Origin of the sequence: Brevibacillus jepli (assembly GCF_047229145.1) — a bacterium.
Taxonomy (GTDB): Bacteria; Bacillota; Bacilli; order Brevibacillales; family Brevibacillaceae; genus Brevibacillus.
In genome coordinates this window covers 56440-137941 of the sequence record NZ_JBFEFW010000017.1, presented here as the reverse complement: position 1 = coordinate 137941, position 81502 = coordinate 56440, and the positions used below count along the sequence as shown (strand labels likewise).

At 48.4% G+C, this 81502-nt stretch carries 76 protein-coding genes and 1 other annotated feature; of the genes, 64 read left to right on the top strand and 12 right to left on the bottom strand.

The window, feature by feature from the left end:
• Positions 1-138: 138 nt before the first annotated feature.
• Both AB1L17_RS19275 and AB1L17_RS19270 read left to right on the top strand, forming a co-directional pair.
• Complete coding sequence (locus AB1L17_RS19275) at positions 139-906, top strand: enoyl-CoA hydratase/isomerase family protein (protein ID WP_412846702.1); 768 nt, start codon at positions 139-141, stop codon at positions 904-906.
• A gap of 135 nt (positions 907-1041) precedes the next feature.
• Positions 1042-1683: an RsfA family transcriptional regulator gene (locus AB1L17_RS19270; protein WP_412846701.1), complete on the top strand. Its 642-nt coding sequence runs from the start codon at positions 1042-1044 to the stop codon at positions 1681-1683.
• Between the two features lie 80 nt (positions 1684-1763).
• On the opposite strand, the gene AB1L17_RS19265 is transcribed toward AB1L17_RS19270, so the two are convergent.
• Entirely contained in the window at positions 1764-2231 is a 468-nt protein-coding gene (locus AB1L17_RS19265) for an N-acetyltransferase (protein WP_412846700.1), read from the bottom strand.
• Positions 2232-2507: 276 nt separating this feature from the next.
• On the opposite strand from AB1L17_RS19265, the gene AB1L17_RS19260 reads away from it, so the two are divergent.
• From AB1L17_RS19260 to AB1L17_RS19215, 10 genes are all read left to right on the top strand, one after another.
• Positions 2508-3863: an acetyl-CoA carboxylase biotin carboxylase subunit gene (locus AB1L17_RS19260; RefSeq protein ID WP_412846699.1), complete on the top strand. Its 1356-nt coding sequence runs from the start codon at positions 2508-2510 to the stop codon at positions 3861-3863.
• A gap of 31 nt (positions 3864-3894) precedes the next feature.
• Positions 3895-4107: a biotin/lipoyl-containing protein gene (locus tag AB1L17_RS19255; RefSeq protein WP_412846698.1), complete on the top strand. Its 213-nt coding sequence runs from the start codon at positions 3895-3897 to the stop codon at positions 4105-4107.
• A 51-nt stretch (positions 4108-4158) separates the two neighbouring features.
• Complete coding sequence (locus tag AB1L17_RS19250) at positions 4159-5055, top strand: hydroxymethylglutaryl-CoA lyase (RefSeq protein ID WP_412846697.1); 897 nt, start codon at positions 4159-4161, stop codon at positions 5053-5055.
• Between the two features lie 37 nt (positions 5056-5092).
• Complete coding sequence (locus AB1L17_RS19245) at positions 5093-5866, top strand: enoyl-CoA hydratase-related protein (protein WP_412846696.1); 774 nt, start codon at positions 5093-5095, stop codon at positions 5864-5866.
• Positions 5867-5883: 17 nt separating this feature from the next.
• Positions 5884-7422: an acyl-CoA carboxylase subunit beta gene (locus tag AB1L17_RS19240; RefSeq protein ID WP_412846695.1), complete on the top strand. Its 1539-nt coding sequence runs from the start codon at positions 5884-5886 to the stop codon at positions 7420-7422.
• Between the two features lie 171 nt (positions 7423-7593).
• The gene (locus AB1L17_RS19235) at positions 7594-8559 is read left to right on the top strand and encodes a ketopantoate reductase family protein (protein WP_412846694.1); all 966 of its coding nucleotides are present in this window, start codon (positions 7594-7596) and stop codon (positions 8557-8559) included.
• On the top strand, positions 8556-8954 hold the full coding sequence (locus AB1L17_RS19230; RefSeq protein ID WP_412846693.1) for a DUF3397 domain-containing protein: 399 nt from the start codon (positions 8556-8558) through the stop codon (positions 8952-8954). Before AB1L17_RS19235 ends, AB1L17_RS19230 begins: the two co-directional genes overlap by 4 nt.
• Before the next feature lie 53 nt (positions 8955-9007).
• Positions 9008-9565 (top strand): helix-turn-helix domain-containing protein, encoded by a 558-nt coding sequence (locus AB1L17_RS19225; RefSeq protein WP_412846692.1) that lies wholly within the window; start codon positions 9008-9010, stop codon positions 9563-9565.
• A gap of 123 nt (positions 9566-9688) precedes the next feature.
• Positions 9689-11311 carry a bacillithiol biosynthesis cysteine-adding enzyme BshC gene (gene bshC, locus AB1L17_RS19220; RefSeq protein WP_412846691.1) on the top strand — a complete coding sequence of 541 codons (1623 nt, stop codon included), beginning with the start codon at positions 9689-9691 and terminating at the stop codon, positions 11309-11311.
• A gap of 182 nt (positions 11312-11493) precedes the next feature.
• Complete coding sequence (locus AB1L17_RS19215) at positions 11494-12546, top strand: S-layer homology domain-containing protein (protein WP_412846690.1); 1053 nt, start codon at positions 11494-11496, stop codon at positions 12544-12546.
• 39 nt (positions 12547-12585) lie between these two features.
• On the opposite strand, the gene AB1L17_RS19210 is transcribed toward AB1L17_RS19215, so the two are convergent.
• A complete protein-coding gene (locus tag AB1L17_RS19210) occupies positions 12586-13848 on the bottom strand; it encodes an APC family permease (RefSeq protein WP_412846689.1) in 1263 nt (420 codons plus the stop codon).
• Between the two features lie 128 nt (positions 13849-13976).
• Between AB1L17_RS19210 and AB1L17_RS19205 the strand changes: the two genes are divergently transcribed.
• The 34 genes from AB1L17_RS19205 (at position 13977) to AB1L17_RS19040 (ending at position 50569) form a co-directional block, all read left to right on the top strand.
• A complete protein-coding gene (locus AB1L17_RS19205) occupies positions 13977-14867 on the top strand; it encodes a LysR family transcriptional regulator (protein WP_412846708.1) in 891 nt (296 codons plus the stop codon).
• A gap of 94 nt (positions 14868-14961) precedes the next feature.
• On the top strand, positions 14962-16221 hold the full coding sequence (locus tag AB1L17_RS19200) for an adenosylhomocysteinase (protein ID WP_412846688.1): 1260 nt from the start codon (positions 14962-14964) through the stop codon (positions 16219-16221).
• Between the two features lie 151 nt (positions 16222-16372).
• Complete coding sequence (gene mraZ / locus AB1L17_RS19195; protein WP_007717680.1) at positions 16373-16804, top strand: division/cell wall cluster transcriptional repressor MraZ; 432 nt, start codon at positions 16373-16375, stop codon at positions 16802-16804.
• Positions 16805-16821: 17 nt separating this feature from the next.
• A complete protein-coding gene (gene rsmH / locus AB1L17_RS19190) occupies positions 16822-17766 on the top strand; it encodes a 16S rRNA (cytosine(1402)-N(4))-methyltransferase RsmH (protein WP_412846687.1) in 945 nt (314 codons plus the stop codon).
• A 33-nt stretch (positions 17767-17799) separates the two neighbouring features.
• Positions 17800-18213: a cell division protein FtsL gene (gene ftsL2 / locus AB1L17_RS19185; protein WP_412846686.1), complete on the top strand. Its 414-nt coding sequence runs from the start codon at positions 17800-17802 to the stop codon at positions 18211-18213.
• 157 nt (positions 18214-18370) lie between these two features.
• On the top strand, positions 18371-20878 hold the full coding sequence (locus AB1L17_RS19180) for a penicillin-binding protein (RefSeq protein WP_412846685.1): 2508 nt from the start codon (positions 18371-18373) through the stop codon (positions 20876-20878).
• Positions 20879-20941: 63 nt separating this feature from the next.
• Positions 20942-22870, top strand: a complete 1929-nt coding sequence (locus tag AB1L17_RS19175) for a stage V sporulation protein D (protein WP_412846684.1) — start codon at positions 20942-20944, stop codon at positions 22868-22870.
• A 152-nt stretch (positions 22871-23022) separates the two neighbouring features.
• On the top strand, positions 23023-24501 hold the full coding sequence (locus tag AB1L17_RS19170; RefSeq protein ID WP_412846683.1) for a UDP-N-acetylmuramoyl-L-alanyl-D-glutamate--2,6-diaminopimelate ligase: 1479 nt from the start codon (positions 23023-23025) through the stop codon (positions 24499-24501).
• Between the two features lie 42 nt (positions 24502-24543).
• A complete protein-coding gene (gene mraY / locus AB1L17_RS19165) occupies positions 24544-25515 on the top strand; it encodes a phospho-N-acetylmuramoyl-pentapeptide-transferase (RefSeq protein ID WP_412846682.1) in 972 nt (323 codons plus the stop codon).
• Positions 25512-26876 carry a UDP-N-acetylmuramoyl-L-alanine--D-glutamate ligase gene (gene murD, locus AB1L17_RS19160; protein WP_412846681.1) on the top strand — a complete coding sequence of 455 codons (1365 nt, stop codon included), beginning with the start codon at positions 25512-25514 and terminating at the stop codon, positions 26874-26876. The genes mraY and murD overlap by 4 nt, the downstream gene beginning before the upstream one ends.
• Positions 26877-26941: 65 nt before the next feature.
• Positions 26942-28036: a stage V sporulation protein E gene (gene spoVE / locus AB1L17_RS19155; RefSeq protein WP_412846680.1), complete on the top strand. Its 1095-nt coding sequence runs from the start codon at positions 26942-26944 to the stop codon at positions 28034-28036.
• An 81-nt stretch (positions 28037-28117) separates the two neighbouring features.
• Positions 28118-29221 (top strand): undecaprenyldiphospho-muramoylpentapeptide beta-N-acetylglucosaminyltransferase, encoded by a 1104-nt coding sequence (gene murG, locus AB1L17_RS19150; protein ID WP_412846679.1) that lies wholly within the window; start codon positions 28118-28120, stop codon positions 29219-29221.
• 104 nt (positions 29222-29325) lie between these two features.
• Complete coding sequence (gene murB / locus AB1L17_RS19145; RefSeq protein ID WP_412846678.1) at positions 29326-30231, top strand: UDP-N-acetylmuramate dehydrogenase; 906 nt, start codon at positions 29326-29328, stop codon at positions 30229-30231.
• 15 nt (positions 30232-30246) lie between these two features.
• Positions 30247-31503, top strand: coding sequence for a UDP-N-acetylglucosamine 1-carboxyvinyltransferase (gene murA, locus AB1L17_RS19140; RefSeq protein WP_412846677.1), 1257 nt, complete (start codon positions 30247-30249; stop codon positions 31501-31503).
• A 130-nt stretch (positions 31504-31633) separates the two neighbouring features.
• Positions 31634-32419, top strand: coding sequence for a cell division protein FtsQ/DivIB (locus AB1L17_RS19135; protein ID WP_412846707.1), 786 nt, complete (start codon positions 31634-31636; stop codon positions 32417-32419).
• 22 nt (positions 32420-32441) lie between these two features.
• Positions 32442-33152 (top strand): DUF881 domain-containing protein, encoded by a 711-nt coding sequence (locus AB1L17_RS19130; RefSeq protein ID WP_412846676.1) that lies wholly within the window; start codon positions 32442-32444, stop codon positions 33150-33152.
• 20 nt (positions 33153-33172) lie between these two features.
• Positions 33173-33919, top strand: a complete 747-nt coding sequence (locus AB1L17_RS19125) for a DUF881 domain-containing protein (protein ID WP_412846675.1) — start codon at positions 33173-33175, stop codon at positions 33917-33919.
• Between the two features lie 2 nt (positions 33920-33921).
• Entirely contained in the window at positions 33922-34269 is a 348-nt protein-coding gene (locus AB1L17_RS19120) for a small basic family protein (RefSeq protein ID WP_007717721.1), read from the top strand.
• Positions 34270-34411: 142 nt separating this feature from the next.
• Positions 34412-35665: a cell division protein FtsA gene (gene ftsA, locus AB1L17_RS19115; RefSeq protein WP_015892089.1), complete on the top strand. Its 1254-nt coding sequence runs from the start codon at positions 34412-34414 to the stop codon at positions 35663-35665.
• A gap of 125 nt (positions 35666-35790) precedes the next feature.
• The gene (gene ftsZ, locus AB1L17_RS19110; protein WP_412846674.1) at positions 35791-36939 is read left to right on the top strand and encodes a cell division protein FtsZ; all 1149 of its coding nucleotides are present in this window, start codon (positions 35791-35793) and stop codon (positions 36937-36939) included.
• Positions 36940-37169: 230 nt separating this feature from the next.
• Complete coding sequence (spoIIGA, locus tag AB1L17_RS19105) at positions 37170-38150, top strand: sigma-E processing peptidase SpoIIGA (protein WP_412846673.1); 981 nt, start codon at positions 37170-37172, stop codon at positions 38148-38150.
• A gap of 2 nt (positions 38151-38152) precedes the next feature.
• Entirely contained in the window at positions 38153-38875 is a 723-nt protein-coding gene (gene sigE / locus AB1L17_RS19100; RefSeq protein WP_412846672.1) for an RNA polymerase sporulation sigma factor SigE, read from the top strand.
• A 148-nt stretch (positions 38876-39023) separates the two neighbouring features.
• Positions 39024-39803, top strand: a complete 780-nt coding sequence (sigG, locus tag AB1L17_RS19095; protein ID WP_007717728.1) for an RNA polymerase sporulation sigma factor SigG — start codon at positions 39024-39026, stop codon at positions 39801-39803.
• Positions 39804-39935: 132 nt separating this feature from the next.
• Positions 39936-40214 carry a YlmC/YmxH family sporulation protein gene (locus AB1L17_RS19090; protein WP_412846671.1) on the top strand — a complete coding sequence of 93 codons (279 nt, stop codon included), beginning with the start codon at positions 39936-39938 and terminating at the stop codon, positions 40212-40214.
• Between the two features lie 81 nt (positions 40215-40295).
• Positions 40296-41126: a peptidoglycan editing factor PgeF gene (gene pgeF, locus AB1L17_RS19085; RefSeq protein WP_412846670.1), complete on the top strand. Its 831-nt coding sequence runs from the start codon at positions 40296-40298 to the stop codon at positions 41124-41126.
• Positions 41127-41146: 20 nt separating this feature from the next.
• Positions 41147-41845: a YggS family pyridoxal phosphate-dependent enzyme gene (locus tag AB1L17_RS19080; protein WP_412846669.1), complete on the top strand. Its 699-nt coding sequence runs from the start codon at positions 41147-41149 to the stop codon at positions 41843-41845.
• Positions 41846-41891: 46 nt separating this feature from the next.
• Positions 41892-42317, top strand: coding sequence for a cell division protein SepF (locus tag AB1L17_RS19075; RefSeq protein ID WP_412846668.1), 426 nt, complete (start codon positions 41892-41894; stop codon positions 42315-42317).
• A 31-nt stretch (positions 42318-42348) separates the two neighbouring features.
• Positions 42349-42612 carry a YggT family protein gene (locus AB1L17_RS19070; RefSeq protein WP_412846667.1) on the top strand — a complete coding sequence of 88 codons (264 nt, stop codon included), beginning with the start codon at positions 42349-42351 and terminating at the stop codon, positions 42610-42612.
• A gap of 12 nt (positions 42613-42624) precedes the next feature.
• Positions 42625-43398, top strand: a complete 774-nt coding sequence (locus AB1L17_RS19065) for a YlmH family RNA-binding protein (RefSeq protein WP_412846666.1) — start codon at positions 42625-42627, stop codon at positions 43396-43398.
• Between the two features lie 100 nt (positions 43399-43498).
• Positions 43499-43990 (top strand): DivIVA domain-containing protein, encoded by a 492-nt coding sequence (locus tag AB1L17_RS19060; RefSeq protein WP_412846665.1) that lies wholly within the window; start codon positions 43499-43501, stop codon positions 43988-43990.
• Between the two features lie 70 nt (positions 43991-44060).
• Positions 44061-44329: a binding site (T-box leader), on the top strand.
• A 45-nt stretch (positions 44330-44374) separates the two neighbouring features.
• Positions 44375-47152, top strand: a complete 2778-nt coding sequence (gene ileS / locus AB1L17_RS19055) for an isoleucine--tRNA ligase (RefSeq protein WP_412846664.1) — start codon at positions 44375-44377, stop codon at positions 47150-47152.
• Between the two features lie 128 nt (positions 47153-47280).
• Positions 47281-48042 (top strand): TraR/DksA C4-type zinc finger protein, encoded by a 762-nt coding sequence (locus AB1L17_RS19050; RefSeq protein ID WP_412846663.1) that lies wholly within the window; start codon positions 47281-47283, stop codon positions 48040-48042.
• Positions 48043-48061: 19 nt separating this feature from the next.
• Positions 48062-49180 carry a mandelate racemase/muconate lactonizing enzyme family protein gene (locus tag AB1L17_RS19045; protein ID WP_412846706.1) on the top strand — a complete coding sequence of 373 codons (1119 nt, stop codon included), beginning with the start codon at positions 48062-48064 and terminating at the stop codon, positions 49178-49180.
• 15 nt (positions 49181-49195) lie between these two features.
• The gene (locus AB1L17_RS19040) at positions 49196-50569 is read left to right on the top strand and encodes an MFS transporter (RefSeq protein ID WP_412846662.1); all 1374 of its coding nucleotides are present in this window, start codon (positions 49196-49198) and stop codon (positions 50567-50569) included.
• A gap of 27 nt (positions 50570-50596) precedes the next feature.
• On the opposite strand, the gene AB1L17_RS19035 is transcribed toward AB1L17_RS19040, so the two are convergent.
• Both AB1L17_RS19035 and AB1L17_RS19030 read right to left on the bottom strand, forming a co-directional pair.
• Positions 50597-51070, bottom strand: a complete 474-nt coding sequence (locus AB1L17_RS19035) for an NUDIX domain-containing protein (protein WP_412846661.1) — start codon at positions 51068-51070, stop codon at positions 50597-50599.
• Positions 51071-51088: 18 nt separating this feature from the next.
• Entirely contained in the window at positions 51089-52018 is a 930-nt protein-coding gene (locus AB1L17_RS19030) for an NAD(P)/FAD-dependent oxidoreductase (protein ID WP_412846660.1), read from the bottom strand.
• Between the two features lie 238 nt (positions 52019-52256).
• Between AB1L17_RS19030 and AB1L17_RS19025 the strand changes: the two genes are divergently transcribed.
• Positions 52257-53618 (top strand): LCP family protein, encoded by a 1362-nt coding sequence (locus AB1L17_RS19025; protein WP_412846659.1) that lies wholly within the window; start codon positions 52257-52259, stop codon positions 53616-53618.
• A gap of 79 nt (positions 53619-53697) precedes the next feature.
• Positions 53698-54294, top strand: a complete 597-nt coding sequence (locus AB1L17_RS19020) for an Hsp20/alpha crystallin family protein (protein WP_412846658.1) — start codon at positions 53698-53700, stop codon at positions 54292-54294.
• An 86-nt stretch (positions 54295-54380) separates the two neighbouring features.
• Here the strand turns inward: AB1L17_RS19020 and AB1L17_RS19015 are convergent, their stop codons facing one another.
• Genes AB1L17_RS19015 through AB1L17_RS18990 form a run of 6 tightly spaced genes read right to left on the bottom strand, consistent with a single transcriptional unit; the run spans position 54381 to position 56328 of the window.
• Positions 54381-54596, bottom strand: coding sequence for a spore germination protein (locus AB1L17_RS19015; RefSeq protein ID WP_412846657.1), 216 nt, complete (start codon positions 54594-54596; stop codon positions 54381-54383).
• A 3-nt stretch (positions 54597-54599) separates the two neighbouring features.
• Positions 54600-54992, bottom strand: a complete 393-nt coding sequence (locus tag AB1L17_RS19010) for a spore germination protein GerPE (RefSeq protein ID WP_412846656.1) — start codon at positions 54990-54992, stop codon at positions 54600-54602.
• 14 nt (positions 54993-55006) lie between these two features.
• On the bottom strand, positions 55007-55198 hold the full coding sequence (locus tag AB1L17_RS19005; protein ID WP_412846655.1) for a spore germination protein GerPD: 192 nt from the start codon (positions 55196-55198) through the stop codon (positions 55007-55009).
• Positions 55195-55809 (bottom strand): spore germination protein GerPC, encoded by a 615-nt coding sequence (locus AB1L17_RS19000; RefSeq protein ID WP_412846654.1) that lies wholly within the window; start codon positions 55807-55809, stop codon positions 55195-55197. The genes AB1L17_RS19005 and AB1L17_RS19000 overlap by 4 nt, the downstream gene beginning before the upstream one ends.
• A 34-nt stretch (positions 55810-55843) precedes the next feature.
• Complete coding sequence (locus AB1L17_RS18995; protein WP_412846653.1) at positions 55844-56080, bottom strand: spore germination protein GerPB; 237 nt, start codon at positions 56078-56080, stop codon at positions 55844-55846.
• Entirely contained in the window at positions 56077-56328 is a 252-nt protein-coding gene (locus AB1L17_RS18990; protein ID WP_412846652.1) for a spore germination protein, read from the bottom strand. Before AB1L17_RS18990 ends, AB1L17_RS18995 begins: the two co-directional genes overlap by 4 nt.
• Before the next feature lie 147 nt (positions 56329-56475).
• Here AB1L17_RS18990 and AB1L17_RS18985 point away from each other — a divergent pair, with 147 nt between their 5' ends.
• Positions 56476-56673 (top strand): spore germination protein GerPD, encoded by a 198-nt coding sequence (locus AB1L17_RS18985; RefSeq protein ID WP_412846651.1) that lies wholly within the window; start codon positions 56476-56478, stop codon positions 56671-56673.
• 9 nt (positions 56674-56682) lie between these two features.
• Here the strand turns inward: AB1L17_RS18985 and shc are convergent, their stop codons facing one another.
• The gene (shc, locus tag AB1L17_RS18980; protein ID WP_412846650.1) at positions 56683-58662 is read right to left on the bottom strand and encodes a squalene--hopene cyclase; all 1980 of its coding nucleotides are present in this window, start codon (positions 58660-58662) and stop codon (positions 56683-56685) included.
• On the opposite strand from shc, the gene AB1L17_RS18975 reads away from it, so the two are divergent.
• The 6 genes from AB1L17_RS18975 (at position 58635) to AB1L17_RS18950 (ending at position 64841) form a co-directional block, all read left to right on the top strand.
• A complete protein-coding gene (locus tag AB1L17_RS18975) occupies positions 58635-59753 on the top strand; it encodes a DUF2515 domain-containing protein (protein ID WP_412846649.1) in 1119 nt (372 codons plus the stop codon). The two genes, shc and AB1L17_RS18975, sit on opposite strands and share 28 nt — an antisense overlap.
• Before the next feature lie 90 nt (positions 59754-59843).
• On the top strand, positions 59844-62099 hold the full coding sequence (locus AB1L17_RS18970; protein WP_412846648.1) for a type IA DNA topoisomerase: 2256 nt from the start codon (positions 59844-59846) through the stop codon (positions 62097-62099).
• 138 nt (positions 62100-62237) lie between these two features.
• Positions 62238-62903 (top strand): PspA/IM30 family protein, encoded by a 666-nt coding sequence (locus AB1L17_RS18965; protein WP_412846647.1) that lies wholly within the window; start codon positions 62238-62240, stop codon positions 62901-62903.
• Between the two features lie 195 nt (positions 62904-63098).
• Positions 63099-63503, top strand: a complete 405-nt coding sequence (locus AB1L17_RS18960) for a DUF350 domain-containing protein (RefSeq protein ID WP_412846646.1) — start codon at positions 63099-63101, stop codon at positions 63501-63503.
• Between the two features lie 25 nt (positions 63504-63528).
• On the top strand, positions 63529-64035 hold the full coding sequence (locus tag AB1L17_RS18955; RefSeq protein WP_412846645.1) for a DUF4178 domain-containing protein: 507 nt from the start codon (positions 63529-63531) through the stop codon (positions 64033-64035).
• Between the two features lie 14 nt (positions 64036-64049).
• Positions 64050-64841, top strand: coding sequence for a DUF4247 domain-containing protein (locus tag AB1L17_RS18950; protein WP_412846644.1), 792 nt, complete (start codon positions 64050-64052; stop codon positions 64839-64841).
• 65 nt (positions 64842-64906) lie between these two features.
• Here AB1L17_RS18950 and AB1L17_RS18945 read toward each other — a convergent pair whose 3' ends face one another.
• The gene (locus tag AB1L17_RS18945; RefSeq protein ID WP_412846643.1) at positions 64907-67822 is read right to left on the bottom strand and encodes a collagenase; all 2916 of its coding nucleotides are present in this window, start codon (positions 67820-67822) and stop codon (positions 64907-64909) included.
• A 341-nt stretch (positions 67823-68163) separates the two neighbouring features.
• Between AB1L17_RS18945 and AB1L17_RS18940 the strand changes: the two genes are divergently transcribed.
• The 9 genes from AB1L17_RS18940 (at position 68164) to AB1L17_RS18900 (ending at position 81444) form a co-directional block, all read left to right on the top strand.
• Entirely contained in the window at positions 68164-68784 is a 621-nt protein-coding gene (locus AB1L17_RS18940; RefSeq protein WP_412846642.1) for a DUF4912 domain-containing protein, read from the top strand.
• Between the two features lie 10 nt (positions 68785-68794).
• Positions 68795-71647, top strand: coding sequence for a 1,4-alpha-glucan branching protein domain-containing protein (locus AB1L17_RS18935; RefSeq protein WP_412846641.1), 2853 nt, complete (start codon positions 68795-68797; stop codon positions 71645-71647).
• Positions 71648-71677: 30 nt separating this feature from the next.
• A complete protein-coding gene (locus AB1L17_RS18930) occupies positions 71678-74053 on the top strand; it encodes a sugar phosphate nucleotidyltransferase (protein ID WP_412846640.1) in 2376 nt (791 codons plus the stop codon).
• Between the two features lie 54 nt (positions 74054-74107).
• Positions 74108-76069, top strand: a complete 1962-nt coding sequence (locus tag AB1L17_RS18925; RefSeq protein ID WP_412846639.1) for a glycoside hydrolase family 15 protein — start codon at positions 74108-74110, stop codon at positions 76067-76069.
• 19 nt (positions 76070-76088) lie between these two features.
• Positions 76089-77513, top strand: a complete 1425-nt coding sequence (locus tag AB1L17_RS18920; protein WP_412846638.1) for a phosphoglucomutase/phosphomannomutase family protein — start codon at positions 76089-76091, stop codon at positions 77511-77513.
• 1367 nt (positions 77514-78880) lie between these two features.
• A complete protein-coding gene (locus AB1L17_RS18915; protein WP_412846637.1) occupies positions 78881-79522 on the top strand; it encodes a serine/threonine protein kinase in 642 nt (213 codons plus the stop codon).
• A 77-nt stretch (positions 79523-79599) separates the two neighbouring features.
• The gene (gene lspA / locus AB1L17_RS18910; RefSeq protein ID WP_412846636.1) at positions 79600-80049 is read left to right on the top strand and encodes a signal peptidase II; all 450 of its coding nucleotides are present in this window, start codon (positions 79600-79602) and stop codon (positions 80047-80049) included.
• 45 nt (positions 80050-80094) lie between these two features.
• Positions 80095-81024, top strand: coding sequence for an RluA family pseudouridine synthase (locus AB1L17_RS18905; protein WP_412846635.1), 930 nt, complete (start codon positions 80095-80097; stop codon positions 81022-81024).
• An 18-nt stretch (positions 81025-81042) separates the two neighbouring features.
• Positions 81043-81444 (top strand): VOC family protein, encoded by a 402-nt coding sequence (locus AB1L17_RS18900; protein WP_412846634.1) that lies wholly within the window; start codon positions 81043-81045, stop codon positions 81442-81444.
• Positions 81445-81502: the final 58 nt, after the last annotated feature.

The window sequence follows — 81502 nt, the reverse complement described above, 5'->3', positions numbered from 1 at the left end:
ATTCCAAGACCCAGCATACAGGAGGCGCTTTTTTCTTTCAAAGCTCAAATTTCTTCATTACAGGAATGGCTCCTCTTTTTTGTTTGTCTGTCTAAAGGTACAATAAAGCCACAAGCTGATAAAAAGGTGGGAGTTCTTATGGAAACCTTGCTTTTGCAAAAACAAAACGGAATCGCCACGATCACATTAAATCGTCCGCACGTACATAATGCCATCAGCATGGAGCTGGTTGACGAATTGCATCAGGTCTTACAAGATTGCCAGGCTGATTCAGAGGTAAAGGTTCTGATTGTGACTGGGACCGGCAGGAGCTTTGTTTCCGGTGGCGATTTGAATCAGTTTATTGCCGCGCGGGGCTTTGAGCAGGCACATCCATTGCTTAGCAAAGTGTCTGGGCTATTGTCAGCAATCGATCAGTTTGCAAAGCCAGTGATCGCCATGATCAATGGTGCAGCAGTCGGAGGAGGTTGTGAGTTTGCGGGTGCATGTCATTTTCGTTTTGCCAGCCAACAGGCGACCTTCGGATTCGTGCAGATCAGTATGCATATCACGACAGGCTGGGGAGGAGGAAGTCGATTGTTGGACTTGCTACCTGAGTCAAAAGCGCTCGCTCTCTTGTTGACCGGTGACAAATTGCGTGCAGAGGAAGCCAAGTCCTTCGGGTTCGTTGACGAGGTGTACGAAGCGGATAAGCTGCAAGAAGAAGTATATCGCTTCGCCGGGAAAATCGCTGCCCAACCGCTAGCTGGGATTGAGGCGTACATGAAGATATTGCAGTGGAAGCGTTCGGGTATCCCGCAAGAAGAACGAATCCATCGCGAAGTGAATCAATGTGCGCATTTATGGGGAAGTCCCGAGCACGTCTCCGTAGTGGAAAGCTTCCTGACCAAGCGCCCAACGACTTGATCTTTGAGGATCCTTTTCGTTTAAACATTTATTTGCTTGGACATACTTTTTCTAGTAGAAAGCGATTCTACAAGAGTAGGGAAAAGCATAGGATGAATTACATCATCCTTTTTAAAGGTAACGGGAGGGACTCATATGGTAGCTTCCAGACAAGACGCATGGACCGAAGATGACGATCTAGTGTTGGCGGAAGTCACCTTGCGCCACATACGCGAAGGCGGCACACAGCTTGCTGCATTTGAAGAAGTGGGTCAAAGGTTAGGGAGGACAGCAGCTGCGTGCGGCTTCCGCTGGAACAGTTGCGTGCGCAAACGGTACGATGCGGCCATTTCGATTGCCAAAAGCCAAAGGCAGCAGCTGAAAAAGCTCGGGAGGATTCAAGCACCGCCTCCTGTGGTTGCAGACGTAGAAGTCGTTGCATTGCACACAAAACGTGTCGAGACACCAGTTGCAGAGGTACACAAGTACGAAGATGTAGAAGAGCAGCAGATCGAAGCCGTTATTCGTATGCTCGTCAATCAAAAAGAAATGAATCGTCGCTTGCGACAATTGGAACAAGAGTTGGAAGGAAAAGAGTTGGAGTTAAAAGAATTGAAAGAAGCCCATGAACGCGCTAGAAAAGAGCTGGATCAGGTTCAGGGGGTCAACGATGATTATCGGGCGCTCGTACAGATTATGGAACGTGCGCGCAAGCTTGCCTTTTTACAGGAAGAGGATTCCAGCAAAGCCATCTTCAAAATGGATGAAAACGGAAATTTAGAGCGCGTAGAAAAATAAACGAATCGAATGAAAAAAGAAGCGGCAATGGATCCGCTTCTTTTTATTTCGTCATCTGCAGTTCTTGTTGGTAAAGGGAGCTAGTCTTGCAGCTCTACGCTCTCTGGCAACCATACGTACGGGTTTTCACCGCGATCACGCATCAGGTTGTACTTCACAGGCGTGAAGCCCATTTTCAACCAAAAATCGTCTGCGCGACAGCGGGAGTTGGTTTTAATAGGAGCTCCGAAGCTTTTCGCGTGGTTGACCAAAGCAGTTCCGTAATCTTTTTTACGATAGTCAGGCAGGACCTCAAGCTTCCACAACTCATAATAGTCTTGCGCTGGTTGGAAGTAACGATCGTACTTTCCGTCGATTTTGTAGAGGCTCATACGTGCTACCAGAAGATCGTTGTCATAAATACCGTAAAATGGAGATTCCGAATCGTTTTCCACGATGTTCGCCTCCAGGTCTTCCTTCATAGAAAGCTCCTCCAGGCCAAATTCGCGAAACTTCTGGAATTCCTCCAGTGTCTTGTAGTTGATTTGCAAACGTCTTACTTCAAACATGGTTAGCCACTCCTCTCACAGCTCTTTGCCTTGGCCACCTTTTGGCCCCGCTCCTTTATTATACACGATGATTGGCTTTTCCGAAGCGTTTTTCTTTTTTTATCGCAGGGATTGTCAGGAAATGATTTCGCTTCCTTGGAAAATTTTAAAATTTCATCCTAGAACTATGATCATTCTCGTGGCAAAATAGAAAGTAGCATCACATGATACAAACCAGGCAAACAATTTGGAAGCGCTTACGGTTGTAGTCGGTTTGTCAAAGAGGGGAGCGTTGCCATGCGCAAGGTATTAATCGCAAACCGTGGTGAGATTGCCAGACGAATTATCCGTACATGCAAGGCAAAGGGAGTGGCTACGGTTGCTGTCTATTCGGATGCCGACAAGGATCTGCCGTTTGTGCGTGAAGCAGACGAGTCAGTTCATATCGGTCCACCGCCAGTACCGCATAGCTACTTGAACGTAGCGGCCATTATTGCGGCAGCCAAAAGTACCAATGCTGATGCGATTCATCCAGGCTACGGCCTTTTGTCAGAGAATGAAGCTTTTGCCCGCCGCGTTCTGGAAGAAGGTCTTGTATTCATCGGACCTACACCAGAGGTCATCGGTCAAATGGGCGACAAGCTGACTGCCCGCCACATCATGCAGGCCGCAGGGGTACCAGTTGTACCCGGGTGTGAACAGGCAATCGATTCACCGGATGAAGCTGCTGTTGTGGCCATGTCCATCGGATATCCCGTGATGCTGAAGGCCAGTGCTGGTGGCGGAGGAATCGGCATGCACATATGTCGAGAGGAAGCAGAGCTGCGTCAAGCCTACCAATCAGCGAAAGGCCGCGCAAAAGCGTATTTTGGTAACGATGCAATGTACATCGAGAAATACATTGAGCGTCCGCGACACATCGAAGTGCAGGTCGTTGCCGATCAGCATGGCAGTGTCATCCACTTGCTAGAGCGAGAATGCTCGATACAACGCAGACATCAAAAAGTGTTGGAAGAAAGCCCATCGCCCTTTTTGGACACGGCTACGAGAGAGCTTCTGTGTGATGCTGCGGTAAAAGCAGCGAAAGCAGTGGGGTACTCGGGTGTGGGGACGGTTGAGTTTATCGTAGATGAGGACAAAAATTTTTACTTTCTGGAAATGAATACACGACTGCAAGTAGAGCATCCTGTGACGGAAGAAATGACTGGTATTGATCTCGTGTCGCTGCAGCTAGAAATTGCCGACGGTCATCCGCTTGGAGTCAAGCAGGACGACGTGAGGGCTTTGCGTCACGCGATTGAGCTGCGTGTCTATGCAGAAGATCCGGTCACCTTCCTGCCATCGCCGGGAACGATTACGTTGTACCAGCCGCCAGCATTGGAGCATGTGCGGATTGATGATGGGGTAGAAACAGGTACACAGGTGACTCCTTTTTACGATCCAATGATAGCCAAAGTAATTGTATCAGGCTCGACAAGGGATGAGGCTGTACAACAAGCGCAGAAGGCCATGGACCATTTTCTGATTACTGGCATTAAAACGAACATTCCGTTTTTGCAAGAGGTTTTACAGGACTCTCAATTCCGCGAAGGCAACTATACGACTTGGTTTGTGACGGAGCGGGGAGCAAAATCAAGTACAGAAAAACGCTAAACCTACTCATACCTAAAGGGGAGAACCATACATGAAACAAGTAGCAGCTACTATGGCAGGAACGGTTATTAATGTACTGGTGCAGCCAGGTGACGAGATCAATGAAGGACAAGACGTGATAGTGTTGGAATCCATGAAGATGGAAGTTCCAGTCCAGGCCCAAGCCTCAGGCAAGGTCGTAGAAGTAAAAGCGAATATTGGTGATTTTGTCAACGATGGCGATATCATTGTCGTTTTGGAATAGGATTCGAATACTCCTAAACTGAGCGACCGCTAGGCGAGGAGGTGACTTATTGTGCGCGTGCAAATTGTAGAGGTTGGTCCGCGTGACGGGCTGCAAAATGAGAGCGAGATTGTACCGGCAGCAGCAAAAATCACGTTGATTCATAAGCTGATGGCAGCAGGATTGAAGCGTATCGAAGCCAGTTCCTTCGTGAACCCCAAATGGATACCGCAATTGGCGGATGCCGATGAGGTTTTGCAGGGAATCAACTACGACGAAGATGTGACGATAAGCGCATTGGTCCCTAACATTCGAGGACTGGAGCGGGCACGTCTTAGCGGACTGACGGAGATTGCCCTGTTTATGTCTGCTTCTGAAACCCATAATCAAAAAAATATTAATAAACGAATAGAAGACACGTATCCGATCCTGCGAGAGGTAGCCCAGGAGGCTCTGGCACTGGGGATGAAGGTTCGCGGGTATGTCTCAACGGTGTTTGGTTGTCCGTACGAAGGGAAAATTCCACTGGACAATAGCCGCAGGGTTACAGAGGCCCTGTTAGAAATGGGTGTGTACGAGATTTCTCTCGGGGATACAATCGGGGTTGCAACACCGAAGCAGGTCCATGAGGTTTTTGGAGCGCTTGTGAAAGATGTTACGAGCGAGCGCTTAGCCGCCCATTTTCATGACACGAGAGGGACCGGATTGGCGAATGTAGCAGCAGCGCTAGATGAAGGAATTCAGGTCTTCGACAGCTCCATTGGTGGTCTTGGCGGATGCCCATATGCGCCGGGAGCAGCAGGCAACATATCGAGTGAAGATCTGGTCTACATGCTCCATGGGATGGACTATGAAACGGGTGTCGATCTCGAAAAACTGATTGAGGCAGGGGCGTATATCAGGCAGCAGCTGGGCAAGGAGCTCCCTTCAAAAGTGCTGCGGGCGTCACTCGCTAGCAAACCTGCCTGATCTGTTTTTCCACACATTCGCAAAGAGGGGATAGGACATGACGGTTTCCCTGCAAAGAGAGGGCGCGATCAGCGTACTTACGCTGCAACGACCAGAAGTATTTAATTGCCTCAATCTTGATACGCTCGTGACACTGCGTGGCCTGATTCGTGAAATCAGCCAGGATCGTGACATTCGGACGGTCATTGTGACGGGTGCTGGCGACAAGGCGTTTTGCTCTGGTGCAGACTTAAGAGAGCGACGCACGATGTCCCCCCAACAGGTCGAAGTATATATCCAAACGATACGAGATACGTTCACGGAGCTGGAAAAGCTGCCGAAACCAGTCATTGCAGCAATTAACGGGCTGGCACTGGGAGGCGGTACGGAATTGGCGTTGGCGTGCGACCTGCGGATCATGAGTGAGCAGGGACAGATGGGATTAACCGAGGCATCTCTCGGGATCATCCCCGGTGCAGGCGGGACACAGCGTTTGCCTCGTCTTGTTGGAAAAGGCGTTGCCAAGGAACTGATTTTTACCGCTAGACGTGTCTTTCCAGAAGAGGCGCTGTCCATTGGATTGGTCAATCGGGTTGTACCCGCTGATCAACTCATGACGACTGCTATCTCATTAGCCGAGCAGATTTCAGCAAATGCTCCACTTGCATTAGCCCAAGCCAAGTTTGCCATCGATTGTGGAGTAGAGGTCGAGCTTGCAACCGGATTGCAGATTGAAAGCAATGCCTACAAGCTGCTCGTACCAACCAAAGACCGCCTGGAAGGACTCGCAGCCTTTCAAGAAAAACGAAAACCGATATACCGTGGAGAGTGACGAGGGGGATTACGCTGATGACCAAGCATTTGGAAGAAACATTGCACGAAAAAATCGCCCATGTAGTTCAAGGAGGCGATGCCAAGTATCACGACAAGCTCAAGGAGCAAAACAAGCTGTTCGTCCGCGATCGCTTGAAGCTGTTGTTCGATGACGAGTTCATGGTAGAGGATGGCCTGTTCGCAAATGTCATGGCAGGTGATTTGCCAGCGGACGGAGTCGTGACCGCTATTGGCAAGGTGAATGGTCAGACCGTTTGTGTAATGGCCAATGACTCGACTGTAAAGGCAGGATCTTGGGGGTCACGGACTGTCGAAAAAATTATTCGCATCCAGGAAACGGCAGAAAAAATGCGTGTTCCTCTTCTATATCTGGTGGATTCAGCTGGTGCTCGCATCACAGACCAATTGGAGATGTTTCCAGGCCGACGGGGAGCTGGACGAATCTTTTACAACCAAGTGAAGCTGTCAGGCAAAATTCCGCAAGTGTGCGTTCTGTTTGGGCCTTCTGCTGCTGGTGGCGCCTATATCCCAGCTTTTTGTGACATTGTCATTATGGTCGACAAAAATGCGAGCATGTACTTGGGCTCTCCTCGTATGGCAGAAATGGTGATCGGAGAAAAAGTAACCTTGGAAGAGCTGGGCGGTGCACGGATGCATTGCTCTGTCAGTGGATGTGGTGACGTACTGGCTTCCAATGAAGAAGAGGCAATTCAAGCTGCGCGCAGCTATCTCCGTTTTTTCCCGGCGAACTATACATTGACGCCACCTGCTCTATTACCGAAAGCCCCATCGGAAACAGCAAAGGAAATTACAAGCATTGTGCCGGAAAACCAAAATGCTGCTTTCAATATGCATGATGTCATTACAGCTTTGGTCGATGAGGACTCATTCTTTGAAATCAAGAAGCTATTTGCCCAGGAGCTGATTACCGGATTGGCAAGGCTGGATGGCAAGCCAGTCGGAATCATTGCCAACCAGCCTCGTGTAAAGGGCGGCGTCCTGTTTGTCGATTCGGCTGACAAGGCAGCCCGATTCATCACACTGTGCGATGCGTTTTCGATTCCACTCCTGTTCTTGGCGGATGTTCCAGGCTTCATGATTGGTACAGCGGTAGAGCGTGCAGGCATTATCCGACATGGCGCCAAAATGATCTCGGCAATGGCAGAAGCCACGGTACCGAAAATATCCGTTATCGTTCGAAAAGCGTATGGAGCGGGCTTGTATGCGATGGCCAGCTCTGCATTTGAACCAGATGCCTGCCTCGCTCTGCCTGGCGCACAAATTGCCGTAATGGGACCAGAAGCAGCGGTCAATGCGGTATACAGTAACAAAATTCAGGCGATTGAGGACCCGGCAGAGCGACAAGCGTTTATTCAGGAGAAACGTAGAGAGTACCAGGAAGACATCGATCTATACTTATTGGCTTCAAACTTGATCGTAGATGCGGTTATACCTCCAAGCGAACTGAGACAAGAATTGATCCAGCGCTACGAAGTTTATAAAAATAAGCATCAAGTATTCTCAGACAGAAAGCACGCTGTTTATCCCGTGTAAGTTAGGAATCAGGCTGTCGCACAAGGCGATGGCCTGATATTTTTTTGGGGAAATGTGCGATAGCAGAGGAATATTTCGATAATTTCGATCTTTTTTTGTGGCAATCAATTGAACAATCCCGGAAACTCTGTTATTCTTGAAAAATAAGCAATGATTAATGTGGGTGAACAAATGCTGCTAGAACCAAAGACGTGGCAGGTGGTAGTCATTGGTGGAGGGTCAGTCGGGCTGCTGTATGCAGCAAGGCTCGCACTCGCTGGACAACCAGTTACGATCGTTACACGCAGTTCACTCCAGGCGAATCAACTAAATGAACGCGGGCTCAGCTTCCAAAGACTTGATGGCGAAACCATCGCGGTTCCCGTCACTGCTCGCCCAATTGACGAGGGTTTGCCTGAAGGGAATTTGTATCTTTTAACTGTGAAACAGCCAGATTTGTACAGTGTGCTCCCAGCCTTACAAGGGTTAGACAGTGAGGCGAGAGTGATCGCTTTGCAAAATGGCATGGGTCATTACGAGCTGCTTCGAACCGTTTTAACGGAGTCACAGTGCTTCTTCGCGATAAATACAGAAGGGGCAAGACGATTGTCCCCTACAGAAGTAATGCATACCGGCACAGGTATATTGCGGGTAGGTTCTTGGGAGACTTCTGATCGTAGTGATCCACTGATACGCACTTTTGTCGAGTGGGCTTCATCAACAGGAATAGAGGCTGTCTATGAAAAGACGATACAGCCCTTCGCTTGGAGAAAGCTCATCGCAAATGCTCTGATTAATCCGTTAACAGCGCTTTTTGAAATCCCAAATGGTGCTCTCCTCGAAAATTCGCATACACACCACCTCATGCGTGAGCTGTTTATGGAAGCAGCTACTGTGGCTGCGTATGCCGGACAAAAAATCGAGGATGCAGACTTGCAGGAAATTGTCTCCATTTGCCGAAATACTTCCCGTAATCTTTCCTCCATGCTTCAGGATATAAACAAGCGAAGACCGACAGAAGTGCAGTCTATTAATGGCTATCTCGTCCAATTAGGAAAAAAGGCCGGGATACCTACTCCTCTGCACGATACCTTGCTTCGCGTTATCCTCCTTAAGTCAGGCATGGGAATACGGAAGGAGGGAGGCGACAGTAGATGACCATTTTGGCGAATGTCTGGGCCTATTTGTGGGGTACGCTAACGGTTGTGCCGTTTCTAGGTTTTCCGCTTGTCTATTTTCTCTTGTATGTGACGACGCGGAACAAGAAAATGGCGGGCCGTTGGGCAGTAAATATCACGAATCTTTTGGTGATTCGCTCTGCTGTTTCCGCTTACGAACTGATCTGGCCTGAGGCTTCTTCCGCTTGGTGGTGGGTATTCTGTTTTTACCTCGTGGTAACGTTGCTTCTTGGATGGATACAGATGAAGTGGAAGGGACGTCTCTCCCTCAAAAAGGTAGGATTTTCCGCCTGGCGTTTGTCGTTTCTCTGGTTTGGAATTGTCTACATAGTGCTGTTTACGACCGGAATTATCAAAACGATGGGTGTCGTGTAAAGCACTGTTGATACATATCGTATTTAATTCCGATAAGAAAGAAGGTTGGAACTATGCGACTTCCCATCGAGACCATCGGTCACAAGATTCGAATGATTCGGAAAGAACGCGGCTTTACCTTGGAAATTATGGCAGGCAAAACAGGGTTAAGCAAAGGTTTGCTCAGCCAAGTAGAGCGTGGAATTTCTCAGCCATCACTAGATTCGCTGTGGAAAATCACCAAAGCTCTGGAGTCACCGATCATTCATTTTTTTGAGGATATTGATCAAAAGCAGGTGCACGTGACTCGCTTGCAAAAACGCAGACAACTGGTCTTTCCTGAATCGACGGGAACTTATTCGCTGCTCTCGATGGGAGGAAGTGCGAAGCTGGGGATGCTGGAAGTACGACTGATGCCTGGAGAAATGGCTGTAGACAAGTTCGTTCAGTCAGAGGGAGAAGAGTGCTTTACAGTGATATCCGGTAGTGTGACAGCCCGCTTTAATGATGAAGAACACGTATTAGAAGCAGGGGACAGTATTTCTTTTGACAGCAGCAAAACACACTCAATTGAAAACACGGGAGATACGGAAGCCATATTGATCTGGTCCGTCACCCCTCCACAATTTTAATGCTAGCGCAAACAAGCCTGTATTACACTTTGACAACCCATTAAAGTGGGTTGTCTTGTTTTTTGTGGCTGTGGAGCATGTTATAATTTTGGTTGACCATGGCCCTAAGAAAGGTGAGCTAGCATGAATGTTGAATGTCTTGCGCTTCCATTGGCTAATCCGCTGGCACAAGAGTACCAGCAGCAAAATGCCTCTGCAATGCAATTTTTTGCGCATAATCCCTACCGAGAACAGTCCTACCAAGAACGCGTGGAATGGCTTCAAGGCCAGTCCTATCCTCACCGGAACCAGCTCGTGGAAGGCCTATATCATTTTAATAAAGAGATGGGTAATCACCCTGAAGCACTGAAAAATATCGAGCTGCTGAAACAGCCGGACACCTATGTCGTTATTGGCGGTCAGCAAGCAGGGGTTCTAGGCGGCCCGCTCTATACGATGAACAAAGCCGTTCATTTGATTCAGGCGGCGAAAAGACTGTCCTCGCAGCTTCATGCGAATGTGATCCCGGTGTTCTGGATTGCTGGCGAAGACCACGATATTGATGAAATTGATCACGTGTACTGGGGTGCTGACGATGGGAAGCGCCTGCATAAAGAGCGTATGGCTCTTAACAAAAAAGGCCGCGAATCCGCAAGTAAGCTGCCCTTGGATCAAGAGCTGTGTACGCAGTTCCTGGATAAGTTTTTCCAGGGACAGACAGAGACTGCCGAAACCAAACAGATTCGTGAGCTGCTGACGCAGACGGCCGTCGATTCGCAAACAGTCGCTGAGTGGTTTGCCCGCTTGATGGCGCAATTGTTCGGCAAGCACGGTCTTGTGCTAATTGAATCCTCGTTGCCGTTTGTTCGTGAGCTGCAACGACCTGTCTTCTCACAGATCATCGAAAATAATGAGCAGCTCGCAAAGGTGTTGCTTCAAGCAGCCGATCGAATTACAACGGCTGGCTATCCGCTTCAATTACAGGTGGAAGAACATCAAGCGAATCTTTTCGTCTATGAAGGCGATGATCGCTTACTGTTAGAACGTCACGGGGAGCGCTTTATCAATCGAAGACGTTCCTATAGCAACGAAGAATTGCTCAAGCTGGTTGCAGATTCCCCGGAGCGTTTTAGCACGAATGTCGTTACCCGCGGCTTGATGCAGGAGCATCTGTTTCCTACGCTTGCTTTCATTGGAGGCCCTGGAGAGATTGCTTATTGGGCGTTCTACAAGGAAGTATTCGAGTTATTCGGGATGCAGATGCCGATCGTGCTGCCGCGTTTGTCCGTTACACTCGTGGAAGGCGCCCAGTTAAGGCTTCTGGATAGCATGGGGCTTTCTGTTGAGCGAGTCCTGACTGATTTCGCAGGATGGAAAACAGAGTGGTCCAACAATCAGGCACCACACCCACTGGAGCAGCAATTCGCTTCAACACGCGACACGATCATGTCGATCTATCGTCCTCTGGTAGAGGAGGTCGTTTTGCTTGATGGCGGATTACGTGGTCTGGCTGAGAAGAATAGTAAGCTGCTGTTAGAGCAAGTATCCTTTTTGGAACAGCGTCTCATTCGTTCGTTACAGCAACAAGAGGACGTAGAGCATGTGCGCGTCCAAAGAATCGAGACCGCGTTGCTGCCTGAGGGCGGTCTGCAAGAGAGAAAGCATTCGTTTTTCCCGTATGCGAATAAATATGGCCTTGCACTCCTTGATCGATTGGTAGAAGCGCCATTCGAGCATGATGGTACTCATCAACTTTATTACCTGTAACCGATCAAAGAAAAATAGTCGGAGCGTCCTGGAAGGGAGCCCGACTATTTTTTCGTTTTTTAAGCAGTTTTAAGCAGTTTAAAGCAGATGGAAAACTTTTCTTCCAATTATGCAGAAACTTTTCCGACAAATTCTGCGTCATAGTAGTAATGGATTGTTTTTTTGGAAAGGTGGTACTCGGGATGCAGATTACATTACGACAAATCGGGAAAAAAGCCACTCTACTAGCAGTAAGCTGGTCGCTTGTGTTGACGGGCATAGCTGCCGTGGGATTGAAAAAGGCAGATGCACGTGAAGTATCTGTGGCGAATGCACCTGCTTTTATCGACACAAATGGACATTGGGCTTCGAAAGAAATAGGGATTGCCACCAAAAAAGGATTAATCAAAGGCTTTCCTGATGGAACCTTCAAGCCAGAGCAAACGGTTACGCAAGAACAGTTTTTATCACTGATTGAACGGGTGATTCCTTCCTTTACAGGGCATGAACCTGATGACTTTATCAAGGAAACCTACTTACAGCCTTCTGTGGGACGCTGGTCCGAAAAAACATATCACCATTTGGCTTCAGCGGGTATTATGCCGTCCGGAAAGCCTACCGATAGCATGACGCGGTTGGAAGCAGCTAGAACATTGCTGGCAGCCCTCGGGCATCAATCGGAGGGAGAAAAATATCGGGGAACAACAACGAAATTTTTCACGGATCTTTCCATGGATGATGAAAAGCAGGTCATGACGGTCTATCCAGCTTACAAAATGGGGATTATGGCTGGGTTTCCAGACGGAAGCTTTCGTCCTGACGAGAAGATCAGCAGAGCGCAAGCAGTCGTACTCTTAACTCGGATGGAGTCAAAGATTGCTGAGCTGTACCCTGGCAATGTAACAGAGAGCGAAAAGAAAGCAATGACTCAAGCTGTCTCTTCATTTGTAGGAGATGTGATGGATAAGCAGAAGATTCGTCGCTACGATGATTTGGTTGCGTATGTAAAGGAAAACAAACTGCCTGTCAGTGAAGCGTTTTTACGGGAGCATTTTTCTTTTATGCAGTATGAAGTGTATGATTATGTCCGGTTTCCGCAGTTTAACGAGCTAATGTACTTCGCAAAAATCGGAATGAATAAATACAGGATGACTGTTCAATATTTCGCGGGAGATCTGGGTGGAAGCGTTGATCGCACATTCTACTTATCATCCAGTGATGGCAAAACGTTTAGACTGATTGGAAAAGATGAATAATAAAAAAAGGCTGGGACATGTACCCGGCCTTTTTCCTATTCAGGCGTTACGCTTTTGCCAGATGAAGAGTACGAGAGCAATTACAAGGGGATAGAAGGCAGACCATCCCAAAAAAGGATATAGCCCTACCGTACACACGAGAGAAGTCCAGGAAGCGATTCTGCCTACGCGACTGTTGTGCAAGAGTCGAACTCCAGCCAGACATCCGCCAATGTAGGTCGCAAAAAAGGTAGCGTTGGGCAGCTCGATGAGTTTGGCTAGGTCGATCAGATCGAAATACAGAACACCGAGAACGACGACAAAACAAAGGGAGAGAAACAGAAGCCCTCCAGTTGGTGTCCGGTACTTGGCATGAAGGGTACCAAACCAGCGAGGTGCGATATTTTCTTTCGCCAAAGAATAGGCGATTCTCGAAGCGGCTCCAATGTAAGCGTTGGCTGTCGCAATACAGATGAACAAGGCGGTAACGGCTACAATCCATCCGCCGATCGGACCGAGCGAGAGCTGGACCATGACACTGAGCGAGGCAGCGGAGATACCGACACCGTAGCTATGCGTAGCCACGGTCATGAAGGCTACGGCAAAATACAACAGAGCGACGATTCCGGCACTCCACAAAACACCGCGAATCGCGTTCTTCGCTGGATCAACGAATTCTTCTGAGAGATGCGTCACGGCCTCCCACCCAATGAAGCACCAGAACATGAGACCGGCTGCTTGCACGACACTCAGCCAACCGTTTGGCACAAACGGAGTAAAGTGGGTGACGGACGCATGCGGGATACTCGCAACGACGGCCAAAATCAATATCGTAATAATCAGCGAGACAACAATCGTTTGGACACGTGCAGCTACATGCAATCCAATCACATTCATAATCAGTACAGCGAGAAGGAGCAGAGCAGCCGCCGCATAGACCTGTGACTCACTCCAGTTCAGCAGGATCGCAATATAATTGGCTCCAGTTACACTTAAAATGGGTGCGCCGATGGGAACAGACAGGAGAAAGAACCATCCGACCATGTTTCCGAATCGATCTCCGTAAGCTGTCCGAACAAACGTAGAGACTCCACCAGAGCTCGGATAGCGGGCAGATAAGAGCCCCATCGTAATGGCCATGGGCAGGACGAGAATAGACATGACGAGCCAAGCTAAAATCGAAGCAGGACCAGCCTTTTCAGCTGTAAGTCCGGGGATGAGCAGTACCCCGGAGCCGATAACAGCGCCGATGTATAAAGCGACGATCTGCGGAAGTCGCAGTGTTTTGGCCAGGCCCGGCGCTTGTGCGGACGATTTCCCCATAGATAGTTCCCTCACTTTTTTACTTTCCATGTCGTTTGTAACTGAAGTGTAGCATAGACTTAATTATCGGAGTTATCTATAATATTAGATAAATACAATCGTTTTTTTCGATGAAATGAGGGGGAAATCTGGATACTCGTTATTTACTAACCTTCCGTGAAGTAGCCAAGTGCCAGAGCTTTACTCGTGCAGCAGAAATATTGGGCTATGCGCAATCAAGTGTGACGACTCAAATTCAAATTCTGGAATCAGAGTTCGGTGTAAGTCTATTCGAGCGTTGGGGCAAAAAAATCAGGCTTACCCACGCAGGCGAAGTCCTTCTCGGCTATAGTGAACAATTGCAGGCAGTGTTAGATGAAGCAAAAGCAAACTTGTCTGAGCAAGCACACCTCGCGGGAACGCTTAGTATCGGGACGGTAGAGTCGCTCGCCGCTTTCTATTTGCCGCCTTTTTTGCAAAAGTTTCGTCTGGAGCAGCCGCGTATGCGTATTTCACTGAAGCCAGGCATCTGTCAGGACTTGAGACTGGGAGTAAAGGAAGGCAAGTACGATTTCGCTTTTGTGCTCGATTGTCTACAGGAGCATTCCGAATTGACGAATGTCGTTTTAGGCGAGGAAAAACTAGTTGTGATTGCTGCACCTCCCCATCCGCTCGCGCAAAAAGAGAAGGTGGAAGCACCAGATTTTTCAGGGGAGACCTGGATTTTTACCGAAAAGGGCTGCAGCTATCGCGGGATGATGGAATCCGTGCTGCGTGAAGCTGGGGCTACCATGGAATCGTCTTTTGAATTCGGCAGCCTGGAGGCGATTAAGCAGTGTGTCGCATATGATTTGGGAATTGCGTTGCTTCCTTCTATTGCCGTCCGAGAAGAAGTGAAGGATGGTTCGCTCGTGATTCTCCCCTTTTCCCATCCGAATATCCGTGTATTCAGGCAGTTGGTCTATCATAAGAAAAAGTGGATGCCACAGGCTTTGCTGCGTTTTTTGGAGCTGCTTACGGTAGAAACCGCAGAGCCGTAAACTGCCTGGAATAGGAAAAAGAGATGATAGTTTAACTTGCGTATGATATGATAGACAGGGTTGCTTTATGAGATAAAAGGAGGTCCATCCATACATGAACACAGTTTCTGAAAGCATCGTAAAAGATATGTCGTTGGCGCACAACGGCCATCTGAAAATTGATTGGGTTAAAGAACACATGCCTGTACTTAACCGCATTCGTGAGCGCTTTGAAAAAGAGCAGCCGTTTGCAGGACTGAAAGTTGCGATCTCCTTGCACTTGGAAGCAAAAACAGCTTACCTGGCGAAGGTTGTCCAGGCTGGTGGTGCTGAAGTAACGATTACTGGCTCTAACCCACTGTCCACGCAAGATGACATTTGCGCGGCGTTGGTAGAAGACGGCATTCGCGTATTTGCGAAATACAACCCAGATCCTGCTGAGTACAAAGAGCACCTGATCAAAACGCTGGAAACACGTCCTGATCTGATCATTGATGACGGTGGCGACTTGATTACCATTCTGCACAGCGAGCGTCGTGATCTGTTGTCTCAAGTGCGTGGTGGAGCAGAAGAAACCACAACAGGGATTCTGCGTCTGAAAGCGTTGGAAAAAGAAGGCAAGCTGGAATTCCCAATGGTTGCCGTAAACGATGCATTCTGCAAATACTTGTTCGATAATCGCTATGGTACAGGCCAATCCGTATGGGATGGTATCAACCGTACAACGAACCTCGTAGTAGCTGGTAAAACAGTTGTTGTAGCAGGATACGGCTGGTGCGGTAAAGGTGTAGCGATGCGTGCAAAAGGCTTGGGCGCAAAAGTAATCGTTACAGAAATCGACCCAATCAAAGCAGTAGAAGCTTACATGGATGGATTTGAAGTAATGCCGATGCTGGAAGCTGCGAAGCACGGTGACTACTTCGTAACGGTAACAGGCAACCGCGACATCATCAGTAAAGAGCATTTTGCAGTGATGAAAGATGGCGCAATCCTGTCCAACGCAGGTCACTTCGATGTCGAAGTAAACAAGGTAGATCTGAATGCCATGTCGACATCTTCCCGTATTGTGCGTAAAGATATTGAAGAATTTGTCTTGGCTGATGGTCGAAAAGTGTATCTGCTCGCAGAAGGTCGCCTCGTGAACCTCGCTGCTGGCGACGGACATCCGGCTGAAATTATGGATATGACGTTTGCTTTGCAAGCCGTTTCCTTGGCATATGTGAATGAGCAGTACAAAAATATCGGCAAAACAGTGCTGAACGTACCATTCGAGCTGGATCAAATGGTGGCACAGTACAAATTGGAAGCTCTGAACATCGGTATCGACAAATTGACAGCTGAGCAAAAATCTTACCTGGAAAGCTGGGTCGAATAAGTTCTCGAATCCCGTCTTTTCCCGGCAAAAAAATAAACGAAAAAATCCTGCATACAAACGCAGGATTTTTTTTTATAATAACAAATAGGTACTAGGTGGGGAAAAGTGGGGGAAAGTGGAGCCAACCGACAGGAAAGTGGGGGACCAGGGCGTGTTCATGGGGGAATATCAGCACAGCATCGACGAAAAAGGCCGCCTGACGATCCCAGCCAAATTCCGTGAAGGGCTTGGCACTTCCTTTGTGATTACCCGCGGACTGGACCAATGTTTGTTTGCTTATCCGCAAGATGAGTGGAAGCAATTAGAGGAAAGACTCAAGTCTCTCCCATTTACAAAAGCAGATGCTCGGGCATTTACACGATTTTTCTTTTCAGGTGCCACCGAATGCGAGTGGGACAAGCAGGGAAGGGTAAACATACCACCCAATTTACGTGAGCATGCAGGCATGCAAAAAGAATGTGTGATCATCGGGGTGTCAAACCGTGTAGAGGTATGGAGCAAGGAACGCTGGGAAGATTATTTTGCTCAGTCAGAAGGCTCTTTTGGAGAAATTGCCGAAAAACTGGTTGATTTTAATTTGTAGCAGCGAGAAGAACAGGAGTGACGACATTGTCGTTTCATCACGTAACCGTTTTGATGGAAGAGGCTGTCGAAGGGCTAAATATTCGTCCTGGAGGCATTTATGTAGATTGTACACTTGGTGGAGCTGGGCATAGCAGTTTGATTGCTTCCAAGCTGACTGAGGGTGGTCGACTTATCGCCATTGATCAGGATGACTGGGCGCTGGACAATGCCCGCGAAAGACTCGCATCCTATATGGATAGAGTTACGCTGGTAAAGAGTAACTTCCGCCATATCAAAGACATTGTGAGCGATTTGGGTTTGACTGGCGTGGACGGGATTTTGTTTGACCTTGGAGTATCCTCTCCACAGTTGGATGAGGGAGAGCGTGGCTTCAGCTACAATGCTGATGCGCCTCTGGATATGAGAATGGACCAACAAGCCCCGTTGTCAGCCTATGACATTATCAATGAGTGGGATGAAGAAGAGATTGCCAAGATCATTTGGCTGTACGGAGAAGAGAAATTTTCCCGGCGAATTGCCCGGCAAATTGTTCAACAACGCAAGAAGCAGCCGATCCAAACAACCGGCGAGCTGGTTGAATTGATTAAGGAAGGTATTCCTGCTGCTGCGCGCCGTACCGGACCCCATCCGGCGAAGCGTACTTTTCAGGCGATTCGGATCGCAGTCAATGATGAACTGGATGCATTCAAAGAGGCCGTCGTCGATGCTATTCATGTTTTGAATCCAGAAGGCCGGGTTAGTGTCATCACGTTTCATTCCTTAGAGGACAGAATCTGCAAACAAATATATCAAGACTTTTCAAAAGGGTGCACATGCCCGCCAGCTTTTCCGATTTGCACATGCGGGAATAAAGCAGTAGTAAAAGTCATCACAAAGAAGCCGATTTTGCCATCTGAAGAAGAATTGGAAGCGAATAATCGTGCACGATCAGCTAAGCTACGGGTAGCGGAGAAGCTGTAGAACGGAAGCGACGAGAAAGGAGAGGGAGAAGCGATGAGTTATTACTACCGAGGAAATTTAGCTATGGAGTTGGAACAACAATCCAAATCCGTAACGAAAACAACAAAGCGAACGGTTCGGATCAAGCCAACGATTCCAACCGGAGAAAAATTGCTGTATCTCTTATTTATCTCGTTAACCGTTGTCGGCTTGGGGCTAGTGGGTGTCCGCTACTCGCAAATTTCGCAGATGAATTATGAAATTCAGAGCACGAAAAAAGAAAATCGTTTGATGACAGAAAAAAATGCAGCTCTGAAATTGCAAATCGAGCAAATGACAAACGGGCAGCGCCTGCAACAAGAAGCAGAGAGACAAGGCATGGTGTACAATCCGGCAGCTGTACATACGATTGGCAAAAAAGAAGTCCAGGCGAGCTCTCTACCACAAACACAGCCAAAAAAACCTTAAATGTTACTGCTCTCATGTGCGGTAACTTTTTTTCTTAGATGGACCCGAGTCTGCTCCTGACTCGGCTAGTACGCGTTCGTCTCCCGTGTTAGTGTAAATGCGAAATCGGCTTATCGGTAGGGGCGGACGATTTTTGAAGCGATGGAGTTGAATGGAGATGGAATGGAAACGAAAAGTAAATTGGCGAATTCTCATGGTAGCCTTATGTACGATCTTGGTTTTTTCGACGTTGAGCTTTCGAATCTACTGGATCCAGTCCGTCGAGGCAGAAGAAATTATGCTGCACGCACAAAAGCAGTGGGATAGAGAGCGTGTACTGAAGCCGAAGCGGGGGACGATCTATGACCGAAATGGCGAGATTTTGGCCTATGAGGGGAAAGCGTATACGGTGAATGCGCGTTTGAAGCCTCTTAATGAGAAAGACGATGATTTCGTAAAAGACCCGTACTATACTGCCAATATGCTCGCGCCGATTTTGAATGCACCTGTGCAAGACTTGGTGAAGAATTTGACGAAGCCAAATAATGTGGTGGAATTGGGGCGCTACGGGCAAAAGGTCAGTGAAGAGCAGAAGAAAAGAATTCTTGAAGTACAATATCCGAAGCTACCGAGCGGAGAACAGGTTGAGAAGAATCAACTTCCTGGTGTTTATTTGGTTGAAACGACACGTCGGATTTACCCGAATAACGCCTTCGCGTCTCATGTAATCGGCTATCTTGATTTGTACGATGAACCCAAAATGGGGATCGAGCTGAAATTGAACCCGCAATTGGCCGGTGAAAAGGGGCAGATGCACTTCCAAAAGGATGGTGCAGGCTACCAGCTGCCAGATGGAGAAGGGGAGTACATTCCGGCAAAAGATGGATTAGATGTGTACCTCACCATAGACCGTCAAATACAGGATTATGTAGAACAAGCGCTTGACAAGGTGGAACAGCAGTACAAGCCGCAGGGCATGACGGTCGTAGTAGCTGATCCGCAAAATGGTGAGATTTTGGCAATGGGGAACCGATCGCAGTTTAACCCGAATACGTACTACACCGGGATTGAAAATTACAATAACCACGCTGTTACCACGATGTTTGAGCCGGGTTCTACATTTAAGATCATTACCCTGGCTGCTGCCATTGAGGAAAAGATGTTTAATCCGAATGAAATCTATCAATCCGGTACGTATACAATCAAGGGACAAGTTCCGATCCGTGACCATAACAATGGTGCTGGTTGGGGTCCCATCACCTTTTTGGAAGGGGTACAGCGTTCTAGTAACACCTTGTTCGCCAAATTGGGGTATGAGCGTTTGAAGCTAGAGGGTCTGAAGAAATACTTCAAAAAATTCGGTATGGGTGAAAAAACTGGAATTGAGCTTCCGTATGAGAAAGCAGGAAGCTTGATCAACTTGGAGAAACCGCAATCTCCGCGTGACTGGGCTGCGACTACTTATGGACAAGCAGCGACAGTCACAGCGATTCAGCAGGTTGCAGCTGTAGGGGCAATCGCGAATGGTGGAGAGCTGTTAAAACCGCATATTGTAAAGGAAATGCGCGACCCTCATACGGGGGCAGTTGTCAATCGTACACAGCGGGAAGTTGTAAATCGAGTCGTGAGTGAAGCGACAGCGAAACAAACGCGCTATATATTGGAAACCGTCATTACAGCAGATGCTGGTACGGGTAAATTGTACAAGATTGACGGTTACCATGTTGCAGGAAAGACCGGAACAGCCCAAAAATACGATCCAAACACAGGAAAAATTATGGATGGGCGCTACGTCGCTTCCTTCATTGGTTTCGCTCCAAAAGACAATCCAAAGCTATTAGTCTACGTCGTCATTGATGATCCGCAAACAGATGCTTGGTATGCATTGTGGGGCAAAATGATGCTCGCTCCGATGTTTACATCCATCATGGAACGCAGCCTGCAATATTTGCAGCAGCAGCCTGACCTGTCGGCTGTCGAGAGCAAGAAGAAAGAAAAGGCACCAACGAAAAAAGAGGCGCAGACAGCAGTCGAATCATCCTCTGCTGCACCGAAGACGTTGCCAAAGTTTGAAGGAATGTCCACGACAGCAGCGCAATTGCGAGCCAAGCAGGACAATTTGACGGTTACGGTAGCAGGTACTGGCACAAAAATCGTCAAACAATATCCGGCTGCATATGAGCAGGTCGTTCCGGGTGAACAGATCATACTCGTAACAGATCGGGTAAAAGGGACGAAGATGCCTGATTTCAAAGGAAAATCATTGCGGGATGTGATGGAGTTCAGCTCCTTGATCAATCTCGAAGTAAAATCAACGGGAACTGGGTACGTCACGCAGCAAAGCATTCCACCAGGAACGGTGCTGCAGGGCACGGAGAAGCTACAGGTTACACTGCAATCTGAGTCGGAGCCACCTGTACCGGTAACACCGCAAGGAGGGCAGGGAGGCGGCTCAGTGCCAGCTACAGTGACGCCAAACAATCCGGCACAGAATAATACGCCAGTTCCGAATAACTCCACAAACCAAACAGGTGGAAATACTTCCGTTACTCCACCTGCTAATCAGCCAACAGGTCAAGGAGGGCAAGGTGGATCAGGACAGCCGCCAGCGTCCGGGCAAGCGCCTCCTCCTGACAAACCAGTTGGACAAACAACGGAAACACCACAAACACCGACAACTCCATAGTTCTAACCCGTCCCCCCTGCGAATAAGGTAAGTAGAGACAACCTATTCGAGGGGGGACTCGCTTTGCGGGTATCCAATGCTACTGTACGTCGTCGTATTTTTATTGTCTTGATTGTTGGAGTGGTTTTGTACGCAGCGCTTGTCACCCGATTGGGTTATGTGCAATTGATAGAGGGACCGAAGCTCTCGCAAATGTCGGATGAGCTACTCAAGCGGGAGATTGAATTTCAACCCAATCGCGGTCGTATTTTAGACAGAAGTGGCAATGAACTCGTGACGAATATGACGGTACCGACACTGGTTTCGGTTGCAGCGCAGATCAAGGACCCTAAGGAAACAGCGAGACAGCTGGCCGTCATTTTGGAGCAAAAAGAAGAAGACGTATTTCGTGCGATTACCAAAAAAGAAATGAGCAACAACCAGATCCCGGGCGGAAGAAAATTGTCTCTTGAAAAAGCGAGAAAAATACAGGAATTGAACTTGCCAGGTATATACTTGGCGGGGGATACGAAACGTTTTTACCCGAACGGAAGTATGGCTGCCCATATTCTTGGCTTCACAGGTATCGACAACCAAGGGTTGACAGGGCTTGAAAAAATTTATGACCCCTTCTTGATGGGGACAGAGGGACATATCTCGTTTCCATCAGATGCGAAGGGGCGCGTACTGCCAGGCGGGTCAGAAGATTATGTCGCTCCCGTAAGTGGTATGGACATGTACTTAACGCTAGACAGTACGATTCAATCGTTTATCGAACGCGAACTGGACCAGGCGGTTGTCGCCTATCAGCCAGATGATGTCCTGGCGATCGCCATGAATCCAAAGACTGGGGAAATATTGGGGATGGGAAGTCGCCCGACTTTTCAACCGGACGCATACAAAGACTACCCGTCAGAGGTGTACAACAGAAATCTCCCTATCTGGAAAACGTATGAGCCAGGTTCAACCTTTAAGATTGTCACCCTGGCTGCCGCTTTAAATGAAGGCGTCGTGAATCTGAAAGAGGGCTTTTACGATCCGGGCTTCATTAACGTGGCCGGCAAGCGATTGCGATGCTGGAAGCGACAGGGGCACGGACAGGAAACGATGCTGGAAGTAGTAGAGAACTCCTGTAACCCTGGATTTGTTACGATGGGTCAGCGGCTCCAAAAGGAACGACTATTTGACTACATCAAAAAATTTGGCTTCGGACAAAAGACAGGGATCGATTTGATCGGTGAAGAAAACGGGTTATTATTCAACTTAAATAAGGTAGGACCTGTAGAGCTGGGTACGACATCATTCGGTCAAGGGGTATCTGTCACACCCATACAACAAATGGTAGCAGTCTCAGCTGCTATCAACGGCGGCAAGCTCATGAAGCCGTTTGTAGCCAAAGAGTGGCGAGACAGTGTGACACACGATGTCGTCGCGAGAACCTTGCCGACAGAAGTTCGACAAGTCATTACGGAGGATACCTCTGCTAAAGTCCGGTATGCACTGGAAAGTGTCGTTGCTCAAGGAACAGGTAATAAGGCATATATTGAAGGGTACCGGGTAGGAGGTAAGACAGGGACGGCTCAAAAAGTCAAAAACGGCCGCTATGTCGATGGGGAATATATCGTATCGTTTATCGGGTTTGCTCCTGCTGACGATCCACAAATCGTCGTATACTTCGCAGTGGACAATCCGAAGGCACTGGCGTTTGGTGGATTGATTGCTGCCCCCAGTGTAAAAAGTATTATTGAATCATCGCTCCAGCATTTGAATGTACCCAAACGAAAAGACGGCATTCCCAAGGAAATTAACAAAGCACTGGGAGAAAGAGCCCCAATTGAAGTACCGAACATGGTAGGTCAATCGATGCGAGACGTCGTGACAACGTATGATACACTGCCACTTGTCGTTTCAGGCAAAGGCCAGTACGTCATTCAACAGTCACCTGCTCCCGGAGTAAAAATTAATGAGGGCGGAAAAATTCGCATCTACCTTGGTGACAAATCGACCAATTAGCTATAAAATGAGATTTCGAAGGCGGAGGGGAGTAGGCTTGTCTACGTTCGCTCTGCCTTTGTTCGTCAAGGCTGCGCCGAGTTGATCAGCGTAGCCAAGTACAAATGTTTACATTTCTGTCTATACTAGTTGGAGAATGGGGTGCCTGTTTCATGTTTCTACGGGATCTGCTCATGCCTTTGTTGCCAGTAAAGGTTTCAGGGGATGACAGCATGGAGATTACGGGTTTGACAGCAGACTCGCGCCAGGTAAAGCCCGGCTACTTGTTTGTTTGTCTGACTGGGTATACCGTGGATGGACATACGTTTGCGGCCCAGGCAGTGAAAAATGGTGCTGTTGCCGTGTTATCCGAACAAGATCTGGACGTGCCAGCGACTATTGTCAGAGTACCGGATACCCGGCGGGCAATGGCTATGCTGGCTGATCGTATTTTCGGATCTCCCACGAAAGAAGTAAAAGTCATTGGCGTAACGGGGACGAATGGCAAGACGACCACTACACATCTGATCGACAAAATTTTGCGCGATCAAAGCAAGCAAACAGGCTTAATTGGCACGATCCATATGAGAATTGGAGACGTAACGGAGGAAGTCAAAAATACGACTCCGGACGCTGTAGATTTGCAGAGAAGCTTTCGTCGCATGTGCGATGTGAACACAGACTATGCGATCATCGAGGTATCCTCTCATGCGCTGGAGCTGGGACGCGTTCGCGGCTGCGAGATCCATACCGCGGTATTTACCAACCTGACGCAGGATCATCTCGATTATCATAAAACGATGGAAAACTATCGCTACGCCAAGTCATTGTTGTTTTCTCAGTTAGGCAACAACTACGATCCAAACCGTCTAAAAACGGCTGTACTGAATGCTGATGATGAGGCATCTGAATTATATGCAACAGTTACACCCGCGCGTGTCATTACATACGGCATCGATCAAGCTGCAGATGTAATGGCGAAACAAATCGAGATTACGAGCAAGGGAACTTCCTTTACGGTCGAATGCTTCGCTGGTAGTGCCCGCTTTAACCTGAAGCTGATGGGGAAGTTCAATGTGTATAACGCTTTGGCTGCCATCGCGGTTACACTCGCAGAAGGGATTGCTCTAGACGAGATCAAAGCGAGTCTGGAAGAGGTAGCAGGGGTAAATGGGCGGTTTGAAGCAGTAGATGCGGGTCAGCCGTTTGCTGTGCTCGTTGACTATTCCCATACGCCTGACAGCTTGGAGAATGCGTTGATGACAGTCAAGGAATTTGCACGTGGCAACGTATTTTGCATTGTTGGCTGCGGAGGCGACCGGGACCGAACAAAACGCCCAATTATGGCACAAATTGCAACGAAATACGCGGATTTGACCGTCTTAACATCAGATAATCCGCGATCAGAGGAGCCGCAAGCGATTCTCGATGACATGCTGGCCGGTTTGTCAGACGTAGCAGAGAGCCGTTACACTGCATTGACTGATCGCCGTGAAGCGATTGAGTATGCCGTTTCACTTGCAAAGGCTGAAGATGTTATCCTGATTGCTGGGAAAGGCCACGAAACCTATCAAATAATCAAAGACCAGGTGTTGCCCTTCGATGATCGTGAAGTTGCGCGCGAAGCGATTGCCCGGTACAACCAAGAATAGAACAGATGCAATACCCTGCATCGAAAGAAAGGAGGCTCGGGCATGTTCGTTGACAACGTCCTAATCGTCACGATCGTCGCTGCGTTTCTCATCGCCGTACTCATTGGCCCACTGTTTATTCCCTTCCTTCGCCGCCTGAAATTTGGGCAGGCGATTCGTGAGGAAGGACCACAATCCCATTTTAAGAAGGCTGGAACTCCCACAATGGGAGGCACCATCATTCTATTGGCACTCATATTTACCGTGTTGAAGTTTGCCAATGCAACCATGGAAATTTACTTTCTACTACTGGTAACTCTTGGATACGGTTTAATTGGCTTTTTGGATGATTTCATCAAAATTAGAAAAAAACGCAATCTCGGGCTTACCGCCAAACAGAAGTTTGCCGGACAGATTGTCCTGGCAATCGGAGCGTATATCTTGCTCTTGATGATGGGACATGACACGTCTATCCATCTGCCAGGTACACCGTGGAAGCTGGAGCTTGGCTATTTCTACTTCCCATTCCTGTTGTTCCTCTTGGTAGGTACGACGAATGCTGTTAACATTACCGATGGCTTGGACGGACTTTTGGCCGGGACTGGAGCCATTGCTTTTGGTGCGTACGCAATCATCGCGTGGTTTGGTCAAGATTATGACACGGCTATTTTTAGCGCGGCTGTTGTAGGTGCGGTCCTTGGCTTCCTCGTTTTCAATGCACACCCTGCTCGCGTATTCATGGGCGATACGGGGTCACTTGGACTCGGTGGAGCATTGGCGGGAATCGCCATCATGACGAAAACAGAATTGCTTTTGGCTATTATCGGCGGGGTATTTGTTGTCGAGACGATCTCTGTTATTATGCAGGTTGTCTCCTTCAAGACACGGGGAAAACGTATTTTCCGCATGAGCCCCTTGCATCATCATTTTGAATTGACGGGCTGGTCTGAGTGGCGCGTGGTTGTCACGTTCTGGCTCGTTGGTATGTTCTTTGCTGGTTTGGGTGTATACCTTGAGGTGGTGACAATTAGATGATACGTTTTTACGATAAGCATGTCGTCGTTATTGGTATGGCAAAGAGCGGTGTCGCAGTGGCAAAACTGCTACACCGCTTTGGTGCTCATGTCGTGGTAAATGATAAAAAGCCGCGCGAAGAACAAGTGGGTGTGGAAGAGCTGGAAGCATTGGGGATTTCGGTTATTTGCGGTTATCACCCAGATGATCTGATTCATGAAGGCGTATCCCTTGTCGTCAAGAATCCAGGGATTCCGTATGAAGCAGCACCCATCAAGCAGGCGATGGCACTAGACATTCCTGTTGTGACAGAGGTGGAGCTTGCCTCCCAGATTGCCAAGGCACCGATCATCGGCATTACAGGCTCCAATGGCAAGACTACGACCACTACGCTCGTTGGCCTGATTTTCAAAGAAGCGGGTCTGGACGCGAAGGTGGGAGGAAACATTGGTACTGTGTTATGCGGTCTGGCGGAGGAAGCTGGTCCCAACGAATGGTTAATTGCCGAATTGAGCAGTTTCCAGCTGATGGGGACGATGGAATTCCGCCCACATATCGGTGTTTTGCTCAATCTGTATCCTGCTCATCTCGATTATCATCACACGATGGAGGAGTATTTGGCAGCCAAGCTGAAAATGTTCGCCAACCAAACGGCGGATGACGCAGCTATTTTGCCATACGACCAACCGGAGATTGTGGAAAAGTGCAAAGACCTTCCAGGAGCCAAATACTATTTTAGCAAGAGTCAAGAGGTGCCAAAGGGAGCTTTCGTCAAGGATGGTTTCATCGTGTTTGCAGACGGGAAAGGAAATACAGAGCCGATCGTTGCGGTTGCGGACATTACCGTTCCCCATCTGGACAACGCACTGGCGGCGATACTTGTTGCGAAGCTTGCAGGCGCGGACAAGCAATCGATGATTCAAGTTCTTACTACTTTCCCAGGGGTAGAGCACCGGATGGAGTTCGTTGAGTCGATTCGCGGTGTCAAATATTTCAACGATTCAAAAGCGACCAACCCGGAAGCGGCCTCGCGAGCATTGCAGGCATGCCAGGAGCCAGTCGTATGGATTTGTGGTGGGCTGGATCGTGGCGTCGATTTTCGGGAGCTGCTGCCTGTGATCCAAGGGCGGGTAAAAGCAGTCATCGCTCTCGGGCAAACGGCTCCGATTTTGCTGGCGCGTGCAGAAGAAGCAGGGATTAATGAGCGTATCCATGTCGATACTGTGGAAAAAGCCGTTCTTGCTGCTTCCCAGTTGGCCGAATCAGGTGATGTGGTCTTACTGAGCCCTGCTTGTGCGAGTTGGGACATGTTTCCTTCGTTTGAGACAAGGGGGAGCATGTTTAAGGACGGCGTGCATAGACTTAAAACAAGCCTAGCATAACGTCCCACAAGACAAACAAGTATACGACAAGAGCGGGACGGCATGAGAAAGGATGACCTGGCACAATGAGCAAGGTACGCTCTGCCCCCGACTTCGTAATTATTTTTGCAACACTTTTTTTATTGGGAATTGGCATCGTGATGGTGTACAGTGCCAGCGCGATCGTGGCGCAAAAGCCTCCATTTTCCGATCCGTATTTTTTCGCCAAGCGGCAATTGATCTTTGCCTTGTTAGGGATTACTTCCATGTACATTACGATGAACATCGACTACTGGGTATGGAAGCAATGGGCCAAGCCAGGGTATTTGGTGAGCATCGGTCTATTGATTCTGGTATTGATCATCGGGATTGAAGTAAATGGCTCGAAAAGCTGGCTTGGCTTTGGAGCTTTTGGCATTCAGCCAGGTGAATTTGCGAAGCTGGGCGTCGTTGCCTTCCTGGCGAGGTGGCTTTCTGATAATCAGAAGCAAATCGTCTTGTTCCGAAAAGGTCTTATGCCTGCTTTGGGAATCCCTGTTCTGTGTTTTGGCTTGATCATGCTGCAACCGGATTTGGGTACAGGTACGGTATTAATGGGAACGGCGGTTGTCATGATTTTTGCCGCAGGTGCGCGGATCAGTCATTTTGTCGGATTGGGAATGATCGGAGTTGTCGGCTTCATCGGCTTGGTCTTGTCAGCTCCTTATCGGATCAAAAGGATTACGTCCTTTCTCGATCCTTGGTCTGATCCGCTCAATACCGGCTATCAAATCATTCAATCCCTTTACGCGATCGGTCCAGGCGGTTTGTTAGGACTTGGGCTAGGCCAAAGCAGACAGAAGCATCTGTACTTACCTGAGCCCTATAACGACTTTATTTTCTCGATTGTAGCGGAGGAGCTCGGCTTCATCGGAGGTACGCTCATTCTTCTCTTGTTCCTCTTGTTGTTGTGGAGGGGGATGCGCACAGCGATTACGGCGCCAGATTTGTTCGGCAGCCTGCTTGCGCTCGGGATCATTGGCATGATTGCCATTCAGGTCGTCATCAATATCGGTGTCGTGACTGGAATGTTTCCCGTGACAGGTATTACATTGCCGTTTTTGAGCTACGGAGGCTCATCTTTGACGCTGATGCTCACCGGAGTAGGTGTCCTGTTGAACATCTCTCGTTTTTCTAGATAACGTAACTTCAATGGGGAGTACGCGATAAGCAAATGAAAAAGCTTGTTGGTACTCCCTCTCATAAAAAAAGGGTGTGATCATATGCGTGTCGTCTTAACAGGCGGTGGCACAGGTGGACATATTTATCCGGCGCTTGCGGTGGCGAGGGAAGTTTCCCTCCAAAATCCGCAGGCTGCCTTTTTGTATATTGGTAGTAAAAAGGGTTTGGAGGCAGGATTGGTTCCTCGATCGAACATTCCATTTCAATCCGTCGAAATTAGCGGACTGAAGCGCAAGCTGTCGCTGGACAACCTGAAGACGTTATGGAAATTCGTCCGCGCTGTGGGGGATGCCAAGAGAATGCTGCGCGAATTCAAACCGGATGTCGTGATCGGGACAGGTGGTTATGTATGTGGCCCGGTTGTTTATGCAGCTTCACGCTTGGGAATACCGACGCTCATTCATGAGCAAAACGTAGTGCCAGGCTTGACTAACAAGTTCCTTTCTCGTTCTGCTACACGTGTGGCCGTTTCGTTCAAAGAATCGCTAACTCATTTTCCCCCGTCTAAAACGGTGCTGACCGGAAATCCGCGTGCAACGGAAGTCATGCATGGAAATGCGGAAGCGGGTCGTAGCTTTTTGGGCGTGGATAACGACAAAAAAATCGTGCTGATCTTTGGCGGCAGCAGGGGGGCGCGCGCGATTAATGAAGCTGTGCTTGCTGTTGTGACGCGATTGGGCCAATATGCCGATACTCATTTTGTATACGTGACGGGTGATGTTCATTTTGAGGCGATTTCGGCACAGCTTCGCGAGCTGGGAACACTTCCAAGTAACATTTCTGTGCTTCCATTCGTCCATAATATGCCGGATGTTTTAGCGGCGACGCATATATTGGTTGGCCGTGCGGGGGCATCTACCCTGGCAGAAATCACGGCATTAGGCGTGCCATCGATATTGATTCCGTCCCCTTATGTAACAAATAACCACCAAGAGAAAAACGCGCGGGGATTGGAGCGTGCAGGGGCAGCACATGTCATCGTGGAGCGGGAGCTTACGGGAGAAAGTTTACTGCTTTCCTTGGAGGAAATACTTGCTAATCCTGCGAAATGGGAAGAGATGAGAAACAGTTCTCTGTCCTTGGGAATGCCACAAGCTGCGACAGAGATTGTCCATCAATTACAAGCGATTACACGAAAAAAATGATCAGATGGGCGATTGTCACGCCGATCTGGGCGAACGCATAGTATGGAGCAAACACGTGAGAAGACCTAGGTCCGACCTAGCAAACGTATCAGGAGGTTCACATAATGAAAAAGATCGCAGATGAACTCATGCAAGCAGGAATCGAAAAAGTGTGGACCGATGAACCCCTTGCTAATCATACAACTTGGCGGATCGGGGGTCCTGCTGATTTGTTAATCCAACCAAAGGATAAAGCATCCTTGCAAAAAGCCTTGCAGATCATCCATCGTCATGAAATTCCTTGGAGTGTAATCGGGCGCGGTTCGAACCTTCTGGTGAGGGACAGAGGGATACGTGGGGCCGTGCTGAAAGTGGCCGAGGGCTTGAGCCACTGTGAGTTCAAGGGCGAAGAGGTGTGTGTGGGTGCCGGATATTCCATGATCCGCTTGGCGGTGGAGACAGGCAAGATGGGATTAACAGGTATGGAGTTCGCAGGAGGGATTCCTGGTACGGTAGGCGGAGCCGTCTATATGAATGCGGGGGCACACGGATCTGATCTTTCACGTATTCTTATTGATGCCGAGATCCTTTTCGAAAACGGCGAAAGTAAAGTGTTGAGTAACGAGGAACTGAGCTTTAGCTATCGGACTTCTCTTTTGCAAAAGCAAAAAGGGATCGTACTGGAGGCCCGTTTTCAATTGAGAACGGGAGACAGCAAAGAGATTTCTGCTACGCTTGCTGCGAACAAGGAACGACGCCGCGCTACACAGCCACTGCAAATGCCGAGTTGTGGCAGCGTGTTCCGTAATCCTCCGAATGACCACGCAGGCCGACTGATTGAGGCAGCTGGGCTGAAGGGCTATCGAATCGGAGGAGCTCAGGTTTCAGAAAAACACTCCAACTTCATCGTAAATTGCGGAGGAGCAACGGCTGCCGACGTCCTCACCTTGATCAATCATGTTCGGAGCACCATTCTCGAGAAAAATGGGATTGATCTGCATTCGGAGGTCCTGGTGGTGGGCGAGGGGTAACACGGAGGTGAAAGTTTGGAGACTTTTGCGATCGAAGGCGGAAGACCTCTGTCCGGTTCGCTTCGGATCCAAGGAGCTAAGAACGCTGCTCTTCCCATTCTTGCCGCTGCTGTGCTCGCGGAAGGGCAATTCTATATCTATGACGTCCCCCATCTGAAAGATATAAAGGTCATGCTCGAAATCTTGACGTTGCTTGGGGCGAACACGAAGCATGTGGACGGATGTGTCGATTTGAATACAACATCTGTCTGTGTCCCGCAGGTGCCGGATGATTTAATGAGTCAAATGCGATCTTCTATATTTTTGGCGGGACCACTCCTGGCACGTCTCGGGGAGGTCACGATTTCCAGGCCAGGTGGATGTGACATCGGAGAGCGTAGGATTGACTTGCACTTGGCTGGGCTAACTGCGCTTGGAGCCAAGATTGAAGAATCGGAAGGGTACATTACATTCCGGGCAAAGCAATTGCGTGGCTCCAATATCTTTCTTTCCTTCCCCAGTGTGGGCGCGACGGAAAATATCATGATGGCGGCAGTGTTGGCAAAAGGCACGACTCGCATTTGCAATGCAGCACGAGAACCGGAAATCATCGATCTGCAGAATTTCCTGAATGCAATGGGGGCGAGGATTCGAGGGGCAGGCACCGATACGATTGAGATCAGTGGTGTACCTCGTTTGCGTTCCGTCAGTTACCGGATCATACCGGACAGAATTGTCACAGGAACCTATCTGCTAGCTGTCGGTATATCACAGGGGCATATCGAACTGACCAATACGCTGCCTGAGCAACTGACTGCATTGATTGAGGTCGCCCGTAGCTGCGGTGTTGAAATCAAGACCCGCCATGATATAATGGAAATCAAAAGCACCTCCCGTCCGCGTGCCTACGACCGGATCATCACCTCGCCATATCCTGGGTTTCCAACTGACCTGCAGGCGCAGCTGATGGTGTTCTTGTCACAGGCAAGGGGAACGAGCGTCATCAAGGAGACCATTTTTGAAGGAAGATTCAAACATGTGAATGAATTGGCGCGAATGGGCGCCTCTATATACGTAGATCTTGGCTCAGCTATCATTCGTGGTGTCAATAAATTGACAGCGACGAGTGTAGAAGCGACAGATCTTCGAGCAGGTGCTGCCTTGGTACTTGCAGGGCTTGCTGCAGAAGGCATTACCACGGTGAACCAGATCCATCATATCGACCGCGGATACGATCGGCTGGAAGAGCAGTTACGTCAATTAGGGGCCGATATTTCACGGGTTTCGATATAACCGAGGGAGAGTGAGCGGCATAATGTTATGCCGCTTTCCCTGTTTTGTTCAGTGACATTTATTCGGAAGACATCCAGTAATTAACTATGTTCTGGGCGATGAGCCTAAAAACATGAGAAAGGGTACGGCCATGGCGGTATATGAGGAACGCATTCCGCAAGTCAAGCAACAACGTCCCAGAAGAAGGGGCAACCGCAAGCTGGTCTTTCTACTGGTGTTGTTTTTTCTTACCATTCTCATCATCGTTTTTATTCGTTCCCCTTACAGTAAAGTGCAAGAGATTCGAGTGATTGGTAATGATATTTATACGACGGAGCAAATCATTGCGCAATCTGGCTTAAAAAAGGACATGCAGTTTTTAAACGTATGGGAGAACAGTGTACGAGATAACTTGAAACCATTAGAGGCCATTAAAGATGTGACTGTGAGTCGCTCTTTCCCCGGATTAATCACGCTACATATTACCGAGCAAAAACGAGTCGCTTTTTGGAATGGGCAGGACGGAAGCCGCTATGCGTTGCTAGAAACAGGCTATGTGCTCAAACAGGTTAATTTCGCGAAACGTGTAGTGGACAGGCCGTTGATTAGTTCTTGGGCCTCACCTGAACTTCTTCCCAATCTCGCGAAGTCACTATCCAAGCTATCGCCAGATGTACTCGCGGAAATTTCTGATATTACACTGACGCCAACGGTACACGACAAGCAGCGTGTAACGTTGTACATGCGAGACGGGAATGAAGTAAGAAGCGTCATCTACAAGCTGGACAAGATGCTGAACTGGTACCCGGCTATCGTAAAAGAATTGCCGCCAGATACAAAAGGTGTGCTTTCTTTGTTTGAGCAGCCGTGGTTTGTTCCTTATGGGGCTCAAGGTGCGATTCCACTACAGGAAGGGCAAGAGCAACCGCCGCAGTAAATAAAAAAGGGGAAAGCAGACAATGAGTCGTCGTCGCAAGTTTCATTTGTATTTAACCGTCGTGACCTTTGCTACCGGCTTTCTAGTAGCCACTTCCTTTGAAACGAACAAGCTCACGCGCAAAGAACGGATGCATGATCAGTTGTTCCAGCAGGAAACGCAATTGAATGACCGGATTTTGGCAGAGAAGGAGCAAAATCGTCATCTGGAAAATCAACTGCTCGATTTGCAGCGTCAGGTGGGAAAAGTGGAGGAGGCGATGGCCGAGCGCAAGTCGGAGGCTGCTGATACGCTCAGTCAGCTGGAAGCAGCACGGATGTTAGCCGGTGTCGTTGCCGTTGAAGGGCCGGGTATCGTCATTACGATGCAGGATAGCCAAAACGCAGCCAACAGCGCAGACATCGCGAACTACATCGTACATGAGCAAGATGTACGTCTTGTCGTCAATGAGCTGCGTGCAGCAGGCGCAGAGGCGATCAGTATTAACGGACAGCGGGTGGTGAGCAACTCCGAGATCCGATGCATCGGTCCTACCATCATCGTAAACGGGATTAAATCAGCCGCCCCGTTCGTTGTAACAGCGATCGGAAATCCTGACACACTGGACAGTGCCTTGAATTTGCCGGGAGGTGTTTTGCACTCCTTGCAAGATTTTGTACAAATCAACGTAGCCAAAAAAGAGCGGGTGGAGCTGCCTGCATTTGTTGGTGACGCGAAAACGAAACACTCCTAAATAAAAGGATGCGTTTACCTATGTTACAAAAAAGCCGTAAAATCACATTTATTCTTGCCATCATTAGTGCTATCATAGGTGTGATGTTGACTGTGCAATTACGAAGCAGTCTGCATCCTATTCATAAAGAGTCTCGCAGCATCGCGGAACTTCGGACCACGTTGCAAAAAGAACTGGAGAAACACAAAAACCTGCTCGCAGACATTTCTAAGTACAATCAGTTGTACTACCAATACGAAACCTCTCTCAGTGAAGATGAGAGTATTTCTGTCATGAAAGAGGAGCTGGCACGGAATCGGCGGATGGCTGGCATGGTTGGTGTAGAGGGAGAAGGCATCGTTATTGATGTCGTTGATGCCCATACGCCTGAGGAAACAACCATGGACGAGCATATGCCTGTGCCTGTTGTAGGCGACTATACGATTGACGATGAAGATTTGCGCTGGTTGGTAAATATCCTGTTTGCAAACGGAGCACAAGCTGTCTCGATTAATGGACATCGACTGATTGCTACCACTGCGATCCGCAACGTGGGAGACGTCATTCAAATCGATACCAGGACGATCAGAGCTCCGTATGAGATAAAAGCATTGGGGGAGCCTGAAGTATTGTTATCCGCTTTGAAGCTGGAGGGAGTAGAAGAAAGCTTCCAGCTGGCGAATAAAAAGGTGCTGGCCGAAAAACGGGACAAGCTGATGATTTCAGCAAATAACGAAACACGTGTCATTCAATTTATGAAACCTGTGAAAGAAAAAGGAGATTCGTAACCATGTGGCTCCCGCTTATCGGACTGATTGTCGGTCTTGTTGTCGGCTTCCTGCTGGATTGGCGTGTGCCCCAGGAGTATAGCAGCTATCTTTCTATTGCCCTCTTGGCTGGATTGGATACGATCTTTGGGGGGATTCGTTCATTTTTAGAACGCACTTTTAATGTTCGTATTTTCATGTCTGGATTTTTCTTTAACACGCTTTTTGCAGCAGGCTTGGCCTTCATCGGAGGATTCTTGGGGATTGATCTATATTTGGCTGCGATCGTAGCTTTCGGTGTTCGCTTGTTTAACAATCTCGCAGTAATTAGGAGAATTGTTCTATCTAAATGGATCAATCAGCAAGAATAACGCGAAGAAAAATGGGAAGAAGGTCATTTTTTTACAAAAAATCAATATGAAAAAAAGGGAATGGTTGTCCTGTGTGGAATAATTTATGCAGGTGTTCTCACTTTAGCAACAAAAAAGACGTAGCAGGGGAGGTGTCACAGGTTTGGTAAGCAATGAACTCATCGTCAGCCTAGACATTGGAACATCCAAAGTACGCGTCATGATCGGCGAGATCAACAACGGTTCCATCAACATCATCGGCGTCGGACAATCACACTCAGAAGGCATCAAGAAGGGCGTGATTGTAGACATCGACCAAACCGTGCATGCCATCCGGGAAGCGGTTGATCATGCAGAGCGCATGGTCGGCGTTTCAATCGAAGAAGTGTATGTGGGGATCACTGGAAACCATATCGATCTGCATGAAACCCAAGGGGTTGTCGCTGTATCCAGCGAAGACCGTGAGATACGAGAAGAAGATATTCAACGCGTAATTCAGGCAGCGAAGGTTGTGGCTATTCCTCCAGACCGTGAAATCATCGAGGTAGTTCCGAAGGAGTACATCGTTGATGGACAAGGAAGCATCAAGGATCCGCGTGGGATGATTGGTGTTCGACTGGAAATGGAAGGGACCATTGTGACCGGTTTGAAAACGGTCGTACATAACATTGTTCGCTGTGCTCAACGAACCAATTTGCGTGTAGCTGGAATATTCTTGCAACCGCTTGCGGCTAGCACTGTCGCTTTATCCAAAGATGACAAAAATATGGGTGTCGTTCTTGTCGACATCGGTGCGGGTTCTACCACGATCGGTGTATTCGAGCAGGGTAAACTGGCAGCGACCACCGTGATCGGCATCGGTGGCGACCACATTACGAGCGATATTTCACTTGGACTACGCACACATACAGATGTAGCAGATCGCGTGAAAACGAAAAACGGCTGCGCCCTGATTGACGAGGCATCCGAAGATGTGAAGTTCAAGGTGAACCGGATTGGCAGCGAAGTGGAAAAGCAATTTACACAAGTGGATTTGGCCAATATCATCGAGCCGCGCGCTGCGGAAATATTCCAACTAGTCGAGGATGCTGTATACAAATTGGGCTATCGCGACGAGATTGCAGGTGGCTACGTTCTGACGGGTGGTACCGTAGCGATGCCAGGCATGCTGGAATTGGCAAAAGAAGAGTTGGACGCACCTGTTCGTATCGCGATTCCTGATTACATCGGAGTGCGAGATCCTGCCTACACCACTGGGGTAGGTTTGATTCAATATGCCTTGCAGTTGATGGAGCGCCGCAGCATTCGCGTCACCCCCTCATTCAAGGGCACTCAGAAGCAAACCGTCTCGTCGAAGCCAAAAGAAGGCGGCGGTTTGATGGAAAAAGTGAAAAACTGGTTTAGCGAATTTATTTAGGGGAATTCGCTTTGCCGAGGTTAACTACAATGACGAAGATGGGGATTGTTTCGTTCCATTGCATTAGTTGACAGGCTTCTGTAGCCACGAAGTTTTCTTATGTTGAATTGGGGAGGACTAGCAATATGCTGGAATTTGATATGGATATGGAATCCTTTGCACGAATTAAAGTCATCGGTTGCGGAGGCGGAGGAAGTAATGCAGTAAACCGCATGATCGCCGGTGGGTTGAAGGGTGTAGAGTTCATCACCTTGAATACCGATGCGCAAGCACTTCAGCTCTCTAGTGCAGATATCAAGCTGCAAATTGGGGAAAAGCTGACTCGTGGATTGGGAGCTGGTGCCAATCCAGAGATCGGTAAGAAAGCGGCAGAGGAAAGTCGCGATTTGATTGAGAACGCTCTGCGTGGAGCGGACATGGTATTCGTAACCGCCGGAATGGGTGGAGGTACGGGTACAGGTGCAGCACCTGTAGTCGCTGAGATCGCGAAGGAAATGGGTGCTCTAACTGTAGGGGTAGTAACACGTCCGTTCTCTTTTGAGGGCCGCCGACGTTCCCAGCACGGCGAAATCGGTATCGCAGCTCTGAAAGAAAAAGTAGACACGCTGATCGTAATTCCAAATGATCGTCTTTTGGAAATCGTCGATAAAAATACGCCAATGCTTGAAGCGTTCCGCGAAGTTGACAACGTTCTGCGACAAGGTGTTCAAGGGATTTCCGACCTGATTGCGGTACCTGGTTTGATCAACCTGGACTTTGCCGACGTGAAAACGATCATGACAGAACGTGGCTCTGCATTGATGGGTATCGGTGTAAGCAGCGGGGAAAATCGTGCAGCGGAAGCAGCTCGCCGTGCTATTTCCAGCCCGTTGCTTGAGACTTCCATTGATGGCGCTCGCGGTGTTCTGATGAACATCACTGGCGGTACGAACCTCAGCTTGTACGAAGTAAACGAAGCAGCAGACATCGTGTCTTCCGCATCTGATCCAGATGTAAACATGATTTTCGGTGCTGTTATCAACGAAGATTTGAAAAATGAATTGGTCGTGACCGTAATTGCAACAGGCTTCGAGCATGCTCAACGCGCTGCTGAGGCTCCTCGCCGTCAGCAACAGCCGATCAACACGCCTGGCAATCGTCCGACACCGGTTTCCAATACGAATAATAGCCGTGCAAAGGAAGAAGAGGAAGACAAGTCCTTCTTCTCCATGGGCAACCTCGATAATTTGGATATTCCAGCATTTCTGCGCAATCGCCGTCGTAACAAAAACTAAATGGATTACGAAAAGCCTTGTTCCCGTTAGTGGGGACAAGGTTTTTTTTCGTGGATATAGCCGAAAAAATGTTAGACAAAAAAACCAAAAAAACACCGTCAAGAATTGACAGACTTTACATACACATTGATATATACTGCTTTTACTGATAGAAGTCGTCCTACTATTTACCATTTTTGCTAGGGCACATGCTTGCTGCCAAGTCGGTCGAAAGATGAGGGGGAGAGCAAGTGGTTGTGTATCTTGATATCATTCTACTCCTGAATGTGGCTATTGATACCTTGTTACTCTGGTTTACTGCTTATTTTCGCAAAGAGCGCATGGTGTGGTGGAGAATGATACTTGCCTCCTTGTTTGGCTCCGCATATCTGGTCTTTTTCTTTTATCCCGTGTTTTCTCCGATGTATCAATGGTGGGTCAAACTGCTCTTTTCCATCATCATGCTCTGGATTGCGTTTGGTAACAGGAGGTTGTTGTCCTTTGCGCAGAACTTGATCATTTTTTACTTTGTCGCATTTGTTTTTGGGGGGGGAGTGCTTGGGCTACAGTATTTTTTGGCGCCGCGTAATGAGATTGTGAATGGACTGGTTGTTACGCATAATGATGGGTTTGGCGTAGGCTTCAAGCCTACATTGGGTATTGTGGTTATCGGTTTTATCATGATGTATTTCCTCGGGAAAAAGAGTTACCGTGCGATCCAGGAGCCGCGAAGAATCGAAACCTTTCTCGTCGATGTCGTCGTCACGTTAGCAGGAGAAAAAGTGATCTGCCGCGGACTAGTGGATACAGGAAACCAGCTCCATGAGCCGATTACACGCATACCGGTGATGATTATGGAAAGTCGCATGTTGGCACATCTGCTTCCGCCGTCGCTTCTCCGACAAACCGATGAAAACGGTGGAGTGTGGGAGAAGCTGGACGGATCTTGGGACCACCTGCCGTTGGAATGGCAGTCCCGGGTGCGCCTGATTCCGTATCGCAGCGTTTCGAGAGGGATGGATTTTTTACTCGCCATCAAACCTGAGCATGTCATGGTTGTGCAAGACGGGATTCGTTTTGAAACAGAACGAGTATTAATCGGACTTAATCCGATCCCATTGGCCGCTGACGGTAAGTATCAGGCCATCGTGCACCCAGCCATGATGGAATCCTATACAGAGGATGTTCAAAAAGTCAAAGAACCAACCTTTATTCTCAAACAGGAGGGCTAATCATGTATGTAAAACTTCGCCTACAACTCCAATTGACCTGGTACCGATTCTTGCTATGGATTGGTGTACGCGCCGAAGAAGTCTATTATATTGGCGGGAGTGAAGCATTGCCTCCACCGTTGACCAGAGAAGAAGAGGAGCTGCTGCTCGGCAGATTACCAACTGGTGATCCAGCTGTCCGCGGCATGTTGATTGAGCGCAATCTTCGACTGGTCGTATACATCGCCCGCAAGTTTGAGAATACGGGAATTAACATTGAGGATTTGGTCAGCATCGGTACCATCGGGTTGATCAAGGCAGTCAACACCTTTGATCCTGACAAAAACATCAAGTTGGCAACGTATGCCTCTCGCTGTATCGAGAACGAAATTCTGATGTACCTTCGCCGCAATAATAAAATTCGTTCTGAGGTCTCCTTTGATGAGCCGCTGAATATTGACTGGGATGGCAATGAACTGCTGCTGTCAGATGTTTTAGGTACGGAGAATGATACGATCTATAAAAACATCGAGGACCAAGTCGATCGCAAGCTCCTGAAAAAAGCACTGGATAAGCTGTCTGATCGGGAGCGAATTATCATGGAGCTGCGCTTCGGCTTGGCGGGAGAAGAGGAAAAGACACAGAAGGATGTAGCAGATTTGCTGGGAATATCACAGTCGTACATTTCTCGTTTGGAAAAGCGAATTATAAAACGGTTGCGAAAAGAATTCAACAAAATGGTCTAACGCATATTTTCCCAGCCTGTGGGGATACTGTTCCTAAACCGAAACAGATGGTGGCTTTTGCCACTTTCTTGGTCGGCTACGCGTCAGTACGCGGCCTTTCAAGACAACCGGGTTAGGGACTTTTTTCTTGCTTCGAGGAGGGAAAGACGTGACGCGCAATAAGGTAGAGATATGCGGGGTAGATACCTCCAAGCTTCCGGTGTTGACCAACAAAGAGATGCGGGAGTTGTTTGAGCGGCTCCAAAGTGGGGAGCTGGCTGCCCGCGAGAAGCTGGTCAATGGCAACCTGCGACTGGTGCTAAGCGTAATCCAACGGTTCAACAATCGCGGAGAGTTCGTGGATGACTTGTTTCAAGTGGGTTGCATCGGGTTGATGAAAGCGATCGACAACTTTGATCTCGGGCAAAACGTGAAGTTTTCTACGTATGCCGTGCCGATGATCATCGGAGAGATTCGACGCTACTTACGGGACAACAATCCGATTCGCGTATCCCGCTCGCTACGAGATATCGCGTACAAGGCCTTGCAGGTGCGTGACAATCTGACTAACAAACATTCGCGAGAGCCTACCATTATCGAGATTTCTCAGGAATTGAACGTAGCCAAAGAAGATGTCGTGTTTGCGCTCGATGCGATCCAGGATCCGGTATCCCTGTTTGAACCGATTTATCAGGATGGCGGCGATCCGATCTATGTGATGGATCAGATAAGCGACGAGAAGAACAAGGATGTCACATGGGTGGAGGAAATTGCGCTTCGCGAGGGAATGCAGCGGCTAGGTGACCGAGAAAAGATGATATTATCCATGCGCTTTTACGAAGGAAAAACGCAAATGGAAGTCGCTGAGGAAATCGGCATTTCACAGGCGCAGGTCTCTCGATTAGAGAAAGCGGCAATTGCCCACATGCAAAAGCACGTGCAATCGTAATGAGAAACCACATAGTCAACCCGGCGGTCTTGTACCGTTCGGGTTTTTTGTACGACTTTTTGCTAAAGAAGCGGACATATTCATCGGTGGACTCATATACTGAAAGTAACGGAGAAAAGTAGGTGAGGGAGAATGGTGAAAATCTCTGACTTCCAGACCAAAGAAGTGGTTAATATTCTCGATGGGAAACGGCTAGGTCAAATTTCCGATTTGGAAATCGATTTGCGCCACGGGCGTGTGGAGGCCATTGTCGTACCAGGACCAGGCAAGTTTCTCGGATTCTTTTCTGCCGGGAACGATTACGTCATTCCTTGGCGCAATATTGTGAAGATCGGGAAGGACGTGGTGCTTGTTCGCATGGAAGAAGCACTTAAAGTAGAAGTGAAAACTTCTAATGGAGATGAATACTAAAGGGGAAAGAGAGAAAGGCACAGATAGCCTTTCTTTTCTTTTCGGCTATGGTATGATTAGCCATATGAGGAAGGTGACAACATGAGAGAACCATTTGTCATATTAGAGGATAAGTCAATCTTATCGCTAACAGAGTGGGAGCAACAATTTCCGGGATTAGTGGCGGGGTTTACGATTCGCTCAGGCGGGGAAAGTGAACAACCGTACGGGTCTTTTAATATGGGGCTGCATGTGGGAGACGAACCTTCGCACGTAGTAGCCAATAGACGCAAGCTGGCAGAACAAGTTGGTATGTCTTTTACGGCGTGGACATGCGCCGATCAAGTGCACGGTAATCGAGTAAGCCAGGTCACAGCAGGTGGCGCTGGAAATGAAAGTCTGGAGAACGTCATATCTGCAACAGATGGCTTGTTTACACACGAAAAAGGGGTTATGCTGACTTCGTTTTACGCAGATTGTGTTCCCCTCTATTTTCTGGACCCTGCATCTGGAGCAATCGGTCTTGCGCATGCAGGCTGGAAGGGTACTGTGGGGCGTATTGCCGAGGAAATGGTCAAGGCCATGGTGAAGCATGATCAGGCAAAGCCAGAGGACATTCGCGTGGCGATTGGACCATCCATTGGAGGCTGCTGCTACGAAGTCGATGAGCGAATCATGACGCAGGTACGCGATTGTGCAAGCCGTTGGGAGAAAGCAGTCATCTCCTCCACAATGGATCGATATATGCTGGATCTTCGTCAGCTAAATACGGAGATATTACTCGAAGCAGGAATTTCTTCAGAGAATATTTTATCCACGGATTGGTGTACAAGCTGCAGGACGGACATGTTTTTCTCACACCGTAAGGAAGCAGGAACTCAAGGGACTACCGGACGCATGGCTTCGTATATCGGCTGGAAGGAAATTTTGTAGAAGAAAGGGAAGGGTTCGTTATGACCAAGGAACAAGAACGATTAACAGAACGACTGCAATCCATCGAAGCAAGAATTCAGGCTGCTTGCGATCGGGCGAACCGAAAACGTGAGGAAGTAAAAATTATTGCAGTAACCAAGTATGTGGACGCAGATGCCATTGGGGACTTGCTCGCTGTAGGCGTAGAGAATATCGGGGAAAATCGCGTGCAGGATGCTTTGCCCAAACACCAGCTACACGGTGATAAAGGGATCTGGCATTTTATCGGGCACCTCCAGACGAACAAGGCAAAAGAAGTCGTAGGACGATTCCCGTACATTCATTCCCTGGACCGACTTTCTTTGGCACAAGAGCTGAATCGACGCGGTGAAGCGCTGGATCATGTCGTAAAATGCTTTTTGCAGATCAATATATCAGGCGAAGAGACAAAATTTGGGCTTAGTCCCAATGACGTATTGGCTTTTTTGCGCGAAACCAGTAATATGAAACATATAAGTATCGTCGGATTAATGACGATGGCGCCTGTTGTCGAAAATCAGGAAGAAGCCAGACAGGTGTTCCGTGGCCTCTATGAGTGGAAGGAACGGATCAACGAGTTGGCATTCCCTCACGCGCAGGTGGAAGAGCTGTCTATGGGCATGTCCAGTGATTTTGAAGTGGCCATTGAAGAGGGAGCTACATATATTCGTTTGGGATCGGTATTGGTCAAGCCGGAGTAGTCATGCGATAACAGACCATACCAGAGAGTAAGAGAGGAGGAGAAGTATGGGTGTAATGAATAGATTGATGGGGTTTCTGGGGCTAGAAAACGAGGAATACATCGAAGAGACAACAACGGTTGAAGAGGAAAGAGAAGAGCATGAATCCTCGCACAAGCGCCAGCCGATCGGCCGAGCTAATAACGTGGTACCGTTTCAAGCACGGGAAAAGGAGGGAATCCGTTTGATTCTCTGTGAGCCCCGTCATTACAGTGACGCACAGGATATCGCTGACAACCTGCGTCATCGTAGACCCGTTGTGGTTAACCTCCATCGAGTGGAAAAGGACCAAGCCAAGAGAATTATCGACTTTTTGAGCGGGACGGTCTACGCACTGAACGGCGATATTCAAAAGGTCGGAGACACGATTTTCGTGTGCACACCTGACCATGTAGATATTCAGGGTACAATCTCCAGTGTGTTAGAAGAGTAGCCAATTAAGACGAATGTAAAAGGGTGAGCCAATGAGTGTTGTCATTGACATTTTAAATTTTGCGTTTTCAGTGTACCAATACATGATTATCGCCTACATTCTGATGTCATGGGTTCCGCAAATGAGAGGTACAGGCATCGGACAGTTGCTGGAAAGACTGGTTGAGCCATATTTGGCACCGTTTCGCCGGTTTATCCCGCCACTCGGCTTTATCGATATCTCCCCGATTGTCGCATTGATTGCACTGCGTTTTGCCCAATCTGGCCTGTACGCCATTTTGCAACAAATCTTGTAGGCGTGTGAAACGATGAGCATATTCGAACATTTTTCAAAAGAAGAACGTCCCTATGTTGAACGGGCGCTGGAAATGCTGACGCAAGTAGAGCGGAAGCAGGCCATGCGCCTTACTGATTTTGTAGACCCTAGACAGCTGATGATTTTGCAGAGCCTATCCTCACAAGTAAGTGATGTGAACGTTTCTCCCTATGGAGGCTACGAGGGCGCCGAGCGTGTACGTGTTATTCTCCATCCGGAGTATCTCCCTGTCGAGCATGAAGACTATCGTCTCGCCATATTAGCGATCAAGGCAGATCAGCGCTTTCATGTACTGGAGCATCGAGATGTGATGGGTGCGATGCTGGGTGCCGGGATGAAACGGGAAAAATTCGGGGACATGCTGACAGATGCAGAGGGCTGCTATACGATTGTAGCAGAAGAAGTGGCTGACTTTGTTTGTGCGCAGGTGACGCAAATCCATCGGACATCCGTCCAGTTTGAGCGGGTACCATGGGAGACCTTTACACCACCTGCACCCAAGTTTGTAGAGAAAACGATCACCGTGCCATCACCGCGAATCGACGCGATCATCGGAGAAGTACACAATATGTCTCGCGCAAAAGCACTGGTGCCAATTCGAGCGGGTAAAGTGAAGATCAACTGGAAAGTAATCGAGGACCCATCATACCAATTGCAGATGGGGGATATGGTTTCACTTGCTGGCTACGGGCGTTTCAAAATTGTTGAGGTAGCAGGTCCCACACGCAGCGGAAGACTTCGCATGATTGTCGGACTGGTTACATAGGATGACCCGTGTCGCAAAAATTTGTAAAATACGGCAGGAAACACTGCTAATCCTGTCGAAATAAACGAAGACGAATTATCGGGAAAAGTGGGGGGTTCATGTGCCATTAACGCCGTTGGATATACACAATAAGGAATTCAGCACAGGCTTTCGTGGGTATAATATTGACGAAGTGAACGAATTTCTCGATCAGGTGATCAAGGATTTTGAGCTCTTGATAAAAGAGAAAAAAGAACAGGAAGAGCGCGTTGCGATTCTTAATGAGCGCGTAGATTATTATAAGAGTCTGGAAGAAAATTTGAGCAAGTCGATTCTTGTTGCGCAAGAGACAGCGGAGGACGTAAAGTCGAATGCCCGCAAGGAAGCGCAGCTCATCTTAAAAGAAGCCGAGAAAAACGCAGACCGAATTGTCAATGAAGCACTGGCGAAGTCGCGCAAAATCGCAATTGAAATCGAAGAACTGAAAAAACGCGCTTCCGTTTACCGTATGCGCTTTCGTACCCTCTTGGAGGCGCAGCTGGAAATGCTGGAGAATGGCGATTGGGATCATATTGAACAGCCACAGGCAGATTCGGCTGTTGCCGTTGAATAAATCATTGACGTTCGACCAATGATGGTACTATAATGAAAAACAACTTTTTCGAAATAGGCACTTATACAAATCATAGACGATGAACGGGAAGAGTATGTGAGCCAGCACTGCTTAGAGAGTCGGGAGAAGGTGAAAACCCGATCAGTTGCTTTCGCAGAAAATCACCCGGGAGTTCAATATCCGAAAACCATAAAAGCCTTGTTGGCTAACCAGGTGAGTAAGTGAGCGCGTCATTCCCGTTACGAATGAGTGAAGTGGAACGAATCCAAGGGAGGCTTTTTTGTCGTACGGGTTTGTTCAATCAGGGTGGTACCACGGGAGCTTTCTCTCGTCCCTTACGGGGATGAGTGAAGGCTTTTATTTATTTGGAGGAGTGAATCAGGCATGGATTACAGCAAAACCTTAGCGCTACCAAAAACAGATTTCCCTATGCGCGGAAATTTGCCAAGCCGCGAGCCACAGATGCAAGCGGTATGGGAAGAGCAAAATATTTATCAACAAGTGTTAGATCGTACGAAAGACCGTCCATCTTTTGTCTTGCATGATGGTCCTCCGTATGCGAATGGAGATATCCATATCGGTCACGCACTTAACAAAATTCTCAAGGACTTCATCGTTCGCTACAAATCCATGGCAGGCTTTTATGCGCCGTACATTCCAGGCTGGGATACGCATGGATTGCCGATTGAGCAAGCGATTGTCAATGCCCAAGGGCTGGATCGTCGCAGCATCGAAGTGAACGATTTCCGCCAGCGCTGTGAGGAGTATGCTTGGTCCTATATCGACAAGCAACGCGACCAATTCAAGCGTCTGGGTGTTCGTGGTGATTGGGAAAACCCATATGTAACACTTCTGCCTGAGTATGAAGCCAACCAAATTCGCGTATTCGGCGAAATGGCGAAAAAGGGTTACATTTACAAAGGTCTGCGTTGTGTATATTGGTCTCCGTCTTCTGAGACTGCTCTCGCTGACGCAGAAATTGAATACAAAGACAAGCGCTCTCCTTCTATTTACGTAAGCTTCCAGGTAGCAGATGGAAAAGGCAAGCTGGATACAGAAACAGGCGTAGTCATCTGGACGACGACTCCATGGACATTGCCAGCAAACCTCGCAATCACTCTGCACCCTGAGCTTGAGTACAACGTTGTGAAGGCAGATGGCCGCAAATTCCTCGTTGCTAACGGTCTGATTGAAGCCGCGAGTAAAGAAATTGGCTGGGAAGGCGTAGAGATTCTCGCGACCTTTAAAGGTCAAGATCTGGAAGGAGTAGAGACTCAGCATCCGTTCTACGATCGCAAGTCTCCACTCATCCTGGGTGAGCATGTAACCTTGGACGCAGGTACCGGTTGCGTTCATACTGCTCCTGGACACGGGGAAGATGACTTTAACGTTGGTCAAAAATACAATTTGGGTGTCCTTTGTCCAGTCGATCACGAAGGTAAAATGACCAGCGAGGCCCCAGGCTTTGAAGGTCTGTTCTACGAAGATGCCAACAAAGTGATTACAGAAAAGCTGAAAGAAAACGGTTCGCTCCTGAAGCTGAGCTTCTTCACGCACTCCTACCCACATGACTGGCGTACGAAAAAACCGGTTATCTATCGCGCGACAGAGCAATGGTTCGCGTCAATCGACGGATTCCGTGAGCAAATGCTCGAAGCGATTAAAAATGTAAAATGGATTCCTCATTGGGGAGAAACTCGTCTGGCAAACATGATTGCGGATCGTGGCGACTGGTGCATTTCCCGTCAGCGTGTATGGGGTGTACCGATTCCAATCTTCTATTGCAAATCGTGTAACGAACCGATCATTAACGACACGACGATCAACCATGTGGCAGATCTGTTCCGCAAAGAAGGATCCAAAGTATGGTTCTCCCGTGAAGCGAATGAGCTGGTTCCAGAAGGACTTTCCTGCACCAAATGCAATTGCAAGGAATTCCGCAAAGAAACGGATATTATGGACGTTTGGTTCGACTCCGGTTCCAGCCACCAGGCTGTTTTGCGCGAAAGAGGCATTGCTTGGCCAGCTGACATGTATCTGGAAGGCTCTGACCAGTATCGTGGCTGGTTCAACTCATCTCTCTCGACGGGTGTTGCCGTGTATGGTACAGCTCCTTACAAATCCGTCCTGAGCCACGGCTTTGCATTGGATGGAGAAGGACGCAAAATGTCCAAATCCCTTGGTAACGTCATCGTGCCACAACAAGTTATTGACAAGATGGGCGCAGACATCTTGCGTCTGTGGGTAGCTTCTGTGGATTATCAAGCAGACGTGCGCATTTCCGATGCGATCCTGAACCAGATCGCTGAGGTATACCGTAAAATCCGCAATACGTTCCGCTTCCTGCTGGGTAACCTGGATGGATTCAATCCGGCAACAGACCGCGTAGCGTATGAAGAGCTGGGTGAGCTGGATCGTTATGTTCTGGCGAAAGCAGCAAAAGTCGCGAAGCGTGCACGCAAAGCGTATGATGAATATCAATTCCATACGGTTTTCCATGCAGTTCATAACTTCTGCGTGATCGACTTGTCCGCTTTCTACCTGGACATCTGCAAGGATCGTCTGTATGTAGAAGCGCCAGATAGTCTGAAACGTCGCGCTGCGCAGACGGTGATGTACGATTGCTTGCTCAGTCTGGTGAAGCTGGTTGCTCCACTCTTGCCGCACACAGCTGATGAGGTGTGGGCATTCATTCCAGGCGTGGAAGAGAAGAGTGTTCAATTGACAGATATGCCAGAAGGCGACGAGCAACATCTCAGCTTTGCAGCAGAAGCAGAGAGCAAATGGGATGCGTTCCTGGCGATCCGAGATGAGGTTCTCAAAGCCATGGAAGAAGCGCGCCGCAACAAGGTGTTCGGCAACTCCGTTGATGCGAAGCTGGCTCTGTATCCACAAACGGAAGAAGTTGCGAAAACATTGGCAGCGATGGACGATCTGGCTGACCTGTTCATCGTGGCTCACGTGGATGTACACAATGAATCAGCTCCAGCAGAAGCTGTACAGCTCGAAGGAATTGCTGCCGTGGTATCTGCCGCAGACGGTGGAAAATGCGAGCGTTGCCGTGTAGTGAAGCCTGATGTTGGCACTCGCGAGTCGCATTCAACGCTTTGCGTTCGTTGCGCAGACATCGTAGAACAACACTATGCAAATGTAACGGAATAAGAAATAGTCGATGAACCTGTCATTCCTATTGGGGATGGCAGGTTTTTTGTTGGTCAAGTTCGGGATTATTTCCTTGTGGTCCAAGACATACTACCTGTTGAGGAAACCAAACAAAGGTGGTGTACAGCGTGGACCAAAAGATGCTGGCCAGCTTCCGGGAAAAGCTGCTGGAACAGAAAAAAGAGCTGGAAGACCGCGTACAGGACCATTATGGCATGAGAGAACCAATGACAACCTCTTTGCAGGAGTTTGCCATGTACGATAACCATCCCGCAGATATCGGTAGTGAAATGTTTGAGCGGGAAAAAGATTTGGCCCTAGACAGTCTGGACCGGGAGACGTTAAAGGAGATTGACCAGGCGCTGATGCGCATGGAGGAAGGCACCTACGGTCTGTGTACGGTCTGTGGGGAACCAATCCCTGTGGAGCGACTAGAAGCGCTACCTCAGGCACAGACGTGCAAGGAGCACGCCCCAGCACCGTTAGTGAACGAATCACGTCCGATTGAAGAGGAGTTTTTGCAGCCACCTTTCGGACGTACGTCCTTGGATGAAAAAGAAGGGCAGAACGGATTTGACGGTGAGGATGCCTGGCAAATTGTCGAGTCATGGGGGACATCCAGCACTCCATTCTCGTACCAGGAACCCGACAAAACGGATTACGACGAAATGTATATCGAGAGCAATGAGCCGGATGGTTTTGTCGAAGCAGTGGAGGAGATCGGTTATACCGATATTGAAGGCTATCACGGTCCTGACAGTGTACATTTTATGAGAAGCGGGACGTATGAAGAGTATATGAGAAAAGGGGAAGGAAAAGGAAATTTCCTCTCCTATGACGATTATGAAGGAGAACAAGCAGAACGAGAGGGCCGGAATGACTACTCTTAATCAACTAGCACTCTCAGACCTGCAAATTGAGCGAGTGGAAACTTATCCACTTCTTCACCGTCTATCTGAAGCTTACGGGGATGCAAATGGCTATAAGCGTTATCGAACTACCTATCTGATCCGGATCATCACGCGATCTGGGATAGATGGCTGGGGAGAAATCATCGATTGGCTACCGACGCTTCATAAAGGGTTTGCTGAGCGGATTATTCCATACTTGCTGGGGAAGCAGGTGGATAACAGGGTAGCCATCGTCGATGTCATTGGGAAGTGGCATCAGCGCTCGGCTTCCGGTGTTAGCATGGCACTCACGGAAATAATGGCAAAAGCCGCTGGGCTATCCGTTTGCCAGCTGTGGGGAGGCCAAATTCATTCCAGCATCCCGGTCTATGCCTCCCTCCAATCCTACCGGGAAAAAGAAGATTGGATGCAGCAGTCGTGGAAACAAGTGAGTCAGCAGGTAGATGATGGCTTCAAGATGGTGAAAGTAAAAATTGGTGGACGTTCGGTTCAAGAGGATCAGACGCATATTGAAAAAATGATGAGCATGCTTCCTAATGATGTTCAAGTAGCGGTAGATGCCAATCAGAGCTACGACTGTGCAACAGCGCGGAAATGGGAAGGCCTTTTTTCACGTTATGCCAACTGGCTCTGGCTGGAGGAGCCAATGCCTATGGATCGCACGCAAGAGTACGTCAAGCTTCGTGCTTCCTTATCTATCCCGCTTGCTGGTGGAGAAAATTTGATCCGTTGTGCCCAGTTTTTGCCCTTGTATAAGGGAGGAGCAATAGATATTGCTCAGCCTGATCTGATGCATACAGGAGGCATTGACGATTATCGCACTCATCTGCAAATGGCCCGTCAGTTTGGATATCGTGTGTCTCCCCATTCCTTTGACGGCTCGTTGGCAAGACTGTACACGTTATTTTCGCAGGCGTGCTTGCTGGCTTGGACCAAGATGGATCGTGATCCAATTGAGCCCGTAGAATGGGACGTCATGGAGAATCCCTTTACACAGCTGTTTTCGCTGGTACCCAAAAATGGCACAGTGACGCTTCCTACTGGTGTGGGAATTGGCATCGAGCCTGATTGGGAGATTATTAACGCGATGCGCTGGGACGGCAGCGCTTATGCGTAAGACAAGGAGTTTCGTATGGCACAAAATGCGAAAAACCTAATTGGGCTTGTCGGGGTTCCATTAGTCATGGTACTCGGCAATTCGATGCTGATCCCGGTACTGCCCACAATGAAATCGGAAATGAAGCTCACCACTTTACAGACGAGCTTATTGATTACAGCATTTTCGATTGCGGCGGGTATCGTCATCCCTTTTGCCGGTTACTTGTCAGATCGATTCGGGAGAAAGATTGTCATTATCTTCTCTCTTTCCTTGTATGGCCTAGGTGGCTTGGTAGCGGGGCTTGCTGCGTTGTGGCTTGACCAGCCGTATATGGCGATCATGGGGGGACGCGTATTACAGGGCATTGGGGCAGCTGGGACAGCCCCAATCGCCATGGCTTTGGTAGGGGACCTATTTGATGGCGCTTCAGAGAGCAGAGCATTAGGACTCTTGGAGACATCAAACGGCATGGGAAAAGTGCTAAGTCCGATTATTGGCTCCTTACTTGCCCTTATCTCTTGGTACATGGTCTTTTTGGCCTTTCCGATTATATGCGGGGTCGTGCTCCTCATGTTCTTATTTTTGACCAAAGAAAAGAAACAGGAAAGGAAGCCACTCCCAGTCAAGCAATACTTGCACTCGATTGCGCAAGTTTTTAAGCAGCATGGAAAATGGCTTGTCCCCGCGTTTTTTATTGGGAGCATCTGTCTGTTCACGCTGTTTGGTGTCTTATTTTACCTGTCTGATTTGTTGGAAGAAAAATACAAGATTGATGGCGTTATCAAAGGCGGTATTTTGGCGATTCCGTTGCTCGTGATGAGTATTGCGGCATATGTGACGGGGATTATCATCAAAAAGAAGCTAAAGCTCATGCGTCTGTTTGTGATTATCGGTATGTTCTTGCTCGCTACCTCTTATGTTCTGGCCAGCTTTGTCAAGGGAGCTTATGTGCTCATCGGTATTTTGATCATCGGCAGCGTCGGCACGGGGATGATCTTACCGTGCTTGAATTCCATGATCGTCGGGGCGGTACAAAAAACAGAGCGGGGCATGATTACTTCTTTGTATAGTGGTGTCCGCTTTATCGGTGTTGCGATCGGACCTCCGATTTTTACGTGGTTGCTTGGGATTTCTAGAACGGTCATGTTTACGTCCATTGCAGGTCTATCTTTTGTATTCGCTGTGGTTGCCATCTTCTTCTTGAAGCCCAAGCAAGCCGAGCAGCAAGGGCAGGGGACAAAAGAAAGTGAGACACAAGCTTGGCGACAAATATCAGAAGTACTGGGTATCGAACGAGAGACGGTACATGAGGTACAACGAGAGAGAGCAATCGAGAAGTACGGCTTCGATCCAAATGAGCTCGTCAAACGTGTTCTGTCGGGGAAAAAAGAAAAAGAAAAACAATAAACAGGCAGCCAAGCCTGTTTATTGTTTTTAGGCCCCAGAGAAGGGGTGACGCAGAGCTTCTTCGAGTGCAAGCGGATAAACATCGTCTTGCAGAATACGGCTAAACTCCGTATTGCCTTTTACTTCCCGCGGGATATCCGCAAACACGATTGTTTCCAGTACATCTGCGCCGCTTGGCTGGCTGGCATAGTGAGAAACCTTTGCGACATAAATGTCTTTTCGCATCGAGTCCTGGATGGTGTACTGCCCGATTCGCTCAATCCCTTCCAGAATGGCTCCGGTTTCTTCGTAGACTTCACGAACTGCCGCAGCGAGGCTGTTTTCGCCCGTTTCTACTTTCCCCCCGGGTAGCTCCACACCCCGTGTACGATGACGGGTAAATAACAGCTTTCCTTGATAAAAGGCGAAGATCAGCACGTGACCTGCTTGGTGGTTACGATACTCATCGGGGGAAAAGGTTAGCTTGACAGGTAAGCCAAAATCGTCGAAAAAAGCGTACATGTAAAGCTCTCCTTATCTCTACAGGCTCATTGATCCATTGTTTTGAATTTGCAAGGAAATATGTTTGATCGCTCTCATCGCTTGACCAACTGCCAGCGACAAACTGGCATAAGCGGCACCGTTGCTCACATCTCCGATTGCATATATCCACGGTGAGTGGACTCGCTGATCCGAATCCGTTTGCAAATAGTCATCGCCATACGTATTAAAGCCTTCAAGGCCCGCAATGTTTCCATGAACGCCGATTCGCGGCAGAACCCAGTCCACTACGATGGCTTGCGGATTGTCAGCACGTGTGGAAGTGAGAGTCAGAAGAGTACGTCCCTCTTGCTCATCATAGTCACCCACCTGTGTGTCCCAGAGTACATCGAGGTTTGACAGCCCCGTAATTTTCTTTTGCCATTCGGGACGAGCACGCAAATGACTGCTCCGAACCAATAAATAGACTCGTCGGGCATGCGAGCTCAAATTGGCTGCACTCTCTAGTGCGCGATCTCCTCCGCCAATGACGGCGATATCTTGCCCCGCGATCGTGTGCGCATGGGCTGTAGTTGAGAACCAAGGCGACAGGACGCTCGGACATTCAGCAAGGCCAGGTATTTCATTCGAGCTAACACCTGTGGCAATGAGTACATAATCGACGCGGTAAACCGATTTCGAAGTGACGACTTGCTTGGCTTTGCGATCAATGGAAAGAATCGCTTCGTTTACGCGTATGTTCTGCTGCTGGATGAAAGGATGCGCGATCAGTTCCTTTACGATGGCAGCTCCCTGAGTGTATACAAGGGGCGGGAAGTCGGTAATCTCGTTGTAAATGTGATGCAATTGTCCCCCGAGTTGATCCGTTTTTTCAATAAGAAGACAAGATAACCCTAATCGTTGGCACCATATTGCTGCGGACAACCCTGCGATGCCGCCACCTGCGATCAGCACCTGTACGTGTTCCACTCTCAAGTCCCTCCGATTCCCTTATTCATCTATCCGATTTTTCCTCTGTTTTAGACTACCTGTTTCGATACACAAGTGCAAGAACCCTCATGGAAAACACTTCGAGTGGAATCGGCAGGATTCTACATTTTAGCGGCATATTGTGGTAAAATGGGACGAAAGTTTTCCAGAATATAATGAAAAATGAGAAGCCCAAAGCACTATGGACCCCGTGATTTTTAAAAGGAGTGAACCGAACGTGCAAGCTAAGAATGACAAACCTCAAGCTCCTGCAAAACAGCCACATAAACGGAAAAAGCGTGGTCAGCGAAGCAAGCGGATGTATCTGCTCTTGGCGGGTTGCTTATTCCTCTGTTTGTTGGCCGTAGGAGCAGGCTTCGCCCTCAACAAGGTAGACCAGACACTGGACGTCGTAACGGAAGACCCTTACAAGCTACCGGATCAACCAACTGTAGAGAAACCGTACGAACAGAAGAAATCACTGGCTTTTGTCATCGTCGGGGTGGATACGCGCAAAAACATCGGCATGTTAAACACGGATGTCCTCGTCGCAGCAGTCGCCAATCCGGTTACGCAAAAGCTGAGCATGGTATCGCTGCCTCGTGATACACGCGTTCAAATCCCAGGCTATCCAGGCTACCACAAGGTCAATGAAGTATTTGCATTAGGGGAAAATATCAGGAAAGAAGCAGAAATGAAAGGGAAGCCCGTCACAGAAAATGGCATGACGATGCTCAAAAAAACATTGGATCACATGTTGGGAATCTCTGTCGAGCATTACGTGCAGCTTGACTTTGAGGGCTTCACAGCGGTCATTGACAAGCTTGGCGGCATTACGGTTGACGTCGATCGCGATCTCGTATACGAGCTGCCGAAGCAAGGCGTATACCGTAGTTTGAAAAAAGGAAAGCAAGTATTGAACGGAGAGCAGGCACTCGGCTTTGTCCGCCATCGCATCGACAGACGTGGAGACGCTTACAACTCGAGCGACTTCGATCGCAATCGCAGGCAGCAGCAGGTAATCCGTGCCGTGGCCGAAAAGAGCATGTCCATGGATGGAATAGCGAGCTTGACAGCTGTGCTAGATACGGTTGGTCAGCATATCAAAACCGATCTCTCGAAAGATCAAATAAAAGGATTGGCAATCGATTTTGCCAGCTTTTCGTCAAGCAACATCGTTACGTTGGATAATGGCGCGATCTGGAGTTCTCCGTATTCCTTGTGGCCGAGGGAGAACATGCAAGCCGTTCGAACTGCCCTGCAAACCGAATTGGGTGTAACAGGACCAAGTGACCAGCTCAGCAATGCGGCTGTTGCGGAAGTAGCCAAGATCGAAATGAAAACGGAGAAGAGAACAACAGCTCCGAAGCCAAAGCCAACGACGGGCATAAAGGAGCAGCCGAAAACACCTAAACCAGCTCCAGCACCATCACCTGATCCGGCGTCCGAACCGGCACAGGAACCCGTGCCGCCACCGACTGTACCAGATAGCAGTGTCGAAGATAATCCTGAGCCGACAGACAGTAATATGCCACCACCCGATATTTTGGCACCGCCTGCACCCGTGACGGACAGTGCAAACACCGGGCAAACAGGATGATCTTGAGCACACCCCCCAGGCAATCGTACATATACTATACAAACAGCTTTACCTGTCCTGGGAAGGGAGTGCGGAAGCGTTGAAAAATTTGCAAGAGACCATGAAGCAGCTGCAAAAAGCATCAGAGAGTCTGTCCAAGCTCGGCTTTGACCCGGATCATCCGTGGAAAGCATTGAGTCAGATGGGACAGGTGCTGGATACGAGCTTTTGGGAAAATATCGCTACGATAAACAAGCAAGCAGCACAAAAGACAGCCGCAGCAGCTGCACCAAATGTACCTCCTGTCAAAAAAGGCAAAAAAAAAGCGAAGGAAAAACCGTTGCGTTTCGTTCAGGTAGAAGAAACGAATGGGTCTTTTCTCGCGGATATCATTCAATCAGAGCAGATGGTCATTGTATCCTGTGAGCTGCCGGGCTTCGACCGAGAGAGTCTGGAGGTTACCCTCACCGAACAACGCTGTCTGGAAATCAAAGGAATCATCAAAGAAAGTGGGCACAAAGGGTTTTGCACACAGCTGGAAAGAAGCTGCGGCCCCGTTTATCGCAAGCTGGCTCTCCCGGTTTCAGTCAGTTCAAAAGGAATGAAAGCCCAATATCAAGATGGCTTGCTAGAAATATTTTTGATGCGAGATCAGGCTGCAAACGAAAGGAAAACCACTTTTAAAGCGAGCTTGTAAAGGGGAGGAGGCTGAGTGCCTCCTTTTTGTTTTGTCCATTCCAAAATAAAAACAGTGTCAATGAAAACACATTAACACTGCGAAGATTAGATGTTCCCGAACATCGGTTGATCGACGACATTGGGGTCTAATGTATTGGTAGCATTGACACCATTGAGCGTATTAACCACGTTACCAGTGTTGCCACCTCCTGAACCGGAGAATTGCTTGGCGGCCGTTTTTGGAGAAATATTGAGCGTGTCCCCAAAGTTTACCGTACCCGAGTTACTATTAATATTGACAGCTCCAATGACGGAAGGCACAGCCTATCCCCTCCCACTAGTGGTTGGATCATCTCTAAGCAGGTGGCGAATATTTACGACCCGAGTTTCTAGTGAAATAGACTCGTTTGAGCCTATGTGGACGACAGACGCTCCTGCTACGAAAGGAACTTCCACTTTTCGAATGAAAATGTACGGACAGTCGTGGAACGTATCGATACAAAGCGGTTCAAAGAGACTAGGGGGAGTTAAAGGAACGGAAAAGACCGAGAAATCCTCGAACATAAATTCATTCTCATAGAAGATGGCTTGTTCACGTTGGACGGCCAAAATGTTCGAGACGGAATCAATCTGTCGGGAATCACCTATTTGCAGCACAGATGAGGTATCGACCGAGAGGACATCCAGCTTACGGACATGACTGGTTCTTCGGTACATGGTGACAACCCTCCTTATGAAGCAGGCAGTGCAGTATCAATCGGGATCGTGGCGCCGACAATCATTTTTTCGGGCGGGGTTTCATAAATCGCTCTGAGGTCTACCGTCTGTGTGTCTCCGATAAACAAGGATGCGGCAGAAGAAAGGGCAACGACGGAAACCTTCTTTACACAAATGGCTTCATTTATCACTTGATACCTCATCATGGTTCGTTCACCTCACGAGGCAAATTTTTCACGAATGTTTCGCAGGTCTTGTCGATATCCCGTTTGACCTTTTGGACTGTGTTTTGTACGAGTACATCGAGCTGCTCTGGTTCTAGTTCACCGGTAGGCAGCTCGCTGAGGTAATGCTTAATCCGTTGATCGATCTGCTTTTTAATGTCATCCAAGATAAAGGCTCGATAATTATTATCGAGTGGATAGTTGCACTCTGTTTCGATTTTTTCAAGAACGTGGTAGGCATCTGTCTCCAAGTATTGATAAATTTCTTTCTGGACACGGTCAAAAAGAGGGGCATTGCTTTGGTGCGGATTAGGGACGTCCATCGACTGATTAATAGAAAAATCACCGATTCCAGCATCATTCCCTTTCGGATTTAAGCCGATATTGAGAGTTCCTTCCAGTCGCTCAACCTTTAAGAGATCGAATTTGTACTCGTTCTTGATAACAGAAGGAATCTGTTTTTCCTTGAGATCATTTACATCTTGCTGCAGCTGTTCGAGCATTTGCTTCATCTTCTCGATCTTTTTGTTTTGCAATTGTATATAGTCATGTAACTGTTGAAAATACTGCATCATTTCGGAATCCATGTACATGACGACCATCCTTCTTCATCTAGCATAAAGCGGGTTAGCGAATCCGCGAGGGAGAGGGCTGAACCAATGGAATGAGGGGCACGAATTCTTCCGCTGCTCTTTCGGGGAGAGGACCCACCTGTGGAGCTGGCTCCGTGTATCCTCCGGTGTTGTATAGCTTGGATACGGGCTTGATAATCCCTGCGCTGCCTATTTGGCACACCGAAGAGTTGCTTATGCCTTCGATCTTAAGCGAATTGATTACGATGTGTTGCGTAACAAAAAAGTTCATGCGAAATCTCGTCCCTTTGCCCTGTAATCGTTCGTTTCTTCTACAAAAAGAGGTATGTCATTATCGGATTGTTCATTGATGTAGACGACGCTTCGTGGAATTTTAAAGGACAGATTGGTACCTGAATTGAATGATCCTCCACCCGCGAAGGTTTTGGCATAAGTGGTAGGTGCAATTTTACGGACGTCTCCTACATTGAAAACGCCGCCCACGTTGTTTACATTGATGACTCCAACGAATGCTGGCATGTTCGGCACATCCTTTTGGGAGAGATCCTCTTTGTATTGTATGTCGTAGGCCATTGGGTGTTCATACCTGTTTTTGCGACCGAATAAGTGCGTGATGCATAAGATGTATGGAAAGGCGCGAGTTTTAGGAAAAGGAGAAAAAGTTCCATGAATATGAAGGTGACGAATAAAAAAATAGACGTCGGTGATCTCAGCTTTGGTGGCGTGTCTCAGTCGTCGATTGTGCTGATTGGGGACACCGATGTCCTGTCCTGCTACTCAATTTTTGATACGCCACCACATGCCGTGGTTTATTCACCCCAGGTTCCTCTTGCGCCGTTAGATCTTGGTTTGCGCAGAGGGTAATGGTGTTTTTTACATGTTAGCGTATTTGGTCTGATAATGGCTGAGTGCCTGCAACGGCCAAATCCAACGATAGCTGTGATAAGCAAAGTAAGTGCCGCCCGGACGTCCCCCGCCCGTCGGGTAGCGAGTCGTCCAGTCATTTGCTTGATTGTGAGTGAGCAAATAATGAATCCCTCGTTGAAGCTCTGCGGTCGGCTTTGGTGACACGGTTATCAGTGCATCGATTGCCCATGCGGTCTGCGAAGGAGTGCTTGCGCCGAGGGGGACGTACGTTTTTTTCTGGTCGCTTTGGCATGATTCCCCCCAGCCACCGTCGGGGTTTTGATTGGAAACCAGCCACGCAACCGCTTTTAGGATGGCAGGATCGGTAGCGGAAAAGCCAACCGCCATCAGCCCGGTAATTGCAGCCCATGTGCCGTACAGGTAGGCAATTCCCCATCGTCCATACCAGGAGCCGTTTGCTTCTTGATGCGTGAGAAGCCAGCGGACTCCTTTTTCCACATGGGGGTCAGTCAGTGTTCGCCCGGCATAATTTCCGAGGAATTCTAAGGTCCGCCCTGTCAAATCGGCCGAGGACGGATCTGTACTGACGGTATCGGCTCCTTCTATGGGCAGTTGGCGAATGAAATCAGCGTCTGTGTTTCTTTCAAAAGCAGGCCAGCCCCCATCGGTATTTTGCATGGATAATAACCAGTCGAGACCGCGATTCCAGGCTTCGGCAGCCGTTCTATCCGTACGTGCGAGCTGGCGTATAGAACGCAGTGTAGCCGTCGTGTCATCAATATCCGGGTTCATCGTGTTGTAGTCAGAAAAGCCCCAACCGCCAGGCTTACCTCTAGGATTGCGGATTTTCCAGTCACCGTACGTATGCTGCTGCTTTTGGAGAAGGTAGCGGTTTGCTCTTTGAATGGTGGAATGGGCGGGAGGTAGTCCGCTTTTTTGCAAAGTAGTGGCCAATAGTGCTGTGTCCCAGACGGCTGAAGTGGCTAGCTGCAAGTGTGCGCCGTTTTCATACTCGTAGACACTATTTTTGAGCCCTTGGATTGCTTTTTGGATTCTAGGGTCTGTCGGGGAATATCCGCGTGCGAGCAGAGCAAATATCATGAGGAAGGTGGAGGTTGAATAATTGTACAGGGTCCCGTCTGGCTCAATTCGCGCCAGGATGTACTGTTCGAGGCGTTGAAGGGCGAGCGTGTGCAGCTGTCCGGGTAAAAAGGGAAGGCGAAGGAGAGAATCGTGGATGGAGGCGAGGAAAGACTGCCCGTCCTTGAGGAAATTCTCAAGAATTCGATGCGGATAAAGACTGCGAGAGATAGGGGGATCGGCGTATAGATCGGACAAGTCGGGTGCAGGCTCAGGTTTTTTTACATATTTGCGATCAGCCACAATCATCATCGGTGCGAGATGGACACGCGCGTACCCGACGAAATCGTAAAAGCTGATCGGGAAGCTCGGGTGCAAGAGCGCAATTTCTACAGGAACAAGAAAATGGGGCGGCCATTGGTATTGGCCAGTCAAGGCTGTAGCAAATTTGGTCAGCATGTTCGCTTGCGCAAGTCCACCCTTTTCCAAAATGAACGAGCGAGCCAGGACCATTCTTGGTTCGTTTTTCGCGTATTTACCGGTCAACAGCAGGGCGTAATACGAATCAATCGTCGTAGACAGATTGCCCTCGTGCTCGTCAGGATACAGCTTCCATGCCCCATTATCGTATTGGTTAGCCTGGATGTGAGCTGCGAGCTTCTCCATCAAACGCTCATCATGAATACCCAATGTGCGCAATAGGATGATCATGTGAGAATCTGTCATCGGTGAGCTTTCCAGACAAAAGCGCCAGGAGCCATCCTCTTGCTGACGCTGTAGCAAAAAGGATTGAATGCGGTTGATTTCTTGCTGGACTTCGCGCAACTCATTCACCTCCCGATAAAATCCGGCGCGTAAGGAAGAGAGGAAGATGATTGATGGGTGTACAGTGGTACCAATACGCATCTCGTCTGCCGCTTGCCATGAATTTGGGGAGAGTCCGTACGGCGACAGCACCATTGCGGGCACAAGATCAAAAGACGGTAGAGCGGATCAGGCAGGAGACGCTCGCACACAACCGTGACAACATGGACAGAACGCGCGCATACTTGTCGTTTTATCAAAAGCACAAACAAATTCATTGGGCCCTATTAGCTCATCTCGTATCGCGTAATGCAGGGTGGAACATGACCGATTTGCGGGGAGAATGGCTACCCCGGTTGCTTCCGGCAAAAGAGCAGCAGGATTATTTCTCGTTTTTGGAGCGGGCAAACTGGTTGATTTTTCACGATGCGTACCCTCAATTGTTACTGTATGAAGAGAGTGTAAGGCGACAGACCAACCTTTTTTACTTACTGCCTCATCTGCATGTCTCTACTTTTATGGTTGCGATTTGGAATCATTTCTGGAAGACCAGCGATAAGCAGCTGCTCGCTATCGGTTTGATCATCAATGAACAAAACTACTTGGAAGAACAGATCATGAAAGATCCGGTCTATCAAAATTCAGTTGTTCGTACAATCCCGTTTGCCCTGCAGGAGCTCTTGCAGCTGAATATGATCCTGTTTCCTTATAATGGGGCGGGCTCTTTACAGCTTGCGGGTGAGCGAGTGTTTCATTTTGCCTCATTACCAGAGAGAATCAGCTTAGGAAAAAGGCTCTACAGTCTATTGTTCGGTGAGACAAATAGACAGGAGGCTGCGTACGCCTGGGCATTGCAACAGCCACATACAGGGTCGCGAAAAGATTACTGGCCCCATCTTTTTCACGATGTGAATGATACAGTTCCGGGCAAGCCCTATCAGGTAAAATTGAAGAATTGTCAGCTGCGGTCCGGGGCGAAGCGGCTGTTTTCCCCTACTCTGCGACAAGCTTGGAAGCCTAGCCATCATGAGTTGCCAAAGGTGTTGGATTGGCACAAAGACAAGAACGACGTATGGCGTGAGCTGACTCGTACGGATGAAACAGTCCATGCTGCTGAAATGAGAGACGCGTATTGCCTGGCATTGGAAAAAATCGAATGGGCAGTCGTAGCAAGAACGAGAATACTGGGCTAACTTGTAGTAAAATAGATAGGAATCTAGTTTTTCAAAGAAGTATGTATGCACTACATTTGCTTAGAGAGTTTTTTAAGGAGCGATAACCAGTTGAAGACATTAATTATTGCGGAGAAACCTGACATGGGACGAAATATTGCCGCCGCAATAGATCCTAAAGCAAAAAATCACCGTACCTATTTAGAAGGTGAAAATTACATTATTACGTGGGCAATCGGGCACTTGATTGAACTGGCAGAACCGGATGCGTACGACGATAAATATAAAAAATGGAACATCAATGATCTTCCTATCATTCCTGATCCATTCAAGCTAGTTCCCAACAGGAAAACCATAGACCAACTGAAAATCATAGCCCAGTTGGCTAAACGAAGCAATTTGCTGATCAATGCCTGCGATGCCGGGAGGGAAGGTCAACACATTTTTTCACTCATTCAAAGGCATCTAAAGCTGAAGCATTCCGTGAAAAGACTGTGGATCTCGGACTTGACACCTGAAACAATCAGGAAAGGCTTTGCGGAAATGAAAGATGCCGCAGCCTATGAAAACTTAACGAGAGCTGCAAAAGCTCGCAGTGAAGCAGATTGGCTAATTGGAATGAACGGCTCACGTGCATTCACGACCAAGCATAACGTGCTCCTTTCGGTAGGACGAGTTCAGACGCCTGTCCTAGCGCTCATTTATGATCGACAGAAGCAAATTGAAGCTTTCTCATCGCTTACGTTTTTTCAAGTGGAGGGTCATTTTTCCCAGAAAGAAGTGGCGTACAAGGGTATTTGGCAGGGTGATCGCATTACTGATCCATCTAAAGCCGAAATGTTGGCTCGTAAAGTGAAAGGAAAACAAGGACGGATTGCATCCTATGAAGTCAAAGATACCAAGGAGTATCCATTCAAGCTGTATGATCTGACATTGCTGCAACGTGAGGCCAATGGCAAGTACGGCTTTTCAGCCAAGAAAACCCTCGACTTAGCACAGGCACTCTATGAAAAGCATAAAGTCATTTCTTATCCGAGGACAAATTCCAACTATGTGACAGAGCAAAATATTCCGGAAATGCACAACACTTTGTCGTCCTTGCAGGGCACAGGATATGACGACCTGGTAAAGGGTGCGAACCGTAGCTTGGTCCATAAAGGCAACAAATTTATTTGTAATCCAGCAAAAGTAGATGATCACCATGCCATCCTGCCGACCAATCGTAGGGCTTCAGGTCTTACGCCAGATGAGCTAAAGCTGTACGATATGATCGTTCGCCGCTTTCTTTCACAGTTCTATCCACCGGCTGAATATAAGATGCATACGGTCATAACCGACGTGGAAAAAGAATTGTTCAAAACAACCGTAAAAGAACTCAAAAGCCTTGGGTGGAAGATTATTTATGCCGATCAGAAGAAAGAAAAGCCCAGGAACGCAAAAGGGGCGCTAAAAGAAGAAGAGGAGAAAGAAGAAATAGAAGTAAACGAGCCTTTTATCATTTTGCCTGATGCCCATGTAGTTTGCTCGGATGCCTTGGTAAAGGAGAAAGAAACTCAACCGCCAAAGCATTATACGGAAGGAACGCTTCTCAAGGCGATGGAGAGTGCAGGCAAGCAGATCGAGGATGAAGAACTTCGTGATGCGATGAAAGAATCAGGACTTGGAACACCGGCAACGCGTGCAGCTACCATTGAGCGTCTCAAAAAAGTCGGTTACGTTGAAATGCAGGGAAAGAAAATTTTACTCACACAAAAAGGCCGTACCGTTATCGAATTGATCAGGGGAGCAGGTATCGAACTGTTAACCTCGCCTGAAATGACGGGACATTGGGAGCGGCGTTTGAATGAAATTTCCCGAGGGAGCGCCTCTGATAGTCAGTTCATGGAGAATGTGAAGAAATTCGCTACGATGATCGTAGAAAAGGTTCGTGTACAATCTCGTGCACAGAAAACCTTGTTTGAGAGCGAGAGTACCACTCAGAAAGGAGCTTCGAAAACAAGAGGACGAGCTGGCGGGCGAAGTACAGGCAGATCAGGTGCCAGGAATGCTACAACAAAGACTTCGTCAAAAACGGCAGCAAAGACCACGGGTACAGCGTCGAGTATCATCACCAAATGTCCACGACCGGGTTGCGGAGGCTCCATTTTCATGGGACGAAAAGGTTACGGTTGTTCGAATTACAACGTGGGCTGTAAATTCGTCATATGGAAAGAGAATTATGGGCGTATGCTGACGGATACACAGATTAAAGCACTCATTGAGAAAGGCAAAACGGGTAAAATGAAGCTCGAACGTCAGGATGGAACACCATTTCAAGCAAAACTAATTTTGAAAAATGTAGAATCGGGCGAACTTACCTTCGAGTGAAACACAGGTAACAGCAAGGTGAGCCATTACAATGATAAATTGTTGAAACTTACTTGCGTAATCATCGTAATTATGAGTATAGCAAGGACGGCGATATAGGCCGAACTACCTGGTACGTACTTAAGGAGGAATCAATCCATGTCCATTTTTAAAAGACTTCGTGATTTGACCATGTCCAATTTGTACGCATTGATTGAGAAAGCAGAAGATCCAATCAAAATGACCGACCAGTATTTGCGTGATATGCAAGAAGACCTGAACGAAGCGGAGAAAGCTGTTGCCGCCCAAATTGCATTGGAAAAGAAATTCAAGGTGCTGTATGAAGAACAGGAAGCCTTGGTGAAAAAGCGTGATGAGCAAGCTCACATCGCAGCACAAGCCCAGAACATCGATTTGGCTCGTCGTGCCTTGGAGGAAAAGAAAGCCGCCGAGCAAAAAATGAACGAATACAAGGATAGCTACGAGAAGAACAAGCTGGCAGCAGATGGATTGCGTGACAAGCTGGCTGAGATGAAAAAACAAATTACCGAGCTGAAAAACAAGCGCGAAACGTTAGTCGCTCGCGTCAATGCAGCAAAAGCACAGAAGACAATCAATCAGGCGATGGGTGGCTTCGACACGAATTCTGCCATGGCTGGCCTGAAACGTATGGAAGAAAAAGCGTTGCAAATGGAAGCAGAAGCAGAAGCAAGTGGCGAGGTATACAAAAGACCAAGCTCATTGGATGAAGAAATTGCGAAGCTCAACAAGGATCAAGCCGTCGAGGACGAACTGGCTGCACTTATGAAAAAGTACGAGGGGTAAACCGCTACAGGCGGTTTCCCTTTTTTTAACGTGTAGGAAAGATTAAGTGCTTCACAGTGATAAAGCAACCATGTCTTAAACTTTCCGGAGCGCATAAAAACCTTCCGATAAAATGCGGTCGCTCATCCTTGAGCTGGCCTCGATTAGAGGTTTTTTTACACCCTTTACACCTTGACGAAAGTGGAGTGATTCGCTTTGACGTGGACGGAAGTACTAGCGATGCTGGTTTGGACAGGAGCCGGCGGTATTTTACTGTTTGTTTTGATGTGGATGGATGCGCTGTTTACGAAATACAAGGACATCACGGAAATCAAGAACGGAAATATGGCGGTCACGACTCGTTTTGTTATGAAGCTGTTTGCACAAGGATATATCTTATCACAATCCATCTTGACCTCCAATTTATTGTGGACAGCACTGCTCGTATCTGTGGTCTCGTTTATCATTTTGTTCCTTTTGGAGAGAATTGTGGAATGGTTGTTGAAGAGCATGGCCGGACTGGACTTGGAAAAAGGTACGCAGGAAGGAAAAGTGGCTCATGCCATGTTGGCTGGTTCCTTCCATCTCGTGGGTGCCTTGATTTTGGCTGCATGTCTGTAAGACGTGAAAGGGAAGGGAGTACAGCATGAGTTTGATGAAGCGAATCCAAAACATATTTGCCAAGCATGAGCCTCCCGCACCGGAGAAGAGCATCCTGACGGTGGGACCGGGTGATGTGGTCGATGTATCGCTCGTTACCTATCAAGTAACAGGGAAGGCGATCAATGCCAGTCGCAACGCTACGATGCTTACCCTTCAGGATGGAACAGCCATTCGTTATCTTTATATCGAGGAACGGGAGAAGACCGTCTATCATCTGTACAGCGTCATTGACGGACGACTGGATTCAGTCGATGAGGTACCTACTACGATCGAGATGGACGATGTGACCTACCACTTGGAGGAGCAATATAGCGGTGCCGTTCAGGTTGAGGGGAAGGCACCTTTTCATACGTCAGGAGAGCAGTACATCTGGCAATTTCAATCTGATCAACGCCAGCTGCTGCGAATCGAGTGGCAGGATGGCCGTTTCATGCTCTATGAGGGAGAGAGTGTTCTGCCAGCCGACGTGCAGGTATTGCGCGGCACATAGGAGGGGACAAGTACATGCCAAATCCATGGATGAAATCAATCAAGCTCCTCTTGATTCCGGCGTTGTTCCTCCTTACGCTGGCGGGCTGCGGAAGCCCTGTGGTTGGCGAGACATATCCGCTTGAATCCGTCTCAACCAAGGACAACGGGCAGTCATCACGTATATACCGTGCGGAAGGCAAGGCGGTTCCGGAGGTGGCCTTAGAGCTGGCGGAGCAGAATACGCCGGATGAAATCTCCAAAGAAGATCCGCAGCATATGTTCCTCATCTATCCAGACGAGGTATACCATTTGCAGCAAGACGCTGCCAAGCCTGCGGATACGTTGATCGAGGTCGACAGCAAAGAGTACGTCCGGCAAAACTACGATTCTTCGTTTTTGCAAGGATACATGGTAGCCAGTGTACTGGATGATTTGTTCGACGGTCTTAAGAAAAGCGCAAAGGGCAGCTATCGTGGCTACTCTAGCAAGGATATATACAAGCCTTCCGGGACGTATCGCGTGCCTACTGCCGATGACAAAAAAGTAGCGCCGCCGATTACAAAAGAAGGCACGGGGAGTATTTTCAAACGGAGTAATACGAAGAACGCGGATGGCTCGGTAGGGTCTGACGGCAGTCTTTTCAAAAAACAGGGAGATTCGTCGTCGAGTGGCAGTTCGGGCAAAATCATTCGATCTTCCAACAGTCAATCTTCGAAGTCCAGTGGTTCTGTCTCATCAAAACGCTCGAGCTTTTCCCCTCCGAAAAGTAAATCGCCCCCAAGAACGAAGGTAGGGGGATCTGGGCGAATTACAAAGCGTCGATGACTATAAGAAAAGAACACCCTCAAACGATTTTTGTTGCTCGTTTGGGGGTGTTCCTGTTCCGTGGATTAACGCTGCTTGGTCTCTACTGTATACACAATATCTTCATTCTGATATTTGTACACATACAGGTAGTAACGGCCGGGCTGTACTTGATAATGGGCGCTTTGCAGATTTCCCTCCGTCTCTTGCGGGTATGCCACAGGCTGATCTGGATTTCCTTCATGGAATAGCATCCAAGTCGCACCTTTTCCTTGCCCAGGGTTCAGTGAAATACGTATGTCTTCTGGATTATCAACTTGCAAGGCAAAAATATCCTGCCAGTCTTCCGCTTTCAAGTCGCCTGACACGGTTGTCCCTATTGGCAATGGTCCATTTGCCTGCTGGATGGAATCATTGCTCTCTATCTCTTGAAAGATTTGATCCGACTGGCTACCCTCAGGTTTCACCAATAAGGTAAATCCTTGCTCCTCCTGTGCGGTATCGATTGTATAAGCCGTTACATAGTAGGTTCCTGGTTTCGCGTCGAATGATCCGATCAGCTTGTTGCCTTCACGCTTCGTTGGATAGGCAATGTAGTTCTGTTTATCTGACTCGTGGAATACAAGCCACGCCACGCCATCCTTTTGCGTCGCTTCCAGCTCGACTTGGAGTTGTTCTGCTGATGTCACATCCAGGCGGAACGTCTGACTAGGCTTTTGTGGATTGACTACACTTGTGATTTGCTTACCCAATAAAATGGATGGTTCGTCAGAAGTTGGATTCTCCGTCTCTGGTCCATCTTCCCGAGCCAGCTTCCCGTGGAATACGACGTCATAGGTAAATCGTCCATCTTTTGTTGTACGATAATTCGTGAAGTAGCTGGTTACCGTATCATAGCCATTCCAGGATAAGTGGGATAAGTCCTTGAGGAATCCATCTACGAGGCGGTTCATCTCTTGCCAATCTTGATATTCCCCTTGGGAGGCACCTCCAGTATATACCCCACGCAACGTAAAGCTTCGGAAATCACCAGAATCCTTCTCTTCTGTTTTCACATCAGTCAGAGAGGCTACTTTGGCGATTTGTCCATAAATTTCTTCTTTGCTCGTCACGTCGATTTTTTGTAAGTAATCATCCGAAACGAGAGGAACATCTAACTCTTCATGCTGATCAATCAATTCTTCGATGGTGTCTTGATAGCCACGCTCTAGAGCTCGATCACGGCTGAATTCCTCAATCAAATCATCGTAAGCAGACACATCATTGGAACGGATTGTATCATTGATTTTATCCAAACGAGCAAAGTCATTCTTAAACATGTGGTACTGGAGCGCGAATGAGTAGTCGTAAAATGCGAGGGTTCCGTATTTGGCGCGCATCATATCCGCAGCGGTATAATCGAGATAAGGAGCTGCATTTCGAATATTGCCTACCACTGACTTGCGAGGCTTGATGCCCTCTGTACGGGTAGCACCCGCGTAAAACTCAGCTCCACCTTCTTCATACCAGGGCAAGCGGCTGTTCTCGTAAATCTCTCCCTGCCCCCACATGCCAGGCACTTCATATCTGCCCTGCAAATAGTGTACGAATTCATGGCGGAACAACTCTTCCAGACTGTAGATGCTCTGTTCTATCGTCCGGTCGTATGTAAAGAAAGTGCCGGTACCTTCGATGTAGATGCCGCCATTATCTGTATCGTATCCGTACAAGAAGCGATTCATTTTATATTCATCAGGCGTATTGTAGATGACAATAGTAAGTACATCGTCAGGATTACCGCTCGCTAGCTCCTTGTCATTGCCGATGACACGATGAAATTGTGCCTTTACTTCTTTGGATGCCCAATACAAGCGCTCAACCTGTTCTTCTGTTAGTCGATCACCCGTTTTGAACACAACCGCTCCATCATCAAAAGTAAATTGCTGCGGAAGGTAATGCTTTTTTCCTTCTTTTTTCATTTCTTCGAGGTCGATTTTCTTCCCGTTGGCATCCTCACCATATACCTCTTCAATTTGCTGAGCCGCAGTGAAGTATGGCTCGCTCCACTTTTTATACGTTTTCATGGCTTTCGTTAATATTTCATTTGCTTTGTCTGGATCACTGTAATAGCTTCCTAATTTCCCCGTGTAGTACAAGGTATTGTTCGTCAACCATACATGATCAGCGGAAGTGTCCCCATTTTCGGCCATGTCAAAAATAGGGTCAAGAAATGCGTCTATTTTTCCTTCCAGCTCGTCTCTTTCAGAATCATCTACTCCCCAGATCAGAACATAGCCAACACCTTGAAGGACGCTGTAAAAGGCATTGCTTGCTTCACGATCATCTGACCACTTATCCCGATTATCGTTAAACTCCTCCATTACTTTTGACAGAAGGCCAATTGTCTCTGGATCAACAGTCGTGTTGCTTATTAATTTTCCTGTAGAATTGATGATTTCATTCTGGGTCTTTGTGCCTAATGTGAAATTTTGATTGGAAGTAATCGCTTGAAGTGCTGGAATAATCTTTTGCTTATATTTTGGCTCCATCAAATACTTTAAACCATCATGGTAGTACCCCAAGTAATACCCCGAACGCAAAACCTCTACAAATGTATGTATGCCTTGCTCGTCATCTTCGGTGAAGTTCTTGCCACTCTCTTGCAAGGCATCGATGATGGCAGAAACTCGTTCCCGATCCTCATAAAATTCTTGGGTGTCATCGTTATAGGTAAACAGCTCAGGGATTTGCGTCCAACTGATTGTCTTCAACAATTCAACAAGCTCTGAATTGTCCAATTTATTCAGATGCGAGATGCTGTACTTTTCCTGCTGAGCTGCTTGGCGGAATTGTTTTTTTGACATCTTTTCTTGCACGGGAGTATGGCCAATCTGCCAGTCGTTGCTCTCTTGTGATGGGCTTGGCGGCGTGCTTATGGCTTGCGTTGTTAGTGGCAAACCTGTCGCTACCGTTGAAATGGCGATTGATCCTGCTGTTACCATACTAATCCATGAACGATTCATCTCTTATGTTGACCCCTTTGTCATTAGTAGAATTAAACATTTTATAGTATCGGTAACCAATATGAAAATGCTTACAAATAAAACAAAAGATGATGGAAATTAGCTCTTTCTTCCTATTCGTCAAAAAGAAAAGCATGAGTGGAGGAGCAGCTTTGTAAGTATGAAAGGAGGGAAGAAAAAACGGCGACTTTTGTTAACCGATGACGAAAACATGATCGTTGATCGACAAAAGAAGAAGGGATGTGCATCCAGCATTCGACAGTCTTTGTTAGCGGCATTGGCTATGATTGACATGGTGAAAGGATCAGATAGGCGAAGTTGGCGGAGGGGAGTGCTAAAAGATGCTGGAAAAAATTCTCGAACTACGTTCACAATCCATGTCCATTGCACAAATTGCCAAAGAATGCGGCTTAACGATCGGTCAAGTTAAGTATCGCTTGCAAAAAGACCGGGCGAAGCCAGAGACACTTCCTCCTGCTAAAACCGAACCAGAATGGCAACTGCCTGCGTTTTATGGCCGAGATATTGTCAAAGTCATGGCACAGGGCCCGACGGTGCTATTTGTGTATTGGGAAATTACATGGCCGCGGATGAGAATGGTCGCATCTTACTTGCAAGCGGATTATCGGCACATCCAAAAAGGCTTGCGTTTGTATGATGTAACCGAACGTTACTTTGATGGAAAAAATGCGCATTCATTCCGTGATGTGCTCGTACAAGAAGAAGCGCATTCCTGGTATGTGCAAGATGTAGTGCCAGGACGTACATACATTGTTGATTTTGGCTTATATGAAGAAAATCGGTTTTGCCCGATTATTCGCTCTGAACCGATAGTGACACCTCGCCAGTCAAAAGCAAGCTGGGGTGAGCCGTTAGTTGAGCCCAAGCACGATTCGGCTACCCCTTCCTGGTATGAGAACTTCTCCTCTTACTCGTTGTATACGAAACCATCAAATAAGTGAGGTGTCATCTGTGCACAAAGGTTACCTCTCCCTCGTGTTGCATGCTCATCTGCCATATGTTCGACACGGGGATCGGGATGATCGCCTGGAAGAGCGCTGGGTGTATGAAGCCATGCTGGAATGCTATCTTCCGTTGCTCATGGTTTTCGACAAGCTTCTTTCGGACGGTATTGCTTTTCGCATGACCCTTGCTATTTCCCCGACGTTGCTCTCCATGCTTGATGATGATCTGATCGTGGCACGCTTTCGCACACATCTAGCCAAGACTGTTGAATTGGCAGGAAAGGAAGTCAAGCGAACCGCAGATCAACCGCAAGAACATCGCATCGCCAAAATGTATGTGGAACGTTTTCGAGCCATTATTGCTTATTGTCGCAAGTGGGATTTTCAACTGATCAAGGCCTTCAGGCATGTCGCGGACAGCGGTTGCCTCGAGCTGATTACTTGCGCGGCTACGCACTCCTTTTTGCCCTTTGTTGAAACAGAAGAAGCGATTCGGGCACAGCTTCAAGTAGGCATCGATACCCATGAGCGGATTCTAGGGAGACGTCCTAAAGGAATCTGGCTGCCTGAATGCGGATATACACCTGGGCTGGATCGTCTGCTGAAAGAGGCAGGGCTTCGGTACTTCTTCGTAGACAGCCACACGATTCTGCATGCGACACCTGTACCTCGCAGAGGCTTGCTGGCTCCCTTGTTCACGCCGCATGATGTAGCTGCCTTTGCCCGAGACGAAGTGGCATCCCGCCAGGTGTGGAGCTCGATTGATGGATATCCAGGGGACTATGACTACCGTGAATATTACCGGGATATCGGATTTGACAGGGAGATGAGCTACATCGAGCCATACATCCACCCTGACGGAATTCGGGTACATACCGGTTTGAAATACTATCGGATAACCGGAAAAGATGTGGAGAAAGACTGGTATGAGCCAAGCTGGGCGCGTGAAAAAGCGGCGTCACATGCTGGACACTTCCTGTATCATCGGGAGCGCCAAGTGGAGGAAGCCAGTGACTGGATGGATCGCAAGCCGTTGGTTGTCGCCACGTATGATGCAGAGCTGTTTGGACACTGGTGGTTCGAAGGTCCGCAGTTTTTGGATGATCTGTTGCGCAAAACCGTTTGCGATTCAAAACAAGTGAAATTGATCACTCCATCTGAATATTTAGAGGAGTATCCAGAGCAGGATCGTGGACACTTACCAATGTCTACGTGGGGACGTAATGGCTACGGCGAAGTCTGGTTGAATGAAAACAATGGCTGGATATACAGGCATCTGCATCAAGCAGAACGGGAACTGATCGAGGCGATTACTACCTTTTATGAAGACAAAGGAGCAGATGCAAAGAAAGATCAGCTCGCCATACGTTGTCTTCAACAGGCTGCACGAGAATTGATGCTGGCCCAAAGCAGTGATTGGGCGTTTATATTAGACGGTCAAACCGTCGTCGAGTACGCCGTACGACGTGTTCATGACCACTTGGTTCGATTGCGAGCTCTGCTTGCGATGTATCGAGAGAATCAATTGGATGAAAAGATCATTTCGACAACAGAAGCTGCCTTCCCGATTTTTCCTCACTTGGATCTCACGTACTATTTGCCTAAACAAACGCATAGAGTGAACGTATCGCATCATTTGGTAGCGGCCACTCAATCCGTGTCTCCACAAAAAGCAGTCATGATGCTTGCGTGGGAATTTCCCCCTCATGTAGTAGGAGGGCTTGGTCGAGCGGTTTATGATCTCGCCAGGCATCTCGTTTTGCAAGGAATAGAGGTGCATGTGCTGACACGTGCAGCAGATTCGTGCGCGGTAAACGAGAGTATGGAGGGGATACACGTCCATCGCTTGCCTACGTATATGCCAGCAGAACAAGATGACTTCCTGGCATGGGTGTTTCAATTGAATTTGGCGATGGTCGATGCTGCCTCCCAGCTCTGGTCACTCGGTGTCAGACCGGATGTCTTTCACGCCCACGATTGGCTGGTAGGCTGGGCTGCGATCGAACTAAAACAGAGATACTCTCTACCGCTTGTAAGCACGATTCACGCCTTGGAGCATGGTCGACACCAAGGCATTCATACACCGTTGCAGCAAAGAATTCATGATTGTGAACGCACAATAACACAAATGTCTGACTCCATTATCGTTTGCAGCCATTATATGGAGTCTGAAGTAAAGCGCTTGTTCGAAACGCCGCCATCCAAATTACGTGTCATTCACAATGGTGTCGATCTTACGCCCTTACCTGATGTAAACCGAGCGCAGCTTCGACACGAAATGGCGATAGGCGATGGGCCCGTCCTCTTTTTTGTTGGGCGCTTGGTTCAGGAAAAAGGTGTTCATCTATTAATAGAAGCGATGGCAAGGCTCCGTCATGAGTTTCCGAATGTAACGTTGCTTGTTGCAGGGAGAGGACCGATGCAAGACGAGTGGAAGCAGCTGGTCCATCGAATGGGTCTTTCCGAGCGAGTCCGATTCTTGGGCTTCGTAGACGACACAAGACGGAATGAGCTGTTCGCCTTGGCTGATGTGGCGGTATTCCCAAGCTTGTATGAGCCGTTCGGAATTGTTGCCCTGGAAGCGATGGCACTGGGCGCGCCAGTTCTGGTTGCGGATACGGGAGGGCTGCGCGAGATTGTTCGTCATGGCGAAAACGGAGCCATGATGTATACAGGTGACGCAGAGTCATTGACGAATCAGCTGCGCTGGCTGCTGCGTGACCCTGATCAACGGGGTCAACTTGCCCTGGCGGCGATGCACGACGTTAAACAGTCCTATAGCTGGACGTTACTTGCTAGTCAAACCATCGATATCTATCGTTCATTTGGCGTACCTGCGGAAATTGGCATGACAACATAGATTGCAACGATGAAGGAGGAAGAAAAGAAGATGAAGGCAGTAATCATGGCTGGTGGTAAAGGTACACGTCTACGTCCGTTAACATGCCACACTCCAAAACCAATGGTGCCACTCTTAAACCGGCCTTGCATGGAGTACACAATTGATCTTTTGAAAAAGCATGGCATTACTGAGATAGCTGTGACACTCCAGTATCTGCCTGATGTCATCCGCGATACGTTTGGTGATGGATCTCGCTACGGTGTATCGCTCGTCTATTTCGAAGAATCAATCCCCTTGGGCACGGCAGGCAGTGTGAAAAACTGCGCGGATTTTCTCGATGAGCGTTTTATTGTCATCAGCGGTGATACATTGACTGACATCGATTTGACAGCCGCGATTCAATTTCATGAACAAAATCAGGCTCTCGCAACCTTGATTTTGACACGGGTAGAGACACCGCTGGAATTCGGCGTCGTCATGACAGAAGACGATGGACGCATTACCCGCTTTCTGGAAAAGCCGAGCTGGGCAGAGGTATTCAGCGATACGGTTAATACGGGGATGTACGTCTTCGAACCAGAAGTCTTGTCTTATATAGAAGTCGAGCGGGAAGTGGACTTCAGCAAGGAAATTTTCCCTAGCTTTTTACAAGCAGCTAAGCCTCTCTACGGCTATGAGGCAAAGGGGTATTGGTCAGACATTGGCTCGCTGGAGGTATATCAGCAAGCACAGTTTGATTTATTGGACGGACGCGTCAATCTCGAAATAAAAGCGCAGGAAATTGCTCCGCGCATTTTCTTGGAAAATGATGTTCGCATCGATTCTTCTGTTCGCTTGGAAGGTCCTGTCTATGTTGGTGAAAATGTACACTTACAGGCTGGGGTCGCTGTCGGCGCCTACTCCATTCTGGGAAAAAATACGGTGATTTCTTCAGGCACGAAGCTATCAAGAGCGATTGTATGGGAAAACAGCGTCATCGGGAAAAAAGCAGAAATCACGGGAACGACCCTTTGCCGCAATATCCGTATTGCAGATTGTGTTCAGCTAGGGGAAGGATCGGTCATCGGAGATCAATGCCAGATTGGAGCCAAGTCGGTCGTGAAGGCAGGGGTCAAAATTTGGCCGGATAAGGAAGTCGGTGAAAACGCGACGGTCACCACCTCGTTGATCTACGGTGCCAAGCAAACCAAAAATTTGTTTGGGACGCATGGGATCAAGGGTATTGGCAACGTCGACATTACACCCGAATTCGTCACGAGACTCGCGGCTGCTTATGCGTACTTACTTCAAGCAGGGAATAAAATCGCGCTCTCGGCTTGCTCGCATCCGTTTGCTCAACTGCTCAAGCATAGTATCATGACGAGTTTGTGCTCTTCCGGAATTGATACGGTCGATCTCGGCATGGGTAATTCACCCTTGATCAGGTACGGCGTGCGTTCGTTGGCTTGCAACGGCGGCATTCATATTTATCTGGCAGAGTCAGCGGATGATAAAGAGTTCGTCATTCAATTCATCGATCAAGCAGGCTTGCCGATTACCCGCGATATGGAGCGGAAAATAGAAAATGCCTACTGGCAAGAGACTTATGTTCGCAACCTTCATCGATTGGGAGCACTCCAAGTGGAGCATCAAGTACAAGAAGCCTATCTGCATGCGTTAGCCCAACGGCTCAAAGTCTCCTCGATCCAGCGCCAACGCTTCCACCTGCTAATCGATAGTGAGCAGCGGTTTCTTCCGACCTTTCTTGCGCCACTCTTTCATGCACTCGGAGTGACCGCACATTACGGCGCAATACAAGACGGCATCAGTAAAAAGGGAGCGGACTTGGGGGTTCGTTTCGATAAAAATGGCGAGCAATTTGCCTTGTTTACCGAGCACGGAGAAAAGCTCTCAACCGAGCAGATCATCGCTCTTCAGTTGTTGGCTTGCAGTGGTCAACACCAGCGCATTGGCCTTCCTGTGAGTGCACCTATCGAGCTGGAGCATCTGGCCCAGCTATTGCAAATCGAGGTCGTCCGCACCAAGGTATCACCACGCTCCATGATGGAGGTATCAGCCGAGGAACGTTTTCATCCCATGTTTGACGCGGTATATAGCCTGATGAGGATTCTTTCGTATCTCGCTTCTGAGGAAAAGCCGCTCAGCGTCCTGCTGGAGCTGTTGCCGGCATGCCATATGGAGAGAAAAACTGTGTTTTGCCCATGGGCAGCAAAAGGCAAAGTGATGCGCAGAGTCATGGAAGAAAACAAAGGCAAGCTGCTGGAGCTGGTGGACGGGATCAAGGTATATGATTCGAATGGCTGGGTGCTGATTTTACCTGATTCAGAGGATTCGCATGTAAAAGTGATTTCGCAAGGGGCGACTGCAGAGACCGCAGCTACGCTTGCCTCCTCGTATGCGAGGCGAATTGCCGAATATCAATAAACGGTTAAACAAAAGAGAGAGATCGACAGCCTAAAACGAAAAGGACGTGAAGGCATGCCGAGACCGCTCGTCGTCGGGAACGGGAAACTGCTGATTAATTTTGATGACAGGCTGCACATGCGAGATCTCTACTTTCCGTATGTAGGCCAGCTGAATCATGTCGGAGGACACTTTAGCAAGCTGGGGATATGGGTGCAAGGTCGCTTTTCCTGGCTGGATGAAGATGGCTGGAAGCGGAAGCTCGGGTACGGTCAGGAGTCTTTGGTGACAGATGTTCATGCGCATCATGAACATCTGGGCATCTCCCTGCAAATCGCAGATGGGGTGCACCAGCGTGACCCGATTTATTTGAAAAAGGTGTCCGTTCGCAACCATGCGAGTGAAGTACGGGAGGTCAGGCTGTTTTTCAATCATGATTTCAGCTTGAACGAGACGGAGGTAGGGGATACTGCCGTTTTTGATCCAATCCTTCGAACCATTTATCACTACAAGCGCAATGTGTACATCATGGCGAATGGAAAAACGGCTACGGGTGGAATCGATCAGTATAGCGCCGGAATCAAACGGTTCAATTATGCGGAGGGGACCTGGAGAGATGCAGAGGATGGTCTCTTGTCAGGCAATCCAATCGCGCAAGGCTCCGTCGATAGTACGATCTCCTTTTCCCTCGTCCTGCAGCCAAATGAAGAGGAGTCACTCTTTTACTGGATGTGCATTGGTGAGTCGTATGAGGATGTCAAAACATTGAACCAGTATGTACTCGAGAGTGATCCAGAGCGTTTGCTCAATCGGATCGCGGTGTATTGGCAGCGCTGGGTCAATAAAGAAGAGCGGGATTTCGCAGATCTACCATCAGAGGTCGTCAATCTGTACAAGACCAGCTTGTTACTCGTGCGCACGCAGATCGATCAGAATGGGGCCATTCTCGCTGCGAATGACTCGGATATTCTCCAATTCAATCGTGATCATTACAGCTACATGTGGCCCAGAGACGGTGCGCTGATTGCCAGTGCGATGGCAAAGGCAGGCTACACTGGAGTCGTCGCACCGTTTTTCAGATTTTGCGCGGATGCGCTGAACAAAGAAGGGTATTTACTGCACAAGTACAATCCAGATGGCTCCGTTGGCTCCAGCTGGCATCCCTATATCGTGGATGGAGATATTCAATTGCCGATTCAGGAGGATGAGACGGCGTTAGTACTGTACGCCCTTTGGGAGCAATACAAGAGCGGCAAGCAAATTGAAGATTGTCAGGCACTCTATCCCACGCTGGTTCGTCCGGCTGCACGCTTTTTGCTGGAGTATGTCCATCCAGAACTGCAATTGCCTAGACCGAGCTATGACCTATGGGAAGAGCGACGAGGAATTTTTACGTTTACCAGCGCCACAGTGTTTGCAGGCTTAATGGCTGCTGCACGTTTTGCCCAGCTGTTCGGGGATGATCGGCGCTATCAACGTTACGCAGAAGGGGCAGAGCGCATTCGGGGAGCAATGGAACAGCATTTGTACGACCCTGAGATCGGCCGTTTCTTGCGCGGTATTTATGTAAAAGCGGATGGGAAAATCGAGAAAGATTTCACAGTGGAGAGCAGCTTGTTTGCTTTGTTTGCGCTCGGTGTCTTCTCTGTAGATGATCCGAGAGTAGAGCGAACGATGGAAGCTGTCAAAAAAAGCTTGTGCGTAGATACCGAAATAGGTGGAATTGCCCGCTATCAAGGGGATTATTATTTCAAAAAATCACATGACACTGCAAAAGTACCAGGCAATCCATGGATCATCTGCACACTATGGGTGGCTGATTGGGAAATTGCCAAGGCAAAATCGATGGATGAACTCCAAGAACCTAAAAACAGACTGGCCTGGGTTGTACGTCATTCACTACAGAGCGGTGTACTATCTGAGCAGCTCGATCCGTATACAGGTGCTCCCGTATCAGTCGCACCGCTGACGTGGTCACATGCTACCTATGTCGCTACTGTTTTACGTTATTTGGAGAAGGTGAATGAGTTGCGGTAACGAAGGGAGAGATGAGGAGATGACAACGATCCGTTTCGGTACAGACGGTTGGCGTGACATTATCGCAGATGGCTTTACGGTTGCCAATGTCCGCATTGTCGCACAAGCCATCGCCAGCTATACCAAAGAAATCGGACAGCAGGAGCAGCCTGTTCTGGTAGGGCATGACACGCGCTTTTTGGGAAGACGATTTGCGGAAGAGATTGCTTCGGTTCTGGCAGCTAATGATATTCGAACCTATTTGGTGAATGAAGCAGCGCCAACACCTGCCGTAGCCTTTGGCGTGAAACATTTTGCTGCGAGTGGAGCGATCATGGTCACGGCGAGCCACAATCCGCCTGAATATAACGGCATCAAATACATTCCAGAGTATGCGGGACCTGCAACCCCTGCAATCACGCAAAAGCTGGAAGAGTGGATCAGCAAAACCAGCTTGATGGAGCCTATTCGTACGGTTGCCCTTGCGGAGGCAAAGGAACGAAAGCTGCTGCAAGTCATCGTCCTGCGCCCTCATTACGAAGCACATCTTAGACGGATGATCAATATGGACGTTTTGCGGAGCTCGTCCTTGTCTGTCGTCGTCGATGCCATGCATGGTGCGGGTATGGGCTATGTGAGTGGATTCTTGACTGAGGCCGGCGTGAAAAACGTTGGAATCAGAGAAGTTCCGGATGCGGCTTTTGGCGGAGAATTGCCGGAACCAAATGATAAACATCTGAGCTTGCTAAAAAAAGAAGTGGTACAGCGCCAAGCATCCCTTGGTCTTGCCAATGACGGTGATGCAGACCGTTTCGGAGTAGTAGACCGATACGGCCAGTACATCACGCCAAACGAAGCACTCGTCCTTTTGACCCATCATTTATTGAAAAATAGAGGCTTGACCGGACGGATTGTCAGGACGGTCGCGACCACCCATCTACTCGATCGGATGGCAACGCATTATGGTCTGGAACTGGTAGAGACGCCCGTCGGTTTCAAGTACGTGGGCGAGGAAATGCGCAAAGGTGACGTGCTTATTGGTGGAGAGGAAAGCGGGGGGGCCAGTATCCTCGGGCATATCCCGGAAAAGGATGGCGTACTCATCAATCTGTTGCTCGCCGAGATGTGCGCGTACGAAAACAAAGGAATCGACCAAATTCTAAGAGATGTATACGAGCAGTTTGGCGAACTGTTCCATGTACGGCTTGATATGAAATTGAACCAAAAAGAGCAATGGATACAGAAAATGATCACCACTCCACCTGCACTAATCGGTCCTTACCAGGTTTTAGATATTCAGCGTCTGGATGGGGTCAAGCTGTTGCTCGAGGAAGGACACTGGGTCTTGATCCGTCCGTCTGGTACGGAACCATTAGTGCGCATCTATTGTGAAGCGACAAATGCGACTGCTTTGCAGAAGCTACAGGATGCAATTCGCGAATGGTTTTTGGAGATTAATGTGTAAAGCGAAGGAGGAGAGCCTGCATGGAGGTGCGAGGCTCTCCTTTTTTGGGTAAGGGCAAAGTCTGTTATGGGGCTGCGGTGGGGAGAAGAATATTTCCAGACTAGGCTCCGTGCTCCGTCTCACGGGGAAGTGTGGACTGCCCGCTCCGAAGGGATTCGCGGGGAAACGCAAAAGAGGTAGCCGCTTCGTCGTGTGGGCACGTTGCGTTTCTTTTGCCCGCTCATCCCTTCTCCGCTCGGTAGGACTCCACAAGTCGCTACGTCTGGAAATATTCTTCTCTGACGTAACAGTTCACGTTCTTCAATCTATTAAGGCTTAATAAAATCGGATAGCACGGAAAGCTCGTAGAGGAAACAGGAGAAATAAGCGAAGATCTTAGGGACACCGACCGAGACGCAATGCAAAAAGCGAAACACGCTCTTAAGCGGCCACCTCTGAAAAACATCCTGAAAGTACCACTTTGGCCGCGGTTTCGCTTTTTGCATGGAGTCGTGCAGTCAATCCCGCAGGGGGTGGCCCTAGAATCTGAGCGTTTTCTCCTGTTTCCTCCCCACCACGACCCAACTTTTGCCTCCTGTTATGTGGCTGCGGTGAAGAGAAGAATATTTCCAGACTAGGCTCAGTGCTCCGTCTCACGGAGAAGTGTGGACTGCCCGCTCCGAAGGGATTCGCGGGGAAACGCAAAAGAGGTAGCCGCTACGTCGCACGGGCACGTTGCGTTTCTTTTGCCCGCTCATCCCTTCTCCGCTCGGTAGGACTCCACAAGTCGCTACGTCTGGAAATATTCTTCTCTGTCGTGACTGATTACGTTCTTCAATCTTTCAAGGCTTTAAAAAATGGGCGAACACGGAAAGCTTGTAGAGGAAACAGGAGAAATAAGCGAAGATCTTAGGGACACCGACCGAGACGCAATGCAAAAAGCGAAACACGCCCTTAAGCGGCCACCTCTGAAAAACATCCTGAAAGTACCACTTTGGCCGCGGTTTCGCTTTTTGCATGGAGTCGTGCAGTCAAACCCACAGGGGGTGGCCCTAGAATCTGAGCGTTTTCTCCTGTTTCCTCCCACCACAACAGCAACGTCCAAGAAGTTTTTTCTTATGAATCAGATAGAATAATTCGTTATACACTACATAAAACAGGTGCTATTGGTGGACATTCAGTACCCATTTACCAAATCAAAAAAATGAGGTATTCTTGTCCATATGCAATCCTTTCATTGGAATCGGACAGGACTTCCTGGCCCCACCAGTGCAAAGGATTTTTTGCCCCTTATAGGAAGTGTCTGAATGATCGTAGTAGATCAATCTTCATTAATTTTGCTTTAATGTAGTTCGAAGTCGGTAACTGATGAGAGATGATGAGAAACGATGCGGATCAATCAAGATATATTGCAAGCTTTTTTACAGGAAGTACAAGTGGAGTCTCAGTCGCCAGATGATCCAGTCGTGGTTCATCATACGCCGTACCCGTGGGAGTTGGTCGGTACCGGCAACTATGCAGCTGTATTTGCCCATCCTGACTATCCGAAGGTAGTGATCAAGCTGTACGCGCCTGGAAGGCCGGGAGCGGAACAAGAAATCGAAGTCTACCGGAAGCTAGGGGAGACTCGTTCCTTTCCGTTCTGCTATGATTATGGGGAAGGCTACCTGGTCATTACTCGCATGAACGGCATCTCCTTGTTTGATTGTGTTCGTTTTGGCATCCCTATTCCTCCGCAGGTAATAGAAGACGTGGAGGATGCGCTGGAGGAAGCACGCAGGAAGGGATTGTTTCCCCATGATGTCCACGGTAAAAATGTACTAATGGATCGGGGACGAGGATATCTGATTGACGTATCGGATTATTATATCAATGATACTGACACAAAATGGCGTGATTTACGCAAGGCGTATTACAAGGTGTATCTGCCATTTATCAAGGATCGTGGATGGAAAATTCCCTTGTGGATGCTTGAAGTTGTACGCAAAGGCTATCGACTGTATAAAAAAGGAAAACGCTTGTTCACTTAGACTGTCTCTGGTAAAATGATCATTTGACATTGTGTTTGTACAGATGCTGGTCGAAGCAGAATAAGGAGGACATTCCATTGTTGTACTATCTCATTGCGGCAGTAATTATTGCGCTTGATCAGTTCACCAAGTATTTAGTCGTGAAGTATATGGAACTGGGAGAATCGATTCCTTTAATCGCGGACGTCTTTCATCTTACTTCCCATCGAAACATGGGAGCGGCGTTTGGAATCCTGCAAAATCGACGTTGGTTTTTTATTGTGATTACGACTGTGGTTGTGATTGGGATTATCATTTCCTTGATTCGCTTAGGTAAAAGCCAACCACGTGCTTCGCTGGCACTGTCATTGGTTCTAGGTGGAGCGATCGGGAATTTCATTGATCGTGTGATGACTGGTCAAGTCGTCGATTTTCTCGATTTTACTTTGATTAACTTCCCGATCTTTAACGTGGCAGATATGGCCATCACGATTGGCGTGGGGATTTTGCTTCTGGATGTTTTTCTGGATGGGAAGAAAAACGGATAGTCATGAGAATAATAGTAGGAAAGCTCGGATAGGTGGAGAACATACATGAATGACACGCAATTGTTTGAACGTTACGATTGGACGGTAGAGCCAGCGGACACGAGCGAGCGTATCGACAAGTTCATTACGCTACAAAATGAAGATTGGTCCCGCTCGCAGGTGCAGGCTTGGGTGAAGGAAGGCCGCGTTACCGTAAACGGAGAGCCGATTAAAAACAACTACAAGCTGCAAGCAGAAGATGAAGTGACCTTACGGGTTCCGCCGCCAAAGGAAATGGCGATCCAGCCGGAGGAGATGCCACTCGAGATCGTCTACGAGGATAGCGACATCGTAGTAGTGAACAAACCACGTGGCCTCGTCGTGCATCCTGCTCCTGGTCATTACAGTGGGACACTCGTGAATGGGCTTCTGGCACATTGCAAAGATTTATCCGGGATCAATGGCGTACTGCGGCCGGGAATTGTCCATCGCATTGACAAGGATACATCAGGACTGTTGATGGTAGCCAAAAACGACAAGGCGCATATGGGGTTGGCCGAACAATTGAAAGCACATACGGTCAATCGGAAGTACGTTGCGATTGTTCACGGAGTAATCCCGCACGAGATGGGAACGATTGAGGCACCGATCGGACGCGATCCGAAAAATCGTCAGCAAATGGCGGTCGTTTTCGAAAACAGCAAGCCTGCTGTCACGCATTTTATCGTGCTGGAACGCTTCAAGGAGCACACGTTGGTTGAATTGAAGCTCGAAACAGGGCGGACACATCAAATTCGCGTACACATGAAGTATATTGGGTACCCGCTTGCAGGCGATCCGAAATACGGTCCGAAAAATACGCTTGAGCTCGAAGGACAAGCTCTGCATGCGAAAACGTTGGGCTTCATCCATCCACGTACAGGGGAGCAGCTCGAATTCGAGGCGCCACTGCCGCAGGAGTTGCTTGATGTCATGCATTTTCTCAGACAAGCGTAAGGAACAGGAGGAACAGCCGTGCTAAAAAGATTGGCGCATGTGACGCTGTACGTTCACGATTGTGAGGAAGCATTGCGGTTTTACACGGAAAAGCTCGGTTTCGAAAAACGCATGGATTCACGCATGGACGATGGCTCTCGCTGGCTCACAGTCGGAATTCCCGGGCAGGAAGTAGAGATTGTTCTTCATGACCCTACTCATTGGCATCGGGAAGAAGTCGCACAGGAGATGCTTAGTCAGGTCGGCAAAAATCCGATGTGGGTTTGGGAGACGGATGACTTTGGGGCCACGTACGAGACACTGCGCCAGCGCGGCGTAAAGTTCCTGAGTGAGCCAAATGAAGTCATGTACGGCATAGAGGTTGTTTTTGAGGACTTGTATGGCAATCGCTTTTTGTTGTTGCAGCCACTCTTCATGTGACACTTACATAATGGCAGTTAGATTGGAAAACGCTAGTAGAGAGCTTATCACTTTCTTC

Excerpts from the sequence above, each read along its gene's own strand:
- AB1L17_RS18930 (WP_412846640.1), top strand. The coding sequence starts at position 71,678 with ATGAAGGCAGTAATCATGGCTGGTGGTAAAGGTACACGTCTACGTCCG.
- AB1L17_RS19235 (WP_412846694.1), top strand. The coding sequence starts at position 7,594 with ATGCTGCTAGAACCAAAGACGTGGCAGGTGGTAGTCATTGGTGGAGGG.
- AB1L17_RS19135 (WP_412846707.1), top strand. The coding sequence starts at position 31,634 with ATGGCGGTATATGAGGAACGCATTCCGCAAGTCAAGCAACAACGTCCC.
- murG (WP_412846679.1), top strand. The coding sequence starts at position 28,118 with ATGCGTGTCGTCTTAACAGGCGGTGGCACAGGTGGACATATTTATCCG.
- shc (WP_412846650.1), bottom strand. The coding sequence starts at position 58,662 with ATGCGTATTGGTACCACTGTACACCCATCAATCATCTTCCTCTCTTCC.
- ftsZ (WP_412846674.1), top strand. The coding sequence starts at position 35,791 with ATGCTGGAATTTGATATGGATATGGAATCCTTTGCACGAATTAAAGTC.
- AB1L17_RS19120 (WP_007717721.1), top strand. The coding sequence starts at position 33,922 with ATGTGGCTCCCGCTTATCGGACTGATTGTCGGTCTTGTTGTCGGCTTC.
- mraY (WP_412846682.1), top strand. The coding sequence starts at position 24,544 with ATGTTCGTTGACAACGTCCTAATCGTCACGATCGTCGCTGCGTTTCTC.
- AB1L17_RS19215 (WP_412846690.1), top strand. The coding sequence starts at position 11,494 with ATGCAGATTACATTACGACAAATCGGGAAAAAAGCCACTCTACTAGCA.
- ileS (WP_412846664.1), top strand. The coding sequence starts at position 44,375 with ATGGATTACAGCAAAACCTTAGCGCTACCAAAAACAGATTTCCCTATG.
- AB1L17_RS19070 (WP_412846667.1), top strand. The coding sequence starts at position 42,349 with ATGAGTGTTGTCATTGACATTTTAAATTTTGCGTTTTCAGTGTACCAA.
- murD (WP_412846681.1), top strand. The coding sequence starts at position 25,512 with ATGATACGTTTTTACGATAAGCATGTCGTCGTTATTGGTATGGCAAAG.
- sigE (WP_412846672.1), top strand. The coding sequence starts at position 38,153 with ATGTATGTAAAACTTCGCCTACAACTCCAATTGACCTGGTACCGATTC.
- AB1L17_RS19035 (WP_412846661.1), bottom strand. The coding sequence starts at position 51,070 with ATGTACGCTTTTTTCGACGATTTTGGCTTACCTGTCAAGCTAACCTTT.
- spoVE (WP_412846680.1), top strand. The coding sequence starts at position 26,942 with ATGAGCAAGGTACGCTCTGCCCCCGACTTCGTAATTATTTTTGCAACA.
- AB1L17_RS19040 (WP_412846662.1), top strand. The coding sequence starts at position 49,196 with ATGGCACAAAATGCGAAAAACCTAATTGGGCTTGTCGGGGTTCCATTA.
- AB1L17_RS19000 (WP_412846654.1), bottom strand. The coding sequence starts at position 55,809 with ATGTACATGGATTCCGAAATGATGCAGTATTTTCAACAGTTACATGAC.
- AB1L17_RS19270 (WP_412846701.1), top strand. The coding sequence starts at position 1,042 with ATGGTAGCTTCCAGACAAGACGCATGGACCGAAGATGACGATCTAGTG.
- AB1L17_RS19170 (WP_412846683.1), top strand. The coding sequence starts at position 23,023 with ATGTTTCTACGGGATCTGCTCATGCCTTTGTTGCCAGTAAAGGTTTCA.
- AB1L17_RS18905 (WP_412846635.1), top strand. The coding sequence starts at position 80,095 with ATGAATGACACGCAATTGTTTGAACGTTACGATTGGACGGTAGAGCCA.
- AB1L17_RS18985 (WP_412846651.1), top strand. The coding sequence starts at position 56,476 with ATGAATATGAAGGTGACGAATAAAAAAATAGACGTCGGTGATCTCAGC.
- AB1L17_RS19255 (WP_412846698.1), top strand. The coding sequence starts at position 3,895 with ATGAAACAAGTAGCAGCTACTATGGCAGGAACGGTTATTAATGTACTG.
- AB1L17_RS19210 (WP_412846689.1), bottom strand. The coding sequence starts at position 13,848 with ATGGGGAAATCGTCCGCACAAGCGCCGGGCCTGGCCAAAACACTGCGA.
- AB1L17_RS19225 (WP_412846692.1), top strand. The coding sequence starts at position 9,008 with ATGCGACTTCCCATCGAGACCATCGGTCACAAGATTCGAATGATTCGG.
- AB1L17_RS18925 (WP_412846639.1), top strand. The coding sequence starts at position 74,108 with ATGCCGAGACCGCTCGTCGTCGGGAACGGGAAACTGCTGATTAATTTT.
- AB1L17_RS18940 (WP_412846642.1), top strand. The coding sequence starts at position 68,164 with ATGCTGGAAAAAATTCTCGAACTACGTTCACAATCCATGTCCATTGCA.
- AB1L17_RS19265 (WP_412846700.1), bottom strand. The coding sequence starts at position 2,231 with ATGTTTGAAGTAAGACGTTTGCAAATCAACTACAAGACACTGGAGGAA.
- AB1L17_RS18950 (WP_412846644.1), top strand. The coding sequence starts at position 64,050 with ATGCCAAATCCATGGATGAAATCAATCAAGCTCCTCTTGATTCCGGCG.
- AB1L17_RS19065 (WP_412846666.1), top strand. The coding sequence starts at position 42,625 with ATGAGCATATTCGAACATTTTTCAAAAGAAGAACGTCCCTATGTTGAA.
- AB1L17_RS19230 (WP_412846693.1), top strand. The coding sequence starts at position 8,556 with ATGACCATTTTGGCGAATGTCTGGGCCTATTTGTGGGGTACGCTAACG.
- AB1L17_RS19010 (WP_412846656.1), bottom strand. The coding sequence starts at position 54,992 with ATGTACCGAAGAACCAGTCATGTCCGTAAGCTGGATGTCCTCTCGGTC.
- AB1L17_RS18915 (WP_412846637.1), top strand. The coding sequence starts at position 78,881 with ATGCGGATCAATCAAGATATATTGCAAGCTTTTTTACAGGAAGTACAA.
- AB1L17_RS19075 (WP_412846668.1), top strand. The coding sequence starts at position 41,892 with ATGGGTGTAATGAATAGATTGATGGGGTTTCTGGGGCTAGAAAACGAG.
- pgeF (WP_412846670.1), top strand. The coding sequence starts at position 40,296 with ATGAGAGAACCATTTGTCATATTAGAGGATAAGTCAATCTTATCGCTA.
- AB1L17_RS18945 (WP_412846643.1), bottom strand. The coding sequence starts at position 67,822 with ATGAATCGTTCATGGATTAGTATGGTAACAGCAGGATCAATCGCCATT.
- AB1L17_RS19180 (WP_412846685.1), top strand. The coding sequence starts at position 18,371 with ATGGAATGGAAACGAAAAGTAAATTGGCGAATTCTCATGGTAGCCTTA.
- AB1L17_RS18955 (WP_412846645.1), top strand. The coding sequence starts at position 63,529 with ATGAGTTTGATGAAGCGAATCCAAAACATATTTGCCAAGCATGAGCCT.
- AB1L17_RS18920 (WP_412846638.1), top strand. The coding sequence starts at position 76,089 with ATGACAACGATCCGTTTCGGTACAGACGGTTGGCGTGACATTATCGCA.
- AB1L17_RS19260 (WP_412846699.1), top strand. The coding sequence starts at position 2,508 with ATGCGCAAGGTATTAATCGCAAACCGTGGTGAGATTGCCAGACGAATT.
- AB1L17_RS18995 (WP_412846653.1), bottom strand. The coding sequence starts at position 56,080 with ATGAACTTTTTTGTTACGCAACACATCGTAATCAATTCGCTTAAGATC.
- AB1L17_RS19275 (WP_412846702.1), top strand. The coding sequence starts at position 139 with ATGGAAACCTTGCTTTTGCAAAAACAAAACGGAATCGCCACGATCACA.
- AB1L17_RS19125 (WP_412846675.1), top strand. The coding sequence starts at position 33,173 with ATGTTACAAAAAAGCCGTAAAATCACATTTATTCTTGCCATCATTAGT.
- bshC (WP_412846691.1), top strand. The coding sequence starts at position 9,689 with ATGAATGTTGAATGTCTTGCGCTTCCATTGGCTAATCCGCTGGCACAA.
- AB1L17_RS19245 (WP_412846696.1), top strand. The coding sequence starts at position 5,093 with ATGACGGTTTCCCTGCAAAGAGAGGGCGCGATCAGCGTACTTACGCTG.
- AB1L17_RS18965 (WP_412846647.1), top strand. The coding sequence starts at position 62,238 with ATGTCCATTTTTAAAAGACTTCGTGATTTGACCATGTCCAATTTGTAC.
- AB1L17_RS19090 (WP_412846671.1), top strand. The coding sequence starts at position 39,936 with ATGGTGAAAATCTCTGACTTCCAGACCAAAGAAGTGGTTAATATTCTC.
- AB1L17_RS19200 (WP_412846688.1), top strand. The coding sequence starts at position 14,962 with ATGAACACAGTTTCTGAAAGCATCGTAAAAGATATGTCGTTGGCGCAC.
- AB1L17_RS18990 (WP_412846652.1), bottom strand. The coding sequence starts at position 56,328 with ATGCCAGCATTCGTTGGAGTCATCAATGTAAACAACGTGGGCGGCGTT.
- murB (WP_412846678.1), top strand. The coding sequence starts at position 29,326 with ATGAAAAAGATCGCAGATGAACTCATGCAAGCAGGAATCGAAAAAGTG.
- AB1L17_RS19005 (WP_412846655.1), bottom strand. The coding sequence starts at position 55,198 with ATGATGAGGTATCAAGTGATAAATGAAGCCATTTGTGTAAAGAAGGTT.
- AB1L17_RS19240 (WP_412846695.1), top strand. The coding sequence starts at position 5,884 with ATGACCAAGCATTTGGAAGAAACATTGCACGAAAAAATCGCCCATGTA.
- ftsL2 (WP_412846686.1), top strand. The coding sequence starts at position 17,800 with ATGAGTTATTACTACCGAGGAAATTTAGCTATGGAGTTGGAACAACAA.
- AB1L17_RS18975 (WP_412846649.1), top strand. The coding sequence starts at position 58,635 with ATGGGTGTACAGTGGTACCAATACGCATCTCGTCTGCCGCTTGCCATG.
- AB1L17_RS19080 (WP_412846669.1), top strand. The coding sequence starts at position 41,147 with ATGACCAAGGAACAAGAACGATTAACAGAACGACTGCAATCCATCGAA.
- AB1L17_RS19130 (WP_412846676.1), top strand. The coding sequence starts at position 32,442 with ATGAGTCGTCGTCGCAAGTTTCATTTGTATTTAACCGTCGTGACCTTT.